The sequence below is a fragment of the Geodermatophilus poikilotrophus genome, assembly GCF_900111455.1.
In the GTDB taxonomy this organism is placed as follows: Bacteria; Actinomycetota; Actinomycetes; order Mycobacteriales; family Geodermatophilaceae; genus Geodermatophilus; species Geodermatophilus poikilotrophus.
This window is the reverse complement of the sequence record NZ_FOIE01000006.1, coordinates 284,214-380,233: the sequence shown is the minus strand read 5'-3', so window position 1 is coordinate 380,233 and position 96,020 is coordinate 284,214. Positions and strand designations below refer to the sequence as shown.

Genomic DNA, 96,020 nt, shown 5'->3' with positions numbered 1-96,020 from the left:
AGGCCGCGGGCCCATCCCCAGCCGGAAACCCTTTCCACCACCAGACCATGCGGTCAGCGGTCACATCCGGTATTAGCCCCAATTTCTTGGAGTTATCCCAGAGCCGGGGGCAGGTTGCCCACGTGTTACTCACCCGTTCGCCACTGATCCCCCACCGAAGCAGGTTCACCGTTCGACTTGCATGTGTTAAGCACGCCGCCAGCGTTCGTCCTGAGCCAGGATCAAACTCTCCGTAGATGCTTGAACCAGGCCGAGAACCAAGAGCTAGCACTCTCGATATCCATCAACCCAAAGAAACCCACAAAGGGGTTGTTACTTGGCACTGACTTTCGGCACGCTGTTGAGTTCTCAAGGAGCGGACGCGCAGCGACTGGACCCTCGCGGGCTTCGTCTCTGGCGGCTTGTCCAACTGTACGCCGTCTTCGGAGTCCTGCACCCGGAGGGTGCTCCTCCGCGGCCCTCCCGGGCCCGTCCGGCGCGTAGAGAACCATACACGACTCTCGCCGTCCGTGCGCAAGTGCGGTGGAGGCGTCCCCCGTCACACCCGGCCCCGACCCGGGGAGCCCCCGATGAGCCGGCGGAGGGTCGGGAGGGTGGGCGCCCCCGCTGGAGCGTCCCGCGGCCCCGTCCCGATCCCCGCCGCGGGCCCGCGGGTGGGCGTCCTCGTCCGGCGCGTGAGCTAGGGTGCGGTCCCCCTCAGAGGCCGAGGAAGCTCTCGATCCCCACCGTGAGGCCCGGACGCCGCCCGATCTCCCGCACCGCGAGCAGGACCCCGGGCATGAAGGACGCCCGGTCGTATGAGTCGTGGCGGAGGGTCAGGGTCTCCCCCGCCGCGCCCATGAGCACCTCCTGGTGCGCCACCAGGCCGGTCAGCCGGACGGCGTGCACCGGCACGCCCTCGACGTCGGCACCGCGCGCGCCGGGCAGGGAGTCGGTGGTGGCGTCCGGCGGGTGCGGGAGTCCGGCCGCCCGCCGGGCGGCGGCGACCAGGCGCGCGGTCCGGACCGCCGTGCCCGACGGCGCGTCGACCTTGTTCGGGTGGTGCAGCTCGACGATCTCCGTGGAGGGGAAGAAGCGCGCCGCCTCCTGGGCGAACCTCATGAGCAGCACGGCACCGATGCCGAAGTTGGGGGCGATGACGACGCCGACCCCGGGCTTGGGCCGCAGCCACTCGGCCACGGTGGCGAGCTTCTCCTCGTCGAAGCCGGTCGTGCCGACGACGCAGTGGATGTTGTTGTCGATGCAGAACCGGATGTTGTCCATGACGACGTCCGGCCGGGTGAAGTCGACGACCACCTGGGCGCCGGCGTTCGCCACGTCGAACAGCCAGTCCCCCGCATCCACCATCGCGACGAGCTCGAGGTCGTCGGCGGCGTTGACGGCCTTGACCACCTCGGTGCCCATCCGCCCGCGAGCGCCCAGGACGCCGACGGGGACGAGCGGGGTCTCCCCGGTGGGAGCGGTGGATCCGTGCTGGTCGGGCGTGGCGGAGCTCGTGGTCACCGGGTCAGGTTTCCCGGCACCGGCCCGCGATGCAAGGCAGCCCCGCGGTCAGGGGCGGGTGCGCCGGCCGACTCCCACCCACGCGAGCAGGCCGGCCAGGACGCCGATGACGTCGGCGACCCAGTCGGCCACGGACGCCGAGCGCTCCAGCGCCGAGAGCCCCTGGACGACCTCGCTCACCGCGGCGTAGACGACCAGGCTCCCGGCGAGGACACCGGTCCGGACGCCGGCCCACCTCCCGCTCGCCGCCAGCGTGGCGAAGAGCAGGAGGTGGACCAGCTTGTCCACCCCCGGTGGCGAGGAGGGGACGTCGTCCGCGGGGGCGAAGAGGACCGCGAGCGACACCAGGACGGCCACGGCGAACGCGCCGCGCGAGAGCGCGCCGTGGACGGCGAGGGCAGGGTGCGTGCGGGCCATCAGAGGCGGTCGAGCTCGGACTCGCGGTAGGGGCCGACCACCGCCAGACAGGTGTCGCGGGTGAGCAGGTCGGCCGCGACCGCGCGGACCTGGTCCTCGTCGACGCCGTCCAGCCGGGTGAGCACCTCGCGCACCGGCAGGTACTCGCCGTAGGACAGCTCGCTCTTGCCCAGGCGGCTCATGCGGGAGCCGGTGTCCTCGAGGCCCAGGACCAGCCCGCCCTTGAGCTGGCCGCGACCGCGCGCCACCTCCTCGGCGGTGAGCCCGTCGGCGGCGACGCGGGCGAGCTCCTCGCGCACCAGGCGCAACACCGCGGGCACCCGCTTGGGCGAGCACCCCGCGTAGACGGAGAACGACCCCGTCCCGGCGTAGTGCGACAGCGCGGAGCCCACGCTGTAGACCAGCCCCCGCTTCTCCCGGATCTCCTGGAACAGCCGCGAGCTCATGCCCCCGCCGACCGCGGTCTCCATGACGGCCGCCGCGTACCGCCGCTCGTCGAGCCGGCCGAGGCCGACCGAGCCCAGCAGCAGGTGGGTCTGCTCCGTACGCCGCCGGACGAGGCCGGTCGGGCGAGCGGGCGAGGTCGCCACGCCCTCCTCCCCCCGCCGCAGCGGCGCCGGACGTCCCGGACCGGACAGCCGGTCGCCGAACGCGGCGGTGACCAGGTCCAGCACCTGCTGGTGCTCGACCCGGCCGGCGGCGGTGACCACGATCGAGGGGACGGTGTAGCGCCGGCGGTACCAGCCGTCGACGTCCTCCCTGGTCAGGCCCTCGATGGACTCGACGGTGCCGAGCACCGACCGGCCCAGCGCGGTGCTGCCGAACAGCGTCTCGGCGAACAGGTCGTGGACCAGGTCGGAGGGCTCGTCGTCGCGCATGGCGATCTCCTCGAGCACCACCGTCCGCTCGCTCTCCAGGTCCGCGGCCGTGTTGAGCGCGTCGGTGACCAGGTCGCCGAGCAGGGTGACGGCCAGCGGCAGGTCGCTGGCGAGCACGTTCGCGTAGTAGCAGGTGTGCTCCTTGGCGGTGAAGGCGTTCATCTCACCGCCGACGGCGTCCATGGCCGTCGCGATCTCCAGCGCGCTGCGACTGCCGGTCCCCTTGAAGAGCAGGTGCTCGAGGAAGTGCGACGAGCCGGCGACCGCGTCGGTCTCGTCCCGCGAGCCGACGCCGACCCAGATGCCGACGGTCGCCGACAGCACCCCGGGCATCGTCTCGGTCAGCACCCGCAGGCCCCCGGGCAGCTCGGTGCGCTCGACCCGGCCGCCGACCTCGTCGACGTCCAGGACGAGCGTCTCGCCGACACCGGCCGGGGCCGGGACGGGCGCGGTGGCACCCGTCCCGGCCCCGGTCAGAGCCTGCTCGGTGGACGTGGTCACGCCTCCGCGGGCGCGACGTCGGCCGCCGGAGCGGCGTCGCCGGCCGGGGCGGCGTCAGCGGCGCCGTCACCCTCGGCCGCCACCGGCACGAGGCTGATCTTGCCGCGGGCGTCGATGTCGGTGATCTCGACCTGCAGCTTGTCGCCGACGTTGACGACGTCCTCGACCTTGCCGATCCGCTTGCCGGCACCCAGCTTGCTGATGTGCACCAGGCCGTCCTTGCCCGGGAGCAGGGAGACGAAGGCGCCGAACGGCGTGGTCTTGACGACCGTGCCGAGGAAGCGCTCGCCGACCTTGGGCATCTGCGGGTTGGCGATGGCGTTGATCCGGTCCACCGCCGCCTGGGCCGAGGGGCCGTCGGAGGCACCGACGTAGATCGTGCCGTCGTCCTCGATGGTGATGTCCGCGCCGGTCTCGTCCTGGATCGCGTTGATCATCTGCCCCTTGGGGCCGATGACCGCGCCGATCTTGTCGACCGGGATGCGCACCGTGGTGACCCGCGGCGCGTACGGGCTCATCTCGTCGGGGGCGTCGATGGCCTCGTTCATCACGTCGAGGATGTGCAGCCGGGCCGCGCGGGCCTGGGTCAGCGCCTGGGCCAGCACGTCGGACGGGATGCCGTCGAGCTTGGTGTCCAGCTGCAGCGCGGTGACGAAGTCCCGCGTGCCGGCGACCTTGAAGTCCATGTCACCGAAGGCGTCCTCGGCACCGAGGATGTCGGTCAGCGCGACGTACTCGGTCTTGCCGTCGACCTCGTCGGAGACCAGGCCCATGGCGATGCCGGCGACCGGGGCGCGCAGCGGCACACCGGCGTTGAGCAGCGCCAGGGTCGAGGCGCAGACCGAGCCCATGGACGTCGAGCCGTTGGAACCCAGCGCCTCGGACACCTGCCGGATCGCGTAGGGGAACTCCTCGCGGTCGGGCAGCACCGGGAGCAGCGCCCGCTCGGCCAGCGCGCCGTGGCCGATCTCGCGGCGCTTGGGCGAGCCGACGCGGCCGGTCTCCCCGGTGGAGTACGGCGGGAAGTTGTAGTTGTGCATGTAGCGCTTGCGGTTGACCGGCGACAGCGTGTCCAGCTGCTGCTCCATGCGGAGCATGTTCAGCGTGGTGACGCCCAGGATCTGCGTCTCGCCGCGCTCGAACAGCGCCGAGCCGTGCACCCGCGGGAGGACCTCGACCTCGGCCGAGAGCGGGCGGATGTCGGTGAGACCGCGGCCGTCGATGCGGACCTTGTCCCGCAGGATGCGCTGCCGGACGACCTTCTTGGTCAGCGCGCGGAAGGCGGCGGAGACCTCCTTCTCGCGACCCTCGAACTGGCCGGCGAGCGCCGCGACGGTCCCGTCCTTGAGCTCGTCCGTGGCGTCGTTGCGCTCCTGCTTGCCGGCGATGGCCTGGACCTCGGCCAGCCGGCCGCCGGCGTGCGACTCCACCGCGGCGTAGACGTCGTCCTGGTAGTCCAGGAAGCGCGGGAAGTCCGCGACCGGCTTGGCGGCCTTTTCGGCCAGCGCCGACTGCGCCTCGCACAGCGCCTTGATGAAGGGCTTCGCGGCCTCGAGGCCCTGCGCGACGACCTCCTCGGTCGGCGCGGTGGCGCCACCGGCGACCAGCTCGATCGTCTTCTCGGTGGCCTCGGCCTCGACCATCATGATCGCGACGTCGCCGTCGGGGAGGACGCGGCCGGCCACGACCATGTCGAAGACGGCGTCCTCGAGCTCGGCGTGGGTCGGGAAGCCCACCCACTGGCCGTTGACCAGCGCGACGCGGGTGCCGCCGACCGGGCCGGAGAACGGCAGGCCGGAGAGCTGGGTGGACGCCGAGGCGCCGTTGATGGCCAGCACGTCGTAGAGGTGGTCGGGGTCCAGCGACAGGACGGTGATGACCACCTGGACCTCGTTGCGCAGGCCCTTGGCGAAGGTGGGGCGCAGCGGGCGGTCGATCAGCCGGCAGGTGAGGATCGCGTCCTCGGAGGGGCGGCCCTCGCGGCGGAAGAACGAGCCGGGGATGCGCCCGGCGGCGTACATGCGCTCCTCGACGTCCACCGTCAGCGGGAAGAAGTCGAAGTGCTCCTTGGGCTGGCGGCCGGCCGTGGTGGCCGACAGCAGCATGGTGTCGCCCATGGTGACGACGACGGAGCCGGCGGCCTGCTTGGCGAGCCGGCCGGTCTCGAAGGTGATGGTGCGGCTGCCGAAGCTGCCGTTGTCGATGACCGCGGTGGCGGTGGTGACCCCGTCCTCGGGGTCGAACTCCGCAGCGGTGCTGTGCTGGGTGGTGGGTGCGGACACGCTGTCCTCTTCCTACGTCGCATGCGGCGACGTCCTCTTCGTGGCCTCGCGCCTGACTGCGCCCGGGTGACCGGTCTTCGATCGAAGCCTCCGGGAGTCGTCCCCCTTACGAGGAGGTGCGTGCCCGGGGGCCACCACCGAGGACCGACCAGCGTCGGGCCTCCGGCGTGAGGCCTGGGTCCCGTGCGACGGGTGCCGCACGAGAGAGGGGACCGTCCCGGGCGGGACGGTCCCCTCTGGCTCACCGGCGCAGGCCGAGCCGCTCGATGAGCGACCGGTACCGGCTGATGTCGGTCTTGGCCAGGTAGTTCAGCAGCCGGCGCCGACGACCGACCAGCAGGAGCAGCCCCCGCCGGCTGTGGTGGTCGTGCTTGTGCTGCTTGAGGTGCTCGGTCAGGTCGCTGATCCGGCGGGTCAGCATCGCGACCTGCACCTCGGGCGAACCGGTGTCCTTCTCGACCGTCGCGTACTCGGTCATGATCTGCTGCTTCGTCGCGCTGTCGAGCGCCATGGATCCCCTCCGGGGCAGGTCACGTGTGGCCCCCGGTCTCTCTCACGGGGGCAGGCTGCACACAGGTCGGGTCCACCGACCATCGATCAGACTACCAGCGAGGGGAGGGGCACCATCCGTGACAACTGGCCTGAGGGGACGGCGGACGGGAACGAGGTCGGCTCCCCGGCCGGGACGCGCCCCGCTCGTCACGACGGCTGCCGGTCGACCCCCATGACCTCGCGGGTCCGGGCGACGTCGCGGTCCATCTGGGCGACCAGGTCGTCGACGCCGGAGAACGCGGCCATCGGGCGCAGCCGCTGCACGAACTCCACGCCGACGTGCTCGCCGTAGAGGTCGCCGTCGAAGTCGAGCAGGTGGGCCTCGACGGTGCGTCGGGTGCCCTGGAACGTCGGGTTCGTGCCGACCGAGATCGCCGCCGGTGAGGTGCTCACGCTGGCCCCGGTGCGTGGGTCGAGGATGACCAGCCCGCCGGCGTAGACGCCGTCGGCCGGGATGGCGGTGAACGGCGGGGACTCCACGTTCGCGGTCGGGTAGCCCAGCTCGCGGCCGCGCCGGTCCCCGCGGACGACGACGCCCTCGATGCGGTGCGGCCTGCCCAGCGCCCGTGCCGCCGAGACCATGTCACCGGCGGCGACGCAGGCCCGGACGTAGGTCGAGGAGATGGTGATCTCCCCGTCGGCCGAGGAGTCCCCGGCCAGCGGGACCGGCTCCACGGTGAACCCGAACCGGCGACCCTCCTGGGCGAGGGTCGTGACCGTGCCCGCCGCGCGGTGGCCGTAGCTGAAGTTCTCCCCCACCACCACGGAGGCGGCGTGCAGGTGCTCGACGAGCACGGTGTGCGTGAACGTCTCCGGGGACAGCCGCATGAACTCCGGCGTGAAGGGCAGCACGCACATCTCGTCGACGCCGAGCCCGGCGACCAGCTCGGCCTTGCGGTCCAGCGAGGTCAGGATCGCCGGGTGCGAGCCCGGGCGCACCACCTCGGAGGGGTGCGGGTCGAAGGTGAGCAGCAGGCAGGGCCGGCCCAGGACGCGGGCGCGCGCCATGGCCGTGCCGATCAGCTGCTGGTGTCCCCGGTGGACGCCGTCGTACATGCCGACGGTGACCACCGTGCGTCCCAGGTCCCCGGGGGTCGCCTCCAGCCCCCGCCACCGGCGCACGTCGATGCGTCCGGGCCGCTCAGGCGACCCGGTGCAGCCAGCCGTGGGTGTCGGGCACCCGGCCGTGCTGGATGTCGAGCAGGTGCTCCCGCAGCCGCATGGTGATCGGGCCGGGCTCGCCGTCGCCGACGGTGAAGTCGCCGGTGCGCGCCTTCACCTCGCCGACCGGGGTGATGACCGCCGCGGTGCCGCAGGCGAAGGTCTCGGTGACGGTGCCGTCGGCGACACCGGAGCGCCACTCCTCCACGCTGAACTTCCGCTCGGTCACCCGGTGGCCCATCTCGCGGGCGACGGTGATCAGCGAGTCGCGGGTGATGCCGGGCAGCAGCGTGCCGGTGAGCTCGGGGGTGACCAGCTCGGCGTCGTCCCCGGAGCCGAGGACGAAGAACAGGTTCATCCCGCCCATCTCCTCGACGTAGCGCTTCTCCACCGCGTCGAGCCAGACGACCTGGTCGCAGCCGGCGTCGATGGCCTGCTCCTGGGCCAGCAGGCTGGCGGCGTAGTTGCCGGCGCACTTGACGTCGCCGGTACCGCCGGGGGCGGCGCGGATGTAGTCCTCCGACAGGTACACCGACACCGGGTGGACGCCGCGCGGGAAGTAGGCGCCGGCCGGGCTGGCGATCACCAGGAACAGGTACTCGTGCGCCGGGCGGACGCCGAGGAACGGCTCGGTCGCCAGCTGGTAGGGGCGCAGGTACAGGGTCTGGTCCGGGCCGGTGGGCACCCAGTCGCGGTCGGCCTCGACGAGTGCGTCGACGGCGGCGAGGAAGGCCTCCTCGGGCACCGGCGGCATGGCCAGCCGCTTCGCCCCGCGGACGAAACGGGCGGCGTTGGCCTCGGGCCGGAAGGTGGCCACGCTGCCGTCGGGCTGGGCGTAGGCCTTGAGGCCCTCGAAGATCGACTGCGCGTAGTGCAGCGCGGCGGTCGCCGGGTCGACCTGCAGGGGCGCGTACTGCGTCAGCCGGGCGTCGTACCAACCCTCCCCGGCGCGGTAGCGCGCGACGAACATCGAGTCGGTGAAGTACCGGCCGAAGCCCGGGTCGGCCAGCAGGGCGTCGCGCTCCGCGGCGGGACGACGGCGCACGTCCTCCACGACCACCGGCACACCCTCGGTGAAGACCCGGGGAGAGGTACGGCTGTCGGCGAGCGTGTCGGTCATGGCTCCCACCTGCGGCGTGCGCGGATCCGAGGGGCGGTCCGGCAGCTGCCGGACCGCCCGCCCACCCTAGCTGCGCCGCCCCGGCGTCCGGCGGCGACCGTCGCGGGCGGTCACGGCCGGTCGGGCGCCGCGCTCTCGATCACCTCGTAGGACCACAGGTGGGAGGAGTTGCTGGCGGCCGGCGCCAGCTCGGACCCACCGCCCTCGTGGGCGCGCGCGAAGTCCTGGCCGGACTCCCACGCCCGGTAGGCCTCCTCGCTCTCCCACCGGGTGTAGACGAGGTACTGGTCGGTGCCCTCCAGGGGGCGCAGCAGCTCGAACCACTCGAAGCCCGGGGTGCTCTCGACCGCACCGGCGCGACCCTTGAACCGCTCCTCGAACCGCTCCTGCTTGTCCTTGGGCACGGTGATCGCGTTGATCTTGACGACGCTCATGGACGCCGCATTCCCGGCGGGGCGGCCGGTCAACCCCACGACCCTGCGGACCGGTCGACCGCGGGCGAGGATGTCGCGATGACCGATGCCGCACCGGCGCCGCGGCCCGGCGTCCTCCTCGACGTCGACGGCACGCTGCTCGACACCAACTACCTGCAGGTCCTCGCCTGGTGGCAGGCCTTCCGGGACACCGGCCACGCCGAGGTGTCGATGGCCGACTGCCACCGCGCGATCGGCATCGGCAGCGCCGAGCTGGTCACCCACCTGCTGGGGGACGACGCCACCGACACCGAGGAGGTCGTCGAGGCGAAGGGCCGGCGCTACGAGCCGCTGCGGGAGCTGGTCGTCCCCTTCCCCCACGTGGACCGGCTGCTCGCCGCGTGCCGGGAGCGGGACCTGGCCGTGGTGCTGGCGACCAGCGGCATGGAGTCCGACCTGGAGTGGATGGTGCCGGCGATCGGCGGCGACGACGTCGTCGACGGGGCCACCACGTCGGCCGACGTCGAGTCGGCCAAGCCCGCGCCGGACCTGCTGCGGACCGCCGCCGCGGACCACGGCCTGGACACCGGGCGCACGGTCGCGGTCGGCGACACGATCTGGGACGTGCGGGCGGCGCGGGGCGCCGGTGTGCCCTGCATCGCGCTGACCTGCGGCGGCATCTCCCGGGCCGAGCTGGAGGAGGCCGGCGCCGACGAGGTCTACGACGACCCGGCCGACCTGCTCGCGCACCTCGACGACTCGCTCATCGGCCGGGTGGCGCGCGGCTGAAAGAGGACCCTCCTGCCCCCCGCCACTCGCAAGCTCGCGGCGGGACCCTGCAGGAGGGCCACCGCGGCCCCTTGCGGGGGTTCTCTCCTACCCAGGCGGGAACCCCACGGCGACGCGGGCGGTGGCACCGGCGTCCTCGACCAGGGCGACCAACCGGTCCGCGCCGTCCACCGCGGCGTGCAGGCCGGGGGTGCCGGTGGCGGGGATCCGCTGCCCGTACCCGAGGGCGCGCGCCTCCTCGTCGGTCAGCGTGCGCACCGGGAAGACGGCGCGGGCGGCGTCGGTGAGGCCGAGCACGCCCGCTCCCCCGCCGGCGGCCAGGGCCTGCCCGGCCTCCTCGACCGGCGCGGCCCCGGCCACCGTGAACGGGCCGGAGGCGGTGCGGCGCAGGGCGGTGAGGTGCCCGCCCACGCCGAGGGCGGCGCCGGCGTCGCGCGCGATCGCGCGGACGTAGGTGCCGGCGGTGCAGGAGACGGTGACGTCGACGTCCACCAGGTCCGGCGTGGGTCGGGTGACGCGGTGGACCTCGAGCCGGTGGACGGTCACCGCCCGCGGCTCCAGCACGACCTCCTCGCCGGCGCGCACCCGGTCGTAGGAGCGGCGGCCGGCGACCTTCACCGCGCTCACCGACGAGGGCACCTGCAGCAGCGGGCCGGTCTGCGCGGCCAGGGCGGCGGTGACGGCGTCGTCGTCCAGGTGCCCGGCCGGGGTGGTGACGAGGACCTCCCCCTCGCGGTCGTCGGTGACGGTGGTCTGGCCGAGGCGGATGGTCGCCTCGTAGGTCTTGTCGTGCCCGCCGACGTGGCCGAGGAGCCGGGTCGCCGTCCCGACGCCGAGGACCAGCAGGCCGGTGGCCATCGGGTCGAGCGTGCCGGCGTGGCCGACCCGGCGGACCGAGAGCACCCGCCGGGCGCGGGCGACGACGTCGTGCGAGGTCATGCCGCCGGGCTTGTCGACCAGCAGCAGGCCCGGGGGGACGTCGGCGTCCTGGCGCCTACCCATCGGCTCGGCTCCGCCCTCGCTCCGCTCCTCGGTCGCCGGCGCTCCCTGCGGTGCTCCCCCGGGCGTCGCCGTCGCGTCTGCTCACGCCGTCACCGTGCCAGGCGCCTGCAGCCAGCGGTCCCCCGCCACCCGGACCAGCACGCCGACCAGCCGGAGCGTGATGAACAGGGTCAGACCGGTCCACACGCCGGCCAGCCCCCACCCCAGCGGGACGGCGGCCAGCGACAGCGGCACGAAGCCGACCAGGGCCGCCCCGATGGTCACCGTGCGCAGGTAGCCGACATCGCCGGCACCCATCAGCACGCCGTCCAGGGCGAACACGACGCCGGCCAGCGGCTGCATCCCGGCGAGGAACCACCAGGCCACGGCGGCCTGCGCGAGGACCGCGGGGTCGTCGGTGAACAGCGGCAGCACCACGGGGCGCAGCGCCAGCAGCACGCCGGCGACCACCACGCCCGTGCCCAGGCCCCAGAGGGTGACCCGGCGGGCGGTGTCGCGGGCGGCGTCCGGCCGGGCCGCGCCGAGCGCCTGGCCGACGAGGGTCTGCGCGGCGATGGCGTAGGCGTCGAGCACCAGGGCGAGGAAGAAGAACAGCTGGACGGCGATCTGGTGCGCGCCGAGCTCGGCGGTGCCGGCGCGGGCGACGACCCCGGTCGCGACGAGGAACGCCACCTGCAGCACGGCGGCGCGCAGCAGCAGGTCGCGGCCGATGACCAGCTGCGCCCGCAGCGCGGCGAGCCGGGGGCGCCACGGGACGTCCTCGCGCAGGACGGCGCGGACGAACAGCGCGGCGGTGAGCGCCTGACCGGCCACGTTGGCCACGGCCGAGCCGACCAGGCCGAGGCCCGCCGGGTGCACCAGCAGCGGGCACAGGACCAGGCTGGCCGTGCTCCCGGCGAGCACGTAGCGCATCGGTCGGCGCAGTTCCTGCACCCCGCGCAGCCAACCGTTGCCGGCCAGGGAGACCAGCAGCAACGGAGCACCGAGGGAGGCCACGCGCAGCCAGCTCTCCCCCGCTGCCGCGACCGGTCCGTCGCCGCCGGCGAGCAGCCGGGTGAGCGGGCCGGCGAGGAGCTGGAACAGCAGGAGCACCGCCAGGCCGAGCGCGAGCGCCAGCCAGGTGGCCTGCACCCCCTCGGCGACCGCACCCGCCCGGTCCCCGGCACCGGCGCGGCGAGCGGCGCGGGCGGTGGTGCCGTAGGCGAGGAAGTTCAGCAGTGCCGCGGCCCAGGCCAGCAGCCCGCCGCCGACGGCGAGCCCGCCCAGCGCGACGGTGCCCAGGTTGCCGACGACCGCCGTGTCGACCAGCAGGTACAGCGGCTCCGCGGCCAGCACGACCAGCGCCGGAGCCGCGAGCGCGAGGACCGGAGGGGGATGAGCGGTGAGCCCCGCCGGACCGCGGGCACCGCGGCGCGGGGGGCGGAGCCCTCCCGACGCGGTGCCCGGGTCGGGCTCAGCGCCCGTCGGGGACGGCACCTGGACGCGGTGGGAGGCCGGAGGCCGACGATGCGCACAGCTCCTGGCGGATGCGGGCCATCGTCGTCTCGCGGTCCTCGTGCGAGGTGAAGCCGGCCGCGGCGCGGTGGCCGCCGCCACCCAGGGCCATGGCGACGCGGGCGACGTCGGTGGCGCCGCGGGAGCGCAGCGACACCGACCACGTGCCGTCGTCCTGGCCCTTGAGCACACAGGCCACGTCGGCCTCCTGGGTGGAGCGGACGACGTCGACGAGCGCCTCGAGCTGCTCACCGGGCAGGCCGTGCTCGGCGGCCTCCGCGGTGCTCGACCAGGTCCAGACCAGGCCGGCACCGGCCGCGGTCTCCAGCACGGCGCGGCCGGCGACGACCGAGAGCAGCCCCAGCCAGCCGAACGGCGCGGTGTCGAACAGCCGCTGGCTGATCGTGGCGTGGTCGATGCCGGTGGCCAGCAGCCGGGCGGCGAGGTGGTGGGTGTCCGGGCGGGTGCTGCCGAACCGGAAGGACCCGGTGTCGGCGGCGAGCCCGGCGTAGAGGCAGGTGGCCAGCCGCTCGTCGAGGGAGACACCGAGGCCGTCGAGCAGGTCGGCCACGAGGGCGACGGTCGCCGGCGCGCCGGGGTCCACGACGCGGACGTCGCCGAAGCCGGGGTTGCTCGCGTGGTGGTCGACGACCACGGACGTGGCCGCGCCCTCCAGCAGCCCGGCCAGCTCGCCGAGCCGGCCAGGCGAGGCGGCGTCGAGGCTCACGAAGACGTCCGGGGACGCCGGCACCGCCGACGAGGGCACCAGCCCCTCGGCTCCGGGCAGCCAGGCCAGTGACGCCGGCAGGGTGAACGGGTCGGGGAAGGTGGTCAGCACGCGGGCACCGCGGCGCCGCAGCCCCTCGGCGAGAGCCAGCGTGCTGCCCAGCGCGTCGGCGTCGGGCTGCACGTGCCCGGAGAGGACGACGGTGCACCGGGCCGCCGCCGCCTCGGCGAGGACGGCGGCGGCCCGGTCGGTCGGGCGGGCGCCCGGCGGGTGGGGGCCGGCGCCTCGCGGGAGGGAGACGGTCACGACCCCGGGCCCGGGTCGGCGACCGGGGACGCGTTCTCCTCCTCGGTCACCTGCCCGCCACCGACCGGGTAGCCCTGCCCGTCGTCGGGCTCGTCGGAGGCGATGCTCGGCGCCTCGCCGATCTCACCGCGCTTGCCGCCCTGCGTCGGGTCGCCGGCGTCCGGCTCGGGGCGACCGCCCAGCTCGGAGCGGCCCTGCCCCTCGTCCGGCAGGTTCGGGTCGGGGTCGTTCTCGCTCATCAGACGCTCCTGCTCCCGGTGCGCTCGTCGGCAGTGTCATCGGCAGTCCCGCCGGCGGACCGGTCCTCGGCGGAGTCGTCCTCGTCGTCGTCCTCGGAGGGCCGGCGGTAGGGGTCGGCGTCGCCGGCGTACGTGGCTCCCGCGCGGATGCGGGCCAGCTCGGCGTCGGCGTGCCGGACCCGCTGGAGCGCCTCGTCGAGCTCGCGGGCGGTGTCGGGCACGTGGTCGGCGACGAAGGCGAGCGTGGGCACGAACTTGATGCCCGTCTGCCTGCCCACGGTGGACCTCAGCACGCCGGTGGCCGACGCGAGCGCCTTGGCGGAGTCCTCGACCTGGGTGGCGTCGCCGTAGACGGTGTAGAAGACCGTCGCCTCGCGCAGGTCGCTGGTCACCCGGGCGTCGGTGACGGTCACCATGCCCAGGCGTGGGTCCTTGATCTGCGTCTCGATCGCGGCGGAGACGATCTGGCGGATGCGCACCGCGAGCTTGCGGGCGCGGGCCGGGTCGGCCATCGGACCTCCTGGTGCTGGGCGCCGGCGCGCGGCGCGGGTGGAACGGGGCACGGCCCCGGGGTGGCCTCCTGCGGGGCCCGCCGTGGTCCCGTCCCGGGTCCCGCCCTGAGCGTGCGGAGGGCGGGGAGGACGGGGTCCTTCCCCAGTGGGGCGCAGGGGATCACTGATCGGTGTCGCTGAACAGCTGCCGGTGCGTCGAGAGCAGCGTCACCTCCGGCCGCTCGGCCAGCAACCGCTCGCAGGCGTCGAGGACGTCGGTCACCTGACCGGCGTCCCCGGCGACGGTGGCCACGCCGACCTGCACGCGGCGGTGCAGGTCCTGGTCGCCGACCTCGGCGGCGGCCACGGCGTACCGGCGCCGCAGCTCGGCCACGATCGGCCGGACGACGCCGCGCTTGCCCTTGAGCGAGTGCACGTCGCCCAGCAGGAGGTCGGCGGTGAGCGTGCCGGTGAACACGCCCACCGCCTCCCTACCTACTGCAACGTGCTGGAACGGCCCCGCTGCAGGGACCCGAGCCGAGCTCGCGAGGCGCGGGGGGCAGCGGGGTCCTCTCTCACGCGCGCGGCTTCTCGCGCATCTCGAAGGTCTCGATGACGTCCTCGATCTTGATGTCGTTGAACGACCCGAGCCCGATACCGCACTCGTAGCCGTCGCGGACCTCGGTCACGTCGTCCTTGAAGCGACGCAGCGACTCGACGGTGAGGTTGTCGGCGACGACCACCCCGTCGCGGACCAGCCGGGCCTTCGAGTTCCGGGTGATCGTCCCGCTGCGGACGATGGAGCCCGCGACGTTGCCGATCCGCGGCACCCGGAAGACCTCGCGGACCTCCGCCGTGCCGAGCGCGACCTCCTCGTACTCCGGCTTGAGCATGCCCTTGAGGGCCGCCTCGATCTCCTCGATCGCCTGGTAGATGACCGAGTAGTACCGGACGTCGACGCCCTCGCGGTTGGCGAGCTCGGTGGCCTGGCCCTCGGCCCGGACGTTGAAGCCCAGGACGATGACGTCGTCGGCCAGCGCGAGGTCGATGTCGCTCTTGGTGATGCCGCCGACGCCGCGGTGGATGACCCGCAGCGAGATGTCGTCGCTCACCTCGATCTTCATCAGCGCCTCTTCGAGCGCCTCGACGGTGCCCGAGTTGTCGCCCTTGATGATCAGGTTGAGCTGGCGGTTCTCCTTGAGCGCCGCGTCGAGGTCCTCGAGGCTGATCCGCTTGCGCATGGAGGCGTTCTGCGCGTTGCGGATGCGGGCCTGGCGACGGTCGGCGATCTGCCGCGCCACCCGGTCCTCCTCGACGACCAGGAAGGTGTCACCGGCACGGGGCACCGAGGTGAGACCCACGACCTGCACGGGGCGGGCCGGCAGGGCCTCCTTCAGCTTGTTGCCGTGCTCGTCGAGCAGCGACCGGACGCGACCGTAGGCGTCGCCGGCCACGATCGAGTCGCCCTGGCGCAGCGTGCCGCGCTGGACGAGCACCGTGGCGACGGGGCCGCGGCCCTTGTCCAGCTTGCCCTCGATGACCACACCCTGCGGGTCCTGCTGCGTGTTGGCGCGCAGGTCCAGCGAGGCGTCGGCGGTCAGCAGGATCGCCGTCAGCAGCTCGTCGATGCCCTGGCGGGTCGTCGCGGAGACGTCGACGAACATCGTGTCGCCGCCGTACTCCTCGGCGACCAGCCCGTACTCGGTGAGCTGCTGACGGATCTTGGCGGGGTTGGCCCCCTCCTTGTCGATCTTGTTGACCGCGACCACGATCGGCACCTCGGCGGCCTGGGCGTGGTTGAGCGCCTCGACCGTCTGCGGCATGACGCCGTCGTCGGCCGCCACGACCAGGACGACGATGTCGGTGACCTTCGCGCCGCGGGCACGCATCGCGGTGAACGACTCGTGACCCGGGGTGTCGATGAAGGTGATCGGTCGCTCGTCGTCCTCCAGCTCGGTGACGATCTGGTACGCGCCGATGTGCTGGGTGATGCCGCCGGCCTCCCGCGCCACCACGTTGGTGTTGCGGATGGCGTCGAGCAGCTTGGTCTTCCCGTGGTCGACGTGACCCATGACGGTCACCACCGGCGGACGGGCCTCCCAATCCTCCTCGTCACCCTCGTCGCCGAAGGTGAGGTCGAAGGTCTCGAGCAGCTCCCGGTCCTCGTCCTCGGGGCTGACGACCTGGATGTCCCAGTCGATCTCGGCACCGAGCAGCTGCAGCGTCTCGTCGTTGACCGACTGGGTCGCGGTGACCATCTCGCCCAGGTGGAACAGGGCGGTGACGAGCGCGGCCGGCTGCGCGCCGATCTTCTCGGCGAGGTCGGTCAGCGAGGCGCCACGGGGCAGCCGGACGGTCTGCCCGTTGCCGCGCGGCAGGCTGACGCCGCCCATGCTGGGCGCCGCCATGGAGTCGAACTCCTGACGCCGCTGCTTCTTGCTCTTGCGCCCACGGACCGGGCCACGCCCGCCGGGACGACCGAAGGCACCCGCGGTCCCCGCACCCGAGCCACCACGGCCCCGACCGCGGCCACCGCCGCCGCCGCTGCGGAAGCCACCGCCGGCGGGAGCACCCGCACCGCCGCCGCCACCGCCACCGGGGCCACCACCGGGACGGAAGCCGCCGCCACCGCCACCGGGGCCACCCCCGGGACGGCCACGACCGGCCGGCGCACCGGGGCGACCGCCACCGGCCGGCCGCGGGGGCATCATGCCGGGCGAGGGACGCTGCGGCATCATGCCCGGGTTCGGGCGCGGACCGCCGGGACCGGCCGCGGGACGCGGACCGCCGGCGCCGGGGCCCGGACGCGAACCGGCTGCCGGGCGCGGACCGCCGGCACCGGGACCCGGACGCGGACCGCCGGGGCCGGCCGGCCCGGGGCGCGGGCCACCGGCCGCCGGGCCCGGACGCGGGCCACCGGCCGCGGGACCGGGACGCGGCGCACCACCGGACGGAGCCGGGCGCGGAGCGCTGCTGAAGGGGTTGTTGCCCGGGCGCGGGGCCGGGCGCGGACCCGGCCGGGGACCGGGCGCCGGAGCGGCCGGACGCGCACCCGGGGCGACGCCGTCGGCGTGACCGGGGCGCGGGGCACCGGGACGCGGGCCGCTGGGCGCTGCGGGCGGCTGCTGGGTCGGCGCGCTGGCCGCAGGAGCCTGCGGTGCCGGCGCGGTCGGTCGCGGACCGGGGACGGGCGCACCGGGACGGACCGCGCCCGGACGAGGGCCCGGGGTCGGCGCGCCGGGGGCGCGGGTCACCGGCGCCTGCGGCGCGGGAGCCGGAGCGGACGCTGCGGCAGGAGCAGCAGGGGCTGACGGCGCCGCGGGAACGGACGGCGCCGCGGGAACGGACGGCGCCGCGGCGACCGGGGCCTGCGGGGCAGCGGGCGCGCTCGGGCGCGGGCCGGGCCGGGGAGCAGTCTGGCCGCCGCCGTTTCCGGTGCTGCTGCCGAGGGCCTCCCGGAGCCGCCGGGCCACGGGGGCCTCGACGGTCGAGGAGGCGGACTTCACGAACTCGCCCTGCTCCTTGAGCTTGGCGAGCACGGTCTTGCTGTCGACACCGAACTCCTTGGCGAGTTCGTGTACGCGGGCTTTGCCTGGCACGGATCTCCTCTTCGTGAGGCCGGCGGCTTGCCCGCGCGACCTCGTCGTCAGTACTGCATGTGGCTGGTCATCTGGGGGACTTCACGGCTTGCTCATCCGACGACGTCCTGCTCTCGACGTGCGGACCCACCGGGTGCGGGTCCGTCTGTGCTGGTGCGGTTGTCGTGCGTGCGTGGTCGCCCGTCCGGGCCCCGTTCTCCGCGGGCGCCGGGAACGGCGCGCCGAGGACGTGGTCCCGGAGCGGACCGGCCTCCACCGGGGTGCTGCCACCTCCGGGGAGGCGCAGCGCCCGGGGGAAGGCCCGGCGTCGCTCCGCTGTGCGCAGGCACTCCGGGGTGGGGTGCAGCGAGGCACCCCGGCCGGGGAGCCTCCGTCGCGGGTCGGGGACGAGTGCCCCGTCCCGCGCGACGACGCGCAGCAGGTCGGTGACCGGAGCGCGCTTCCGGCAGCCCACACAGGTGCGCACCGGGATCGACGTTTCGGCCACCCTGCACTCTAGCGCGCTGAGGGCCCCGGGTGTTCCGGGCTCCGGCCACCGGGCACCCGACCGGGGCGTGCGCCGCCACCCGGCCCTCCGGGGCGGCCGCCGGGTGCACCGCCGCGCGCGGCCGCCGCACCCGAGCGCAGCGGCGCGCGCCCCACCCCGGGTGAGGGCGCGGCGTCGTCGGGCTGGGCGTCGCTGCGGATGTCGATGCGGCAGCCGGTCAGCCGCGCGGCCAGCCGGGCGTTCTGCCCCTCCTTGCCGATGGCCAGCGACAGCTGGAAGTCCGGGACGACCACCCGCACGGCCTTGGCCTTGGGGTCGACCAGCTGGGCGCTGTTCACCCGGGCGGGGCTCAGCGCCGAGGCGACGAACGTCGCGGGGTCGTCGGACCAGTCGACGATGTCGATCTTCTCGCCGTGCAGCTCGCTCATCACGTTGCGCACCCGCTGCCCCATCGGGCCGATGCACGCGCCCTTGGCGTTGAGCCCGGGCACCGAGGTGCGGACGGCGATCTTCGAGCGGTGCCCGGCCTCGCGCGCGACCGCGACGATCTCCACGCTGCCGTCGGCGATCTCGGGGACCTCGAGGGCGAAGAGCTTGCGGACGAGGTTGGGGTGGGTGCGCGACACGGTGACCTGCGGGCCGCGGTAGGTGCGCGCGACCGACACCACGTAGGCCTTCAGCCGGCTGCCGTGCGGGTAGCTCTCCCCCGGCACCTGCTCGGCGGCGGGCAGCACGGCCTCCACCTTGCCGATGTCGACGAGCACCGTGCCGCTGGCGTTGCGCCGCTGGTCGGCCTGCACGATGCCGCTGACGATGTCACCCTCCTTGCCCGCGTACTCGCCGAAGGTCTGCTCGTGCTCGGCGTCGCGCAGCCGCTGGACGATGACCTGCTTGGCGGTGCTGGCCGCGATCCGGCCGAAGTCCGAGGGGGTGTCGTCCCACTCGCGGACGACCTCGCCGTCCGGCCCGAGCTCCTGGGCGAGAACCGCGACCTCGCCGGTCTTGCGGTCGACGTGCACCCGCACGTGCTTGCTGGCGCCGTCGGCGTGCCGGTAGGCGGTTACCAGGGCCGTCTCGATGGCCTCGATGACCGTGTCGGCCGGGATGCCCTTCTCCCGCTCGACCGCCTTGAGGGCGGTCACGTCGATGTTCACTGTCCTCCTCCGTCGTCGTCGTCCGCGGGATCCGGCTGGTCGTGCTGCTCGCTGTCCCCGCCGGCCCCCGGCCGGCCGAACTCGACCTGCACCCGGCCGGTGCCCAGCTCCTGCCACGGCACCTGCCGCCGGGTGGGCGGTCGCTTCTTCGCCCCGGGCTTGCCCGGGGCCTCCACCGCGAGGGTCACGCCGTCGCCGTCGACCTCGAGCACGCGGGCGGTCACCTGCTCGGGGGAGCCCTCGCGGCCCACGGCGACGGTGACCAGCCGCCCGGTGTTGCGCCGCCAGTGCCGCGGCTCGGTCAGCGGCCGGTCGACCCCGGGGCTGGTGACCTCCAGCACGTAGGGGGCGCTGCCGAACTCGCCGTCGTGCTCGTCGAGGGCCGTGGACACCGCGCGGCTCACCTCGGCGACGTCGTCGAGGGTCACCCCGGCGTCCCGGTCGACCACGACCCGGACGATGCTGCGCCGGCCCGCCGGGGTGACGACCAGTTCCTCCAGGTCGTACCCGGCGGCCTCGACGACCGGCGCGACCAGCCCGGCCATGCGGGTGGCGACGGGGTCGGTGCGGGGGGCGGCGGACACGGCTCCCTCCCTCTCCTGGCTCGGTCGGCGGCACGCGCACGGTGGGGCCGGCGCCCCGCGTCGCGGCCCGTCGGAGGAGCGCCGGACACACCGTCGGCCCGGTACCGGGCGGAGGGTCAGGCTACCGCCCCCCTGCCCGGCCCGAGACCGGGCGGCCGGGAGGGACCCGCCCGCCGTGTGCTCCCGGCCGGGCAGGTGCGGGGCTGAGAGGATGGCGGTGATGCCCCCCGTCCTCGCCCCCGCCACCGCGGGCTCCACCCGCCGCGCCTTCCTGGCGGCCTCGGCCGGGCTCGCCCTCCTCGTCGCCGGCTGCACGGCGGGCTCCCCGGAGACCCCGGCGGTGAGCACCGAGGAGGCCGACCGGCTGGCCGGGCAGGTCGCCGTCCAGGAGGCCGTCGTCGCCGCCTACGCCGCGGCGACGACGGCCGACCCCGCCCTCGCGCTGAGCGACCTGGCCGCGCAGGCCACCGAGCAGCTCGACCGGCTGCGGGCCGCCGCGTCGTCCTCGACCGCGTCGCCGGCCACGTCCTCCTCCGCTCCCCCGGCCGCCCCGGCCGGCGGGGACGTGCGCACCTGGCTGCGCGAGCAGGTGGCCACCGCGGCGAGCGCCCACGCCCGCGCCTGCGCCCGGCAGACCGGCGCCCGTGCGGCGCTGCTCGGGTCGATCGCCGCGGGGCTGCGCGGGCACGAGGCGGCACTGGCGTGAGGGGGGGCAGGGACGTGGCTGACGACGGCCGCCTCGACGAGGGCACCGAGACCGCGGCGCTGAACGAGGTGGTGGCCGCCGAGCACGCCGCCGTGTGGGGGTACGGCACCGTGGGCGCGGCACTGCCGGAGGACGCCCGCGGGCCCGCGGCGGCCGCCGAGGTCGCCCACCGGGACGCCCGCGACCGGCTGGTGGCGATGCTGGAGTCCCGCGGCGCCGACCCGGTCCCCCGCGAGGCGGGCTACACCCTCCCCTTCCCGGTCCTCTCGGCGGTGGACGCCGCGACGCTGGCCGTCGTCCTCGAGGAGGGCGTGTCCGCGGCCTGGGTGCGGCTGCTCGACCAGTCCGCGGAACCCGCCGTGCGCGAGCTCGCGGTCGAGGAGCTGGGCGCCGCGGAGGTGCGCGCCGTCGGCTGGCGCACCTCCGCCGGCCGGATCCCGGTCACCGACGCGTTCCCCGGCCTGTAGCAGGACCCCGACCTCCCACCCTCCGCACGCTCAGGGCGGGCCCGGGACGGGGCCGGTGGCACTCGGGGGCGGAGCCGCCTCAGGCCTGGGGCAGCCCGCCGAGGAAGGCGTCGGTCACGTCCACGGCCACGCCGCTGGACTGACCGCTCTCGACGAGGACCGCGAACGCCAGGTCGCCCTGTGGCCCGGCCAGCTGGTAGCCCGTGAACCAGCCGTGGGCGTCGGGCGGGGTGTTGGTGCCGAACTCGGCGGTGCCGGTCTTGCCGTAGACCTCACCGCGGTCGGCCAACGAGCTCGCCGTCCCGGAGAGCACCACCTGGCGCATCATCGGCCGCAGCGCGTCGAGCACGGCGGCGTCCGGGCCGGCGGGGACCTGTCCGGCCGGTTCCGCGCCGACGACCTCGACCGGCACCGCCGGCGTCCCGCTCGCGATCCCCGCGGCCACCAGGGCCAGCTGCGCGGGGCTCATCAGCACCTGCCCCTGGCCGATGGCGTTGGCCGCCTTCGTCGTCCCGGTGCTGTCGGCCGGCACGTCCCCGCTGAACACGTCGACCGGCAGCTGCCAGTCCGTGCCGACGCCGTAGGACGCGGCGGCCGTGGCCAGGGCGTCGTCGGGCAGCTGCAGCCCCTGCTGCATGAAGGTCGTGTTGCAGGACTGCGCGAAGGCCTCGGTGAACGGCACGGTGCCCAGGTCGAACTGGTCGGCGTTCTCGAACTCGCGGCCCTCGACGACGAAGGTGCCCGGGCAGGCGACCGGCGTCTGCGGGGTGAGCGTGCCGGTGGCCAGCAGCGCGGTGGCGCTGATCATCTTCATGCTCGAGCCCGGCGGGTACTGGCCGGTGAACGCGTTGCCCGCCGCGGCCGCCTCGTTGGAGGACACCGCCACGATCTCCCCCGTGCCGGGCCGGACGACGACCAGGTGGGTCGGCAGCTGCTGGGTGGCGACGGCGGCGTCGGCGGCGGTCTGCACCGCGCGCACCAGCGGCGTCCGCACCGGCTCGCCGGGCACCGGCTCGACCGCGTCGAGCTGCCGGCCGGGATCGCCGGTGGCCCCGTCGGCGCCGACCACGGTGACGGTGAAGCCGGGGGTGCCGGTGAGCTGCTCCTGGAGGGCGCGCTGCAGCCCGGACAGGCCCAGCTCGTCGCCGGCGGCGTACCGCGGCGCGCCGTCCTCGGCGGTCTCCTCGAGCACCTCGGCGGTCGCCGGGCCGACCCGGCCGAGCAGGGCGGAGGCGAAGCGGGGGCTGGGCGCGAGCAGCCGGGTGTCGGTGGGGAAGACCGCGCCGGGCAGGTCGAAGACCTGCGCGCGGATGGCCTCGAAGTCCGGACGGCGCAGCGTGATGACCGGGACGAACTGGCCGCCCGGCGCCGCCTGGACGTCGGCGGCGATCTCCTCCGCGGCGATCCCGGTGGCCGCCGACAGCCCGGCGGCCAGCGCGGGCAGGTCGGTGACCTGGGCCGGGTCGACGCCGACGTTGACGACCTCGGTGGGCGCGAACAGCGGCTGGCCGCCCGCGTCGGTGACGGCGGCGCGCTCGGGCAGCCGCCGCTCGAGCAGGAGCCGCTGGCCCTCCCCCAGCTCCGGGTGGACGAGGGCGGGCTCGGCGACGACGTCCCAGCCCTCGTCGGCCTCCTGCAGGCGCAGGGTGGCCGGGTAGCTCCAGTCGGGCGCGGCCACCAGGTCCCAGGTGGCGGTCCAGCCGACGGTGGCCGTGCCGTCGTCGACGGACACCTGGCCGACGTCGGGGCTGAGCGTGGCCTCGGGCAGGTCGGTGGCGGTCTGCTCCAGCAGCGTGGTCGCCGCGGCGGGGTCGGTGGTCGCGCCGGCGGCGGCCGCGGTGTCCCCGGCCGCCCAGTCGGCGAGGAAGGCCTCCGCTGCCGACCGGACGTCGTCCTCGGCGTTCCCCGAGCAGGCCGCCAGCACCGGCACGGCGAGCAGCGTGAGCGTGGACCCCAGGACGGTCCCCCGACGTGTGCGCACGGGGAGACAGCGTTCCAGACGCGAGCGCCGATCCCGTGGTGACGTGCTGGAACGGCCCCGCTGCAGGGGCCCACGCCGAGCGCCAGCGAGGCGTGGGGGGCAGCGGGGTCCTCCTTCAGAACAGGACGCTGGCAAACCGCCCGACCTCGCGGAACCCGACCCGCGCGTAGGCCGCGCGGGCAGGGCCGTTGAAGTCGTTGACGTAGAGGCTGACCACCGGCGCGATCGCGGTGCGGGCGTACTCGACGACGGACGCCATGCCCGCGGTGCCGATGCCGCGGCCGCGGTGGGCGGGGGCGACCCACACGCCCTGCACCTGGCAGACGCTGCGGGACACCGCGCCGATCTCGGCCTTGAACAGCACCTCGCCGCGCTCGATCCACGCCAGCGACTGCCCGGCGCGGACCAGGTCGGCCACGCGGGCGCGGTAGCCGGCGCCGCCGTCGACCCGCAGCGGGCTGACCCCGACCTCCTCGGTGAACATCGCCACCGCCGCCGGCAGCAGGACGTCGATCTCGGCCGGGCGCACCGGGCGCACCCGGGGCTCGGGGGCGATCGCCGGCGGCCCCTCGATGGCCAGCAGCGGCTGCCGGGGCCGGTGGTCGCGAGCCGGGCCCCAGCTGGGCGCCAGCAGCTCCCAGAGCGGGTCCACGGACGCGGCCGGGCCGACGATGGTCGAGCAGCGCCGGCCCGCGCGACGGGCGCGGTCGGCGAAGGCCGTCGCCGCCGCCCGCTCGGCGCCGGGCAGGGCGAAGGGGATCAGGTTCGCCCCGGCGAGGCAGACCGCGTCCAGCGAGCGCCCGTCGCCCAGCCCCCACAGCGGTGCGCCGAGGGCCGCGGCGGCGGTGCCGGCGGCCTCCACCCGCCCTGCGACGACGCACGCGGCCACCGGGTCGCTGGCGAACAGGGCGCGGACGGCGGGCTCGTCGGTCTCGTCGAGGACCCGGGCCGTCGGGGTCGTGGGGTGGGCGGAGGACACCGGCGTGCGCAGCACCGGGCCGGTCAGCCGACAGTGACGACGGGCGGGCCGGACGGGACGCCGTCGTCGGCCTGCTCGCCGGCCGGGCGCATCTCCCCGGCGAGGCGCAGGGCCTCCTCGATGAGCGTCTCGACGATCTGCGACTCGGGGACGGTCTTGACGACCTCGCCCTTGACGAAGATCTGGCCCTTGCCGTTGCCCGAGGCCACGCCCAGATCGGCCTCGCGGGCCTCGCCCGGGCCGTTGACGACGCAGCCCATGACGGCCACCCGCAGCGGCACCTCCAGGCCGTCGAGGCCGGCGGTGACCTCGTCGGCGAGCGTGTACACGTCGACCTGCGCACGCCCGCACGACGGGCAGCTGACGATCTCCAGGCCGCGCTGGCGCAGGTTCAGCGACTCGAGGATCTGGTTGCCGACCTTGACCTCCTCGGCCGGCGGGGCCGAGAGGGAGACGCGGATGGTGTCGCCGATGCCCTGGGAGAGCAGCGCGCCGAAGGCGACGGCGGACTTGATGGTGCCCTGGAAGGCGGGCCCGGCCTCGGTGACGCCGAGGTGCAGCGGGTAGTCGCACTGCGCGGCCAGCAGCTCGTAGGCGCGCACCATGACCACCGGGTCGTTGTGCTTGACCGAGATCTTGATGTCGCGGAAGTCGTGCTCCTCGAACAGCGAGCACTCCCACAGCGCGGACTCGACCAGCGCCTCCGGGGTGGCCTTGCCGTACTTGGCCAGCAGCCGCTTGTCGAGGGACCCGGCGTTGACGCCGATCCGGATCGGGATGCCGGCGCCCTTGGCCGCCCGGGCGATCTCGCCGACCTTGTCGTCGAACTTCTTGATGTTGCCGGGGTTGACGCGGACGGCGGCGCAGCCGGCGTCGATCGCGGCGAAGACGTAGCGCGGCTGGAAGTGGATGTCGGCGATGACCGGGATCTGCGACTTCCTGGCGATGATCGGCAGCGCCTCGGCGTCGTCGGTGTCCGGGACCGCGACCCGCACGATCTGGCAGCCCGAGGCGGTGAGCTCGGCGATCTGCTGCAGCGTGGCGTTGATGTCCGCGGTCTTGGTCGTCGTCATCGACTGCACGCTGACCGGGTGGTCGCTGCCGACGCCGACGTCGCCGACCATGAGCTGGCGGGTCTTGCGCCGGGGCGCGAGGACGGGCGGGGGTACAGCGGGCATGCCGAGACCGACGGGGATGGCCATGACCACGAGTATCGCCCTCCGTCACAGGTCGGTGCCGGTGACGTGGGGCGGAACACCTGCTGCGGCTACTGCAGGGTGATCGGGTTGACGATGTCGGCGATCAGCAGCAGGCCGGAGAGGACGACGAACAGGCCCGCGACGACGTAGGCGACCGGCATCAGCCGGGCGATGTCGAACGGGCCGGGGTCGGGCCGGCCGCGCAGCCGGGCGACGACCGCCCGCGCCTTCTCGTACAGCGCGCCGGCGACGTGCCCGCCGTCGAGCGGGTAGATCGGCAGCAGGTTGAACAGGAACAGCACCAGGTTGATGCTGGCCAGCAGCTGCAGGAACGTGCTGACCTTCTCCATGCCGGTGAGCTCGGGGATGGAGAAGACCTCGCCGGAGATGCGGCCGACGCCCACGACGCCGATCGGCCCGTTGGGGTCGCGCTCCTCGCCCAGGAACGCCGCGCGGAACAGCTGCGGGATGCGCTCGGGGATCTCGACCAGCCGCTCGACGGCGTTCGTCACGATCATCCCGAAGTAGCCGGGGATGGCCGAGGCGTCCTGCCGGGCCAGCTGGCCGCTCGGCGAGATCCCGAGGTAGCCGGCGGTCGTGGTCCCCTCGGTGGGGTCGGTCGGGTCGGCGTAGACGGTGTTGGGGATCGGCGTGACGGTGAGCTGCTGCCGCGCGCCGTCGCGCTGGATGGTGAGGTCGAGCGGCTGACCGGGGCTGGTGCGGATCGCCTCCTGCACCGCCGTCCAGCTGTCGTACGCGGTCGGGTCGAGCGGCCGGCCCCCGATGGCGACGATCGTGTCGCCGGACCGCAGGCCGGCGGCCGCGGCGGGGCTCTGCTCGGGCAGCGTGCAGCCCGGCGTCCCCTGCTCGCAGGTCTGCCCCTGCGGGTCGATCGGCACCGCGCACGGGTCGGTCCCGGCCTGCACCGCCGCGGTGGCGGGCAGCACGCACTCCGGGACGCTGCGGACCGTCGTGGTCAGCACGCTGGTGCCGACGACGGTGAGCAGCACCGTGAAGAGCAGCACCGCCAGCACCAGGTTGTGGAAGGGGCCGGCGAACATGACCACGACCCGCTGCCACCAGGGCTTGGCGTAGAAGACGCGGTCCTCGTCGCCGGGCCGGACGTCGTCGAGCGCGGCCCCGCGCACCTCGGCGATGAACGAGCGCATGCGCGTGGCCCGCGTGCTCTCGTTCTCCTCGGCCGGCGGGATCATCCCGATGATGCGGATGTAGCCGCCCAGCGGGACGGCCTTGATGCCGTACTCGGTCTCCCCGCGCGTACGGGAGAAGAGCGTCGGGCCGAAGCCGACCATGAACTGCGGCACCCGCATGCCGAACTTCCGGGCCCAGAAGAAGTGCCCGTACTCGTGGAAGGCGATCGAGAACAGCAGGCCGGCCGCGAAGGCGACGATCCCGAGGACGGTCAGCAGCAACCCGCTCAGCTCAGCCTCCGGCGATCACGCTCCCGGCGTGCTGCCGGGCCCACCCCTCCGCCGCCAGGACGTCCTCGACGCAGGTGGGGGCGCCGAGGTCCGGCGCGTCGTCGAGGGTACGCGCGACGAGGTCGACGATGCCCCGGAACGGCAGCCGACCCGCCAGGAACGCCGCCACCGCCTCCTCGTTGGCCGCGTTGTAGACCGCCGGGGCCACGCCCCCCGCCTCGCCGGCGGAGCGGGCCAGCGCGACGGCCGGGAACGCCTCGTCGTCCAGCGGCGCGAACTCCCAGGTGCTCGCCGCCGACCAGTCCAGCGCCGGCTGGACGTGCGGCAGCCGGTCGGGCCAGGCCAGGGCCAGCGCGATCGGCAGCCGCATGTCCGGCGGGCTGGCCTGGGCGATGGTGGCGCCGTCGGCGAAGGTCACCATCGAGTGCACGATCGACTGCGGGTGCACCACGACGTCGACGTCGGCGAAGGGGACGTCGAAGAGCAGGTGCGCCTCGATGAGCTCCAGGCCCTTGTTGACCAGGGTCGCGGAGTTGATCGTCACGACCGGCCCCATGGCCCACGTCGGGTGCGCGAGCGCCTGCTCGACGGTCACGTCGGCCAGCTCGGCGGCGGTGCGGCCGCGGAACGGCCCGCCGCTGGCGGTGAGCACCAGCCGGGCCACCTCGCCGCGGGCACCGCCGCGCAGGCACTGGGCCAGCGCCGAGTGCTCGGAGTCCACCGGCACCAGCTGGCCGGGCGCGGCCGCCGCGGTGACCAGCTCACCGCCGGCGACCAGTGACTCCTTGTTGGCCAGCGCGACGGTGCGGCCGGCCCGCAGCGCCGACAGCGTGGGCCGCAGCCCGATCGAGCCGGTGATGCCGTTGAGGACGACGTCGGCCGGACGGGCGGCGAGCTCCTCGGCCGACCGCGGGCCGGCGAGGATCTCCGGCAGCGCGTACTCCCCCCGGGACCAGCCGCGCCGGGAGGCCGCGGCGTAGAAGGCCAGCTGGAGGTCCTGCGCGGCGGTCGCCTTCGCCACCGCGACGGTGCGGACGCCGAGGGACAGCGCCTGCTCGGCCAGCCGGGCGACGTCCCCGCCGCCGGCGGCCAGGCCGGTGATCCGCAGCCGGTCCGGGTTCTGCCGGGCCACCGCGACGGCCTGCCGGCCGATCGAACCGGTGGAGCCCAGCACCGTCACCTCGCGCACGCCGTCCACGGCGCGCATCCTCCCCGACGCTCAGCCGGGTCGACGCGCCGTCCTCCCTCGGCGGGTGGCGCGTGAGGCGGGCTGGCAGGATGGCGGTGTGAGCGAGCAGACCCACCGTCAGCGGATCTCCGTGGACCACCCCGGGACGGGGCGGGTCAACCAGCCCGGGCGCGAGGAGGCCGTCGTCCGGGCCGACTCCCACCCCGTGGCGCACGAGCGGCCCGAGGAGTGGGGCTGGCACGGCGAGACCGGTCGGTGGGGCCGCATCGGCGCGGTCATCGTGACGCTGTTCATGCTCTCCTACCTCATCGGCAACCACGAGGGCCGCGTCGAGGACCTCTGGGTCGTCGGCACCGCCGCCGTGATGGTGCTCATCCTGGTGCTCGACTGGCGGCGCCGCCGGAACGCCTGGCGCGCCAAGTAGCGCGACCGCACGAGAGGCCCGTCCCCTGCCCGGGGGCGGGCCTCTCGTCGTTCGCGGGGGAATGGTGGATCGGTCGTCGCGGCGAGCTGCGAGACCCACCGGAGCCGGATGTCAGGTGTCGCCCCCACGTCCCGGCCACAGGGGGTTCCTCTCGTGCACCTGTGCCCGGAGTGACGGCTGGGCCTGCTGGGGCGGCGTTCGTCAGACATGGCCGACGATGCGTCCGATCTTGGTGACTGTCAGCTACAGCCCCGGCGATCGCCAGTCGATAGACAGTGCGAGAGAAGTCCGGAGTGCCCGGACTCCTGACCGAGCGGAGAGCCGCCGATGTCCCGCACCACAGCCCGCGCCGCGACCCTGACCGGCATGACCGCCACCGCCGCGGCGGCGGGTCTGCTGCTCGCCCCGGCCGCGTTCGCCGCGCCGGCCGCCCTCGTCGTCGCCCCGGACGCCGTGGCCGCGGAGGAGACCTTCACCGTCTCCGGCGCCGCCTGCGTCTCGGAGGACTACGCCGACGAGAGGACGAGGAACGTGGTCGCCGTCGCCGTCGGCGACTCCGAGGCTCAGGAGCCCCTCATCGCCGGTGTGGTCGAGCCGACCGAGTCCGGCGAGTGGTCGGTCGAGCTGGCTTTCGATGCCGGCACCCCCGCGGGCGAGTACGTCGTTGCCGCGGCCTGCCTGGCCTACGACCTCGAGACCGTCATCAGCGAGTACCCCCTCAGCTCCGTGGTCCTCACCGCTCCCGCGGCCACGCCCACCGAGATCAAGCCGACGGGGGCGATCCGCGGCCCGCAAGCCAACACCCCGGGTGTCACCAGCCCGGACAAGGGAGCGGCCACCGGTGACAGCGCGGCGCCGGGCCGCAAGGTCGTCAAGGTCCTCACCGGCTTCAAGCCCGGCGAGGTCGTCACGGTGACCCTGCACTCCACGCCGCAGACCATGGGTACCTTCACCGAGCAGAACGGCACCGTGAGGGTCGAGTTCACCGTCCCGGCCGGCACCCCGACCGGTGACCACACGCTGGTCTACGAGGGCAGCATGGGCACCTACTTCCAGGAGTCCCTCACCGTGACCGCGGCCGCGGCCACCTCGAACGCCTCGTCGTCGAGCCTGGCCTACACCGGCGCCGACGTCGCCCTCCCGCTGGGCCTGGGCGTGGGTGCCCTGGCGCTGGGTGGCGGCCTGCTGTTCGCCGCCCGCCGCCGGTCCGCGGAGGGCTCGCAGGCCTGAACGTGACCGCACCGCACGACCCCGACGCCGGCCAGGGCTCCCCTGGCCGGCGTCGGCCGTTGCCAGGACGGCAGAGGTGGACGCGGATCGTCCTCGCCGTCCTCGTCCTGCTGCTGGTCACGGTCGGTGCGGAGGTCGCGCTGCTCGCCGGGCGCGTCGACGAGGTGCCCGTGGACCTCGCGGCCGACGACTCCGACGGCCGGACCTGGGTGCTCCTCGGCCTGGACTCGCGGGAGCACCTGCCCTCCGGCGCCGATCCGGCCGACTTCGGCACCCCCGAGGACGTCCCCGGCACCCGGGCCGACGTGGTGCTCGTCGTCCACCAGACCGACGCCGGGTCCAGGGTCCTGTCGGTGCCGCGGGACCTGCTGGTCCTGCGGGACGGGCGGCCGACCCGGCTGACCCTCACCTGGCGAGACGGTCCCGAGGCGACGGTCGACGCCCTGTGCTCCGTCGGCATCGACGCCGACCACCTCGTCACGGTCGACTTCGCGGGGTTCGCCGAGGTCGTCGACGCAGCCGGCGGGCTCACGGTGGACGTGCCGGTCCCGGTGCGCGACCCGGGCGCCGGACTGGAGTTGCCGCGGGCCGGGGTGCAGCACGTCGACGGGCGCACGGCGCTGGCCCTGGTCCGCTCCCGGCACCCGCAGCACCTCGTGGACGGGGCGTGGACGCCGGTGCCGATGGACCCGGACGGACGGGCGTCGGCCGCGGGCACGGTGCTCGGTGCGCTGGTGGACGCCGTCCGCGGATCGGTCGTCCGCCCCTGGCGGCTGCAGACCGTGGGGTGGGCGACCACCGGGGCGCTCACCGTCGACCCGGGGACCTCCGTGACCGATCTCGCCGCGCTCGCCGGCGCGGACCTCTCCACGGTCGAGGTGCTGCCGAGCGACCTCCGGGACGGCGCCGTCCCGGTGGCGCTGCCCACCGCTGGGACGCGCGCCGCGATCGAGGGCGCCGGTCTCTCCTGCGACGGCTGACGGGCGTCAGGTGACGCCGACGCCGATCGCCACCCCGATCGCGTAGGTGACCCCGGCCGCGACCGCGCCGAACAGCAGCTGGCGCCCTGCCGCGTACCACCAGGGCCGCGGCGTGAAGCGCGAGGACAGGGCGCCCGCCGCAGCCAGGCCGAGTCCGCCGCACAGCAGCGCCGCCCACAGCAGCGAGAAGCCCAGCAGGTAGGGCAGCAGCGGGATCACCGCGCCGGTGGCGAAGGTGAGGAACGAGGAGACCGCCGCCGTCCGCGGCGAGGGCTTGTCGGCCGGGTTGAGCCCCAGCTCGGCGACCACGTGCAGCCGCAGGGCGGTGTCGGGGTCGCGGTGCAGCTGGACGGCGACCTGTTCGGCGAGGTCGGCGTCCACGCCGCGGACCCGCAGCATCTGCACCAGCTCGGCGAGCTCACCGCCCGGGTTGCGCTCGAGCTCCCGGCGCTCCTTCTCCACCTCGAGGTCGAGCTGCTCGTTCTGCGTCCGCACCGAGGTGTACTCCCCCAGCGCCATCGAGATGGCACCGGCGACCAGGCTGGCCACGCCGGAGAGCACGATCGCGCGGGCCGAGGCCCCACCGCCGCCGACGCCGGCGACGAGCGCGGTGTTGGTGACCAGCCCGTCCATGGCGCCGAAGACCGCGGCCCGCAGCCAGCCGCCGGAGACGTCGGCGTGGGTGTGCTCGTGCGCCTCGGCGGCCGGGGCCCCCGAGCTCACTGGTCCGCCTCGGCGCCCATCTCCACCGGCGGCTCGAGGGACGGCTGCGGCAGCGCCACAGCCGGGACGCCCTCCACCCGGTCGGCCGCGGCCAGCTGCCCGCAGGCGCCGTCGATGTCCTGCCCGCGGGTGTCGCGGACCGTGGTCGGTACGCCGTGCGCGCGCAGCCGGGCGACGAACTCACGCTGGGCGGGCAGCGGGCTGGCGTCCCACTTGCTGCCCGGCGTGGGGTTGAGCGGGATGAGGTTCACGTGTGCGCGCCGGTCGGCGAGCAGCCGGCCGAGCAGGTCGGCGCGCTCGGGCTGGTCGTTCACGTCGCGGATCAGCGCGTACTCCACCGAGTACCGGCGGCCGGTGCGCTCGGCGTAGGCATCCGCGGCGGCCACCACCTCGCCGACCTTCCAGCGGGTGTTGATCGGCACCAGGGTGTCGCGCAGCTCGTCGTCGGGCGCGTGCAGGCTGACCGCGAGCGTGACGTGCAGCCCCTCCTCGGTGAGCCGCCGGATCGCCGGGACGACGCCGACCGTGGAGACGGTCACCGAGCGCTGCGACAGGCCCAGCCCGTGCGGCGCCGGCGTCACCAGCCCGTCGAGGGTCTTGCGGACCCGCGCGTAGTTGGCCAGCGGCTCGCCCATGCCCATGAAGACGACGTTGGACAACCGGCCCGGCCCGCCGGGGACCTCGCCGTTCGCCATCGCCGCGGCGGCCGCGACCGCCTGGCCGATGATCTCCGCGGCGGAGAGGTTGCGGGTCAGCCCGTTCTGGCCGGTCGCGCAGAAGGGGCAGGCCATGCCGCAGCCGGCCTGGCTGGAGATGCAGACGGTGGCGCGGTCCGGGTAGCGCATCAGGACGCTCTCGACCAGCGCGCCGTCGTGCAGCCGCCACAACGTCTTGCGGGTGCGGCCGCCGTCGGCGCTCAGCGTCCGCACCGGCGTCAGCAGCCCGGGCAGCAGCGCGCCGATGAGCTCCTCGCGCACCGCGGCCGGCAGGTCGGTCATCTGCGCCGGGTCGGTGACGCCCCGGTAGAAGTGCCGGGCGAGCTGGTCGGCCCGGAAGGCGGGCTGACCCAGCTCGCTGACCGCGACGCGGGCCTCCTCACGGGTGAGGTCGGCCAGGTGGCGCGGCGGCTTGCCCCGGCGGGGGGCGTCGAAGACCAGGGGGAGGGCAGTCATGGCGCCCTCCATGGTCCCACCCCGCACCGGTGCGTGTGCCGCTGCGCGGGTGAGGTCGCTCGCTCAGGCAACTGGCGCCTCGGAGCCCGGAGCGGGCGCCTCCGGCGTGCCGGGGGTCGGCACGTCCGGTCCGGGGCCGCCCGGTGCGTCGCCGTCCGGGTCCGGCGTGGGGACGTCGGGCGTCGGGCCGTCGGGCGTGCCGACAACGGGCGAGCCGACATCGGGCGGGGAGGACGGCTCCTCCGGGCCGGGCGTCTCCTCGGGGCCGGGGGCGTCCGTCAGGGGAGGCGCCGGGTCCTCGACCGGGACCTCGGGCTCGGCGGGAGGTGCCGGCCCCTCGACCGGGACCGCGTCGGCACCGGGCCCGCCGGTCCGGTCCTCGGCGGCTTCGACCGGCGCCGCGGGGGGCGCCGGCGGAACGACCACGGACGGCGGCACCCGCGGGGCCGGAACGGGCACGGGGGAGGGAGCCGCGGGCCTGGCGGCGCGGACCGGTACCGCAGCCGGGTCCGTGCGGGGGTCCTGCACCGGAGCAGTCGGCACCGCGGCGCTGGTCGTCGGGGCGGCCGAGACGGCGTCCGCGACACCGGGGGGTCGAGTCGCGGGCGCGGCCGCGGTGGGCGCGGCGACCGCACCCGGCGAGGACTGCACGTCCGCGGTCGGGACCGGGCCGGAGGTGGACCGGGCCAGCAGGGCGGCGCCCGCGATGCCGGCGGCCGTGAGCAGGGCGACCACCACGGCGGTCGCCGCCCGGTGCCGGGGCCGCACGCGCGCGGCGACGACGACCCGCGGGCGCACGGTCTCGACCGCGACAGGGTGCGGCTCCTCGACGGGCTGCGGCTCCTCGACCAGGTACGCCTCCTCGACGGGGTACGGCTCCTCAGCCGGGTACGGCTCCTCAGCAGTGAGCAGGTCCTCGGCGGGGAGCGGCTCCTGGACGGGGAGCGGCTGCTCGACGCGGTCCGGATCCTCGGCGGGGAGCGGGTCCTCAGCGGGGAGCGGCTCTGCGACGGCCTGCCCGGGCGCGTCGCCCTCCCGACCGCCGTCTCCCCGGTCCGCGCCCTGCGGGACGTCCGCGGGCGCCTCCTCGGGTTCGGTCAACCACCCGGGCAACCAGGCCTGCTCCCAGTCGTCGGCCGGTGGCACGGGACCCTCCTCCGCCGGCGCCCGGTCGACCGGGGAGCCGTCGGCAGCCGGCGGGGTGCCGGCCGGCCCGGGGTCGAGCTGTTCCTCGTCGTCCTGCCGTGCCGCCATCGCACCTCCAGTCACTCATCGCCATCGCCATCTCACGCAACGGAGTGAAGTCATGGTGCCGGACGGGTCCGGCCGGTTCCCGCAGGCGCGACCGGCGACGGCCCGAGGCTTCCCACACGGCCGGCACGCGGTCCTGCTGGCGTCGCGGTCCGGGGACGGGGCGGACGCGCGGCCAGCTAACGTCGGCCGGGTGACCCGGGCGGAGACGGACCCCATCCCGCCGGACCCCGTCCCGCCGGACGCCGTCGGGGTCGGCCCGTGGGACGGCCCGTGGCCCGAGGACCCCCGCTACGACCCCGAGCTGCTGGCCACCGGCGACCGGCGCAACGTCGTCGACCGCTACCGCTACTGGACCGTCGAGGCGATCGTCGCCGACCTCGACACCCGCCGGCACCCCTTCCACGTCGCCATCGAGAACTGGCGGCACGACCTCAACATCGGCACCGTCGTGCGCACCGCCAACGCGTTCCTGGCCGCCGAGGTGCACATCGTCGGCCGGCGACGCTGGAACCGCCGGGGTGCGATGGTCACCGACCGCTACCAGCACGTGCGCCACCACCCCGACGTCGCGGCGCTGCTGGCGTGGGCGCGGTCCGACGGGCTGCCGCTGCTCGCCGTCGACAACCTGCCCGGCGCCCGCCCGCTGGAGACCGAGCCGCTCCCCCGCGCCTGCGTGCTGCTGTTCGGCCAGGAGGGCACCGGTCTGTCGGCTGAGGCGCACGACGCCGCCGACGGCGTCCTGTCGATCGCCCAGTTCGGCTCGACCCGGTCCGTCAACGCCGGGGTCGCGGCGGGCATCGCGATGCACGCCTGGGTCCGGCAGCACGCGGACCTGGACTGACCGTGGACGCCGGCGACGACCTGACCGCCGCCCGGTCCGGGGACGAGGAGGCCTTCGGCCGCCTGGTCACCCGGCACCGTCGTGAGCTGGTCGCGCACTGTTACCGCATGCTCGGCTCCCCGCACGATGCCGAGGACGCCCTCCAGGAGACGCTGCTCGCCCGTTGTGGGCCTGCACGACGGGCGGGTGGACTGGATCGCGGGGTTCGTCGACCCCGTGCTGCACCGGCTCTTCGGAACGGGATCCGCGGGCGACCGATGAGTTCGGCGGCCGGGGTGTCTCTGTACGGACGACCGGAACCCCGACCCGAGGAGATCCCGTGCGCCCTGTCGTCGTCAGCACCATCGTGTCCCTGGACGGGTACGTCGCCGGCCCCGGCGGCGACATCTCGCGCCTGCCCATGGACGGCTCGTTCGACGCCCTCAACCTCGAGCGGCTGCGCGCCGCCGGCACCCTGCTGCTGGGCGCCACCACCTACCGCGGGATGGTGGCGTACTGGCCGGCCGTCGCCGCGGACCCCACGGTGTCCCCGGCGGTGCAGCTCGACCCGTCGGTCGCCGAGCTGCACCGCGAGACGGCGCGGCGCAACGCCGAGCTGCCCAAGGTGGTCGTCTCCGACTCCCTGACCCGGGCCGACACCGGCCCCTGGGCGGACACCACCACGATCGTCCGGCGGGCCGACGCCCACGCGGCCGTGGCCGCGCTGCGGGAGGAGCCCGGCGGGGACGTCCTGGTGTTCGGCAGCCGGACGCTGTGGGGCGGCCTGCTCCCCGCCGGCCTGGTCGACGAGCTGTTCCTCCTGGTGGGCCCCGCGCTGCTGGGCGCGGGGCTGCGCGCCTTCCCCGACGGCGTCCCGGCGCACCTGCGGCTGCGCGACACCTCCCGGCGCCCCGGCTCGGACAGCGTGCGGCTGCACTACACCGTCGACCGTGCCCGGCCGAGCTGACAGCCGGTGCCACGTGGGCCAGGCTCCGGGCATGAGCCGTCTCGCCGAGGTCGACCTGTCCGTCCGGCTGTCGAAGAAGGAGGCCAAGGAGCAGCTGGCCCAGGCCCAGGAGCGGCTGGTGCACCTGCGCCTGCTGCTCGGCGGGCAGATCGGCTCCGGTGAGCTGGGCCCGCCGCTGTGCGTGCTCTTCGAGGGCTGGGACGCCTCGGGCAAGGGCGGGGCGATCAAGCGGCTGGTCGATGAGCTCGACCCCCGGCACGTGCGGGTCGCCCAGTTCGCCGCCCCCACCTTCGACGAGAAGCGGCACCACTTCCTGTGGCGGTTCTGGCCGGTGCTGCCCGGCTGGGGCGGCATGGCCGTGCTCGACCGCACCTGGTACGGCCGGGTGCTGGTCGAGCGGGTGGAGGGCTTCGCCACCGAGGACCAGTGGCAGCGGGCCTACGGCGAGATCGTGGACCTGGAGACGACGCTGGCGGCCGAGGGCACGGTGCTGGTGAAGTTCTGGATGCACGTCTCCCCCGAGGAGCAGCTGCGCCGCTTCGAGTCCCGCCGCGACGACCCCTACCGCGCGTGGAAGCTCACCGACGAGGACTGGCGCAACCGCGGGCAGCGAGCGGCCTACGAGGACGCCGTCGAGGAGATGCTCGAGCGCACCGACACCCCCGCCGGCCGGTGGCACGTCGTGGCCGGCGACGACAAGCGGTGGGCGCGGGTGGCCGTGGTGCGCACCGTGTGCGAGGCGGTCGAGTCGGCGCTCCGGGCCCGCGGCGTCGACCCCGACGCGCCCCTGCCGGGGACCGCCGGGTGACGGTGCTGGTCCACCTGGTCGAGCCGGCGGCCTGGCGCGCGGCGCTCGGCACCGGGGCACTGCGCCCGCCGTCCCTGGCCGAGCAGGGGTTCGTGCACCTGTCCGCCCCCGAGCAGGTCGACCTCCCGGCCGAGCGGCTGTTCCCCGGGCGGCGGGACCTGGTGCTGCTCGTCGTCGACCCCGCCCGACTCCCCGATCCGGTGCGCTGGGTACCCGGTGTGCCCGGCGACCCACCCGGCGTGCGCTTCCCGCACGTGCACGGCCCGCTGCCGACGAGCGCCGTCGTCGCCGTGGTCCCCCACCGGCCGCCCGCCGAGCCGGTGCTCCCCCGGCCGGACGACCCGCTGGGTCGGGCCCTGGCGCTGCACCGGTCGCTGCGGGTGCGGCGCGCCGCCGAGGTGCGCGACGTCCCCCGCGGGGTGGCCGTGCTGGACCCCGGCTTCCGGTACTCGCGCGACGACAACCGGCTGGTGCTCCACGAACCGGTGGACGCCGGCACCGTCGCGGCGACCGCGGCCGCGGTCGCCGCCGACGCCGGCTGGCCGCACGTCGCCGCGTCGCTGACCTGGGCCGGTGCCGACGACGTCGCCGCCGAGCTGGCCGGCCGGGGGTGGCAGGCCGAGGAGCTGCTGGTGATGGGCCGCCCGGCCGCGCCTCCGGTCCCCGGGCGCCGCGCCGAGGCGGTCGACCAGCGGGAGGTGCACGACCTGTGGGAGCGCTCCTGGCGGCGCGACCTGCCGCCGTCCGGAGCCGACCTGGACGAGGTGGTGGCGCAGCTGGTCGGCCGCGAGCACCGCAACGACCGGGTGGTCGCGGTCACCGACCTCGCCGTCCGGGAGGGCGGCCGGGTGGTGTCGGCGGGTCAGCTGCGCGTCGACGGCGCCACCGCCGCGTTCGAGTCGATGACCACCGACCCGGCGGCGCGGGGCCGCGGCCACGGGGACGCCGTCCTGGCCGCCGCGCTGGACCGCGCCGCGGACGCCGGTTGCGACCTCGTGGTGCTGGAGGCCGACGCCGCCGACTGGCCGCGGCACTGGTACGCCCGGCGCGGCTTCGTGCCGGTGGGCTCCACCTGGGAGGTCTCGGCTCAGGCGGGTGCCACGACCGAGAGCAGCAGGTAGGCCACCGCGGCCGAGGGCAGCAGCGAGTCCAGCCGGTCCATGATCCCGCCGTGGCCGGGCAGCAGGTTGCCCATGTCCTTGATGCCGAGGTCGCGCTTGATCAGCGACTCGCCGAGGTCGCCGGCGGTCGCGCTGACGGCGAGGGCGACGCCGAAGAGCACCCCGCCCCACCACGGCCCGCCGAGTGCCAGGGTCACGATCGGGGTCGCGACCAGCACGCAGGCGAGGACGGAGCCGGCCATCCCCTCCCACGACTTCTTGGGGCTCACCGAGGGCGCCATGGGGTGCCTGCCGAAGAGCACCCCGGCGGCGAAACCGCCGACGTCGTTGCCGACGACGGTCGCGATGAAGGCGAGCACCCGGGCCGCGCCGTCGTCGGGCACCAGCAGCAGCACGCAGAAGCCCGCCAGCAACGGCACGTACAGCGCCACCAGGAGGCCGGCCGAGGCGTCCCGCAGGTAGCCGTCGGGGCCGTCACCCAGCCGCCACAGCAGGACGGCGAGGACGGTGAGCAGGAACCCCACCACCAGCCCGGAGGCACCGCGGGTCCAGGCCAGGGCCAGCATCGCGACGGTGCCGGCGAGGACGGGCACCAGCGGGGCGCGGACTCCCCCGGCCTGCAGCGCCCGGGTGAGCTCGACGACGCCGACGAGGATGGCGACGAGCAGGACCAGCAGGAACGCCGGCCGGTAGACCAGCAGCGAGAGCAGGATGACCGCGCCGAGCCCGGCACCGACCCCGATCGCCGCCACCATGTCCCGTCCGGCCCGCCCGGACTTCTTCGTCGGCGCGTGCACCAGGTCCGGGCCGACGGACTCGGTCGTCGACGTGGGGACCTCGAGCTGCCTCGTCCCCGGCTCGAGCGGGGACGGTTCGGCGGCAGCCGGCTCCTGCACGGGCAGCGGCGCGGTCCGCATCTCGGTCCGCGTCCGCGGCCTGGCCTGCGGAGGCGGTGTCGGGCGCCGGCCGACCAGCGGGATCGGCCCGGTGTCGGGGTCGGGGGTCATGTCGGGAGGGTCCGGCCGGATCAGACCTCGAGCAGCTCGCTCTCCTTGTTCTTGACCGCCTCGTCGATGCCATGCGTGTGCTTGGCGGTGAGGTCGTCGAGTTCCTTCTCCGCGCGGCGCACATCGTCCTCGCCGGCCTCGCCGTCCTTGGCGATGCGGTCGAGCTCCTCCTTGGCCCGGCGGCGCACGTTGCGGATGGCGACCTTGGCGTCCTCGCCCTTGGCGCGGGCCTGCTTGACCAGGTCGCGGCGGCGCTCCTCGGTCAGCTGGGGGAAGACCACGCGGATGATCTGGCCGTCGTTGGTGGGGTTGACGCCGAGGTCGCTGTCGCGGATGGCCTTCTCGATGGCCGACAGCTGGCCGGTGTCGTAGGGCTTGATGACCGCCATGCGGGCCTCGGGCACGGTGATCGAGGACATCTGCGGCACCGGCGTCGGCGCCCCGTAGTAGTCGACCAGGACCTTGTTGAACATCGAGGGCGCGGCGCGCCCGGTGCGCACCGAGCCGAGGTCCTCGCGCGCGACCGACAGGGCCTTGTCCATCCGCTCCTCGGCGTCGAGCAGGGTGTCGTCGATCACGGGTCTCTCCTCCTGGTGCGGCGGAGCGCTCCGCCGCGGGTGCGGGTCTTCGGGCCGGGCGACGGCGGCGCTCAGGCCGGGTCGCTGATCAGCGTCCCGATCCTCTCACCTGCCACGGCGCGGGCGATGTTCCCGGGCTCCAGCAGGTTGAACACGACGATCGGCATGCTGTTGTCCATGCACAGGCTGATGGCCGTCGCGTCGGCGACCTTCAGCTGCTTGGCCAGCACGGTGGCGTAGTCAAGGTCCTCGTACATCACGGCGTCGGAGTTCGTGCGGGGGTCGTCGTCGTAGACGCCGTCCACCCCGTTCTTGGCCATCAGCAGCACCTGGCAGCCGATCTCCAGCGCGCGCTGGGCGGCCACCGTGTCGGTGGAGAAGTACGGCATGCCGGCGCCGGCGCCGAAGATGACCAGCCGGCCCTTCTGCAGGTGCCGCACGGCCTTGCGCGGGATGTAGGGCTCGGCGACCTGACCCATCTCGATCGCCGTCTGCACGCGCGTCTCCAGGCCCACCTGCTCGCAGAAGGCCTGCAGCGCCAGGCAGTTCATGACCGTGCCCAGCATGCCCATGTAGTCGGCGTGCCGGCGGTCCATCCCGGCCTGGGACAGCTCGGCGCCGCGGAAGAAGTTGCCGCCACCGACCACCACGGCGACCTGGGTGCCGCCGTGCACGACCTCGGCCAGCTGGGTGGCGATGTCCTGCACGATCCCCGAGTCCACGCCGACCTTGCCGCCGCCGAAGGCCTCACCGGAGAGCTTGAGCAGGACCCGCTTGTAGCCCGCACCGTCGGCGGGCTGGAACGCGGTGGGTGCGGACAGGGGCGCGGTGTGGTGCGGCGCGGCGGTGTCGGTCAACGGTTCTTCCCTCGCTCGGCGTCGTTCCCCTGATCCTGCCGCACGAGGTGTGCGGCAGCTCGTGCGGCAGGGGCCCCGCACCGGTGCCCGGACACGGGAGGACCCCGCTGCCCCCCACGCCTCGCAAGCTCGGCGCGGGCCCCTGCAACGGGGCCGATCGGGGGTCGCGGGGTCCTCGTCCGCTGGTGTTACGCCTGGCCGACCTCGAAGCGGGCGAACCGCTCCACGGTCAGGCCGGCCTCGTCGACGATCTGCTTGACTGTGCGCTTGGGCTCGGTGATCGACGGCTGCTCGAGGAGGACGAAGTCCTTGTAGTAGGCGTTGACCCGACCCTCGACGATCTTGGTGATCGCCTGCTCGGGCTTGCCCTCCTCCTTGGCGGTCTGCTCGGCCACGCGACGCTCGGTCTCGACCGCCTCGGCCGGGACCTCGTCGCGGGACAGGTAGCGCGGACGGGCCGCGGCGATGTGCATCGCCAGGCCGCGCGCGGCCTCCTCGCTGCCGCCGCTGTACTGCACCGCGACACCGATCGCCGGAGGCAGGTCGGTGGCCCGCTTGTGCAGGTACGTGGCGGTCTGGCCGTCGAAGACCGCGAACCGGCTCAGCACCAGCTTCTCGCCGATGCGGGCCGACTCGCCCTCGACCAGCGCGGCGACGGTCTGGCCGTCAACCTCGGTGGCGAGCAGCGCGTCGACGTCGGCCGGCTTCTGCGCGAGGACGACGTCCAGCAGGCGCTCGGCCAGCTTGACGAAGTCCGCGTTCTTGGCGACGAAGTCGGTCTCGCAGTCCAGCTCGAGCAGCGCGCCGTCCCTGCTGACGACGACGCCGTTGGTCGTCGAGCGCTCCAGGCGCTTGCCGACGTCCTTGGCGCCCTTGACGCGCAGGAACTCGACGGCCTTGTCGTAGTCGCCGTCGGCCTCGGTGAGCGCCTTCTTGCAGTCCATCATGCCGGCGCCGGTGGCGTCGCGGAGACGCTTGACGTCGGCAGCGGTGAAGTCAGCCATGCCTCGATCCTTCTGTGTCAGTGCCTGAGCGGGACGGCGGCCCCGTCCCGAGCTCACCCCGGGCTCGCGACGGGGTGAGCGGGACGGGGTCCTCTTTCAGCCGTTCTGGGCGCCCTGGGTGCCGGTGTCCGTGCTGCCGGTGGCGGGGACGCCCTCGACCGGGGCGATCTCGCCCGCGGTCACGGCCGGGGGCTCGGCCGGGGTCTCCGGCAGCGGGGTGGCCACGGCGTCGGCAGCGGCGTCGGCAGCGGCGTCGCCCTGCTGCCCGGTGAGCAGCTCCCGCTCCCAGTCGGCCAGCGGCTCGTCGCCGCCGATGGCCTGCTGGCCGCCGTCCTCACGGCCGGCGTTGGCCTGCGAGGCCGACCGGGCCATGAGGCCCTCGGCCACGGCGTCGGCGATGACGCGGGTCAGCAGCGCGGCGCTGCGGATGGCGTCGTCGTTGCCCGGGATCTTGTAGTCGACCTCGTCGGGGTCGCAGTTGGTGTCGAGGATCGCGACGACCGGGATGTTCAGCTTGCGCGCCTCGCCGACGGCGATGTGCTCCTTCTTGGTGTCCACGATCCAGACGGCGCTGGGCACCTTCTGCATGTCGCGGATACCGCCGAGGCTGCGCTCGAGCTTGGCCTTCTCGCGGGTGAGGCCCAGCTGCTCCTTCTTGGACAGGCTGACCAGCACGCCGGTCTGCTCCATGTCCTCGAGCTCCTTGAGCCGCTGCAGCCGCTTGTGCACCGTGGAGAAGTTGGTGAGCATGCCGCCCAGCCAGCGCTGGTTGACGTAGGGCATGCCGACCCGCTGCGCCTGCTCGGCGATGACCTCCTGCGCCTGACGCTTGGTGCCGACGAACAGGATCGAGCCGCCGTGCGCGACCGTCTGCTTGACGAACTCGTAGGCGTTGTCGATGTACCCGAGCGTCTGCTGCAGGTCGATGATGTAGATGCCGTTGCGCTCGGTGAAGATGAAGCGCTTCATCTTCGGGTTCCAGCGACGGGTCTGGTGCCCGAAGTGGACGCCGCTGTCGAGCAGCTGCTTCATGCTGACGACTGCCATGGCCGCAGCCTCTCTCGTCTCTGCGCGCGGCCACGCGGGGCCGCGCTCTCGGTTGTCGCGGGCACCGGGTGGCGCTCCGCCCTGGCGTCCGGGCCGCCACGACCCCGCGGAGGACCGCGGGGACCGGGGTGGCGACCGTCCCGCTGCTGCCAGCGGGCGAGAGGACGCGCGAAGTCGACCCGTCGGGGACGGATCGCGTCGTCGAGCATACGCCCCGGCCGGAGCGGCCCTCTCCAGCGGCCGGTACCGTCCACAGACCGCCGCCCGGTGCCCCCACCCGCGCCGTGCGGCGGCACGCTCCCCCGGTGCGCCGACGGGTCCTCGCTCCCCTGCTGCTCCTGGTGGCTCTGCTGCTCCCCGCGGGTGCGCCGGCTCTCGCCGCGCCCGCCCCGCCGCCCGACGTCCCGGCCGGCCCGTGGGCGCGACCCGTGGACGGCGCGGTGACCCGCCCCTTCGACCCGCCGCCGGACAGGTACGGGCCCGGGCACCGCGGAGCCGACCTCGCCGGGGCACCGGGGACCCCGGTGCTGGCCGCCGGGGACGGCGTCGTCGTCTTCGCCGGGATGGTGGCCGGGCGGCCGGTGGTCAGCGTCGACCACGCCGGTGGCCTGCGGACGACGTACGAGCCGGTCGAGGCGGTGGTGGGCGCGGGCCGGCCGGTCTCCCGCGGCACGGCGCTGGGGACCCTCGCCGGCGGCCACGCCGGCTGCCCGGTCGCGGCCTGTCTGCACTGGGGTCTGCGCCGCGGCGAGGTCTACCTCGACCCGCTGTCGCTGCTGGAGCCGCCCGAGGTCCGGCTGCTGCCGATGGGCTGACGCCCCAGGGCGCGGGAGCGCCGTCGGCCGGGACGGCGGTCGGCGGTCGGGCCTCGGCGGGGCCGCCGCGGAGCCGGCCTCCCGTCCGGGGACGGCCGGCGGCGGCGCGTGCTCGAGGACCGCCGCTCAGGCGATGTCGGCGAGCTTCGCGCGCAGGTGCAGCACCGCCTTGGTGTGCAGCTGGCAGATCCGGCTCTCGGTGACGCCGAGGACGCGGCCGATGTCGGCCAGGGTCAGCCCCTCGAAGTAGTAGAGGCTGACGACGACCTTCTCCCGTTCGGGCAGCTGCTCCACCGCGCGTGCCAGCAGCTGCCGGGCCTCGCTGTGCTCGGCCATGGCCTGCGGGTCCAGCGCGCTGGTGTCCTGCAGCGTGTCGACCAGGCGGGGGGCGCCGCCCTCGTCGTCGGAGAGCAGCTCGTCGAGGGCGACGACGTTGACCAGGGAGAGCTGGCCGAGGAACTTGCGGACGTCCTCGACGTCCATGTCCATCTCGGCGGCCACCTCCTCCTCCGAGGGGCTGCGCTGCAGCCGGCTCTCGAGGACGGCCACGGTGCGCTCGAACTGCCGGGCCTTCATCCGCACCGACCGCGGGATCCAGTCGGTGCTGCGGAGCTCGTCGATGATCGCGCCGCGGATGCGGGCCATCGCGTAGCTCTCGAACTTGACCTCGCGGGAGGGCTGGTAGCGGGTGATCGCGTCGATCAGGCCGAAGGTGCCGTAGGAGACCAGGTCGGCCTGCTCGACGTGCGCGGGCAGACCGCTGCCGACGCGGCCGGCGACGTACTTCACCAGCGGCGCGTAGTGCAGGATCAGCCGGTCGCGCAGCTCCGGCGCCCGGTCGGAGACGTAGCCGGCCCACAGCTCGGCCAGCGCGGCGTCGGCGTCGTCCGGGGTCTCGTCGAGCCGGTCGATGGCGGCCTTGGTCACGGTCTGCGCTCCGACTGTCGGAGGCCTCTGGCGGAGGACCTCGGGGTGTGCACGGTGGTGGTGCGCGATCCGGCGGCGCGCAGGCCAACTGTCTCATCCACGGGCGGCTGTCCTCTCAGGCACGCGGGTGCGCCTGCGCGTGGACGGCGCGCAGCCGCTCGACGGTGACGTGCGTGTAGATCTGGGTGGTCGCGAGGCTCGCGTGCCCGAGCAGCTCCTGCACCGAGCGCAGGTCCGCGCCGCCCTCGAGCACGTGGGTGGCGGCGGAGTGCCGGAGGCCGTGCGGGCCGATGTCGGGAGCACCCGGCGCGGCGGCCACGGCCGCGTGCACGGTGCGGCGGACCTCGCGGGCGTCCAGCCGCCCACCGCGCAGGCCGAGCAGCAGCGCCGGGCCCGAGCGCTCCGTGCCCAGCGCCGGCCGCCCTCGGGCGAGCCAGGCGTCCAGCGCCCGTTCGGCCGGCACGCCGTAGGGAACGCTGCGCTCCTTGCGGCCCTTGCCCAGCACGCGCAGCAGGCGACGGCCGCGGTCGACGTCGTCCACGTCGAGGCCGACCAGCTCGCTGACCCGGATCCCGCTGGCGTAGAGCAGCTCGAGGACCACGGCGTCGCGCAGGCCGACCGGCTCGTCGGCCCCGGCCGCCGACTCGACGACCACGCGGGCCTGGTCGGGAGCCAGTACGTCGGGGAGCGTGCGCTGCGCCTTGGGGCTGACCAGCCGCAGGCCGACGTCCTCGGGGGTGAGGCCGGCCCGGCGCAGCCAGCCGGTGAACGACCGGGCGGCCGCGGCGCGCCGGGCGGTGGTCGCCCGGCCGGCACCGCGGGTGCGGCCCTGGGCCAGCCAGCTGCGCAGCGTCGCCAGGTCCAGGTCGTCGACCCGGGTGCCGCAGCGGCGGACGAGGTGGTCCAGCAACCAGACCGCGTCGCCGACGTAGCCGCGGACGGTGTGCTCGGAGAGGTCCCGCTGGGTGCGCAGGTGCTCCTCGTACCCGGCCAGCGCCTCCGCCAGCACCGGCGGCAGCGCGGCCCGCGCGTCGGCGGTGCGAGCAGTCACCGTGAAACGGTCGGTCGCACCCCGCCGGGGGTCAAGCCGAAGCGCCGACCCCGCGCCGCCTCACGCCGCCCGCTCCCCTGCCGTCACCCCCGTCCCGCCCCGGCGACCGGCTCCGGCGGCGGGGTCAGTCGCCACCCCCCGTCGGTCCGCTCGACCAGGTCGGCGAGCTCCAGCACCGGCAGCACCCGCAGCACGTCGAGGACGTCGCAGCCGGCCACCCGGGCCAGCCGCTCGGGCCCGACCCCGCTGCGGACCGGACAGGCGTCGAGCACCCGGACGGCCACGTCGGAGAGCCCGTCACGCGGACCGGTGGGGCGCTCCGGCGGGTCGGCGAGGTCCTCCCCCAGGCGGCCGACGGACTCCACCACGTGCCTGGCGTCGGCGACGAGGACCGCGCCCAGCTCGACGTCGCGCAGCAGCTCGTGGCAGCCCACCGACATCGCGGAGGTGACCGGGCCCGGGACGACCATCACCTGCCGGCCCAGCTTCTGCGCCCGCCGCGCGGTGGCCTGCGCACCGGAGCGGGCCGCCGCCTCCACGACCACCGTGCCGCGGGTCAGCGCGGCGATGAGCCGGTTGCGGACGAGGAAGCGGTGCCTGTGCGGAGCGGCTCCGGGTGGCCACTCGCTGACCAGCAGCCCCGACTCGGCGATGCGGTGAAACAGCGCCCCGTGCGCGGCCGGGTAGACCCGGTCGACGCCGCAGGCCAGCACCGCCACGGTGGGGGCGTCCGCCGCCAGCGCACCGCGGTGCGCGGCAGCGTCGATGCCGAAGGCACCTCCGGACACGACGGTCCAGCCCCGCTCCCCCAGCTGGTGGCCGAGCTCGCCGGCGACGTGCTCGCCGTACGAGGTCGACGCCCGGGCGCCGACGACGGCCACCGATCGGTCGGCCAGCTCGTCGACCCGGGCCGGCCCGCGGACCCAGAGCGCCAGCGGTGGCACCGGCGCGGTCGTGCGCGGCGCGTGGTGGCGTGGGTCGTCGGGCTCCTCGCCGGTGGCGAGGGTGAGGCAGTGCAGCGGTTGGGCCGGCCACTCGTCGTCCTCGGGGACGACGAGCCGCGCGCCGCAGCGCTCGGCCCGCAGCAGGTCCTCCAGCGAGGCGTCCTGACCGGCGCGGGCCCCCACCAGCGCGCGGACATCGTCCGGCGCCCGGCCGGACCGCAGCCGGCGCACCGCCTCGACCGCTCCGGCGTCCTCGACGAAGCGCCAGAAGGCGACGCTGCCGGGTTCGGCCGCCCGGCTGAGCCACGCCCGCGCCCGCCGCACCGCGGGGCCGGCGAGCCCGTCGACCGTCGTCAGCTCGGTCAGCCCCTGCTCCATGTCCTCGTCGAGGCTCGGCAGCGCGGTCACGCCGCGGCCCACTGCAGCCGCAGGCCGAGGGCCTCGGCCACCTCGTCGGGACCGGGCACGGTGCGGCCGGCCAGGTCGCTCAACGTCCAGGCCACCCGCAGGACGCGGTCGTAGCCGCGCACCGACAGCACCCCGCGCTCGAGAGCCCGCTCGACCAGGCGCAGGGCCGACCGCGGCGGGGACCACCGTTCCCGCAGCAGCCGCCCCGGCACCTGGCTGTTGACGCCCAGGCCGGTCCCCGAGAGCCGCGCCGCCGCGGCAGCCCGGGCGTGCGCGACCCGGGCGGCGACGACGGAGGTCGGCTCGGGCGCCGTCCCGGTCTCCAGCCAGGCGGCCCGGGTGACCGCCGGGAGGTCGACCCGCAGGTCGATCCGGTCGAGCAGCGGTCCGGAGAGGCGGCCCTGGTAGCGCCGCCTCTCCAGGGGGCTGCAGGTGCAGGCGGCGTCCCCGGCGGCGCTGGCGCACGGGCAGGGGTTGGCCGCCAGCACCAGCTGCGCGCGGCACGGGAAGGTGGCCGCGCCCGCGGCGCGGGAGATGGTCACCGACCCGCGCTCGAGCGGCTGGCGCAGCGTGTCCAGCACCGCCCGCGGGAACTCCGGCGCCTCGTCCAGGAACAGCACGCCGCGGTGGGCCCGGCACAGGGCACCGGGCCGGATCGGACCCGAGCCGCCGCCGACCAGGGCGGCCATCGTCGCCGAGTGGTGCGGCGCCTCGAAGGTCGGTCGGGTGACCAGCGGGGAGTCCGGCGGCAGCGTCCCGGCGACCGAGTGGATGGCGGTGACCTCCAGCGCGGCCTGCTCGTCCAGCGCCGGGAGCAGACCGGGCAGCCGCTCGGCGAGCATCGTCTTGCCGGCCCCGGGCGGTCCGCTGAGGAAGAGGTGGTGCCCACCCGCGGCCGCGACCTCCACGGCTCGGCGGCCGACCGGCTGACCGACCACGTCGCCCAGGTCGGGCCCGGGTGGTGCCGGCGGCAGGGGGGAACGGGTGTGCCGGGGCAGCGACGCCCGGCCCCTCAGGTGGGCGACGACCTCGGCGAGCGTGCCGGCGGCGAGCACCTCGATGCCCTCGACGAGCGCCGCCTCACCCGCGTTGCCCGCGGGCACCACCACCGTCGCGTGCCCGGCGCGGGCGGCGGCGAGCACGGCCGGCAGCACCCCGCGGACGGCGCGCACCGAGCCGTCGAGTCCCAGCTCGCCGATGAGCACCAGGCGGCCCACCGACTCGGCCGGCACCGCGCCGTCGGCCGCCAGGACCGCGGTGGCCAGCGCCAGGTCGAAGCCGCTCCCCTGCTTGGGCATGGACGCCGGGGACAACCCGATGGTGATCCGTCGCAGCGGCCACCTCCCGCCGGCGTTGACGACCGCCGCCCGCACCCGGTCGACCGACTGGCGGACGACGGCGTCGGGCAGCCCGACGAGGACCACCCCCGGCACGCCGGCCGACAGGTCCACCTCGACGTCGACCACCGCGCCGTGCACGCCGGCCAGACCGACCGACCAAGTCCGCGCCAGGGTCACGAGAACGCCGCCCGCAGGTGGGTGACCAGCGCGGGCCGGTCGGCCTGCACCAGCACGCCGACGACGTCGAAGCGCAGTTCGGGCGCGTGCTCGTCGTGCGCGGCCAGCCAGCGCTGGGCCAGGACCCGGAGCCGGCGCTGCTTGACGTGGCCGACCGCCTCGACGGGGTGACCGAAGCCGACCGCGCGTCGGGTCTTGACCTCGCAGAAGACCAGCGCGTCGCCGTCACGGGCGACGATGTCGAGCTCGCCGTCGCGGCAGCGCCAGTTCCGGTCGAGGACCCGCAGGCCGCTGTCGGTCAGGTAGGCCGCGGCGATGCGCTCGCCGTGGGCGCCGAGGTCCGATGTCGTTCGCACCCGGCCGACCGTCGTCCGCCGGGACCGGTCGGGACGGTCGCGGAGCCGATCTGTGGACACCGGCGCCGCCTGTGGACGCCGGTCCCGGGCATGTCGCGGGGCCGGGCCAGCCTCAGGCCCGTGACGCGCGGATCAGGTCAGCCGGGGGCCCTCGGGCAGCTCGAGGTCGGGCTTGTCGAGCTCCTCGACGTTGACGTCCTTGAAGGTCAGCACCCGCACGTTGCGCACGAACCGCGCCGGCCGGTACATGTCCCAGACCCAGGCGTCGGAGAGCTTGAGCTCGAAGTAGACCTCGCCGCCGGCCTCGCGGACCTGCAGGTCCACGGAGTTGGCGAGGTAGAAGCGCCGCTCGGTCTCCACCACGTAGGTGAACTGCCGGACGATGTCCCGGTACTCGCGATAGAGCTGCAGCTCCATCTCGGTCTCGTACTTCTCCAGGTCCTCGGTGCTCATCGCGGCTCTCCGGACACAGGGCGCATGGCCCCATCATCGACCATCGCCGCCGAGCCGGTGAGCTGGAGTCCCCGAGCGGCGTGTGCGTCGCGGGCGCGGGCCACGTTGACGAAGCGCTTCCGGTGCTCCGGGCAGGGCCCGTACCGCTGCAGGGCGGCGTCGTGCGCAGCGGTGCTGTAGCCCTTGTGGACGGCGAAGTCGTACTCGGGCCAGCGCTCGTGCACGCCCAGCATGATCCGGTCTCGCGTGACCTTGGCCAGCACCGATGCCGCCGCCACGCACGCCGCGACCCGGTCGCCCTTCCACACCGCGAGGGTGGGGCGGGCCAGCCCCGGCACCGGGAAGCCGTCGGTGAGCACGTAGTCCGCGCCGGGGTCGAGGGCCCACACCGCGCGGCGCAGCGCCTCGATGTTGGTCACGTGCATGCCGCGGGCGTCGAGGTCGGCGACCGGCAGGACGACCACCGACCACGCCACGGCGCGGTCGACGACCTCCTCGTAGACCCGCTCCCGGGCCGCGGCGGTCAGCAGCTTGGAGTCCGCGAGGCCGGGGACCCTCCCCCGGCGGCCGGCCGGGAGCACGCAGGCAGCGGCGACGAGCGGTCCGGCGCAGGCCCCACGGCCGGCCTCGTCGACGCCGGCGACCGCCGGGAACCCGCGGCGGTGCAGGGAGCGCTCCATGTCCCAGAGCGCGTCGGGGCGGTCGTCGACGGACGTGCCGGCGGCGGCACGGTTCCGCGGCCCGGGAGGAGCGGGGGTGGTACGGACAGCCATCGCGGTCCGACAGTACGACGCCGGCGAGGGACCGCGGGCGGGCCGTCACCGGGCGGGAACGCCAGGGGCCGGCCCCGGGGTCAGGGGGGCCGGCCCGTGGACGGTCGGCCGCCGGAGCGGCCGGTGGGTACCCGGGGCGGACCGCCGGCGAGGCGGATGGTCCGCCCGGCCCCTGTAAGGCCCAGCCTCCGCCCCGGGTCCCGCTGGCCCCCTGCAGAATCCCGCTGCGAGCTCGCGAGCAGCGGGGGCTGGGGGTCCTTCGACGAGGGGTGGGGAGGACGGGTCCTCTCTCAGGCCTCGGCGGGGGCCAGGGCCGCGTGGGCGCCGCAGGTGCAGGAGGAGGTGTTGCGCGAGGACAGCACCAGCGAGACGGCGTGCGCCCGGTCGCGGGCACCCAGCTTGCGCAGGATGGCCTTGACGTGGGACTTGACCGTGTCCTCGCTGATGAACAGGTTGCGACCGATCTGCCGGTTCGACTGGCCCTGGATCAGCTCGTCGAGGACGTCGGACTCGCGGCGGGTCAGCGGCACCTCGGGGGCGAACGGCTTGGCCGCGGGCGTGGCCGACGGCTCGACCCGGCGGATCTGCGGGTCGACGACGGTGCGGCCGGCGCGGGCGGCCAGGATGGCCCAGCCGAGCAGGGTCGGCGAGGTGTTGATCATCAGGTAGCCGCGGACACCGGCGGCCAGCGCCTCGTTGACCACGGCCGGGTCCTCGGAGGTGCCCAGGGCCACGATGGTCACCCGGGGGAAGCGGCGCCGCAGGTCGCGGCAGGCGTTGAGGGTCGCGGCGCGGCCCGGACCCAGCTCCACGATCACCGCGTCGGGGCGGGCGGTCTCGACCAGCGTGAGGGCCCGGCGCAGCTCGCCCGGAGTGCCGACCGACTGCATGCCGGCGGTCTCATTGACCATGCTGACCAGCCCGCGACGCAGGACGGGCGCGTCGGCGAGGATGAGCACGCGGGTGACGCCACGAGCAGCGCTCGCCATGGGTGCGGACACAATCGGCTCCGTTTCACACGTTCGGGGACTTTCTCACGATCTCCATCGGACGGGTGAGACGTTTGCTTGAACGCTTTTCCAACATTCCCTGAAAGAATTCTCCGACACCCGATGGAGCGACGGCCGGTCACACCGGAAACACCGGAATGGGAACCCGTCGCATTCGTGTCGACATGGCGACGCCATTCCCCGGAACGACGCGACCCGCACGCCCCGGGCGGACCGGAGGGTGCGGGTCGAGGACGCGACGGGAGCCGTCAGCCGGAGCGGGACCGACGTCGCCGGCGTCGCCAGGCGGCGAGCGGCACGGCACCGACCAGGCCCATGGCGTACGGGGCGGCGACCGCCGCCGCACCGGAGACGGGCATCGGGCGAGCCGGGTTGCCGGCCGCCTCGGTGCCCTGGATGTCGGGCGAGCCGAGGGTCCCGAAACGGTCGAGCGGCCAGACGATCAGCGCGGCCCTGCCGATGACGTCGTCCACGGCGACCGTGCCGGAGTTCTCGTCGCCCATGTGCGCCTTGGAGTCCGCCGACGCGGACCGGTGGTCCCCCATGACCCACAGCCGGCCCTCGGGAACGGTGACGGGCCCGAACGCCCGGCTCTCCAGCGGGGTGTTCTCGAAGACGTACGGCTCGTCGAGCGGTTCGCCGTCCACGGTGACGCGGCCCTCGCCGTCACAGCACTGGACCGTCTGGCCGCCGGTGGCGATGACCCGCTTGACGTAGTCGTCCTCGCTGGGCGGGGCCACCCCGATGGCGCGGCCGAGCCAGAGCAGGCCACCGGAGAGCGCGTTGCCCGGCTCCTGCACGTCCACCTCGGGCGACCAGCTCTCCGGCCCCTCGAAGACGACGATGTCGCCGGGCTCCGGCTGGCCGAACCAGTAGGGCACCTTGTTGACCAGCACGCGGTCGCCGGTGCAGCCGGGGCAGCCGTGCAGGGTCCGCTCCATCGAGCCCGACGGGATGAAGAAGGCCTGGACGAGGAAGGTCTTCACCAGCAGGGCGAGCACGAAGGCGATGAGCAGGAGCACCGGCAGCTCGCGGATCAGCGAGCCCTTCTTCGCCGCCTCCTCGCGCCGGCGCTCGGCGCGGCCGCCGGAGCGGCGGATGGGACCGGTGTCGGCGGCCGACCCGGGCGCCCGCGGGTCCTCCCCCTCCGGAACGACGTCGGCGGGCCTCCCGGGCCGGTCGCTGCTCATCGGAGCCAGCGTACGGCCGCGGGAGACCCGCCGTGGTCAGGCCGGACCGGCCTGCCTGCGTCGTGTCAGCGCGAGACGGTCTCGCGCTTCTCCTTGATCTTGGCGGCCTTGCCGCGCAGCTCGCGGAGGTAGTACAGCTTCGCGCGGCGGACGTCACCGCGGGTCAGCACCTCGATCTTCTCGACGACCGGGGTGTGCACCGGGAAGGTGCGCTCGACACCGACGCCGAAGCTGACCTTGCGCACGGTGAAGGTCTCGCGGATGCCACCGCCCTGACGGCGGATGACGACGCCCTGGAAGACCTGGATGCGGGAGCGGTTGCCCTCGATGACGCGCACATGCACCTTGACGGTGTCGCCCGGGCGGAACTCGGGGATGTCGTCGCGCAGCGAATCGGCGTCGAGTACGTCCAGGGTGTTCATCGCGGCAGTCCTGTCCTAGCGGTCATGTCGTTGCGGTGCGGACAGCAGGCGCCCCGGCTGTCCGATCCGGGGAGCTGCGCTCCGGGAGGAGCTCGTCGTCGGCGAAGCGATGCGTCCGCAGCAGCTCTCTACTGTGCCACACCTTCAGCCGACGAAGCGCGGCGGCCCCGCCCACGGGCCGGCGGACAGCTCCGGCAGCAGGTCGGCGAGCTCTCGCGGTGCGAAGGTCTCGGCGCTGGTGGCGACCTCCGCGGCGCTCCACCAGCGGTGCGGCTCGGCACCGAGCAGCTCCAGCTCCGTGCGTCCGCTCGCATCCACCTCGTGCACCACGTCCCGCAGCACGAAGAACGTCTCCCGCGAGTCGATCTGCACGCCGGCGAACGGGCCGACGTGCCGGCGGAACCAGACCGGGCCCTCCAGCTCGCCGGGCTCCACGACCAGGCCGATCTCCTCGGCGAGCTCCCGGGTCGCGGCCTCCCGCACGCCCTCCCCCGGCTCCACGCCGCCGCCGGGCGTGTACCAGAACAGCACGTCCCCGGGCGGGACGGCGGGGTCGGTGAGCCGGGCGCCGAGCAGCAGCACCCGCCCGTCCGGGTCGAGCACCAGCACGCGGGCGGTGGGCCGCACCCAGGCGCGGTCGGTCACTCGCCGAGCACGGCGCGGTCGGCGTCGGTCAGCGCGCCGTCGGGCAGCGCCGAGAGCAGGTCCGGCCGTCGGGCCGCCGTCCGCCGCAGGGCCTCCGCCCGGCGCCACCGGGCGATCGCGGCGTGGTCGCCCGAGAGCAGCACCGGCGGGACGTCGTGGCCGCGCCAGGACGCCGGGCGGGTGTAGGAGGGGCCCTCGAGCAGCCCGTCGGCGTGCGAGTCGTACTCGACGGACTCCCGGTTGCCCACGACGCCGGGCAGCAGCCGGGTCACCGCCTCGACCATGACCAGCACCGCGGACTCGCCGCCGGCCAGCACGTAGTCGCCGATCGAGACCTCCGACACCGGTCCGGCCTCCGCGGCCCACTCGGCGACCCGCTGGTCGATGCCCTCGTAGCGGCCGCAGGCGAAGACGAGGCCGGGCTCGGCGGCCCACCCGGCGGCCACGGCCTGCGTGAAGGGACGGCCGGCCGGGGTCGGCACGACCAGGCGGGTGCCCGGCGGGCGGACGGCCTCCAGCGCCCGGGCCCACGGTTCGGGCTTCATCACCATGCCGGGGCCGCCGCCGTAGGGGGCGTCGTCGACGGTGCGGTGCACGTCGTCGGTCCACTGCCGCAGGTCGTGGACGCCCACGCTGACCAGGCCGCGCTCAGCGGCCTTGCCCAGCAGCGACTGCCGCAGCGGGGCCAGGTACTCGGGGAAGATGGTGACGACGTCGACCCGGAACGGGGGGCTCACAGGTCGAGCAGCCCCTCGGGTGGGTCGACCACCACGACGCCACCGGGGACGTCGACGGTCGGCACGATGGCGGTGACGAACGGCACCAGCAGCTCCCCGCCCTCGACCCGGCGGACGACGAGCAGGTCGGCGCCCTCGTGGCGGACGGCGCCCACCGTGCCGAGCTCGGTGCCGTCGGGCAGCCGGACGGTCAGGCCGACCAGCTGGTGGTCGTAGTAGACGTCGGGGTCCTCGAGTGCGGGCAGGTCGGCGACCGGCACGTGCAGCTCGGTGTTGCGCAGTTCCTCGGCTGCCTCGCGGCTCTCGACGCCCTCGATCGCCAGCAGGAGGACCTCGCGGTGCCAGCGGTGGCCGGCGATCGTGAGCGGCCCGCGATCGGCGGGCTCGGTGCGCAGGACCGCGCCGGGGGTGAAACGGAGGTCGGGGTCGTCGGTGCGGACCTCGACGGTGACCTCACCACGGACACCGTGGGGCCGGCCGATGCGGCCGACCACCACGGTGTCGGTGGGGTCGTCTGGTTCGGTGCCCACCAGGCGAGGGCGAGGCGCTCAGCGCCCGTCGGTGTCGACGACGTCGACCCGCAGGCCGCGGCCACCGACTCCGGTCATCACGGTGCGCAGCGCCTTGGCGGTGCGGCCGCCGCGGCCGATGACCTTGCCGAGGTCGTCGGGGTGCACCCGGACCTCGAGGGTCTTGCCGCGCCGGTTGCTGAGCAGGTCGACCGTGACGTCCTCGGGGTGGTCGACGATGCCCTTGACCAGGTGCTCGAGCGCCTCTTCGAGCACGACTTACTCGGCGGGCGTCTCGGCGGGGGCGTCGCTCGCCGCCGCGTCGTCGGCCTGGGGAGCGGCCTTCTTCCGGGGGGTGGTGGCGCCGGCGGCCGGCTCCTCACCCGAGGCGCGCACGGCCTCCTCGTAGAGGGCCTTCTTGTCCGGCTTGGGGGCGGCGACCTTCATGGGCGGCGGCGCGGCCTCGCCCTTGAACTTCTGCCAGTCACCGGTGACGCGGAAGATGGCGGCGACGGCCTCGGTCGGCTGCGCGCCGACACCCAGCCAGTACTGCGCCCGCTCGGAGTCGACCTCGATGAAGGACGGGTCCTCCTTGGGGTGGTACTTGCCGATCGTCTCGATCGAGCGGCCCTCGCGCTTGGTGCGGGAGTCGGCGACGACGATGCGGTAGTACGGCGCGCGCATCTTGCCCAGGCGCATGAGCTTGATCTTGGTGGCCACGGTGTGTGGTGTTCTCCTCGAACGCAGGTCGTGTGTGCCCGCCCGGAGCGACGCGTGGGGGTACGCCGAGGGCGGTGCGGCTGGACACGGCCGGCAACGGTGAGAGGGCCGCCCACCGCCGTGTTCGACCGTCCATTGTGCCAGAAAGTGGACCCCGTCCTCCTCCCGCCCTCGCGAGCCCGGGCGCGAGCCTCTGGACGGGGCCGACGAGCCCGCCGTCGACCGGCCGGCTCAGCTCCGGACGTCGGCGAGCACCCGGGCGGCCGCCTCGCCGACCGGCACCTCCTCGCGCTCCCCGGTCGCCCGGTCGCGCAGCTCCACGACACCGGCGGCCAGTCCCCGGCCCACGGTGACGATCGTCGGCATCCCCAGCAGCTCGGCGTCCTTGAACTTGACCCCGGGCGAGACCTTGGGCCGGTCGTCGTAGAGCACGGTGAGCCCCGCGGCGACCAGCTGCTGCGCCAGCGACTCGGCGGCCTCGAACACCGCGGCGTCCTTGCCGGTGGCCACGACGTGCACGTCGGCCGGCGCGACCTCCCGCGGCCAGACCAGGCCCAGCTCGTCGTGCGTGGACTCGGCGATCGCCGCCACGGCCCGGGAGACCCCGATGCCGTAGGAGCCCATCGTCACCGTGACGAGCTTGCCGTTCTCGTCGAGCACCCTGAGGTCGAGCGCCTCGGCGTACTTGCGGCCCAGCTGGAAGATGTGGCCCATCTCGACGCCGCGGGCGAGCTCCAGCGGTCCGGAGCCGTCGGGCGCCGGGTCGCCGGCCAGCACCTCCGCGGCCTCGACGACGCCGTCCCAGGTGAAGTCCCGGCCGGCGACGAGGTCGAACACGTGCCTGCCCGGCTCGTTGGCTCCGGTGATCCACCGGGTGCCCGGCACCACCCGCGGGTCGACCAGGTACCGGATGCCCGACGCGCTGTCCGCGCCCAGCGCCTGCGGGCCGATGTAGCCCTTGACCAGCGCCGGGTGCTGGTCGAAGTCGGCGAAGGGCTCGACCTCGGCGGGCGCCACCTGCGCCTCCAGCCGCTTGAGGTCGACCTCGCGGTCGCCGGGGATGCCGACGACCAGCGGCTCGCGGGTGCCGTCGGGGTGCACGAGCAGGACGACGACGTTCTTCAGCGTCGACGCGGCGGTGTAGCCGGCGTCCGGGAACAGCTCCTGCGCCACCGCGACCAGCGTCTCGATGGTCGGGGTGTCCGGGGTGTCCTCGACGTGGGCCGCAGGCAGCCCCTCGAACGGGATCGGCTCGGGGACGACGGTGCTGACCGCCTCGACGTTGGCCGCGTACCCGCCGGGCGAGCGGACGAAGGTGTCCTCGCCGATCGGGGTCGGGTGCAGGAACTCCTCGCTCCTGGACCCGCCCATGGCACCCGACATCGCCGAGACGATGACGTACTCCAGGCCCAGCCGGTCGAAGATCCTGATGTAGGCGTCGCGGTGGGCGGCGTAGCTCTTGTCGAGGCCGGCGTCGTCGACGTCGAAGGAGTAGCTGTCCTTCATCGTGAACTCGCGGCCGCGGAACAGCCCGGCCCGGGGTCGCGCCTCGTCCCGGTACTTGGTCTGGATCTGGTACAGCGACAGCGGCAGGTCCTTGTACGACGAGTAGAGGTCCTTCACCAGGAGCGTGAACACCTCCTCGTGGGTGGGGCCGAGCAGGTAGTCGGCGCCCCGGCGGTCCTGCAACCGGAAGAGGTTGGGGCCGTACTCGGTCCAGCGGTTGGTGGCCTCGTAGGGCTCGCGGGGCAGCAGCGCCGGGAAGTGCACCTCCTGCGCGCCCATCCGGTCCATCTCCTCGCGGACGACCCGCTCGACGTTGCGGAAGACGCGGTAGCCCAGCGGCAGCCAGGTGAAGCCGCCGGGCGCCGCCCGCCGGATGTAGCCGGCCCGCACCAGCAGGCGGTGGCTGGGGACCTCGGCGTCGGCCGGGTCGTCGCGCAGGGTGCGCAGGAACAGCGTCGACATGCGGAGCAGCACGGGACGAGTCTCCCAGGCCGGGGCGAGCGGTTTCCGGACGGTCCGCGCCCTCAGCCGACGACGCGGCCCCGCAGGACGACGTGCCGGGGGCGGGCGAGGGTGTCGAGGTCGGCGCGCGGGTCGGCGTCGTAGACGACGACGTCGGCGGGCGCCCCCTCCTCGATGCACGGCAGCCCGAGCCAGGACCGCGCCGACCACGAGGCCGCGGCCAGCGCGGCCTCGGCCGGGATCCCGGCGGTGTGCAGCGCGCGCACCTCGTCGGCGATGCGGCCGTGGTCGATGCCGCCCCCGGCGTCCGTGCCGGCGAACACCGGCACCCCGGCCTCGAACGCCGCCCGGACGACGGCACCGGAGGAGGCGTACAGCCGGCGCATCGTGCTCGCGTACGTGGGGAACTTCTGCTCGCCCGCGGCCGCGAAGCCGGGGAAGTTCTCGACGTTGACCAGGGTCGGGACGACAGCGGTGCCGTGGCCGGCCATCTGCCCGATGAGCTCCTCGGTCAGGCCGGTGCCGTGCTCGATGCAGTCGATGCCCGCGCCGATGAGGTCGGGCAGCGCGTCGGTGCCGAAGGTGTGCGCGGTGACCCGCGCGCCCTCCTCGTGCGCCGCGGCGATCGCCGCGGCGAGCACGTCGGCCGGCCACTCGGGGGCGAGGTCGCCGACGCCGCGGTCGATCCAGTCCCCCACCAGCTTGACCCAGCCGTCGCCACGACGGGCCTGCGCCCGCACCTCCTCGACCAGGGCGTCGGGCTCGATCTCGATGCCCAGGCCCGGGATGTAGCGGCGGGTGCGGGCGATGTGCCGGCCGGCGCGCACGATGGTTGGCAGGTCCGGCTCGTCGTCGAGGGCGCGGGTGTCGACCGGCGAGCCGCAGTCGCGCAGCGCCAGCACACCGGCCGCGCGCTCCGCCAGGGCCTGCCCGCGCAGCCCGGCGAGGTCCTCGACGGGTGTGCCACCCCGCCCGATGCCGACGTGGCAGTGCGCGTCGACCAGGCCCGGCACCAGCCAGCCGTCCCGGCTGACGGTCTGCGCGCCCGGCACCGGCTCGAAGGTGAGCCGGCCGTCGCGGATCCACACGTCGCGGTGCTCCCCCTCGGGCAGCACGACGCCTGCGAGGTGCAGGGAGGGCACGCTCACCGGGAGGGCCGCTCGTCCCCGGGCTGGTTGAAGTTCAGCTTGGTGAGATCGGGCAGGCCCTGACCCGGCGGCAGCCCGGGCATGCCACCGGGCATCCCGCCGCCCGGGAAGCCGCCGCCGAACGGGTTGCCCGCACCCGGCGGCAGGGCCGGGGCGCCCGCGGGCCGGCGAGCGGGGCCGCCCTTGCCCTTCCCCTTGCCCTTCTTGCCCTTCTTCGACTGGGCCTGCATCTGCCGCCCGCGCGCCTTCTTCGACATGGGGCCCATGCCGGGCAGGCCCATGCTGCCGGCCATCTGGCCCATCATCTTCTGGGCCTGGGCGAAGCGCTCCAGCAGCTGGTTGACCTCGGTGACGGTGACGCCCGAGCCGTTGGCGATGCGGACCCGCCGCGACGAGTTGATGATCTTCGAGTTGACCCGCTCCTCCGGCGTCATCGAGCGGATGATCGCCGCGGTGCGGTCCAGGTCGCGGTCGTCGACCTGCTTGAGCTGCTCCTTCATCTGCCCGGCGCCGGGGAGCATGCCGAGCAGGTTGGCGATCGGGCCCATCTTGCGGATGGCCATCATCTGCTCGAGGAAGTCCTCGAGCGTGAAGCCCTCGCGGCTGACGAGCTTGCCGGCCATCTTCTCGGCCTGCTCGGCGTCGAACGCCTGCTCGGCCTGCTCGATGAGGGTGAGGACGTCGCCCATCCCGAGGATGCGCGAGGCCATCCGCTCGGGGTGGAAGACGTCGAAGTCGGTGAGCTTCTCGCCCGTGGAGGCGAACATGATCGGCTGGCCGGTCACGTGGCGCACCGAGAGCGCCGCACCACCGCGGGCGTCACCGTCGAGCTTGGTGAGGACGACGCCGGTGAAGCCGACGCCGTCGCGGAAGGCCTCGGCGGTGGTGACGGCGTCCTGACCGATCATCGCGTCGACGACGAACAGCGTCTCGTCGGGCTGGACGACGTCGCGGATGCCGGCGGCCTGCGCCATCAGTTCGGCGTCGATGCCCAGCCGGCCGGCGGTGTCGACCACGACGACGTCGTGCATCGTGCGCCGGGCGTGCTCGATCGAGTCGGCGGCGACGCGGATGGGGTCGCCGACGCCGTTGCCGGGCTCGGGCGCGTAGACGTCGACCCCCGCCTGCCCGGCGACGATCGAGAGCTGGTTGACCGCGTTGGGCCGCTGGAGGTCGGCGGCCACCAGCAGCGGCGTGTGGCCCTGCGCCTTCAGCCACCGGCCGAGCTTGCCGGCCAGGGTCGTCTTACCGGCACCCTGCAGGCCGGCGAGCATGATCACGGTGGGCGACTGCTTGGCGTAGCGCAGCCGCCGGGTCTCGCCGCCGAGGATCTCGACGAGCTCCTCGTTGACGATCTTGATGACCTGCTGTGCCGGGTTCAGCGCCTGGGACACCTCGGCGCTGCGCGCCCGTTCCTTGACGGCGGCGATGAAGGTGCGGACCACCGGCAGGGCGACGTCGGCCTCGAGCAGCGCGATGCGGATCTCGCGCGCGGTCGCATCGATGTCGGCCTCGGTGAGCCGGCCCTTGCCGCGCAGGCCGCTGAAGACCTTGTCCAGGCGGTCGGAGAGGGTCTCGAACACAGCACGTCCTCAGCAGTTCTCGCGGGCGCAGCCGGCCGGTCGCTCCGACCGGCTGTTCGGCCTCCGGCGTCCGGGGAGCCCCGGGGCCGTCGCGCCACCTCTGCTCCAGCCTAACGAGCGCGGGCCGGCGAACGGCGACATCGACCGGCCGACCTCCTGCAGGGCCCCCTTCAGGCGGCGCGGCGGACGGGCAGGGCCGCGGCGGCCAGCGGAGCGGCCGAGAACACCGCCGTCCCGCAGTCGGCGCAGGCCCACTCGGGGCACTCGCCGCCGTCCTCGGTGTGCCCGTCCACGCACGGCGGCTGGACGAACTCCCGGTCCCCGTCGCAGGACGGGCAGGACCACACCCTGCCCTCGGCTGCGGCGGCCTCGAAGGACTGACCGGACATGCGGAGGACCTCCCAGCGGTCGGTGCCGGGACCGTTCCGTCCCGCTCGTCGCCGACGGTGGCACGGGGGTACGACAGGACTGCGGACCTCAGCCCGGCGTGTCCCTCGCGGCGGCCACCGGGTCGGGTACCGCACCGCGGACGGCAGCGGCCAGCGCGGCCTCCACGCGGGCCCGCTGGTCGACCGCGATCGGCTCCCCGGAGGGGTTGGCGACGTAGAAGTGGTCGGCGGCGTCGGCGCCGAGGGTCTCGATCCGCGCCGACGTGACGTCCAGGCCCTCGGTCGCGAGCGCCGCGGTCAGCCGGTAGAGCAGCCCGGCCCGGTCCCCCGCCCGGACCTCCACGATCCCGGTCGCGTCGCCGGTCACCTCGCCGTTGTGCCAGGAGATCCGCGGCGGCGTCGCCCGGACGGCGTCCTGCCGGTAGTCGGCCTCCCGCTGCCGCAGCCGCTCGGCCAGCGGCAGCGTGCCCTCGAGGGCCGCCCGCACGGCGTCGGCCAGGATCGAGGCCACCGGCGCCCGCCCGAACCTCGGCCGGACGGCGAAGACCGCCGTGGCCCGGTCGCCCACGACGTTGACCTTGGCCGCGCGCACGTCGAGCTGGTTGAGCGCCAGCACCCCGGCCAGCTGGCTGAACAGACCGTGCCGGTCGGGGCCGACGATCGTCACCTGCTGGCCGTCGGCGACGTCCTCCACGCCGACGGAGATGCTAGCGGCCGCGTCGGCCGGGGCCTCCCTGCTCACCTGCGGCTGCCCCGGGTGCAGCACCGGCTCGGGCTCCGGCGCGGGGGCGCCGCCCAGCCGGGCCTGGACGCGGGCGACCAGCGCGGCGACCAGGTGCGCCTTCCACGGCGACCACGCCGAGGAGCTGGTCGCGGCACCGTCCGCCTGGGCCAGGGCGTGCAGCAGGTGCAGCAGCGCGGGGTCGGAGCCGATGGTCGCGGCCACGCGGTCGATGGTGACCGGGTCGTCGATGTCGCGCCGGGTGGCCGTGTCGGGCAGCAGGAGGTGGTGACGCACCATCGCGGCCAGCGTGGTGACGTCGGCCTCGGCGAAGCCCATCCGGGTGGCGATCCGCGCCGCGATCGGCTCGCCGACCTCGCTGTGGTCGCCGGGCCAGCCCTTGCCGATGTCGTGCAGCAGCGCGCCGACCAGCAGCAGGTCGGGCCGGTCGACGTCCCGGGTGAGCTCGGCGGCGGCCGCCGCGGCCTCGACCAGGTGCCGGTCGACGGTGAACCGGTGCCAGGGATGGCGCTGCGGCAGCGAGCGGATCCGGTCCCACTCCGGCAGCAGCCGGGACAGCAGCCCCTCCTGGTCCAGCTGCTCCAGCACCGCCACCGCGGCCCGGCCGCTGGCCAGCAGCCGCAGGAACGACCAGCGCAGCTCCGCAGGCCACGGTTCGGGCACCGGCGGGGAGTGCACCGCCAGCACCTTGAGCGTGTACGGGGACAGCAGCAGGTCCTCCCGCGCCGCGGCGGCCGCACCGCGCAGCACCAGGCCGGGGTCGGCGGCGGGGCGCGCGTCGCGGGCCAGCACCACCTCGTCACCCTGGCGGACGACCCCCTCGGCCAGCGGCTCGCGGCGCACCCGGCGGTACCGGCCGCGGGGACGGCGGACCAGCGCGGCCTCCACCCGGCGCCACGTCTCGTCGGCGACGAAGGCCAGCCGGCGCCCGGCCAGGCTCACCTCGCGCAGCAACGCGTCCTCGTCGGGCAGGCCGAGCGCGACCGCGATCGGGCGCTGCTCCTGCCGGACCAGCACGTCGGACGGCCGGCCCGCGCGCCGGCGCAGCTCGTCGCGGACGTCGAGCAGGAGGGCGTACGCCTGCTCGACCTCGGCGGTGGGCTCGTCGGCCAGCTGGGCGGCGGCCACCGCGCGCAGCACCTGGCCCTCGCGGAGGCCGCCGTAGGCCTCCTTGAGGTCGGGCTCGAGCAGGAAGGCCAGCTCGCCGACCTGCCGGGCGCGGCCGCGGCGCAGGTCGCGCAGCTGGGGCAGCAGCCGGGACGCCGACTGGCGCCAGCTGCCGAGGGTGGCGGTGCGCAGCGCGGCCGCGAGCCCGGCGTCCCCGGCGACGAAGCGGACGTCGAGCAGCCCGAGCCCGGCCTTGACGTCGGTGGAGGCGACGCCCACCGCCTCGGACACCGTGCGCACCGAGTGGTCCAGGCGCAGCCCGGCGTCCCAGATCGGGTACCAGATGGCGTCGGCGAGGGCGGCGATCTCCGGGCGCCCCTCGTGGACGAGGACCAGGTCGAGGTCGCCGTGCGGCGGCGGCTCCCGGCGGCCCAGGCTGCCGACCGCCACCAGCGCGACGCCGTCGGTGCCGGTGCGCGGCGGCGGGCCGCCTCGCCGCGGTCGCGGCGGCGGCGTGCCCGCGACCGCCTCGTCCAGCAGGCCGGCGAGCCAGGTGTCGATCACCTCGCTGCGCCCGGCCCGCGGCAGTGCGGGCAGCGACCCGGTGTCCAGCACGTCTCCCCCTCGCTCCTCCGCGAACTCCCCTGGAACGGCGCCGACCGGGGTGGCAGGTGCTCGACCCGCCACCCCGGCCGTCGAAGGACCCCCTGCCCCCCACGGCTCGCGAGCTCGCCGCGGGCCGCTGCAGGGGACCGGGTCTCAGAGCGCGTCGGCCCCGCGCTCGCCGGTGCGGACGCGCACGATCTCGTCGATCGTGGTCACCCACACCTTCCCGTCGCCGATCTGGCCGGTGGAGGCGGCCTCGACGATGGCGTCGACGACGCGGGCGGCCTCGACCTCGCCGACGACGACCTCGATGCGGACCTTCGGCACGAAGTCCACCTGGTACTCCGCCCCGCGGTAGACCTCGGTGTGGCCCCGCTGACGGCCGAAGCCCTGGACCTCGCTGACGGTGAGCCCGGCGATGCCGATCAGCTCGAGGGCGTTCTTGACGTCGTCGAGCTTGAACGGCTTGACGATGGCGGTGACGAGCTTCACGCCCGGCTCCCTTCGGTGGTGACGGTCATGCCGCGCGCCTCGGCGTGCGCCTGCGTGCCCAGTGTCGCGGCACCGCGTCCGCTGCCGCCGCCGAGGGAGTCGAGGTCGTACCCGGTCTCGGCGTGCACGACGGAGTCGATGCCGGTGACCTCGTCCTCCTCCGCGACGCGGAAGCGCATGGCCTTCTGGATCACGAAGCCGATCACCAGGGTGAGGACGAAGGAGTAGACCAGCACCACTCCGGCCCCCACCGCCTGCCGCCACAGCTGGTCGAGGCCGCCGCCGTAGAGGAGGCCGTCGACCCCGGCCGTGGTCGAGGCGGAGGCGAACAGGCCCACCGCCAGGGTGCCCCAGACCCCGCCGACGAGGTGCACCCCGACGACGTCCAGCGAGTCGTCGTAGCCGAGGCGGTACTTCAGGCCGACGGCCAGCGCGCACACGATGCCGGCGACGAGGCCGACGAGGACCGCGCCGACCGGGGTCACCGAGGAACAGGCCGGGGTGATGGCGACCAGGCCGGCGACGACGCCGGAGGCAGCGCCCAGCGAGGTGGCGTGGCCGTCGCGCAGCTTCTCGATCAGCAGCCAGCCGAGGGTGGCGGCGCCGGTGGCGACCAGCGTGGTCACGAAGACCTCGGCGGCCTGCCCGTTGGCGGCGAGCGCCGAGCCGGCGTTGAAGCCGAACCAGCCGAACCACAGGATCCCAGCGCCGATCATCACCAGCGGCAGGTTGTGCGGCCGCATCGGGTCGCGGCCGAAGCCGCGCCGCTTGCCCAGCACCAGGGCCAGCGCCAGGCCCGCCGCACCGGCGTTGATGTGCACCGCGGTGCCGCCGGCGAAGTCGATGGCCAGCAGGTCGTTGGCGATCCAGCCACCGGTCTCGGACTCCGCGCCGTCGAAGGCGAAGACCCAGTGCGCGACCGGGAAGTAGACCAGCGTCGCCCAGACGCCGGCGAAGACCATCCACGGGCCGAAGCGGGCCCGGTCGGCGATGGCGCCGGAGATCAGCGCCACGGTGAGGATGGCGAACATCGCCTGGAAGGCGACGAAGGCCATCGAGGGCACCGTGAAGACCAGGCTCTCGGGCTGGAAGCCGCCGTCCAGGCCGCTGGTGCCCAGCAGCGGGGAGAGCCCGGCGAACTCCAGCGGGTTCCCCAGCAGGCCGCCGCCGATGTCGTCGCCGAAGGCCATCGAGTACCCGTAGAGCACCCACAGCACGCTGATCAGGGCCAGCGCGCCGAAGCTCATCATCATCATGTTGAGGACGCTCTTCGCGCGGACCATGCCGCCGTAGAAGAGAGCCAGTCCGGGGGTCATGAACAGCACCAGGGCGGCGCTGGCCAGGACCCATGCGGTGTCGCCGGTGTCCACGGCAACCTCCTGACAGATCGGTGTGGCCGGCGTCGGGCGCCGGCCACGGGGCGGGGCCGGGACGTCGGGACGCCCGGGCCGGGGGCTGAGCGGCGCCCCTCCGCGGAGGGGCGACGTGGCGTTCACGGTGCCGTCGGCACGTTTCGGCGACCGGCGCGCCACTGTTTCCGGGCGGTGAACTCCCGCCCGCGTGTCCGGTCCCCGTGTTCCGGCCGTGTTGCGCCGGGCCCCTGAGAGGCCCGCTGCGCCTTGTTGCAAGGAATGTGCAACTGCGAGAGGACTGCAATAAGGTCGGCCGGAGTCGTCCGCCGCACCAGGCAGGGCAGCCCTCCCGAGGAGGCAGCGTGCACGTTCCCGACGGGTTCCTCGACGCCCCGACGTCGGTCGCCACGGCGGCCGTGGCCGCCGGCGGCGTGGCCCTGGCGCTGCGCGGCGCCCGGCGCGAGCTCGACGAGCGCACCGCTCCCCTGGCCGGCCTCACGGCCGCCTTCGTCTTCGCCGTGCAGATGGTCAACTTCCCGGTCGGCGCGGGCACCAGCGGGCACCTGATGGGCGGGGTGCTCGCCGCCGTCCTGGTCGGCCCGTGGACGGCGGTGCTCTGCATGACCGTGGTGCTCGTGGTGCAGGCCCTGCTGTTCGCCGACGGCGGGCTGACGGCGCTCGGCACCAACGTGACCCTGCTCGGCCTGGTCGCCATCGCGGTGGGCTGGGCGGTGTTCCGGCTGCTGACGGCGGTGCTGCCCACGACGCGCGGCAGCGTGCTGGCCGCGGCCGGCACGGCGGCCTTCGTCTCGGTGCCGGTGGCGGCGCTGGCCTTCGTCGGGCTGTTCGCGGTCGGCGGGGTCGCCGACGTGGCGGTGGGCACGGTGGCCGCGGCCATGGGCGGGGTGCACGTGCTCATCGGGCTCGGCGAAGCGGCCATCACCGTCGCGGTGGTCGGTGCGGTCCTCGCCGTCCGGCCCGACCTGGTCCACGGCGCCCGGGCGCTGCGCCGGGCCGCGCTGCTGGCCGAGCGGCCCACCTCGGTGCCGGCGGGTGCCCGGTGAGCGGCTCCGCGCAGGTGCCGGCCCCGCCGGCCGGGAGCGAGCCGGTGAGCCCGGTGAGCGGCTCTGCGCACGTGCCGGCGCCGCACGGGAGCAAGCCGGCGGGCCCGGCGAGGCGCGGCCGCGGCCCCTGGGTCGCCGGCCTGGCGGTCGCCCTCCTCGTGGCCGGGGTCGTCAGCTGGTACGCCAGCGCCTCCCCCGACGGGCTGGAGTGGGCCGCCGAGCAGGCCGGCTTCCTCGACACCGCCGAGGACAGCGCGGTCGCGGCCTCGCCGCTGGCCGACTACGGCGTCTCCGGCGTCGGCTCCGAACGGCTCTCCGGCGGACTGGCCGGCGTCGTCGGCGTCCTGGTGACCCTGCTGCTCGCCGGTGGCCTGGCGCTGCTGCTGCGCCGCCGCGGCCGGGACGCCGCGCCCGCGGAGGACTGACGTGGCCGCCGTGCACGGCGGCGTCCTCGGTGCCGCGTACCTCGCCGGGGACAGCCCGGTGCACCGGCTGGAGCCCCACGCGAAGGTCGTCGCCGTCCTCGGCTTCGCCCTGGTCGCCGTGGCCACCCCCGTGCACGCCGCCTGGTCGTGGACGGCCTACGGGGGGTACCTGGCGCTCGTGCTCCTCGCCGCTGCCGTGGCCGGCGTCGGGCCGGGCCGGCTGGCCCGCGGGCTCGCCATCGAGGTCCCGTTCGTGCTGTTCGCCCTGCTGCTGCCCTTCGTGGCGCAGGGGCCGCGGGTGGAGGTCGCCGGCATCGCGGTCTCCGAGAGCGGTCTGGCCGCCGCCGGCGGGCTGCTGGCCAAGGCGACGCTGTCGGTGCTCGCCGCCGTCGTCCTCTCCGCCACGACCGAGCCCCGGGCGCTGCTGACCGGGCTCGAGCGGCTGCGGCTGCCCTCGCTGCTCGTGCAGATCCTGATGTTCATGATCCGGTACGCCGACGTCGTCGGTGGCGAGCTGAGGCGGATGCGGGTGGCCCGCGAGTCCCGCGGGTTCGAGGGCCGCAACCTCGGCGCGCTGCGGGTGCTCGGCCCGGCCGCGGGGTCGCTGTTCATCCGCTCCTACGAGCGCGGGGAGCGGGTGCACCTGGCGATGCTGTCCCGCGGCTACACCGGCCGGATGCCGGGCGGCCCGGTCACCGCGGTGCCCGTGCGGGCGTGGCTGACCGCCCTCGTCCTCCCGCTGGGTGCGGCCGCCGTCCTGGTGTCTGGTCTGCTGCTCGGGTGACCAGCCCCGCCCCCTCCCCGCTGAGCTCCTCCGGTCCGGAGCCCTCCCTGCGTGTCGAGGACCTCGCCTTCGCCTACCCCGACGGGCACCAGGCGCTGTACGGCGTCGACCTGCGCGTCGAGCGCGGAGAGCGGGTGGCGCTGCTCGGGCCCAACGGCGCCGGCAAGACCACGCTGGTGCTGCACCTCAACGGCATCCTGACCGGCGGGCGCGGCGGCGTGCACGTGGCCGGCCTGCCGGTCGACCGGCGCAACCTGCAGGAGGTCCGGCGGCGGGTCGGCATCGTCTTCCAGGACCCCGACGACCAGCTGTTCATGCCCACCGTCGGCGAGGACGTCGCCTTCGGCCCCCGCAACCTCGGCCTGCCCGAGGGCGAGGTGCAGGCCCGGGTGACCGCCGCGCTGGCGCAGGTCGGGATGACCGGGGTGGCCGACCGGCCTCCGCACCACCTCTCCTTCGGCCAGCGCCGGCGGGTCGCCGTGGCCACGGTGCTGGCCATGCACCCCGAGGTGCTGGTGCTCGACGAGCCGTCGTCCAACCTCGACCCGGCCGGGCGGCGCGAGCTGGCCGAGGTCCTGGAGTCGCTGGCGGTGACGGTGCTGATGGTCACCCACGACCTGCCCTACGCCCTGCAGCTGTGCCCGCGCTCGGTGGTCCTCGACGGCGGCGTCGTGGTGGCCGACGGGCCGACCCGGGAGCTGCTCGCCGACGCCGACCTGCTGGCCCGCCACCGGCTGGAGCTGCCCTACGGCTTCTCCGTGCGGGCGGCCGGCTGACCGGCGCGGGCCGCCGACGACCGCCGCACACGGCTCACCCGGCCGGGCGGACCACGGGCGTCGCGGCCACGTCGTCGGCCGGCTCGGCGAGGTCGTCGGCCTCGTGCGCCGCGGCCGCGGTCCAGCACGTCGCGATCTCGGCGGGCCGCGGTGCCGACCCGCCGCCGGCCGCCGGGTGGGCGGCCGGCGGCCCTGCCGAGACACCTCCCTAGTCGGCTCCGCCGACGAGCGCCTCGGCGAACGCCTCGGGCTCGAAGGGCGCCAGGTCGTCGGCGCCCTCCCCCAGCCCGACGAGCTTGACCGGGATGCCGAGCTCGCGCTGCACGGAGACGACGATGCCGCCCTTCGCGGTGCCGTCGAGCTTGGTGAGGACAACGCCGGTGACGGTCACCGCCTCGGTGAACACCCGGGCCTGGACGACGCCGTTCTGGCCGGTCGTCGCGTCGAGCACGAGCAGCACCTCGGTCACCGGCGCCACCTTCTCGACGACGCGCTTGATCTTGCCGAGCTCGTCCATCAGGCCGCCCTTGGTGTGCAGCCGGCCGGCGGTGTCGATCACGACGGTGTCGACCTCGCCCTCGATCCCGGTGCGCGCCGCGTCGAAGGCGACCGACGCCGGGTCGGCCCCCTCCCGGCCGCGCACGGTGAGGACGCCGACCCGCTCGCCCCAGGTCTCCAACTGGTCGGCCGCGGCGGCGCGGAAGGTGTCGGCGGCCCCCAGGACGACGCTCCTGCCGTCGCCGACCAGGACGCGGGCGATCTTGCCGACCGTCGTGGTCTTGCCGGCCCCGTTGACGCCGACGACGAGGGCGATCCCCGGCCGGCCGTCGTGCCGGTCCACGCCCAGCGAGCGGTCGAGGTCGGGGCCGAGGACGGCGGTGAGCTCCCGGACCAGCAGCCGGCGCAGCTCCGGGCCGGACGCGGTGGCCAGCACCATCGACTGGGTGCGCAGCCGGTCGACGATCTGCTGGGTGGCGGCCACACCGACGTCGGCCGCCAGCAGGGTCTCCTCGACCTCCTCCCAGTCGTCCTCGGTGAGCCGCTCGCGCGCGAGCACGGTGAGCAGGCCGCGCCCCAAGTTCGACTGGGAGCGGGCCAGCCGCGACCGCAGCCGCACCAGCCGGCCGGCCGACGGCGGTGGGGTCTCGAAGACCAGGCCGGGCTCGGCGGTGGCCGGGGGCAGCTCGACCTCGGGTGGGGCCTCGGGCGAGACGGCGTCCGGCTCGGCCGTCGTCCCCAGCCCGCTGGCCGTCGCCCCCGTGGGCCGCGGCGGCGCCTCGGTCGTCGGTGCGGGCGGGCGCGGGCGGGTCAGCGTGGTGCCGGCCGCCGCGTCGTCGTCCAGCCGGGTGGTGCGCCGGCCGCGACCGACGAGCAGGCTGACCCCGAGGATCAGCCCGACGAGCAGGATCGCGATCGCGATCAGCACGAACTCCATGGCCCTCAGTCTCCCAGCCCCGCACCGCAGGTCCGTGCGGAACCCGTGCGGGTGGGTCACCCTGGGCGGCATGCCGCTGCCCGGCCGGGAGAACCCGGTCCTCCTCCTCGGTCCCCTGTTGCGGCACGTCGACCCGGTGTCGGCCACGGTGTGGGTGGAGACCGACCGGCCGTGCGAGGTGGAGGTGCTCGGCCGCCGCGCCCGCACCTTCTGCGTCCACGGCCACCACTACGCCCTGGTCGTCGTCGAGGGGCTGGAGCCGGGCAGCACCACGCCCTACGAGGTGCGCCTCTCCGTCGACGGGGACGACGGCGAGCAGGTGTGGCCGGAGGCCTCGTCAGCGTTCCCGCGCAGCCGGATCCGGACGCCGGGCCGGCCCGGACCGTTCACCATCGCCTTCGGCTCGTGCCGCTACGCCACCCCCAGCACCGTCGACGCCGACGAGGGCATCCCGCCCGACGCGCTGGACACCTATGCCGCGAGACTGACCGGCCAGCCCGAGGACACCTGGCCCGACGCGCTGGTGCTGCTCGGCGACCAGGTCTACGCCGACGAGCTCACCCGCGCGACCCGCCAGTGGCTCTCCCTGCGCCGGCAGCGGCCGACCCCGCGGAACGCCCAGGTCGACGACTTCGAGGAGTACACCCGGCTCTACGCCGAGTCCTGGAGCGATCCGCAGGTGCGCTGGCTGCTGTCGACCGTGCCGTCGTCGATGATCTTCGACGACCACGAGATGATCGACGACTGGAACACCTCCGCCGCATGGCGCCGCAAGGTGACCGGACAGGACTGGTGGACCCGCCGCATCTGCGGAGGCCTGGTCAGCTACTGGGTCTACCAGCACCTGGGCAACCTCAGCCCGCAGGAGCTGGCCGACAACGAGACCTGGCGGGCGGTCCAGGAGCACCGCGACGATGCCGAGCCGGTGCTGCAGGCCATGGCCGAGGCCGCCGACCGCGATCCCCGCTCGGTCCGCTGGAGCTACGTGCGGCACTGGGGCGAGGCGCGGATGATCATGGTCGACAGCCGCGCCGGCCGGGTGCTGGAGGAGTCCGCCCGCGGGATGCTCGACGAGGACGAGTTCGCCTGGGTGGAGGCGGCGATGCGCCGCGCCGTCGACGAGGGGGTCGAGCACCTGGTGCTGGGGACCTCGCTGCCCTGGCTGCTGCCGCACGCCATCCACCAGGTGGAGCGGTGGAACGAGACGCTCGTCCGGCGGCACCTGGGCCGTCCGCTGGGCTGGGTCTCCGAACAGCTCCGCCAGGCCGCCGACCTCGAGCACTGGGCCGCGTTCGGCGACTCCTTCGAGCGGCTGGGCCGTGCCCTGGTCGGGCTGGCCCGGGGCGAGCGGGGTCGGGCGCCGGCGACCGTGCTGGTGCTCTCCGGCGACGTCCACCACGCCTACGCCGCCGAGCTGGTGCAACCCGACGGCCTGAGCACCCGGGTGCACCAGCTGACCGTGTCCCCGCTGCACAACCAGGCGCCGCACCCGATCCGGGTGGGCTTCCGCATCGGCTGGAGCCGCTGGGCCCGCCGGCTCACCACGGGGGTGTCCCGCCTGGCCCGGGTCCGCCCCTCGGAGCTGGACTGGGCCAAGCAGGCCGGACCGTACTTCGGCAACCAGCTCGGCGAGCTGGTGCTGCACGACCGCGACGCCTCCTTCCGGCTGTTCGTCAGCGACCGGGACGACGAGGGCCAGGAGCGGCTGCGGCTGGTCGCCGATCTGCCGCTGTCGAACCCGGTCCCGGCGGAGGTGACAGGCTGACGCGGACGAGCGAGCTCGCGAGCTCACCATGGGCACAGCAGCGCCCGCGAACGGAGCCGACGAGCGCCAGCGAGGAGGGATTCGTGAGCGACCCCCTGGGCACGAGGCCCGCTCCCGGTCCCGACCAGCCGCCGGTCCCGGTCCGGCTGGTCACCTTCAACACCCACCACGGCGTCGGGGACGACGGCCGCCACGACCTCCCCCGGCTGGCCACGGTGCTCGCCGCCGCGGACGCCGACCTCATCTGCCTGCAGGAGGTGGACCGGCACTTCGGCGGGCGCAGCGAGGACGTCGACCAGGCCCTGCTGCTGTCCCGGGCGCTGGACATGCAGCTGGCCTGGGGTCCGGCGATCGACGAGCCGCGCCGGGACGAGGGCCTGCGCCGCCAGTACGGCAACGCGCTGCTGTCCCGGCTGCCCATCCTGATCAGCGACGTCCACCCGCTGCCCGGCAGCGGCGAGCCGCGCAGCGCGCTGCGGACCATGGTCGAGCTCGACGGCGCCGCGCTGTGGGTGACGACCACCCACCTCTCCACCCGCTCCCCGGAGGAGCGCGCGGAGCAGATCGCCGCGATCGCGCAGCTGCACACCGAGCCGATGGAGACCGGCGTCCTCGTGGGGGACTTCAACGCCGACCCCCGGGCCCCCGAGCTGGCCCCGCTGACCGGGCGCTTCACCGACGCCTGGGAGCTGGCCCCCGACCGCGAGGACCGGGCCGGCTGGCGGTTCTGGCAGGCCCGGCGCGGCGGGACGCACCCGGCCCGGCGCCCGCACCGGCGGATCGACCAGGTGTGGGTCTCCCCCGGCGTCGGCGTGACCCGGGCGCACGTGCTGGACGCCGCCGGCGCCTCCGACCACCTGCCGCTGGTCGTCGACCTCGAGGTGCGCTCCGGGGTCTAGCGGAGGACGCGCTCCACCCGCTCCTCGCTGGTGCCCGGATCGCTGGGCAGGGGCTGCCGCTCGTCCGTGCCGGTGGAGCCGAGGCGCTCGTGGGACCGGCGCGCGCGGTCGTTGCCGTCGGCCACCCAGAGGCCCACCGTCCGTGCGCCGTCCGCGTACGCCGGCCACCACGGACCACCGGCGATCCGGCCACGCCACTCGTCCTCGCCGAAGGCCACCTCGCGGTCGTGGGGTGAGGCGAAGGCCGACGGTGCATCGAGCAGCGCGCGCAGCCGGACGTCGCGGAGCACCGCCTCCTCCGCCGGTGCGACCCGTCGGACTCCGATCACCGGGCGCCCCCGAGTTCGGCGAGCACCCCGCAGTGGTCCGACGGCCACACGCCGTCGACGGGCCGGTCGCCGACGAGCCGGACGCCGCGCACGTGTCCGCGCCCCCCGGCGGTGGGCGGTCCGACCAGCACGTAGTCGATCCGCGCGCTCGGCTCGAAGGTCGCCGCCACGTGCGGGTTGCGCCGGTCCCAGGTCCAGCCCGCCTCACCCGAACCGGCGTAGCGCCAGGCGTCGACGAGCACGGTGCCCGGCACGACCGGTGCGGTCTTGTGCCCGCACAGCCGCCGGATCTCGTCGGAGTCCGGCTCGGCGTTCAGGTCACCGGTGACCACCGGCGGGTGCGCCGTGCCGGCGCGGGCCGCGACGAAACGCACGACCTCCTCCACCTGGGCGCAGCGCGTGGCCGAGCGGTCGGGAGCGGAGTCCAGCTGCGTGGTGAACACGTCGACCGTCCCGCCCGGGGCGGCGATCTCCGCGTGCAGGACGGTTCGCTCTCCGTCCTCCCGGGGTGGGCCGGCAAGTCGTGGACGGCGCTGCGGGTGATCGGCCAGCGGCTGAGGACGGCGTTGGCGAAGCCGATGGCCGGATCCCCGAGGCGGCGCTGCCAGCGTCCCGGCGCCGGGCTCGGGGCGACGACCGCGTGCATGCCCAGCCGCCCGGCGAGCAGCTCGGCCTGGTCACCCTCGGGGCCGATCCAGACCTCCTGCAGCGCGCAGACGTCGGGCCGCGCGGCCGCCAGCTCCGCTTCGATCGCCGTCTGCCGGTCCTGCCAGGCGCCGAAGCGCCACCACAGGTTCCAGGTGAGCACCCGCAGCCCGTCCGCCTCGGCCATCAGGCGCTCTCGGCCTCCCGGAGGCGCTGGCTGATGACGCCGGTGATGCCGTCGCCGCGCATGCTGACGCCGTACAGCGCGTCGGCGATCTCCATCGTCCGCTTCTGGTGCGTGATGACGATCAGCTGCGAGGTCGCGCGCAGCTGCCCGACGAGCGTGAGCAGCCGGCCGAGGTTGACGTCGTCGAGCGCGGCCTCGACCTCGTCGAGCACGTAGAACGGCGAGGGCCGGGCCCGGAAGATCGCCACGAGCAGCGCGACGGCGGTCAGCGACCGTTCGCCGCCGGACAGCAGCGAGAGCCGCTTGACCTTCTTGCCGGGCGGGCGGGCCTCCACCTCGACGCCGGTGGTGAGCAGGTCCTCGGGGTCGGTCAGGTGCAGCCGGCCGTGCCCGCCCGGGAAGAGCACGGCGAAGACCTGCTCGAACTCCCGCTGCACGTCGGCGAAGGCCGAGGCGAAGACGTCGTGGATGCGCCCGTCGACCTCGCGGACGACGGTGAGCAGGTCGCGGCGGGTCGCCTTGAGGTCCTCGAGCTGCGTGGCCAGGAAGCCGTGCCGCTCCTCCAGCGCCGCGAACTCCTCCAGCGCCAGCGGGTTGACCTTGCCCAGCGTGGTCAGGTCGCGCTCGGCCCTGGCGGCACGGCGTTCCTGGGCGGCACGGTCGTAGGGCACCGGGGCCGGCTCGGGTTCCCCCGCGGCCTGCGCGGCGGCGACCTGCGCCGGGGTGGGCGGCACCGGGGCGGCGGGCCCGTACTCGCCGAGCAGGGTGGGCAGGTCGACGCCGTACTCCTCGGCCGCCCGGCCCTCCAGCGCCTCGATGCGGTAGCGCTGCTCGGCGCGGGCCACCTCGTCGCGGTGCACCTCGTCGGTCAGCCGCTCCAGCTCGGCGGTGGCGGCGCGGACGGCGACGCGCACCTCCAGCAGCTCGGCCTCGCGGGCGGTGCGCACGCGGGCCAGCTCGTCCCGCTCCACGACGGCCCGGGCGAGGGACGACGCTAGCGCGGTGAGCGCCGCCTCCGCGCCGGACCGCACCCGGGAGGCGACCTGCGCGCCCCGCTCGCGGGCCACCCGGGCAGCGGCGGCGCGCTCACGGGCGGCGCGTTCCTGGCGGGCCTGCCGGCGCAGCGACTCGGCCCGCCCGGACAACGCCCGGGCCCGCTCCTCGGCGGTGCGGACGGCCAGCCGCGCCTCGGTCTCGGCCTGCCGAGCCGCGGCCGCCTCCAGCCGCAGCCGGTCCCGCTCGGCGGGGTCGGGCTCCTCCTCGACCGGCGCCGCCTCGGCCTCGGCCAGCCGCTGCTCCAGCCCGGTGAGCGCGGTCTGCGCCTGCTCCAGCGCCTGCTCGGCCCGGACCCGGGCGGCCGAGGAGCGCTCGGCCTCGGCGGCGGCGGACCGGGCGGCGGCACCGAGCTCGGCCAGCTGCGCGGCGACCGCGGAGCGACTGCGGTCGGCGGCCTGGCGCGCGGCGAGGGCCTCGTCGACGTCGGCGGAGCGCGCACGGGCGGTCTCGCGCGCGGCGGCCAGCCGATCGGCGAGCTCGGCGGCGCGGGCGGCCGCGGCGGCCAGCTCCCGGCCGGCGTCGTCGACCCGGGCGCGGACCTCGAGGCCGGAGGGGGCGTTGGCCTGGCCGCCGGCCGACCAGTCGGAGCCGACCAGGTCGCCGTCCGCGGTCACCGCCCGCACCCGCGGGTGGGTGCCGACGAGGGTGACGGCGGCGTCCAGGCCGGGCACGACGGCGACCCGGTCCAGCGCGCGGTCCAGGGCCGGGTGCAGCTCCTCGGGGGCGTCGACGAGGTCGCGGGCCCAGCGCACGCCCTCAAGGAGCTCCGGCCAGCCCTCCCGGGGCAGTGCGGGCAGGCCGCCGGTGACGAGCAGCCCGGCCCGGCCGCCGTCGACGTCCTTGAGGTGTGCCAGCGCCGCGGCGGCTCCGGCGACGGAGTCGACGACGAGGGCGTCGGCCATGCCGGCCAGGGCGGCCGCCAGCGCGACCTCCCCACCGGGCGCGACGGTCACCCGGTCGGCGAACGGGCCCAGCACGCCGGGCAGGTCGGCGGCGAGCACGGCCGCGGCCCCGTCGGCCGGCGCCAGCCCTTGGGCGAGGGTGTCGCGCCGGGCCTGCCAGGAGGCGCGGTCGCGCTCGGCGGCGCGCTCCGCGGCGGCCAGCTCGGTGACCGCCCGGGCCGCCTCGGCGTGCGCGGCGACGGCGTCCTGGTGGGCGGTGACCAGCGCGACGTCGCCGTCCTCCTGCTCGGCCACCGCCCCCCGGCGCTCGGCCAGCCGCTCGGCGGCGACCTCGGCGCGCTCGGCGGCCTCGCCGGCGGCGAGCGCGAGCCGCTCGATCTCCGACTCCCCTGCAGCGACGCGGGAGCGGGCGGCGGCGACCTGGCCGGAGAGCCGGGCGAGGCCCTCGCGGCGGTCGGCCAGCGCGCGGGCGGCGGCCACCCAGGCCCGCTCGGCCTCGGTGAGGGCGGTCTCCAGCTCGGTGCGGGTCGCGACGGCGGACGCCAGCCGGCCGCGCTCGGCCGCCAGCCCTGCGGCCAGCTGCTCCTCGGTGGCGGCGACCCGGTCGGCCTCGGCCTCGAGCTGGTCGGGGTCCCGGCCGGCGGCGGCCGCGGGCGGGGCGGCGGAGAGGTGGCGGTGCCGCTCGGCGGCCAGCTGCGCGACGCCGCGGAAGCGCTCGGTGAGGGCCGACAGCCGGTACCAGGTGTCCTGGCCGGTGGCCAGCAGCGGGGCGTCGGCCGCGAGCTGGACCTCGAGCGCCGACTCGCGCGTCGACGCCCGCGCCAGCTCCGCCTCGACGACGGCACGTCGCTGCCGGGCGGCGGTCTCGTCGGCGACGTCCGCGTCCAGCGCGTCGCGCAGCCGCACGAGGTCGTCGGCGAGCAGCCGGAGCCGGGCGTCGCGGAGGTCGGCCTGCACGCCGGCCGCGCGGCGGGCGACCTCGGCCTGCCGGCCCAGCGGCTTCAGCTGGCGGCGCAGCTCGGCGGTGAGGTCGGCGAGCCGGTCGAGGTTGGCCTGCATCGCGTCGAGCTTGCGGAGCGCCTTCTCCTTGCGCTTGCGGTGCTTGAGGACGCCGGCGGCCTCCTCGATGAAGGCGCGGCGGTCCTCCGGGCGGCCGGAGAGGACGGCGTCGAGCTGGCCCTGCCCGACGATGACGTGCATCTCGCGGCCGATGCCGGAGTCGCTGAGCAGCTCCTGGACGTCGAGCAGCCGGACCTTGTCCCCGTTGATCTCGTACTCGCTCTCCCCGGAGCGGTACATCCGACGGGTGATCGACACCTCGGTGTAGTCGATGGGCAGTGCGCCGTCGGAGTTGTCAATGGTGAGCGTGACCTCGGCCCGGCCCAGAGCCGGGCGGCCGGCGGTGCCGGCGAAGATGACGTCCTCCATCTTGCCGCCGCGCAGGCTCTTGGCCCCCTGCTCACCCAGGACCCAGGCGATGGCGTCGACGACGTTCGACTTGCCGGACCCGTTGGGGCCGACGACTGCGGTGATCCCCGGCTCCAGGCGCAGGGTCGTCGTGGACGCGAAGGACTTGAAGCCCTTGAGCGTCAGACCGGACAGGTGCACGACAGCCCATCCCCCGCCCGGCTGCCGGCCCCTCTGCAGGGTCCCGTCGCGAGCCTGCGAGTGGCGGGGGGCAGAGGGGTCCCTCTACTAGGCGAGCGCGGGCTCGGCGTTGTCGCCGGCCAGGCTGAGCAGCTCGTGGGCGATGGCGGCGTCGCGCTGGGCGCGCAGCTCCTGCAGTTCCTGCTCCAGTCGGCGCACCCGGGCTCGCAGGACGGCGTTCTCCTCGGCTACGCGGAGCTCCGCGGGGGCGACGACGTGACCGAACAGGGCCTTGGCCATGGCAACAACGGCCTTTCGACTGCGTGAGGGTGTGACCTGCGCCCCGTACGACGGTCGGCGCGGTCCGTGTGTTCCCAGGGTGACAGGCCAGGACACGCAGGTCAACGGGCACACTCCAACGCCCCCGTGTCGGGGAGGTGTCACGTTCGTCACGCCGTCGTGAACCCGGAGATCCCCTGGACCGGCTCGTCCCGGACGTCGACCCGCGTCACCGCACCGGGCGCCTGAGCGCCCTGCAGCTCGACGAGGACGGCCTCCACCGCGGCGTCCTCCCCCTCGAGCACGACCTCGACGCACCCGTCGGGCAGGTTCGTCGCCGACCCCGCCAGTCCCGCCGCCGCGGCCCGTCCGCGGACGAACCAGCGGTAGCCGACGCCCTGCACCGAGCCCGAGACCAGGGCGACCGCGCGCCGCGTCACGACTCCCCCCGTTCGCTCCGGCGGGGCGCCCCGCGCCTCGCTCGCTCCCCGCTGACGGGCTCCCGCCGCTGCCCGCTCACGAGCGGCGGGCCCTCGGGAGCGGCTGGCACTGCGGGCAGCTGTAGCTCGAGCGGTTCATGAAGGACTCGCGGACGATCGGCGTCCCGCAGCGCGGGCACGGCCGGTCCACCTGGCCGTAGACGGCCAGGTGCCGGGAGAAGTACCCGCTCTGCCCGTTGACGTCGACGTACAGCGAGTCGAAGGAGGTGCCGCCCTGCGCCAGGCTCTCGTGGAGGACGTCGCGCACACCCTCCAGCAGCGCGCCGACCTGGGCCCGGGTGAGCCGGTCGGTCGGGCGGCTGCCGTGCAACCGGGCGCGCCACAGCGACTCGTCGGCGTAGATGTTGCCGACGCCGCCGATCAGCGTCTGGTCCAGCAGCGCGCGCTTGACCTCCGTGCGCCGCCGACGCAGCCGGGTGGAGAACTCCGCCTCGTCGAAGGCCGGGTCCAGCGGGTCGATCGCGATGTGCGCGACCCGGGGCGGCACGGCGTCGCCCTCACCGGTGTCCTCCACCGCCAGCCCGCCGAACGTGCGCTGGTCGACGAAGCGCAGTTCCCGACCGCCGTCGGTGAAGGTGACGCGGGCGCGCAGGTGGGTCTCGTCGGGCTGGGCGGGCTTCTCGACCAGCAGCTGGCCGCTCATCCCGAGGTGGGCGACGAGCGCCTGGCCGGCCGGCGTGCCGTCGTCCTCGGCCAACGGCAGCCACAGGTACTTGCCGCGGCGGTGGGCGGCGGCGAGGGTGCGCCCGGTCAGCGCGGCGGCGAAGTGCTCGGCGCCCCCGAGGTGGCGGCGGACGGCGCGCGGGTGGTGGACCTCGACGGAGGCGACGGAGCGTCCGGCGACCCAGCGCTCCAAGCCGCGCCGGACCACCTCGACCTCGGGCAGCTCGGGCACGTCGGATCAGCTCGCCCCGGACCCGGCCGCGACGGCCGCGCCGTCGCTGCCGGCGCCGTCGGAGAGGGCGTGCCAGGCGGCCTCGGCGGCCTCCTGCTCGGCGGCCTTCTTGGTGCGGCCGGCGCCGCGGCCGTGCACCGTGCTGGCGAGGACGACGGCGGCGGTGAAGGTCTTGGCGTGGTCGGGGCCGGTGTCCTCGACCACGTAGGTCGGCGCACCGAGCCCCAGCCGGGCGCCGAGCTCCTGCAGGCTGGTCTTCCAGTCCAGGCCGGCGCCGCGGGTGGCGGCCTGGTCGAGCAGCGGGTCGAACAGGCGGTGCACGATCGCCGCGGCGGTGTCCAGGCCGAGCCCGACGTGCACGGCCCCGATGATCGCCTCGACGGCGTCGGCGAGGATCGAGTCCTTCTCCCGGCCGCCGGTGGTCTCCTCACCGCGGCCGAGCAGCAGGTGCGGACCCAGGCCGCCGTCACCGAGCCGGCGGGCGACGCCGGCCAGCGAGGTCATGTTGACCACCGAGGCGCGCAGCTTGGCCAGCCGGCCCTCGGGCAGCTCGGGGTGCCGCCGGTACAGCTCGTCGGTGACGACCAGGCCGAGCACCGAGTCCCCGAGGAACTCCAGGCGCTCGTTGGTGGGCAGCCCGCCGTGCTCGTAGGCGTAGGACCGGTGGGTCAGCGCCAACGCCAGCAGGCCGCCGGGCAGCTCGACACCCAGGGCGTCGAGGAGCCAGGCGGCCGCGCGGTCGGCGTGCGCCACACCGGCCGGGGAACGGCCGGCGGCCCCGCCCGCAGTGGGCTGGGTACCGGTGGCCGTCGTCCCCACGGCTGGTCCTGCCGAGGTCAGACCGAGAGGACCTGACGGCCCGCGTACTGCCCGCAGTTCGGGCAGGCCTGGTGCGGCGGCTTGGGCTGGCCGCAGGCGCGGTTCGGGCACGGCGTCAGGGTGGGCGCGGACGCCTTCCACTGCGAGCGCCGGGCGCGGGTGTTGGCGCGGGACATCTTCCGCTTCGGGACGGCCACGTCAGTTCTCCTCTGGGTTGTCCGCACCGGGGGTGCCCGGTGCGGAGGCGAAACGGCCGGCGAGCCCGGCCCAGCGCGGGTCGAGCTGCTCGTGCGTGTGGTCGGCGGGCAGGTCGTCGAGGCGCTGCCCGCAGTCGACGCACAGGCCGGCGCAGTCCTCGGTGCAGGTCGGCGCGAGCGGGAGGCCCAGGACGACGAGGTCGCGGACCATCGGCTCGAGGTCGATGTGGTCGCCCTCGACGCGGCGGACCTCGTCCTCCTCGCTGGTGGCCTCGGTGGTGCTGCCCGCGTAGGCGAACAGCTCCTGGACGTCGAGCTCGAGGGTGTCCTCGATCGGCTCCAGGCAGCGCGCGCACGAACCGGTGACGGGGACGTCGACCTCGCCGGTGACCAGCACGCCCTCCATCACCGACTCCAGCCGCAGCCGGAGCCGGACCTCGGCCCCCTCGGGGACGCCGATGAGCTCGACCCGCCAGTCGGCGGGCGCCGGCAGCGCGCGCTCCAGCTCCTGCATCGAGCCGGCGCGGCGGCCGAGCTCGCGCAGGTCCACGGACCAGGGGTTGGCGCCGGGACGCCGGGCGTCCGGGGACGCGGCGCCTGGGCGGGGCGGCTGTGCGGCAGGCATGTCGGTACTCGCGGTAGGCATCGGGGGGAGGCCCGGCCGGGGTGCGGGGACCTCCGGCGGTCGGACCAGGTACCCAGCCTACCCGATGCGCGACGCGGCCCGTCCGGCCCGGAGGAGCCCCTGCAGGGCACCGCCCCCGGCGTGGTGACGGTCCGGGCGGCCCCGCGTCGAGACCCCCCGGACGGCCCCGAGTCACGGCCCCGTCCCGGGCCTGCGGGGGACGCGGGGTCCCTCAATCGCGGAGGTTGGCGCGTGCCTTCTCCACCGAGCGCAGCATCCGCTCCAGGGTGCCGCCGAAGTCGGCGAGCCGGGTGTCGACGTACTCGTCGACCTCGGTGCGCATCCGGGCGACGTCCGCGGCGGTCTGCGCCCCGAGCTCGTCGGCGCGGTCGACCGCGCCCCGGTAGACCTCCGTCTCGCTGATCAGCCGCTCGTGCTCGGCCTGCGCGGCCGCCAGGATCTCGGCCTGCTGGGCCTGGGCGTCGGCGATCAGTGCCTCGTACTGCCGGCGGGCCTCCTCGGCGACCTGCTCGGCCTCCTCCTCGGCGCGGGCGAGCAGGTCCTCGGCCTCGGCCTGGGCGCGGGCCAGCAGGTCGTCGCGCTGCCGACGGGCCGTGCCGAGGATCTCCTCGCGCTGCCGCCGGGCCGCGCCGACCACCTGCTCGGTCTCGCTGCGGGTGCGGCCGGTCAGCCGTTCGGCCTCGGCCTGCGCCTGCTGGAGGATCTCGGTGCGCTGCTCGACGATCGCGCCGGCCTTGTGCACCTCGGCCGGCAGGTTCTCGCGGAGGTCGTCCAGCAGGTCGAGCACGACGTCGCGGGGGACCATGCAGGAGCCGCCGGACATCGGCACGCTGCGCGCGTTCTCGATGACGCTGCTGAGCTCGTCGACGGTCTCGTACAGCCGGTAGACGACCTCGGTCACATCTCCTCCTCACCGGCGCTCGTCGGGGCCGCGACCGGCGGTGCGGTGTCCTCGCACGACCTCGCGAGCCCGGTCACGTGCCCTGCTCCCGGTGCGCGGTGAGCCGCTCGTGCACGGCCTTGGGCACCAGCCCCGAGACGTCGCCGCCGAAGGTGGCGATCTGCTTGACCAGACTGGAGGACAGGTGGCCGACCTGCGGGGCCGTGGGCACGAAGAGCGTCTCCACCCCGGCCAGCTCGCGGTTCATCTGCGCCATCTGCAGCTCGTACTCGAAGTCGCTGACCGCGCGCAGCCCCTTGACGATCACCGGGATGTCGTTGCTGCGGCAGTAGTCGACGAGCAGGCCCTGGAAGCTGTCGACGACCACGTTGGGCACGTCGACGAGCGCGTCGCGCAGCAGCGCGATGCGCTCGTCGACGGTGAACAGCCCGGCCTTGCCGGGGTTCACCAGGACGGCGACGACCAGTTCGTCGTACAGGGCCGCAGCCCGGCTGACGACGTCGACGTGGCCGTTCGTCACGGGGTCGAACGACCCGGGGCAGACCGCTCGCCTCACGGACAGCGACCGTACCGGAGCACGGCCTCGCCGTAGCGACGGTCGCGCAGTCCGCGCAGGGGTGTCGGCCACTCGAAGGGCGCCTCGCGGCTGGAGCGCTCGACCACGACGACCGCGCCCTCGGCCAGCCACTCCCCGCTGAGCAGCGCCGCCAGCACGCCGAGGACCTCGGGCAGCGGCGTGGCGTAGGGCGGATCGGCGAGGACGAGGTCGAAACGGGCCGGCGGCGGCCCGGCGACAACGGAGGGCACCGAGCCGGACACGATGCGCCCGCCGGGCAGGCCGACCGCCTCGAGGTTGGCCCGCAGCACCGGCAGCACCCGCGGGCCGTTCTCGACGAACACCACCCGGGACGCGCCGCGGCTGAGCGCCTCCAACCCCAGCGCCCCGGACCCGGCGTAGAGGTCCAGGACCGCGGCGCCGTCGAGGTCCAGCAGGGTGCCCAGGCTGTTGAACAACCCCTCCCGGGCACGGTCGCGGGTGGGCCGCACCCCCGACGGGGGCACCGTCAACCGCCGCCCGCCGGCCACACCTGCGATCAGCCGCGTCACGCCTTCTCCAGGTACTCCGCGCGCTCGTCGGTGGCCAGCGCGGCCACCTCCACCGCCAGACCCGGGAAGTCGGCCAGCCCGCGGTCGGTGGCCAGCAGCGCGGTGGCCTCCGTGCGGGCCTCGGCGATGAGCTGCTCGTCCTCCAGCAGGGAGAGCATCCTGATGCCCGAGCGGCGGCCGGACTGCGCGGCACCCAGCACGTCGCCCTCGCGGCGGGTCTCCAGGTCCAGCCGGGCCAGCTCGAACCCGTCGGAGGTGCCGGCCACCGCAGCCAGCCGCTGCCCGGTGGCCGAGGGCGCAGACGCCTCGGAGACCAGCAGGCACAGGCCCTGGTGCCTGCCACGGGCCACCCGGCCGCGCAGCTGGTGGAGCTGGCTGACGCCGAAGCGGTCGGCGTCCATCACGACCATCACGGTGGCGTTGGGCACGTCGACGCCGACCTCGACGACGGTGGTGGCGACCAGGACGTCGACCTCCCCCGCGGCGAAGGCGCGCATCCGCGCCTCCTTGTCCTCCGGGGTCATCCGGCCGTGCAGCACCTCCAGGCGCAGCCCGGCCAGCGGCCCGGCGCGCAAATCCTCGGCCACGTCGAGGACGGCCAGCGGCGGACGGCGGTCCGAGCCCTCCCCGGCCGGGGCACCGTCGGCGTCGTCGGGCTCCTCCTCGGTGGCGGCGTCCTCACCGATGCGCGGGCAGACGACGTAGGCCTGCCGGCCGGCGGCGACCTCCTCGCGCAGCCGCTCCCAGGCGCGGTCGAGCCAGGCCGGCTTGTCGCGGACCGGGACCACCGAGCTGGCCACCCCGCCGCGCCCGCCCGGCAGCTGGCGCAGCGTGGAGGTCTCCAGGTCGCCGTAGACGGTCATCGCGACCGTCCGCGGGATCGGCGTCGCGGTCATCACCAGCACGTGCGGGGGCCGGTTGCCCTTGGCCCGCAGCGCGTCGCGCTGCTCGACGCCGAAGCGGTGCTGCTCGTCGATGACGACCAGGCCGAGGTCCGCGAAGTCCACGCCCTCCTGCAGCAGCGCGTGCGTGCCGACGACGATGCCGGCGCTGCCGTCGGCCACCGCGGCGCGGCCCTGCCGGCGCGCAGCGGCCTTCTGCGAGCCGGTGAGCAGCACCACGCGGGTGCCGGCCGGGTCGCCGTCCAGCTCGCCGGCGCGACCCAGCGGGCCGAGCATCGCGCCGATGCTGCGCGCGTGCTGGGCGGCGAGCACCTCGGTGGGGGCCAGCAGCGCGGCCTGGCCGCCGGCGTCGACGACCTGGGCCATGGCGCGCAGCGCGACGACGGTCTTGCCGGCGCCGACCTCGCCCTGCAGCAGCCGGTGCATGGGCTGCTCGCGGGCCAGCTCGGCGGCGAGCTCCTCCCCCACCGCGCACTGGCCGTCGGTGAGCGCGAACGGCAGGGCCGCGTCGACGGCGTCCAGCAGGCCCCCGGGGCGTCGCGGCCGGGCGATCCCGGGCTCCAGCGCGGCGGCGCGGCGGCGGGCGGCGAGGGTCAGCTGGAGGGTGAGCGCCTCGTCCCACTTGAGCCGGTACCCGGCCCGCTCGACGTCATCGTCGGAGGTGGGCCGGTGGATGTCGAGCAGCGCCGCCGCCAGGCTGGGCAGCCCGTGCCGGGTGCGCAGCTCCTCGGGCAGCGGGTCCTCGACGAAGCCGAAGCCGCCGGAGGCGTCGAGCAGCAGCCGGACCGACTTCTGGATGACCCAGCTGGAGACGTCCTTGCTCGCCGGGTAGATCGGGATGAGCGCGCGGGCCCAGTCCGTGTCGTCGTCCCCGGTGATGAGGTGGCAGTCCGGGTGGGCGAACTGCTTGCTCCTGCGGTACTCGCCGACGGTGCCGGCGAACAGCCCCCAGGCCCCCTCGCGCAGGTTCGCGTGCCTGCGGTTGAAGAAGACCAGCTGCATGGACCCCGCGCCGTCGCCCACGGTGACCTCGGTGAGGGTGCCCGGGCGGTTGCGCATCTTCCGCGTGGCCACCTTGCGCACCTGGGCCAGCACGGTCACCCGGTCGCCGACCTGGAGGTCGTCGAGGCGGGTCATCTCCCCGCGCTTGGCGTACCGGCGCGGGTAGTGCCGCAGCAGGTCGCGCACCGTGTACAGCTCGAGCTGCTCGGCCATCGCCTTGGCGGTCTTGGCGCCGAGCACCCGGTCCAGCCGGGTGGCCATGTCGACGGCCACTACTCCACCCCCACCTGCAGCCGGACCCCCTCGGGTGCGCCGTCGTAGCGGGTCACCTCGACGGTCGGGTGCACCCCCGCCACGTGCGCGCAGACGGCGTCGGCGAGGTCGGTGTCGGAGCCGGCGACGACGGTGACCAGCTCCCCGCCGGCGGAGAGCATGCGGTCGAGCAGCTCGCAGGCGACCGCGGCCGGCTCCCTGCCGATGAGCAGGACGTCGCCCTCCGCCGAGCCCAGCACGTCGCCGGGCGCGCAGCGGCCGGCGCTGGTCAGCGCCTCGTGCTCGGCGACGGCGACCTCGGCCCAGCGGGTGGCCGCGGCCGCCTCGGCCATCGTGACGATGTCGTCGCCGAAGCGCCGGGAGGGGTCGGCGACGGCGAGCGCCGCGAGGCCCTGCACCGGCGAGCGGGTGGGGACGACCGCGACGTCGCGCCCCTCCTCGCGGGCGCGCTCGGCGGCGCGGGAGGCCAGGGCGGTGAGGGTCGGGTCGTTGGGCAGCACGACGACGCCGGCCGCGCCGGACCCCAGGACCGCGGCGAGCACGTCGTCCTCGGCCACGCCGCCGGGGCCGCAGGGGACGACGGTGGCGCCCTCGTCGGTGAACAGCTCGGCGAGCCCGCCACCGGGGACGATCGCGACGACCGCACGCGCGCCGGGGGCCGGCGCCGGCGCCCGCACCGGGGCCAGCGGGGTCACCGAGATGCGGTACGGCCGGCCGGCCTCGATGCCGGCCTCGATGGCCGCGCCGACGTCGCCGACGTGCACGTGCACGTTCCACTCGCGCCCGCCGGGGGTGTCGACGCCGACGACCACCAGGCTGTCGCCGAGGGCGGCCAGCCGGTCCTGCAGCTTGGCCACGGCGACCTCGTCGCTGTCGGCGAGCAGGTACTGCACCTCGCTGCCCGGGCCGGCGGGCGGCTGGTGGGGCAGGTCGCCGGGGTCGTGCCCGTGGTGGTGCCCGGCGTGCAGGCCGCGCTCGGCCCGGCGGACCAGCGGCGGGCGGTCGGGCTCGGCACCGGTCACCGTGGCGACCAGGGCGTCGAGGACCAGGCACAGCCCCGCTCCCCCTGCGTCGACCACGCCTGCGTCGCGCAGCGCGGCCAGCTGTCCCGGCGTCGCCTCGAGGGCGGCACGGGCGCCGTCCGCCGCGGCCCGCACCACCTCGCCCAGGCCGGTGTGCCCGCCGGCGACCGCGGCGACCGCCGCCTCACCGCCGGCCCGCGCCACCGTGAGGAACGTCCCCTCCTCCGGGTCGGCGACGGCGCCGTAGGCGCTGTCGGCGGCCTTCTGCAGCGCGGCGGCGAGGGTGGGCCCGTCGGCCGGGGGCTGGCCCGCCAGCTGGTCGGCCAGCCCGCGCCACAGCTGGGCGAGGATGGTGCCGGAGTTGCCGCGGGCGCCCAGCACGGCACCGCGGGCCACGAGCGCCCAGGCCGGCTCGGCCCGGTCGGGACCGGCCTCGTCGAGCGTGGCCAGGGCGGCCTCGGCGGTGGCCAGCAGGTTGGTCCCGGTGTCGCCGTCGGGCACGGGGAAGACGTTGAGGTCGTCGAGGCGGCCCCGCGCCGCGGACAGCACGGCGACCGCGGCCCGGCACCACTGGCCGACCGCGGCGTCGTCGAGCGCCGGCAGCACGGCCGGAGGGTACCCACGCGGACCGACGGCGCCGGGCGCGCAACGGGGCCCGGGCGCGCTCCGGCCGCCCTCCGCGACGTCGCCGCCGGGGAACGGCTAGACTCTCCGTTGGTCTGTGTGCGGGCGCGTCGGCGTGCCGCCGTCCGTGAAACGAATCTCTGGGAGTGATCCACCGTGGCTGCCGTGTGCGATGTCTGTGGCAAGGGGCCCGGTTTCGGTATGTCGGTGTCGCACTCGCACCGCCGCACGCCGCGCCGTTGGAACCCGAACATCCAGTCCGTGCGGGCGCTCGTCGCCCCGGGCAACCGTCGCCGCATCAACGCCTGCACCTCGTGCATCCGGGCGGGCAAGGTCGTGCGCGCCTGACGAAGGACCCCGCGTCCCCCCAGCCCTCGCGAGCTCGGGCCGGGACCCTGACGCGGGGCCGGCCCTGCTCTCGCCACCCGCGAGCTCGCGGCGGGACCCTGCAGGGGCCGAACGCCACACGGAGCCCGGAGGTCCTCGGACCTCCGGGCTCCGTCGCGTCCCGGGCCGGCTGCCCCCCGCTTGTCCCCGGCGAGGCGAGGACCTCAGCCGATGCCGCGGGCGCGGGCGGCGTCGACCACGAGGTCGACGACCGTCTGCAACGGCAGGGCCGTGCTGTCGATCACCAGGTGGTAGCTGCGCGGCGAGGTCGCGTCGACGCGGTAGGACCGCCGCACGTACCCCTCCCGCGCCGCGTCGTTGGCCCGCAGCTCCCGCCGCACCTCGTCGCGCGGGCGCCCGGTGCGCACCACGACCGCGTCGAGCCGCCGCTCCTCGGGGCCGTCGAGGCGGACGTGCAGCGTGCCGGGCCGGTCGCCGAGCACCAGCGCGGCGGCACGGCCGAGGACCACCCCGCCCGGCCCGTCGGCGATCTCGCGCACCACCCGCTCGGTCTGCAGCCGGAACGTCCGCTCGTCGAGCTGCTCGGTCACCGGGACGACGCCGCCCATCGGGTCGGGCATGCTGCCGAGGGAGGCGACGATGCGCCACAGCCCACGGGCGACGGTCTCGTCGTTGGCCTCCGCCTCGGCCAGCGGGACGCCGAGCCGGCCGGCCACCTGCGCGGGGATGGCCCGGTCGTGGAAGACCAGGCCCAGGTGCGCGGCGACGGCCGGACCGACCTGGTCACCGCCCGCGCCGTAGGAAGCCGAGATCGTCACCACACCGGCTCCGCTCACCGCTCCTCCTCATCGTCCAGTCCCTTGCCCAGGAACACCGCCCCGGGCAGGCCGGCGTACACGCCGTACCCGGGTGCAGAGGTGTAGCCGAGGGTGGCGTACAGCGCCAGCGCCTCCGGCTGCCGGGACCCGGAGTTCAGCACCACCGACCGGGCGCCGGCCGCGGCCGCGCTCTCCTCGAGCGCGGCCATGAGCAGCTGCGCCAGGCCCTGCCGGCGGAACCCGGGCGCCACGTACACGCGCTTGACCTCGGCCACGCCCGGCTCGTGCACCCGCCAGCCGCCGCACCCCGCGGGGACGCCGTCCACCTCGGCGACGAGGAACAGCCCGGCCGGTGGGGTGAACTCGGCCGGGTCGACGACCGCCTCGTCGGGACCGCCGTAGCGGGTCACGTACTCCTGCTGCACACGGGCCACCATCTCGCGGGCGAGCGGGTCGTCGTAGGCCACGGCCCGGAGCGTGACCGGGCGGCCGTCGGCCAGCCGGGCCTCAGCGGAAGTGCGCATGCCCGGTCCCCTCCGCCCCGACGGCCGCGGCCGCCGCCTCGGCCGGTTCGCCGTCGACCCGCACGCCGGCGCCCCCGGCGTGCACCGTGCCGATCGGCACCCAACCCTCCGGCAGCGCGGACCCGGCGGGGAAGGTCGCCAGCAGCGCGTGGTCCTCCCCACCGGTCAGCACCCACGCCATCGGGTCCCCGCCGAGGGCGGCCGCCACCTGCTGCAGCGGGCCGGGCAGCTCCAGGGTCGCCCGGACCAGCGCCGCCCGGTCGACGTCGACGAGCACGCCGCTCTCCTCGGCCAGGTGCCCGGCGTCGGCCAGCAGCCCGTCGCTGACGTCGCACATCGCCGTCGCACCGGCGTCGGCCGCGGCCGGCCCGGCGGCGTAGGGCGGCGCCGGACGGCGGTGCGCGGCCACCGCCGCGGCCGGGCTGGTGAACCCGCGCCGCAGCACGGCCAGACCGCACGCCGACCAGCCGAGCCGGCCGGCCAGGGCGAGCACGTCCCCCGGCCGGGCACCCGAGCGCAGCACCGGCGCCCGGCCCCCCAGGTCGCCCAGCGCGGTCACCGACAGGACGACGGCGCCGCTGTCGGGGGCCGACGACACCGTGTCGCCGCCGACGACGGCCGCCCCCAGCGGCGCGCACTCCGCGGCCAGTCCGGCGGCCACGCCCTCCAGCCACGTCGTCGGGGTGTCCGGCGGGCAGGCCAGCCCGACCAGCAGCGCGGTCGTCACCCCGCCCATCGCGGCGACGTCGGCGAGGTTGGCCGCGGCCGCCTTGTGCCCGACGTCCTCGGCCGAGGACCAGTCGCGCCGGAAGTGCCGGCCCTCGACGAGGACGTCCGTGGTCGCGACCACGCGGCCGTCGGGGGCGCGGAGCACGGCGGCGTCGTCACCGGGTCCGACGTCGGCGACCCGGGCCGTACCGGAGCGCGCGAGCACGCGGGCGATCACGCCGAACTCGCCGACGACCCGCACGCTGTCGGCGGGGTCGTCCCGCGGGACCAGCGGGCGGGGACGAGTCACCGGTCCCTCCAGCCCGCTGGGGTAGGTTGCCGAACTGTCCGCCCGCCGGCGCGCACGCCGCACCCGCAGCGCCGCCCGAGGAAAGGTCTCCCGTGGTCCACGCCTACATCCTCATCCAGACCGAAGTCGGCAAGGCCGCCCAGGTGGCGTCGAGCATCAGCGAGATCTCGGGTGTCACCAAGGCCGAGGACGTCACGGGTCCCTACGACGTGATCGTGCGGGCCGAGGCCGAGACCGTCGACGAGCTCGGCCGGCTGGTCGTCGCCCGGGTGCAGTCGGTCGACGGCATCACCCGCACGCTGACCTGCCCCGTCGTCAACATCTGAGCGCGCTGACCGAGAACCCCGCCCCGGACACCGGGGAGCCGTCGCCGCGGCCGTCCCGACCGGACGACCCGCTGCGCCGCGTCGCGCTCGTCGTGACCGCGGTCGCCCTGCCGCTGGTGGTCGTGCTCCTGGTGCTTACCCGCGTCCTCGGCGGGGAGGACGACACCGCCGGGGACCAGGCCGACGACGTGGTCGCCGACGTCGGCGGGACGCCGGCCCCGGGGCGGGCCGAGCTGCCACCGCTGCCGGTGGAGGTCCCCCCGGTGACCCCGGAGGCCGACGCCGCGTGCCCCGCCCTGATGGGCGCGCTCCCGCTCGAGCTGGCCGGCGAGCCGTCCCGCCCGGTGCAGTCCGCCAGCCCCTACGCCTACGCCTGGGGCGAGCCGCCGGTCGTGCTGGTCTGCGGCGTCGAGCGGCCGGCCGCGCTGGAGCCGACGTCCCCGCTGATCAAGGTCAACGGGGTCGACTGGCTGGTGGACACCAGCGACCCCGACAGCATCGTGTGGACCGCCGTCGACCGGCCGGTGTACGTGCGCGTGACCGTCTCGGCGGACACCGACAGCGCGCCGGTCACCGCGCTCGGCCCGGTCCTCGACGGCACCCTCCCCGTGCAGCCGGTCGACGCCGGCGGCTGAAGGAGGACCACCCTCCCCCCACTCGGAGACCCCGTCCTCCTCACCGCTCGCAGGCTCGCAGCGAGCTCCGGGCGGGGCCGGCGGGACCCTGGAGGGTGGCCGCCCCGTCCCGTCACCGGCGTCCGTCAGGACGGGGGCAGCCGGTCCAGCTGGGCCACCACCACGGCCCGCACCTCCTCGGTCACCGCGTCCACCGACCCGCCGACGGCGGTGACCGCGACGCTGAACACCCCTCGCGCGCACCACGCGAACGCCGCCGGCGAGGTCACCCCGACCGCCGGGGCACCCCGGTCGAGCTGCAGCAGCCGGCAGCCGGCGGGCAGCACCGGCGGCTCCTCGCGCAGCACACCCCCGTAGACGTCGCCGTCGTGCTCGGCCACGTCCCGGGTGAAGGCCGCGGCGCCCTCGGGCGTCCGGAACTGGTGGGTGAAGACGGTGGTCAGCGGACCCGACCCGGACCCCCAGTAGCGCTCCCAGCCGAACCGGTAGCCGTAGTCGTGCAGCACCTCGCGCTCGCGGGCGGCGTCCTCGGCGTAGCCGGCGACGTCCTCCACCGACTTCTCCCCCGCCGGGGGTGACAGGGCGTCGTCGGGGACCCGCGGCAGGCCGGACGCCACGGCGGGGACGACCAGCTCCTCGAGCTGCTGGGGGGTGTCCGGCGTCTCTGCGGCGGGTGCGGCGGACGCCCCGCCGTCGGCCGGGGTCGCGCAGCCCGGCAGCAGGGCCAGCAGCAGCACCAGGCCGCCGTGCCGGACGACCGCCGGCGGGCTCACGCCCGGGTGCCGTCCAGCGTCGCCTCGGCAGCCGGGTGGGCGGCCAGGGCGACCTCGACGAGCCGGTCCACCAGCGTGGCGAAGTCGACGCCGGTCGCCGCCCACATCCGCGGGTACATCGAGATCGGGGTGAAGCCGGGCATGGTGTTGACCTCGTTGACCACGAGCCGGTCGGCGCCGTCCGGGCCGGTGCCGAGGAAGAAGTCGACCCGCGCCAGGCCTCGGCAGTCCAGCGCCAGGAACGCCTTGCGCGCGGCCTCCTGCACCAGCCGGGTCTGCTCCGGGGTGAGGTCGGCCGGCACGTCGAAGTCGACCGAGTCGTCGAGGTACTTGGCGGCGAAGTCGTACCACTCGGTGCCCGGGCGCAGCCGGACCTCGGCCGGCAGGCTGGCCTGCGGGGGCCCGTCCGGCCGGGCGAGCACGCCGCACTCCACCTCCCGTCCGGGGACGGCGGCCTCCACGATCACCTTGGGGTCGACCGCGGCGGCGGTCGCCACCGCCTCGGGGAACTGCGCCCAGTCGGCCACCTTGGTGATCCCGATGCTGGACCCGGCGCGGCAGGGCTTCACGAACACCGGCAGACCCAGCCGCTCGCGGTCCGCGTCGTCGAGCACGCCGGGGTCGGCCGACACCGCGCCCGACGCGTCCCGCAGCACGACGTGGGCACCCTGCGGCAGCCCGGCGGCCGCCAGCAGCTTCTTGGTGAACTCCTTGTCCATCGACGCCGCGCTGGCGAAGACGCCCGAGCCCACGTAGGGGATGCCGCTCATCTCCAGCAGCCCCTGGATGGTGCCGTCCTCGCCGTACGCGCCGTGCAGCACCGGGAAGACGACGTCCACCTCGGTCAGCGCGGAGGCCGGGCCGGCGGCCGGCTCGAGGACGGCCAGCCCCCGTCCTCCCGGATCGCCCACCAGGGAGACCGCCGTCCCGCCCGTGACCTCCGGCAGCTCCCCCTCGGCGATCGCCAGGCGCTGCGCCGGGTCGGCGAGCACCCAGCGGCCGTCGCGGGCGATGCCCACGGGGACGACGTCGTACCGGTCGGGGTCCAGCGCCGCGAGGACGGCCCCGGCGGAGACGCAGGAGATGGAGTGTTCCGCGCTGCGGCCGCCGAAGACGACCGCGATCCGCAGCTTGCCCGCCTGTCCGCTCATCGCGGCCGACCCTAGTCGAGGCCGCCCACCGTGCCCGGACGACGGGCGGTGGACCGCGCCGCGGCACCGGCGGTGTGGGAACCTCGTCGTCGATGCGCGAGAACCTGGCCGTCCCGCCTGGCGGGAGCCTCCCGGGGACGGCGGCCGACGACGTCGTCCCGCCGTCCTTCCCGCGCGGGCTGCGGCTGGCCGGGGCCGCCGTGCACCTCTACACCGCCAGCGGCACGGTGCTGGCGCTGCTCATCGTGCTCGCCGCGTTCGACGGCGACGCGGTGGCCGCGCTCTGGCTGGGCCTGGTCGCCCTCGTCATCGACGGCACCGACGGGATGCTCGCCCGCCGGATGCGGGTCAAGGAGACGATCCCCTGGTTCGACGGGGCGCGGCTCGACGACATCGTCGACTACCTGACCTACGCCTTCGCCCCCGTCGTGCTGCTGTGGACCACCGGGTCGCTGCCCGACGGCGTGCTCGGGTGGGTCGTGGCCGCGCTGCCGCTGCTGGCCTCCAGCTACCAGTTCTGCCGGGTGGACGCGAAGACCGACGACCACACCTTCCTGGGCTTCCCCAGCTACTGGAACGTCGTCGCCTTCTACGCCGTCGTCCTGGATCTCGGGCCGGGCGCGATCGCGGCGGTGCTGGTGGTCTGCTCGCTCCTGGTCTTCGTGCCGGTCCGCTACCTGTACCCCTCGCGCACACAGGCGCTGCGCGGGCTGAGCCTCGCGCTGACGGTGGTCTGGCTGGTCAGCTACGCCGTCCTGCTGCTGCAGGTGCCCGACCCGCACCCGGTCGTGGTGGCGCTGTCGCTGTCCTACCTCGTCTACTACGTCGGGGTGAGCCTGTGGCTGACCGCGCGGGCGGCCCGCCGTCGGCGCGGTGAGCCGGCCGCGACCGGCTGAGCCGCCTCAGACCGCGTCCAGCGCGGCGGTGAGGTCGGCCACCAGGTCGGCGGTGTCCTCGATGCCGCAGGACAGCCGCACGAACCCCTCCGGGACGGCGTCCCCACCCCACTGCGCCCGCCGGTCGACGGTGCTGTGCACCCCGCCGAAGCTGGTGGCCGCCGTCCAGAGCCGGCCGGCCGCCAGCAGCCGCGCGACCGCCGCCGCGTCGGGCAGCTCGGCGGAGACGACACCGTTCGGGCGCAGCATCTGCCGGGCGGCGAGGTCGTACGAGGGGTCCCCGGGCCGCCACGGCCAGCGGACGCCGCCCACCGCCGGGTGCGCGGCCAGGAGGTCGGCGACCGCCGCCGCGGTGGCCGCCTGCCGGGCCAGCCGCAGGTCCAGCGTGCTCATCGAGCGGTGCCCCAGCCACGCCTCGAAGGGGCCGGGCGTGCCGCCGGTGTGGTCGCGGAAGGACTTCAGGCTCGCGTACAGCGCCTCGTCGGTGGTGCTGACGTGGCCGAGCAGCAGGTCGCTGTGGCCGGTGAGCGCCTTGGTGTCGCTGCCGACGGTCAGGTCGGCGCCCAGCGCCAGCGGCCGCTGGCCCAGGGGGGTGGCGGTCGTGTTGTCGACGGCGAGCACGGCTCCGGCGGCACGGGTGGCGCGGGCGACGGCGGCGATGTCGCAGACGTCCAGCAGCGGGTTGCTCGGCGTCTCGAGCAGCACGAACCGGGCACCCTCGAGGTCGCCGCGAGCCGCGACCGCACCGATCTCCGGGGTGGCCACGTACTCGACGGTCACGCCGTAGCGCTCGAGCTCGTCGCCGGCCAGCAGGCGGGTCGCGTAGTAGCCGTCCGACGGCAGCACCACGCGGTCGCCGGCCCGCACGACCGCCAGCACCGCCGCGCTGATCGCGGCCATGCCGGTCGCGAAGGACAGGCACCGGCCGCCGTCGAGCTCGCCGACCGCCGCCTCGAAGACCCGCAGCGTGGGGTGCTCGGTGCGCGCGTAGGCGTCGGCGCCGTCCGCGCGGGGTGGGCGGTCGCCCAGGTGGTACGGGGCGGCGAAGACCGGCGAGGGCCGCAGCGGCGCGCCCGGCACGGGCGCCTCCTCACCGGCCCGGACCGAGCGGGTGCCGTCGCCCCACGTCCCGTCGGTCACTCCGGCTTCGCTTCCCGGGACATGATCTCCTTGACCATCTGCGTCACGGGGACGCCGTCGTGGCACACCCGGACGACCGCCTCGGTGAGCGGCACGTCGACCCCGTGCGCCCGCGCCAGGTCCAGCACCGACCGGCAGCTCTTGACCCCCTCGGCCACCTGCCGGGTGCTCCGCTGCACCTCCTCGACGGACATGCCGCGCCCCAGCCGCTCCCCGAACGTCCGGTTGCGCGACAGCGGGGAGCTGCAGGTGGCCACCAGGTCGCCCAGCCCGGCGAGCCCGGCGAAGGTGGCCGGCTCGGCACCGAGGGCGGCACCGAGCCGGGCGGTCTCGGCGAGGCCGCGGGTGATGAGCGAGGCGCGGGTGTTGTCGCCGAAGCCCATGCCCTCGGTAATGCCGCAGGCCAGTGCGATGACGTTCTTCACCGCCCCGCCGAGCTCGCAGCCCACGAGGTCCTGGTTGGTGTACGGGCGGAAGTAGGGGGTGTGGCAGGCCGCCTGCACCTGCGCCGCGCGGTCGTGGTCGGTGCAGGCCACCACGGTGGCGGCCGGCTGCTCCTCGGCGATCTCGCGCGCCAGGTTCGGGCCCGACAGCGCGGCGACCCGGTCGGGGCCGGCGCCGGTGACCTCGCAGATCACTTGGCTCATCCGCTTGGTGCTGCCCAGCTCGATGCCCTTCATCAGCGAGAGCAGGACCGCGTCGGCCGGCAGCAGCGGCGCCCACTCGGTGAGGTTGTCCCGCAGCGACTGTGAGGGGACGGCGAGCACCACGATCTCGGCGTCGGCGAGGGCCTCGGCGGCGTCCGCGGTGGCGCGCAGCCGGTCGGGCAGCCGGATGCCGGGCAGGTACTCGGCGTTCTCGCGGGTCTCGCCGATCGCGTGCGCCAGCTCCGGACGGCGGGCGTGCAGCAGCACCGTGCAGCCGGCGTCGGCCAGCACCTTCGCGAAGGTGGTCCCCCAGGAACCGGCCCCCAGGACGGCGGCCCGGGACCCCGTGGACGCCCTCACGCGGCACTCCCCGGCAGGTCACCGGGCAGCGCGCGCCGCGGGTGGGGGGTGCTCGTGGGAGGTGCCGGCTCCCCGCGGAGCTCGGCCAGCTGGTCGCGCACGCAGGCCATCATCCGGTCGGTCACCTCGCGCAGCAGGTCCCCGGTCATCGGCCGGCCGGCGCGGACCTGGGCCCGCAGGTCGGTGAGGTCCAGCGGCTCGCCGACCAGGTGGTCGGCGGGCGCGCGCAGCCGCAGGCGCAGCTGCTTGGTGTGGTAGTCGTGCACCCGCTGCGGACCCCACTGCGCCACCGGGAGGACGACGGCGTCGGTGGTCAGCGCCAGCCGCGCCACCCCGGTGCGGGCCTCCATGGGCCACCAGTCGGGGTCCCGGGTCACCGACCCCTCCGGGTAGATCACGACGACGTTGCCGGCGGCCAGGTCGGCCTCGGCGGCCGCCAGGGACGCGCGGGCGTCGGCCCGGCCGCGGGCGACCGGGATCTGCCCGGCGGCGCGCAGGATCCTGCCGGCGAGCCCGGTGAAGACCGCCTCCTTGGCCAGGAAGTGCGGCACGCGGCCGCAGTCCCAGACCAGCCGCGCGCAGGCCAGCGGGTCGAGCACGGACACGTGGTTGGCCACCAGGAGCACCGGGCCGGTGCGGGGGAAGCGCTCGGCGTGCCGGTACCGCATCCGGAACAGCAGCGCGGTGACCGGGTAGATGACCGCGACGCAGAACAGCAGCGCCGGCGGCAGCGGCCTGCGGGTGCGCCACCGGGACGGCGGGGCTCCGGCACGGCGCGACACCCCGGTCTGCGGGAACCCGTCCTGCGTCACCGGTTCCTCCCTCCTGCGCCCGGCCACTGCCGGCCGGGACGTCGTGAGAGCCCATGATCGGCCCTGGGTCGGTCCCCGGAGCGCACCGGGGTGCAGCCGCCCGGTCCGCACCCCGGCGCCGGTGTGCTCACATTGTGGCCGTGCGCGCGTGGTCGGTCGTCGTCCCGGCGAAGCGGCTGCCGCTGGCCAAGAGCCGCCTCACGCCGCTGCCCGAGGGCCTGGAGGGCCCGCCGGACGCGCACGACCGGCTGGTCCTGGCGCTGCTCGCCGACACCGTCGCCGCGGCACTGGCCTCCCCCGCCGTCGCCGGCGTCCTGGTCGTCACCGACGACCCCGCGGCCGCCGCGGAGGTCACCCGGCTGGGTGCCCGCACGGTCCCCGACGAGCCCGACCGCGGCCTCAACCCGGCCCTCGAGCACGGCGCCCGCGCCACCGGGGGGACGGCGGTGGCGGCGCTCTCCTCGGACCTGCCGGCCCTGCGCCCGGAGGAGCTGACCGCCGCCCTGGCCGCGGCGGAGGCCGCGCCGCGCTGCTTCGTCCCCGACGCGCAGGGCACCGGGACGACGCTGCTCACCGCCGCCGGCACCGGCCTCTCCCCCGCCTTCGGGGCCGGGTCGGCGCGGCGGCACGCGGCCGGCGGCGCCGTTCCGCTGACCGGCGACTGGCCCGGCCTGGAGCGGGACGTGGACACGCCCGGCGACCTGCGCGGCGCCCTCGCGCTGGGCGTCGGGCCGCACACCGCGGCACTGCTCGGCGGGGCGACCCGGGCCTCCGGCTGACCTGCTGCTGGTCACGCACCGGCAACCGGACTGCGGCACGATGAGCCCGTGCCCCCGACCAGATCCGGCGCCCCGGCCGACCGGTACATCAACCGCGAGCTGTCGTGGCTGGACTTCAACTCCCGTGTGCTCGAGCTGGCGGAGGACGACTCCCTGCCGCTGCTGGAGCGGGTCAAGTTCCTGGCGATCTTCGCCGGCAACCTCGACGAGTTCTACATGGTCCGCATCGCCGGGTTGAAGCGCCGGCAGAGCACCGGGCTGACGGTCCGCTCGCCCGACGGGCTGACCATCCGCGAGCAGCTGGCGCTGGTCACCGAGCGGACCCGCGACCTGGTGCACCGGCACGCCGACGTCTTCACCAAGGACATCAGCCCGCGCCTGGAGGAGTCCGGCATCCGGATCGTGCACTGGGGCGAGCTGGCCGACGACGAGACCAAGCGGCTGCGGGAGTACTTCCGCGACCAGGTGTTCCCGGTGCTGACCCCGCTGGCGGTCGACCCGGCCCACCCGTTCCCCTACATCAGCGGGCTGTCGCTGAACCTCGCCGTCCAGGTCCGCGACCCCGACACCGGCGCCCCGCGCTTCGCCCGGCTCAAGGTGCCCAACAACGTGCCGCGGTTCGTGCCCGTGGGGGGTGCCGACCCGGCCCCGGGTGCGACGTTCCTGCCCCTCGAGGACCTCATCGCGGCGCACCTGCCGCAGCTGTTCCCCGGCCTCGACGTCATCGGCCACCACCTGTTCCGGGTCACCCGCAACGCCGACCTGGAGGTGGAGGAGGACCGCGACGAGGACCTGCTGCAGGCCCTGGAACGCGAGCTGGCCCGCCGCCGCTTCGGGCCGGCGGTGCGGCTGGAGGTCGCCGAGCCGATGGACCCGGCGATCCTCGACGTGCTGGTCAGCGAGCTGGAGGTCGGCAAGTCCGACGTCGTCCACGTGCCCGGGCTGCTCGACCTCGCCGCGCTGTGGGAGCTCTACGGGCTCGACCGCCCGGAGCTCAAGGACGAGCCGTTCGTGCCGGCCACCCACCCGCGGCTCAGCGAGGGCGAGACGCCCAAGAGCGTGTTCGCCACGCTGCGGGAGGGCGACGTGCTCGTCCACCACCCGTACCACTCGTTCGCGACCAGCGTGCAGCGCTTCATCGAGCAGGCCGCCGCCGACCCGGACGTGCTGGCGATCAAGCAGACCCTGTACCGGACCTCGGGTGACTCGCCGATCGTGAACGCGCTCATCGACGCCGCGCACGCCGGCAAGCAG

The 96,020-nt window shown here is 75.4% G+C and carries 98 protein-coding genes, 1 rRNA gene and 3 pseudogenes (1 of these 102 only partly in view); 24 read left to right on the top strand and 78 right to left on the bottom strand.

Features of this window, described 5'->3' with window-relative positions:
• From BMW27_RS15925 to BMW27_RS15885, 9 genes are all read right to left on the bottom strand, one after another.
• Positions 1-237: ribosomal RNA gene (locus BMW27_RS15925) — 16S ribosomal RNA — on the bottom strand; the annotation flags it as partial.
• Positions 238-696: 459 nt separating this feature from the next.
• Complete coding sequence (dapB, locus tag BMW27_RS15920; protein ID WP_217638178.1) at positions 697-1,503, bottom strand: 4-hydroxy-tetrahydrodipicolinate reductase; 807 nt, start codon at positions 1,501-1,503, stop codon at positions 697-699.
• Positions 1,504-1,551: 48 nt separating this feature from the next.
• Positions 1,552-1,920, bottom strand: coding sequence for a VanZ family protein (locus BMW27_RS15915; protein WP_091445719.1), 369 nt, complete (start codon positions 1,918-1,920; stop codon positions 1,552-1,554).
• Positions 1,920-3,299, bottom strand: coding sequence for a M16 family metallopeptidase (locus tag BMW27_RS15910; protein ID WP_091445717.1), 1,380 nt, complete (start codon positions 3,297-3,299; stop codon positions 1,920-1,922). Before BMW27_RS15910 ends, BMW27_RS15915 begins: the two co-directional genes overlap by 1 nt.
• Complete coding sequence (locus BMW27_RS15905; RefSeq protein ID WP_091445715.1) at positions 3,296-5,581, bottom strand: polyribonucleotide nucleotidyltransferase; 2,286 nt, start codon at positions 5,579-5,581, stop codon at positions 3,296-3,298. Before BMW27_RS15905 ends, BMW27_RS15910 begins: the two co-directional genes overlap by 4 nt.
• Positions 5,582-5,822: 241 nt before the next feature.
• Positions 5,823-6,092 (bottom strand): 30S ribosomal protein S15, encoded by a 270-nt coding sequence (gene rpsO / locus BMW27_RS15900; protein ID WP_012949947.1) that lies wholly within the window; start codon positions 6,090-6,092, stop codon positions 5,823-5,825.
• Between the two features lie 188 nt (positions 6,093-6,280).
• Positions 6,281-7,255 carry a bifunctional riboflavin kinase/FAD synthetase gene (locus BMW27_RS15895; RefSeq protein ID WP_091445713.1) on the bottom strand — a complete coding sequence of 325 codons (975 nt, stop codon included), beginning with the start codon at positions 7,253-7,255 and terminating at the stop codon, positions 6,281-6,283.
• 19 nt (positions 7,256-7,274) lie between these two features.
• Positions 7,275-8,414: a branched-chain amino acid aminotransferase gene (locus tag BMW27_RS15890; protein WP_175486528.1), complete on the bottom strand. Its 1,140-nt coding sequence runs from the start codon at positions 8,412-8,414 to the stop codon at positions 7,275-7,277.
• A gap of 110 nt (positions 8,415-8,524) precedes the next feature.
• Entirely contained in the window at positions 8,525-8,848 is a 324-nt protein-coding gene (locus tag BMW27_RS15885; protein ID WP_091445711.1) for an antibiotic biosynthesis monooxygenase family protein, read from the bottom strand.
• A 78-nt stretch (positions 8,849-8,926) separates the two neighbouring features.
• Here BMW27_RS15885 and BMW27_RS15880 point away from each other — a divergent pair, with 78 nt between their 5' ends.
• Entirely contained in the window at positions 8,927-9,616 is a 690-nt protein-coding gene (locus tag BMW27_RS15880) for an HAD family hydrolase (RefSeq protein ID WP_091445709.1), read from the top strand.
• An 87-nt stretch (positions 9,617-9,703) separates the two neighbouring features.
• Here BMW27_RS15880 and truB read toward each other — a convergent pair whose 3' ends face one another.
• The 11 genes and pseudogenes from truB to rimP form a co-directional block, all read right to left on the bottom strand.
• Positions 9,704-10,618, bottom strand: a complete 915-nt coding sequence (gene truB / locus BMW27_RS15875; RefSeq protein ID WP_091445707.1) for a tRNA pseudouridine(55) synthase TruB — start codon at positions 10,616-10,618, stop codon at positions 9,704-9,706.
• Positions 10,619-10,699: 81 nt separating this feature from the next.
• Complete coding sequence (locus BMW27_RS15870; RefSeq protein WP_245743624.1) at positions 10,700-11,953, bottom strand: MATE family efflux transporter; 1,254 nt, start codon at positions 11,951-11,953, stop codon at positions 10,700-10,702.
• Positions 11,954-12,071: 118 nt separating this feature from the next.
• Positions 12,072-13,145: a DHH family phosphoesterase gene (locus BMW27_RS15865; protein WP_091445705.1), complete on the bottom strand. Its 1,074-nt coding sequence runs from the start codon at positions 13,143-13,145 to the stop codon at positions 12,072-12,074.
• Positions 13,142-13,384: a hypothetical protein gene (locus BMW27_RS15860; protein ID WP_091445704.1), complete on the bottom strand. Its 243-nt coding sequence runs from the start codon at positions 13,382-13,384 to the stop codon at positions 13,142-13,144. The genes BMW27_RS15865 and BMW27_RS15860 overlap by 4 nt, the downstream gene beginning before the upstream one ends.
• The gene (gene rbfA / locus BMW27_RS15855; RefSeq protein WP_091445702.1) at positions 13,384-13,896 is read right to left on the bottom strand and encodes a 30S ribosome-binding factor RbfA; all 513 of its coding nucleotides are present in this window, start codon (positions 13,894-13,896) and stop codon (positions 13,384-13,386) included. The genes BMW27_RS15860 and rbfA overlap by 1 nt, the downstream gene beginning before the upstream one ends.
• A 160-nt stretch (positions 13,897-14,056) precedes the next feature.
• Positions 14,057-14,353 carry a DUF503 domain-containing protein gene (locus BMW27_RS15850; RefSeq protein ID WP_091445816.1) on the bottom strand — a complete coding sequence of 99 codons (297 nt, stop codon included), beginning with the start codon at positions 14,351-14,353 and terminating at the stop codon, positions 14,057-14,059.
• A 97-nt stretch (positions 14,354-14,450) separates the two neighbouring features.
• Positions 14,451-16,283, bottom strand: a complete 1,833-nt coding sequence (gene infB / locus BMW27_RS24110) for a translation initiation factor IF-2 (protein ID WP_245743627.1) — start codon at positions 16,281-16,283, stop codon at positions 14,451-14,453.
• A 1,047-nt stretch (positions 16,284-17,330) separates the two neighbouring features.
• A pseudogene (locus BMW27_RS24400) lies at positions 17,331-17,474 on the bottom strand (translation initiation factor IF-2 N-terminal domain-containing protein); the annotation flags it as partial.
• Between the two features lie 67 nt (positions 17,475-17,541).
• On the bottom strand, positions 17,542-17,928 hold the full coding sequence (locus tag BMW27_RS15840; RefSeq protein WP_217638184.1) for a YlxR family protein: 387 nt from the start codon (positions 17,926-17,928) through the stop codon (positions 17,542-17,544).
• A 41-nt stretch (positions 17,929-17,969) separates the two neighbouring features.
• On the bottom strand, positions 17,970-19,115 hold the full coding sequence (gene nusA, locus BMW27_RS15835) for a transcription termination factor NusA (RefSeq protein ID WP_091445695.1): 1,146 nt from the start codon (positions 19,113-19,115) through the stop codon (positions 17,970-17,972).
• Positions 19,112-19,699 carry a ribosome maturation factor RimP gene (rimP, locus tag BMW27_RS15830; RefSeq protein WP_091445693.1) on the bottom strand — a complete coding sequence of 196 codons (588 nt, stop codon included), beginning with the start codon at positions 19,697-19,699 and terminating at the stop codon, positions 19,112-19,114. Before rimP ends, nusA begins: the two co-directional genes overlap by 4 nt.
• A gap of 220 nt (positions 19,700-19,919) precedes the next feature.
• On the opposite strand from rimP, the gene BMW27_RS15825 reads away from it, so the two are divergent.
• Together BMW27_RS15825 and BMW27_RS15820 are read left to right on the top strand one after the other, a co-directional pair.
• Entirely contained in the window at positions 19,920-20,405 is a 486-nt protein-coding gene (locus tag BMW27_RS15825; RefSeq protein WP_091445814.1) for a hypothetical protein, read from the top strand.
• A gap of 14 nt (positions 20,406-20,419) precedes the next feature.
• Positions 20,420-20,872, top strand: coding sequence for a ferritin-like domain-containing protein (locus BMW27_RS15820; RefSeq protein ID WP_091445692.1), 453 nt, complete (start codon positions 20,420-20,422; stop codon positions 20,870-20,872).
• 79 nt (positions 20,873-20,951) lie between these two features.
• Here the strand turns inward: BMW27_RS15820 and BMW27_RS15815 are convergent, their stop codons facing one another.
• From BMW27_RS15815 to dxr, 5 genes are all read right to left on the bottom strand, one after another.
• Entirely contained in the window at positions 20,952-22,853 is a 1,902-nt protein-coding gene (locus BMW27_RS15815) for a penicillin-binding transpeptidase domain-containing protein (protein ID WP_091445690.1), read from the bottom strand.
• 115 nt (positions 22,854-22,968) lie between these two features.
• On the bottom strand, positions 22,969-23,847 hold the full coding sequence (locus BMW27_RS15810; RefSeq protein ID WP_091445688.1) for a GNAT family N-acetyltransferase: 879 nt from the start codon (positions 23,845-23,847) through the stop codon (positions 22,969-22,971).
• Positions 23,848-23,855: 8 nt separating this feature from the next.
• Positions 23,856-25,034, bottom strand: coding sequence for a flavodoxin-dependent (E)-4-hydroxy-3-methylbut-2-enyl-diphosphate synthase (gene ispG / locus BMW27_RS15805; RefSeq protein WP_091445813.1), 1,179 nt, complete (start codon positions 25,032-25,034; stop codon positions 23,856-23,858).
• 65 nt (positions 25,035-25,099) lie between these two features.
• Complete coding sequence (locus BMW27_RS15800) at positions 25,100-26,464, bottom strand: M50 family metallopeptidase (protein ID WP_091445686.1); 1,365 nt, start codon at positions 26,462-26,464, stop codon at positions 25,100-25,102.
• 10 nt (positions 26,465-26,474) lie between these two features.
• The gene (gene dxr / locus BMW27_RS15795; RefSeq protein ID WP_091445684.1) at positions 26,475-27,680 is read right to left on the bottom strand and encodes a 1-deoxy-D-xylulose-5-phosphate reductoisomerase; all 1,206 of its coding nucleotides are present in this window, start codon (positions 27,678-27,680) and stop codon (positions 26,475-26,477) included.
• Between the two features lie 79 nt (positions 27,681-27,759).
• Between dxr and BMW27_RS15790 the strand changes: the two genes are divergently transcribed.
• From BMW27_RS15790 to BMW27_RS15780, 3 genes are all read left to right on the top strand, one after another.
• A complete protein-coding gene (locus tag BMW27_RS15790) occupies positions 27,760-28,086 on the top strand; it encodes a DUF2631 domain-containing protein (protein ID WP_091445683.1) in 327 nt (108 codons plus the stop codon).
• 327 nt (positions 28,087-28,413) lie between these two features.
• Positions 28,414-29,316 (top strand): hypothetical protein, encoded by a 903-nt coding sequence (locus BMW27_RS15785; protein WP_091445681.1) that lies wholly within the window; start codon positions 28,414-28,416, stop codon positions 29,314-29,316.
• A gap of 2 nt (positions 29,317-29,318) precedes the next feature.
• Complete coding sequence (locus BMW27_RS15780; protein WP_091445680.1) at positions 29,319-30,296, top strand: LCP family protein; 978 nt, start codon at positions 29,319-29,321, stop codon at positions 30,294-30,296.
• A 6-nt stretch (positions 30,297-30,302) separates the two neighbouring features.
• Here BMW27_RS15780 and BMW27_RS15775 read toward each other — a convergent pair whose 3' ends face one another.
• From BMW27_RS15775 to BMW27_RS15765, 3 genes are all read right to left on the bottom strand, one after another.
• Complete coding sequence (locus BMW27_RS15775) at positions 30,303-31,019, bottom strand: VIT1/CCC1 transporter family protein (protein WP_091445678.1); 717 nt, start codon at positions 31,017-31,019, stop codon at positions 30,303-30,305.
• Positions 31,016-32,191 carry a dual-specificity RNA methyltransferase RlmN gene (rlmN, locus tag BMW27_RS15770; RefSeq protein WP_091445811.1) on the bottom strand — a complete coding sequence of 392 codons (1,176 nt, stop codon included), beginning with the start codon at positions 32,189-32,191 and terminating at the stop codon, positions 31,016-31,018. The genes BMW27_RS15775 and rlmN overlap by 4 nt, the downstream gene beginning before the upstream one ends.
• 63 nt (positions 32,192-32,254) lie before the next feature.
• The gene (locus BMW27_RS15765; RefSeq protein ID WP_091445676.1) at positions 32,255-33,445 is read right to left on the bottom strand and encodes a hypothetical protein; all 1,191 of its coding nucleotides are present in this window, start codon (positions 33,443-33,445) and stop codon (positions 32,255-32,257) included.
• Between the two features lie 190 nt (positions 33,446-33,635).
• Between BMW27_RS15765 and BMW27_RS15760 the strand changes: the two genes are divergently transcribed.
• From BMW27_RS15760 to BMW27_RS15740, 5 genes and pseudogenes are all read left to right on the top strand, one after another.
• Entirely contained in the window at positions 33,636-34,286 is a 651-nt protein-coding gene (locus BMW27_RS15760) for a TrmH family RNA methyltransferase (protein ID WP_091445809.1), read from the top strand.
• Between the two features lie 2 nt (positions 34,287-34,288).
• Positions 34,289-34,432: pseudogene (locus BMW27_RS15755) on the top strand (sigma factor); the annotation flags it as partial.
• Between the two features lie 173 nt (positions 34,433-34,605).
• Positions 34,606-35,232, top strand: a complete 627-nt coding sequence (locus tag BMW27_RS15750) for a dihydrofolate reductase family protein (protein ID WP_091445674.1) — start codon at positions 34,606-34,608, stop codon at positions 35,230-35,232.
• A 31-nt stretch (positions 35,233-35,263) separates the two neighbouring features.
• Complete coding sequence (locus tag BMW27_RS15745) at positions 35,264-36,040, top strand: polyphosphate kinase 2 family protein (protein WP_091445672.1); 777 nt, start codon at positions 35,264-35,266, stop codon at positions 36,038-36,040.
• Positions 36,037-37,161, top strand: coding sequence for a DUF952 domain-containing protein (locus BMW27_RS15740; protein WP_091445670.1), 1,125 nt, complete (start codon positions 36,037-36,039; stop codon positions 37,159-37,161). The genes BMW27_RS15745 and BMW27_RS15740 overlap by 4 nt, the downstream gene beginning before the upstream one ends.
• Here the strand turns inward: BMW27_RS15740 and BMW27_RS15735 are convergent.
• The 5 genes from BMW27_RS15735 to rpsB form a co-directional block, all read right to left on the bottom strand.
• A complete protein-coding gene (locus BMW27_RS15735; RefSeq protein WP_091445668.1) occupies positions 37,128-38,168 on the bottom strand; it encodes a phosphatidate cytidylyltransferase in 1,041 nt (346 codons plus the stop codon). The two genes, BMW27_RS15740 and BMW27_RS15735, sit on opposite strands and share 34 nt — an antisense overlap.
• Positions 38,169-38,188: 20 nt before the next feature.
• Positions 38,189-38,746, bottom strand: a complete 558-nt coding sequence (frr, locus tag BMW27_RS15730; RefSeq protein WP_072920334.1) for a ribosome recycling factor — start codon at positions 38,744-38,746, stop codon at positions 38,189-38,191.
• 71 nt (positions 38,747-38,817) lie between these two features.
• Positions 38,818-39,603 carry a UMP kinase gene (gene pyrH, locus BMW27_RS15725; RefSeq protein WP_425431686.1) on the bottom strand — a complete coding sequence of 262 codons (786 nt, stop codon included), beginning with the start codon at positions 39,601-39,603 and terminating at the stop codon, positions 38,818-38,820.
• 188 nt (positions 39,604-39,791) lie between these two features.
• Complete coding sequence (gene tsf, locus BMW27_RS15720; protein WP_091445666.1) at positions 39,792-40,607, bottom strand: translation elongation factor Ts; 816 nt, start codon at positions 40,605-40,607, stop codon at positions 39,792-39,794.
• A gap of 96 nt (positions 40,608-40,703) precedes the next feature.
• Positions 40,704-41,654 carry a 30S ribosomal protein S2 gene (gene rpsB, locus BMW27_RS15715; protein ID WP_091445663.1) on the bottom strand — a complete coding sequence of 317 codons (951 nt, stop codon included), beginning with the start codon at positions 41,652-41,654 and terminating at the stop codon, positions 40,704-40,706.
• Between the two features lie 305 nt (positions 41,655-41,959).
• Here rpsB and BMW27_RS15710 point away from each other — a divergent pair, with 305 nt between their 5' ends.
• A complete protein-coding gene (locus tag BMW27_RS15710) occupies positions 41,960-42,469 on the top strand; it encodes a M23 family metallopeptidase (protein ID WP_091445662.1) in 510 nt (169 codons plus the stop codon).
• 126 nt (positions 42,470-42,595) lie between these two features.
• Here the strand turns inward: BMW27_RS15710 and whiG are convergent, their stop codons facing one another.
• The 22 genes from whiG to BMW27_RS15600 form a co-directional block, all read right to left on the bottom strand.
• Entirely contained in the window at positions 42,596-43,396 is an 801-nt protein-coding gene (gene whiG / locus BMW27_RS15705) for an RNA polymerase sigma factor WhiG (protein WP_091445660.1), read from the bottom strand.
• Positions 43,397-43,511: 115 nt separating this feature from the next.
• Entirely contained in the window at positions 43,512-44,447 is a 936-nt protein-coding gene (locus tag BMW27_RS15700; RefSeq protein ID WP_091445658.1) for a tyrosine recombinase XerC, read from the bottom strand.
• A gap of 83 nt (positions 44,448-44,530) precedes the next feature.
• Positions 44,531-45,799 carry a DNA-processing protein DprA gene (dprA, locus tag BMW27_RS15695; protein ID WP_217638175.1) on the bottom strand — a complete coding sequence of 423 codons (1,269 nt, stop codon included), beginning with the start codon at positions 45,797-45,799 and terminating at the stop codon, positions 44,531-44,533.
• Complete coding sequence (locus BMW27_RS15690) at positions 45,796-47,316, bottom strand: YifB family Mg chelatase-like AAA ATPase (RefSeq protein WP_091445656.1); 1,521 nt, start codon at positions 47,314-47,316, stop codon at positions 45,796-45,798. Before BMW27_RS15690 ends, dprA begins: the two co-directional genes overlap by 4 nt.
• Positions 47,313-47,672, bottom strand: coding sequence for a YraN family protein (locus tag BMW27_RS15685; RefSeq protein WP_091445654.1), 360 nt, complete (start codon positions 47,670-47,672; stop codon positions 47,313-47,315). The genes BMW27_RS15690 and BMW27_RS15685 overlap by 4 nt, the downstream gene beginning before the upstream one ends.
• 132 nt (positions 47,673-47,804) lie before the next feature.
• On the bottom strand, positions 47,805-48,125 hold the full coding sequence (locus tag BMW27_RS15680) for a DUF2469 domain-containing protein (RefSeq protein ID WP_091445653.1): 321 nt from the start codon (positions 48,123-48,125) through the stop codon (positions 47,805-47,807).
• Positions 48,122-48,805, bottom strand: coding sequence for a ribonuclease HII (locus tag BMW27_RS15675; protein ID WP_245743622.1), 684 nt, complete (start codon positions 48,803-48,805; stop codon positions 48,122-48,124). The genes BMW27_RS15680 and BMW27_RS15675 overlap by 4 nt, the downstream gene beginning before the upstream one ends.
• 383 nt (positions 48,806-49,188) lie before the next feature.
• A complete protein-coding gene (locus BMW27_RS15670) occupies positions 49,189-49,899 on the bottom strand; it encodes a response regulator transcription factor (RefSeq protein ID WP_245743620.1) in 711 nt (236 codons plus the stop codon).
• A 257-nt stretch (positions 49,900-50,156) separates the two neighbouring features.
• On the bottom strand, positions 50,157-51,098 hold the full coding sequence (gene lepB, locus BMW27_RS15665) for a signal peptidase I (RefSeq protein ID WP_091445648.1): 942 nt from the start codon (positions 51,096-51,098) through the stop codon (positions 50,157-50,159).
• 65 nt (positions 51,099-51,163) lie between these two features.
• The gene (gene rplS / locus BMW27_RS15660; protein ID WP_012949994.1) at positions 51,164-51,520 is read right to left on the bottom strand and encodes a 50S ribosomal protein L19; all 357 of its coding nucleotides are present in this window, start codon (positions 51,518-51,520) and stop codon (positions 51,164-51,166) included.
• Positions 51,521-51,664: 144 nt separating this feature from the next.
• Positions 51,665-52,165, bottom strand: coding sequence for an NUDIX hydrolase (locus tag BMW27_RS15655; RefSeq protein ID WP_091445646.1), 501 nt, complete (start codon positions 52,163-52,165; stop codon positions 51,665-51,667).
• Positions 52,162-52,902: a tRNA (guanosine(37)-N1)-methyltransferase TrmD gene (gene trmD, locus BMW27_RS15650; RefSeq protein ID WP_091445644.1), complete on the bottom strand. Its 741-nt coding sequence runs from the start codon at positions 52,900-52,902 to the stop codon at positions 52,162-52,164. The genes BMW27_RS15655 and trmD overlap by 4 nt, the downstream gene beginning before the upstream one ends.
• Complete coding sequence (gene rimM, locus BMW27_RS15645) at positions 52,899-53,432, bottom strand: ribosome maturation factor RimM (protein ID WP_091445643.1); 534 nt, start codon at positions 53,430-53,432, stop codon at positions 52,899-52,901. Before rimM ends, trmD begins: the two co-directional genes overlap by 4 nt.
• 18 nt (positions 53,433-53,450) lie before the next feature.
• Positions 53,451-53,687 (bottom strand): RNA-binding protein, encoded by a 237-nt coding sequence (locus BMW27_RS15640; protein WP_012949998.1) that lies wholly within the window; start codon positions 53,685-53,687, stop codon positions 53,451-53,453.
• Between the two features lie 3 nt (positions 53,688-53,690).
• Positions 53,691-54,131, bottom strand: a complete 441-nt coding sequence (rpsP, locus tag BMW27_RS15635; protein ID WP_091445641.1) for a 30S ribosomal protein S16 — start codon at positions 54,129-54,131, stop codon at positions 53,691-53,693.
• Positions 54,132-54,362: 231 nt separating this feature from the next.
• The gene (locus tag BMW27_RS15630; RefSeq protein WP_091445640.1) at positions 54,363-56,111 is read right to left on the bottom strand and encodes a proline--tRNA ligase; all 1,749 of its coding nucleotides are present in this window, start codon (positions 56,109-56,111) and stop codon (positions 54,363-54,365) included.
• A gap of 50 nt (positions 56,112-56,161) precedes the next feature.
• Complete coding sequence (locus BMW27_RS15625) at positions 56,162-57,247, bottom strand: amidohydrolase family protein (RefSeq protein ID WP_217638174.1); 1,086 nt, start codon at positions 57,245-57,247, stop codon at positions 56,162-56,164.
• Positions 57,244-58,830, bottom strand: coding sequence for a signal recognition particle protein (gene ffh / locus BMW27_RS15620; protein WP_091445638.1), 1,587 nt, complete (start codon positions 58,828-58,830; stop codon positions 57,244-57,246). Before ffh ends, BMW27_RS15625 begins: the two co-directional genes overlap by 4 nt.
• Positions 58,831-59,000: 170 nt before the next feature.
• On the bottom strand, positions 59,001-59,219 hold the full coding sequence (locus BMW27_RS15615) for a hypothetical protein (RefSeq protein WP_091445636.1): 219 nt from the start codon (positions 59,217-59,219) through the stop codon (positions 59,001-59,003).
• An 88-nt stretch (positions 59,220-59,307) separates the two neighbouring features.
• Positions 59,308-61,683 carry a [protein-PII] uridylyltransferase gene (locus tag BMW27_RS15610; RefSeq protein ID WP_091445634.1) on the bottom strand — a complete coding sequence of 792 codons (2,376 nt, stop codon included), beginning with the start codon at positions 61,681-61,683 and terminating at the stop codon, positions 59,308-59,310.
• 144 nt (positions 61,684-61,827) lie between these two features.
• Entirely contained in the window at positions 61,828-62,166 is a 339-nt protein-coding gene (locus tag BMW27_RS15605; RefSeq protein WP_089304115.1) for a P-II family nitrogen regulator, read from the bottom strand.
• A complete protein-coding gene (locus BMW27_RS15600) occupies positions 62,163-63,536 on the bottom strand; it encodes an ammonium transporter (RefSeq protein WP_091445632.1) in 1,374 nt (457 codons plus the stop codon). Before BMW27_RS15600 ends, BMW27_RS15605 begins: the two co-directional genes overlap by 4 nt.
• A gap of 344 nt (positions 63,537-63,880) precedes the next feature.
• Here BMW27_RS15600 and BMW27_RS15595 point away from each other — a divergent pair, with 344 nt between their 5' ends.
• From BMW27_RS15595 to BMW27_RS15580, 4 genes are read left to right on the top strand one after another with little or no spacing between them, the layout of a single operon-like run.
• On the top strand, positions 63,881-64,582 hold the full coding sequence (locus BMW27_RS15595) for an energy-coupling factor ABC transporter permease (RefSeq protein WP_091445630.1): 702 nt from the start codon (positions 63,881-63,883) through the stop codon (positions 64,580-64,582).
• On the top strand, positions 64,579-65,007 hold the full coding sequence (locus BMW27_RS15590) for a PDGLE domain-containing protein (protein ID WP_217638173.1): 429 nt from the start codon (positions 64,579-64,581) through the stop codon (positions 65,005-65,007). Before BMW27_RS15595 ends, BMW27_RS15590 begins: the two co-directional genes overlap by 4 nt.
• Before the next feature lies 1 nt (position 65,008).
• Entirely contained in the window at positions 65,009-65,791 is a 783-nt protein-coding gene (gene cbiQ, locus BMW27_RS15585; RefSeq protein ID WP_091445628.1) for a cobalt ECF transporter T component CbiQ, read from the top strand.
• On the top strand, positions 65,788-66,567 hold the full coding sequence (locus tag BMW27_RS15580; protein WP_217638172.1) for an energy-coupling factor ABC transporter ATP-binding protein: 780 nt from the start codon (positions 65,788-65,790) through the stop codon (positions 66,565-66,567). Before cbiQ ends, BMW27_RS15580 begins: the two co-directional genes overlap by 4 nt.
• Before the next feature lie 208 nt (positions 66,568-66,775).
• On the opposite strand, the gene ftsY is transcribed toward BMW27_RS15580, so the two are convergent.
• Complete coding sequence (gene ftsY, locus BMW27_RS15575; RefSeq protein ID WP_091445626.1) at positions 66,776-68,002, bottom strand: signal recognition particle-docking protein FtsY; 1,227 nt, start codon at positions 68,000-68,002, stop codon at positions 66,776-66,778.
• A 70-nt stretch (positions 68,003-68,072) separates the two neighbouring features.
• On the opposite strand from ftsY, the gene BMW27_RS15570 reads away from it, so the two are divergent.
• Complete coding sequence (locus tag BMW27_RS15570) at positions 68,073-69,767, top strand: alkaline phosphatase D family protein (protein ID WP_091445799.1); 1,695 nt, start codon at positions 68,073-68,075, stop codon at positions 69,765-69,767.
• 83 nt (positions 69,768-69,850) lie between these two features.
• Positions 69,851-70,666, top strand: coding sequence for an endonuclease/exonuclease/phosphatase family protein (locus BMW27_RS15565; protein ID WP_091445624.1), 816 nt, complete (start codon positions 69,851-69,853; stop codon positions 70,664-70,666).
• On the opposite strand, the gene BMW27_RS15560 is transcribed toward BMW27_RS15565, so the two are convergent.
• The 14 genes and pseudogenes from BMW27_RS15560 to BMW27_RS15495 all read right to left on the bottom strand — a co-directional run bounded on the left by BMW27_RS15560 (position 70,663) and on the right by BMW27_RS15495 (position 84,521).
• The gene (locus BMW27_RS15560; protein WP_245743618.1) at positions 70,663-70,956 is read right to left on the bottom strand and encodes a hypothetical protein; all 294 of its coding nucleotides are present in this window, start codon (positions 70,954-70,956) and stop codon (positions 70,663-70,665) included. The two genes, BMW27_RS15565 and BMW27_RS15560, sit on opposite strands and share 4 nt — an antisense overlap.
• Before the next feature lie 35 nt (positions 70,957-70,991).
• Positions 70,992-71,827 (bottom strand): annotated as a pseudogene (locus BMW27_RS24665) (endonuclease/exonuclease/phosphatase family protein).
• A complete protein-coding gene (gene smc, locus BMW27_RS15550; RefSeq protein ID WP_091445621.1) occupies positions 71,827-75,393 on the bottom strand; it encodes a chromosome segregation protein SMC in 3,567 nt (1,188 codons plus the stop codon). The pseudogene BMW27_RS24665 and the gene smc overlap by 1 nt, the downstream one beginning before the upstream one ends.
• Positions 75,394-75,480: 87 nt before the next feature.
• Positions 75,481-75,672, bottom strand: coding sequence for a hypothetical protein (locus BMW27_RS15545; RefSeq protein WP_091445619.1), 192 nt, complete (start codon positions 75,670-75,672; stop codon positions 75,481-75,483).
• 149 nt (positions 75,673-75,821) lie between these two features.
• Positions 75,822-76,091, bottom strand: a complete 270-nt coding sequence (locus BMW27_RS15540; protein ID WP_091445617.1) for an acylphosphatase — start codon at positions 76,089-76,091, stop codon at positions 75,822-75,824.
• A gap of 76 nt (positions 76,092-76,167) precedes the next feature.
• Positions 76,168-77,046, bottom strand: a complete 879-nt coding sequence (gene mutM / locus BMW27_RS15535) for a bifunctional DNA-formamidopyrimidine glycosylase/DNA-(apurinic or apyrimidinic site) lyase (protein WP_091445615.1) — start codon at positions 77,044-77,046, stop codon at positions 76,168-76,170.
• A 6-nt stretch (positions 77,047-77,052) separates the two neighbouring features.
• Positions 77,053-77,865 (bottom strand): ribonuclease III, encoded by an 813-nt coding sequence (gene rnc / locus BMW27_RS15530; RefSeq protein ID WP_091445613.1) that lies wholly within the window; start codon positions 77,863-77,865, stop codon positions 77,053-77,055.
• A gap of 17 nt (positions 77,866-77,882) precedes the next feature.
• Positions 77,883-78,062: a 50S ribosomal protein L32 gene (rpmF, locus tag BMW27_RS15525; RefSeq protein ID WP_012950020.1), complete on the bottom strand. Its 180-nt coding sequence runs from the start codon at positions 78,060-78,062 to the stop codon at positions 77,883-77,885.
• A gap of 1 nt (position 78,063) precedes the next feature.
• Positions 78,064-78,612: a YceD family protein gene (locus BMW27_RS15520; protein ID WP_091445611.1), complete on the bottom strand. Its 549-nt coding sequence runs from the start codon at positions 78,610-78,612 to the stop codon at positions 78,064-78,066.
• Between the two features lie 307 nt (positions 78,613-78,919).
• Positions 78,920-79,609, bottom strand: a complete 690-nt coding sequence (locus BMW27_RS15515) for a hypothetical protein (RefSeq protein ID WP_091445609.1) — start codon at positions 79,607-79,609, stop codon at positions 78,920-78,922.
• 73 nt (positions 79,610-79,682) lie between these two features.
• Entirely contained in the window at positions 79,683-80,165 is a 483-nt protein-coding gene (gene coaD, locus BMW27_RS15510) for a pantetheine-phosphate adenylyltransferase (RefSeq protein ID WP_091445607.1), read from the bottom strand.
• Complete coding sequence (gene rsmD / locus BMW27_RS15505) at positions 80,162-80,716, bottom strand: 16S rRNA (guanine(966)-N(2))-methyltransferase RsmD (RefSeq protein ID WP_091445605.1); 555 nt, start codon at positions 80,714-80,716, stop codon at positions 80,162-80,164. Before rsmD ends, coaD begins: the two co-directional genes overlap by 4 nt.
• Entirely contained in the window at positions 80,713-82,893 is a 2,181-nt protein-coding gene (gene recG / locus BMW27_RS15500; protein ID WP_217638169.1) for an ATP-dependent DNA helicase RecG, read from the bottom strand. The genes rsmD and recG overlap by 4 nt, the downstream gene beginning before the upstream one ends.
• Positions 82,893-84,521, bottom strand: coding sequence for a DAK2 domain-containing protein (locus BMW27_RS15495; RefSeq protein WP_091445603.1), 1,629 nt, complete (start codon positions 84,519-84,521; stop codon positions 82,893-82,895). The genes recG and BMW27_RS15495 overlap by 1 nt, the downstream gene beginning before the upstream one ends.
• A gap of 183 nt (positions 84,522-84,704) precedes the next feature.
• Here BMW27_RS15495 and rpmB point away from each other — a divergent pair, with 183 nt between their 5' ends.
• Positions 84,705-84,887, top strand: a complete 183-nt coding sequence (rpmB, locus tag BMW27_RS15490) for a 50S ribosomal protein L28 (protein WP_425283681.1) — start codon at positions 84,705-84,707, stop codon at positions 84,885-84,887.
• Positions 84,888-85,090: 203 nt separating this feature from the next.
• On the opposite strand, the gene BMW27_RS15485 is transcribed toward rpmB, so the two are convergent.
• The 3 genes from BMW27_RS15485 to BMW27_RS15475 are packed head-to-tail and all read right to left on the bottom strand — an operon-like array spanning position 85,091 to position 87,247.
• Positions 85,091-85,723 carry a cytidylate kinase-like family protein gene (locus tag BMW27_RS15485; protein ID WP_091445602.1) on the bottom strand — a complete coding sequence of 211 codons (633 nt, stop codon included), beginning with the start codon at positions 85,721-85,723 and terminating at the stop codon, positions 85,091-85,093.
• On the bottom strand, positions 85,720-86,229 hold the full coding sequence (locus BMW27_RS15480) for a GNAT family N-acetyltransferase (protein WP_091445600.1): 510 nt from the start codon (positions 86,227-86,229) through the stop codon (positions 85,720-85,722). Before BMW27_RS15480 ends, BMW27_RS15485 begins: the two co-directional genes overlap by 4 nt.
• Positions 86,213-87,247, bottom strand: a complete 1,035-nt coding sequence (locus BMW27_RS15475) for a thiamine-phosphate kinase (RefSeq protein ID WP_245743616.1) — start codon at positions 87,245-87,247, stop codon at positions 86,213-86,215. The genes BMW27_RS15480 and BMW27_RS15475 overlap by 17 nt, the downstream gene beginning before the upstream one ends.
• Positions 87,248-87,339: 92 nt before the next feature.
• Here BMW27_RS15475 and BMW27_RS15470 point away from each other — a divergent pair, with 92 nt between their 5' ends.
• Positions 87,340-87,573 (top strand): Lrp/AsnC ligand binding domain-containing protein, encoded by a 234-nt coding sequence (locus BMW27_RS15470; RefSeq protein WP_012950031.1) that lies wholly within the window; start codon positions 87,340-87,342, stop codon positions 87,571-87,573.
• Between the two features lie 92 nt (positions 87,574-87,665).
• Positions 87,666-88,208, top strand: a complete 543-nt coding sequence (locus BMW27_RS15465) for a DUF3515 domain-containing protein (protein ID WP_091445598.1) — start codon at positions 87,666-87,668, stop codon at positions 88,206-88,208.
• A gap of 125 nt (positions 88,209-88,333) precedes the next feature.
• Here the strand turns inward: BMW27_RS15465 and BMW27_RS15460 are convergent, their stop codons facing one another.
• Together BMW27_RS15460 and BMW27_RS15455 are read right to left on the bottom strand one after the other, a co-directional pair.
• Positions 88,334-88,981: a hypothetical protein gene (locus BMW27_RS15460; RefSeq protein ID WP_091445597.1), complete on the bottom strand. Its 648-nt coding sequence runs from the start codon at positions 88,979-88,981 to the stop codon at positions 88,334-88,336.
• Positions 88,978-90,132, bottom strand: a complete 1,155-nt coding sequence (locus BMW27_RS15455) for a D-alanine--D-alanine ligase family protein (protein WP_091445595.1) — start codon at positions 90,130-90,132, stop codon at positions 88,978-88,980. Before BMW27_RS15455 ends, BMW27_RS15460 begins: the two co-directional genes overlap by 4 nt.
• Before the next feature lie 92 nt (positions 90,133-90,224).
• On the opposite strand from BMW27_RS15455, the gene BMW27_RS15450 reads away from it, so the two are divergent.
• On the top strand, positions 90,225-91,028 hold the full coding sequence (locus BMW27_RS15450) for a CDP-alcohol phosphatidyltransferase family protein (protein WP_091445793.1): 804 nt from the start codon (positions 90,225-90,227) through the stop codon (positions 91,026-91,028).
• A 6-nt stretch (positions 91,029-91,034) separates the two neighbouring features.
• On the opposite strand, the gene BMW27_RS15445 is transcribed toward BMW27_RS15450, so the two are convergent.
• From BMW27_RS15445 to BMW27_RS15435, 3 genes are read right to left on the bottom strand one after another with little or no spacing between them, the layout of a single operon-like run.
• Positions 91,035-92,168, bottom strand: a complete 1,134-nt coding sequence (locus BMW27_RS15445; protein WP_091445594.1) for a cystathionine gamma-lyase — start codon at positions 92,166-92,168, stop codon at positions 91,035-91,037.
• Positions 92,165-93,175 (bottom strand): NAD(P)H-dependent glycerol-3-phosphate dehydrogenase, encoded by a 1,011-nt coding sequence (locus BMW27_RS15440; RefSeq protein ID WP_091445592.1) that lies wholly within the window; start codon positions 93,173-93,175, stop codon positions 92,165-92,167. The genes BMW27_RS15445 and BMW27_RS15440 overlap by 4 nt, the downstream gene beginning before the upstream one ends.
• Positions 93,172-93,987: a lysophospholipid acyltransferase family protein gene (locus BMW27_RS15435; RefSeq protein WP_091445590.1), complete on the bottom strand. Its 816-nt coding sequence runs from the start codon at positions 93,985-93,987 to the stop codon at positions 93,172-93,174. Before BMW27_RS15435 ends, BMW27_RS15440 begins: the two co-directional genes overlap by 4 nt.
• A gap of 140 nt (positions 93,988-94,127) precedes the next feature.
• On the opposite strand from BMW27_RS15435, the gene cofC reads away from it, so the two are divergent.
• Complete coding sequence (gene cofC, locus BMW27_RS15430; RefSeq protein WP_245743614.1) at positions 94,128-94,766, top strand: 2-phospho-L-lactate guanylyltransferase; 639 nt, start codon at positions 94,128-94,130, stop codon at positions 94,764-94,766.
• Between the two features lie 48 nt (positions 94,767-94,814).
• Positions 94,815-96,020, top strand: the 5' portion of a protein-coding gene (locus BMW27_RS15425; protein ID WP_091445588.1) for an RNA degradosome polyphosphate kinase. Its footprint extends 861 nt past the window's final position; 1,206 of the gene's 2,067 nt are visible here — the first part of the coding sequence; the start codon lies at positions 94,815-94,817; the stop codon falls past the right edge of the window.

What these genes read in the sequence shown, in the direction of transcription:
- BMW27_RS15915 (WP_091445719.1), bottom strand. Translation starts at nt 1,920, where the DNA reads ATGGCCCGCACGCACCCTGCCCTCGCCGTCCACGGCGCGCTCTCGCGC.
- rpsO (WP_012949947.1), bottom strand. Translation starts at nt 6,092, where the DNA reads ATGGCGCTCGACAGCGCGACGAAGCAGCAGATCATGACCGAGTACGCG.
- BMW27_RS15890 (WP_175486528.1), bottom strand. Translation starts at nt 8,414, where the DNA reads ATGACCGACACGCTCGCCGACAGCCGTACCTCTCCCCGGGTCTTCACC.
- BMW27_RS15885 (WP_091445711.1), bottom strand. Translation starts at nt 8,848, where the DNA reads ATGAGCGTCGTCAAGATCAACGCGATCACCGTGCCCAAGGACAAGCAG.
- BMW27_RS15880 (WP_091445709.1), top strand. Translation starts at nt 8,927, where the DNA reads ATGACCGATGCCGCACCGGCGCCGCGGCCCGGCGTCCTCCTCGACGTC.
- truB (WP_091445707.1), bottom strand. Translation starts at nt 10,618, where the DNA reads ATGGGTAGGCGCCAGGACGCCGACGTCCCCCCGGGCCTGCTGCTGGTC.
- BMW27_RS15860 (WP_091445704.1), bottom strand. Translation starts at nt 13,384, where the DNA reads ATGAGCGAGAACGACCCCGACCCGAACCTGCCGGACGAGGGGCAGGGC.
- rbfA (WP_091445702.1), bottom strand. Translation starts at nt 13,896, where the DNA reads ATGGCCGACCCGGCCCGCGCCCGCAAGCTCGCGGTGCGCATCCGCCAG.
- infB (WP_245743627.1), bottom strand. Translation starts at nt 16,283, where the DNA reads ATGGCGGCGCCCAGCATGGGCGGCGTCAGCCTGCCGCGCGGCAACGGG.
- BMW27_RS15825 (WP_091445814.1), top strand. Translation starts at nt 19,920, where the DNA reads ATGCCCCCCGTCCTCGCCCCCGCCACCGCGGGCTCCACCCGCCGCGCC.
- ispG (WP_091445813.1), bottom strand. Translation starts at nt 25,034, where the DNA reads ATGGCCATCCCCGTCGGTCTCGGCATGCCCGCTGTACCCCCGCCCGTC.
- dxr (WP_091445684.1), bottom strand. Translation starts at nt 27,680, where the DNA reads ATGCGCGCCGTGGACGGCGTGCGCGAGGTGACGGTGCTGGGCTCCACC.
- BMW27_RS15785 (WP_091445681.1), top strand. Translation starts at nt 28,414, where the DNA reads ATGTCCCGCACCACAGCCCGCGCCGCGACCCTGACCGGCATGACCGCC.
- rlmN (WP_091445811.1), bottom strand. Translation starts at nt 32,191, where the DNA reads ATGACTGCCCTCCCCCTGGTCTTCGACGCCCCCCGCCGGGGCAAGCCG.
- BMW27_RS15765 (WP_091445676.1), bottom strand. Translation starts at nt 33,445, where the DNA reads ATGGCGGCACGGCAGGACGACGAGGAACAGCTCGACCCCGGGCCGGCC.
- BMW27_RS15745 (WP_091445672.1), top strand. Translation starts at nt 35,264, where the DNA reads ATGAGCCGTCTCGCCGAGGTCGACCTGTCCGTCCGGCTGTCGAAGAAG.
- BMW27_RS15735 (WP_091445668.1), bottom strand. Translation starts at nt 38,168, where the DNA reads ATGACCCCCGACCCCGACACCGGGCCGATCCCGCTGGTCGGCCGGCGC.
- tsf (WP_091445666.1), bottom strand. Translation starts at nt 40,607, where the DNA reads ATGGCTGACTTCACCGCTGCCGACGTCAAGCGTCTCCGCGACGCCACC.
- rpsB (WP_091445663.1), bottom strand. Translation starts at nt 41,654, where the DNA reads ATGGCAGTCGTCAGCATGAAGCAGCTGCTCGACAGCGGCGTCCACTTC.
- BMW27_RS15680 (WP_091445653.1), bottom strand. Translation starts at nt 48,125, where the DNA reads ATGAGCACCGAGGACCTGGAGAAGTACGAGACCGAGATGGAGCTGCAG.
- BMW27_RS15675 (WP_245743622.1), bottom strand. Translation starts at nt 48,805, where the DNA reads ATGGAGCGCTCCCTGCACCGCCGCGGGTTCCCGGCGGTCGCCGGCGTC.
- lepB (WP_091445648.1), bottom strand. Translation starts at nt 51,098, where the DNA reads ATGAGCAGCGACCGGCCCGGGAGGCCCGCCGACGTCGTTCCGGAGGGG.
- rplS (WP_012949994.1), bottom strand. Translation starts at nt 51,520, where the DNA reads ATGAACACCCTGGACGTACTCGACGCCGATTCGCTGCGCGACGACATC.
- BMW27_RS15615 (WP_091445636.1), bottom strand. Translation starts at nt 59,219, where the DNA reads ATGTCCGGTCAGTCCTTCGAGGCCGCCGCAGCCGAGGGCAGGGTGTGG.
- ftsY (WP_091445626.1), bottom strand. Translation starts at nt 68,002, where the DNA reads ATGGAGTTCGTGCTGATCGCGATCGCGATCCTGCTCGTCGGGCTGATC.
- BMW27_RS15570 (WP_091445799.1), top strand. Translation starts at nt 68,073, where the DNA reads ATGCCGCTGCCCGGCCGGGAGAACCCGGTCCTCCTCCTCGGTCCCCTG.
- BMW27_RS15545 (WP_091445619.1), bottom strand. Translation starts at nt 75,672, where the DNA reads ATGGCCAAGGCCCTGTTCGGTCACGTCGTCGCCCCCGCGGAGCTCCGC.
- BMW27_RS15480 (WP_091445600.1), bottom strand. Translation starts at nt 86,229, where the DNA reads ATGCGCACTTCCGCTGAGGCCCGGCTGGCCGACGGCCGCCCGGTCACG.
- BMW27_RS15455 (WP_091445595.1), bottom strand. Translation starts at nt 90,132, where the DNA reads ATGAGCGGACAGGCGGGCAAGCTGCGGATCGCGGTCGTCTTCGGCGGC.
- BMW27_RS15450 (WP_091445793.1), top strand. Translation starts at nt 90,225, where the DNA reads ATGCGCGAGAACCTGGCCGTCCCGCCTGGCGGGAGCCTCCCGGGGACG.